109 protein-coding genes and 5 pseudogenes (2 of these 114 only partly in view) are annotated in these 111939 nt (G+C 62.5%); 70 read left to right on the top strand and 44 right to left on the bottom strand.

Annotated features, from left to right (window positions below; translation table 11 throughout):
• From AC0L2V_RS01875 to AC0L2V_RS01865, 3 genes are all read right to left on the bottom strand, one after another.
• On the bottom strand, positions 1 to 425 hold the 5' portion of the coding sequence (locus AC0L2V_RS01875; protein ID WP_473508379.1) for an AraC family transcriptional regulator. Its footprint begins 454 nt before the window's first position; 425 of the gene's 879 nt are visible here — the first part of the coding sequence; its start codon is at positions 423 to 425; its stop codon lies off the left edge, out of view.
• A 126-nt stretch (positions 426 to 551) separates the two neighbouring features.
• Positions 552 to 1367, bottom strand: a complete 816-nt coding sequence (locus AC0L2V_RS01870) for an oxidoreductase (protein WP_473519260.1) — start codon at positions 1365 to 1367, stop codon at positions 552 to 554.
• Positions 1368 to 1620: 253 nt separating this feature from the next.
• On the bottom strand, positions 1621 to 2037 hold the full coding sequence (locus AC0L2V_RS01865) for a RidA family protein (RefSeq protein ID WP_091595288.1): 417 nt from the start codon (positions 2035 to 2037) through the stop codon (positions 1621 to 1623).
• Positions 2038 to 2170: 133 nt separating this feature from the next.
• On the opposite strand from AC0L2V_RS01865, the gene AC0L2V_RS01860 reads away from it, so the two are divergent.
• The 5 genes from AC0L2V_RS01860 (at position 2171) to AC0L2V_RS01840 (ending at position 6798) form a co-directional block, all read left to right on the top strand.
• Positions 2171 to 3073, top strand: a complete 903-nt coding sequence (locus AC0L2V_RS01860; RefSeq protein ID WP_473519400.1) for a LysR family transcriptional regulator — start codon at positions 2171 to 2173, stop codon at positions 3071 to 3073.
• A gap of 561 nt (positions 3074 to 3634) precedes the next feature.
• A complete protein-coding gene (locus AC0L2V_RS01855) occupies positions 3635 to 4627 on the top strand; it encodes a cupin domain-containing protein (RefSeq protein WP_473519259.1) in 993 nt (330 codons plus the stop codon).
• A 287-nt stretch (positions 4628 to 4914) separates the two neighbouring features.
• On the top strand, positions 4915 to 5280 hold the full coding sequence (locus tag AC0L2V_RS01850) for a putative quinol monooxygenase (RefSeq protein ID WP_023799825.1): 366 nt from the start codon (positions 4915 to 4917) through the stop codon (positions 5278 to 5280).
• Positions 5277 to 6032, top strand: coding sequence for an SDR family oxidoreductase (locus tag AC0L2V_RS01845; RefSeq protein WP_473519258.1), 756 nt, complete (start codon positions 5277 to 5279; stop codon positions 6030 to 6032). Before AC0L2V_RS01850 ends, AC0L2V_RS01845 begins: the two co-directional genes overlap by 4 nt.
• 109 nt (positions 6033 to 6141) lie before the next feature.
• Positions 6142 to 6798 carry a DUF1579 family protein gene (locus AC0L2V_RS01840; RefSeq protein ID WP_473519257.1) on the top strand — a complete coding sequence of 219 codons (657 nt, stop codon included), beginning with the start codon at positions 6142 to 6144 and terminating at the stop codon, positions 6796 to 6798.
• Positions 6799 to 6993: 195 nt separating this feature from the next.
• Here the strand turns inward: AC0L2V_RS01840 and AC0L2V_RS01835 are convergent, their stop codons facing one another.
• Together AC0L2V_RS01835 and AC0L2V_RS01830 are read right to left on the bottom strand one after the other, a co-directional pair.
• A complete protein-coding gene (locus AC0L2V_RS01835; protein ID WP_473508352.1) occupies positions 6994 to 7506 on the bottom strand; it encodes an OmpA family protein in 513 nt (170 codons plus the stop codon).
• Between the two features lie 10 nt (positions 7507 to 7516).
• Positions 7517 to 8176: a L,D-transpeptidase gene (locus AC0L2V_RS01830; RefSeq protein WP_029349151.1), complete on the bottom strand. Its 660-nt coding sequence runs from the start codon at positions 8174 to 8176 to the stop codon at positions 7517 to 7519.
• Between the two features lie 249 nt (positions 8177 to 8425).
• Here AC0L2V_RS01830 and AC0L2V_RS01825 point away from each other — a divergent pair, with 249 nt between their 5' ends.
• On the top strand, positions 8426 to 8758 hold the full coding sequence (locus AC0L2V_RS01825) for a helix-turn-helix domain-containing protein (protein ID WP_473508351.1): 333 nt from the start codon (positions 8426 to 8428) through the stop codon (positions 8756 to 8758).
• A 128-nt stretch (positions 8759 to 8886) separates the two neighbouring features.
• Entirely contained in the window at positions 8887 to 9528 is a 642-nt protein-coding gene (locus AC0L2V_RS01820; protein ID WP_128247243.1) for a hypothetical protein, read from the top strand.
• A gap of 495 nt (positions 9529 to 10023) precedes the next feature.
• Here the strand turns inward: AC0L2V_RS01820 and AC0L2V_RS01815 are convergent, their stop codons facing one another.
• Positions 10024 to 11259 (bottom strand): class I SAM-dependent methyltransferase, encoded by a 1236-nt coding sequence (locus tag AC0L2V_RS01815; protein ID WP_473508377.1) that lies wholly within the window; start codon positions 11257 to 11259, stop codon positions 10024 to 10026.
• An 882-nt stretch (positions 11260 to 12141) separates the two neighbouring features.
• Between AC0L2V_RS01815 and AC0L2V_RS01810 the strand changes: the two genes are divergently transcribed.
• The 5 genes from AC0L2V_RS01810 (at position 12142) to AC0L2V_RS01790 (ending at position 18705) form a co-directional block, all read left to right on the top strand.
• Positions 12142 to 13866: a hypothetical protein gene (locus tag AC0L2V_RS01810; RefSeq protein ID WP_473519256.1), complete on the top strand. Its 1725-nt coding sequence runs from the start codon at positions 12142 to 12144 to the stop codon at positions 13864 to 13866.
• Positions 13867 to 14393: 527 nt separating this feature from the next.
• Positions 14394 to 16259 (top strand): TPR end-of-group domain-containing protein, encoded by a 1866-nt coding sequence (locus AC0L2V_RS01805; RefSeq protein ID WP_473508349.1) that lies wholly within the window; start codon positions 14394 to 14396, stop codon positions 16257 to 16259.
• Positions 16260 to 16378: 119 nt separating this feature from the next.
• Positions 16379 to 17707 (top strand): gluzincin family metallopeptidase, encoded by a 1329-nt coding sequence (locus AC0L2V_RS01800; protein ID WP_473508348.1) that lies wholly within the window; start codon positions 16379 to 16381, stop codon positions 17705 to 17707.
• Positions 17708 to 17729: 22 nt separating this feature from the next.
• A complete protein-coding gene (locus tag AC0L2V_RS01795) occupies positions 17730 to 18365 on the top strand; it encodes a hypothetical protein (RefSeq protein ID WP_473508347.1) in 636 nt (211 codons plus the stop codon).
• 127 nt (positions 18366 to 18492) lie between these two features.
• Positions 18493 to 18705 carry a hypothetical protein gene (locus AC0L2V_RS01790; protein WP_473508346.1) on the top strand — a complete coding sequence of 71 codons (213 nt, stop codon included), beginning with the start codon at positions 18493 to 18495 and terminating at the stop codon, positions 18703 to 18705.
• 113 nt (positions 18706 to 18818) lie between these two features.
• On the opposite strand, the pseudogene AC0L2V_RS01785 reads toward AC0L2V_RS01790, so the two are convergent.
• Positions 18819 to 19800 (bottom strand): annotated as a pseudogene (locus AC0L2V_RS01785) (quinone oxidoreductase family protein).
• A gap of 103 nt (positions 19801 to 19903) precedes the next feature.
• On the opposite strand from AC0L2V_RS01785, the gene AC0L2V_RS01780 reads away from it, so the two are divergent.
• A complete protein-coding gene (locus tag AC0L2V_RS01780) occupies positions 19904 to 20335 on the top strand; it encodes a winged helix-turn-helix transcriptional regulator (protein WP_473508344.1) in 432 nt (143 codons plus the stop codon).
• A 98-nt stretch (positions 20336 to 20433) separates the two neighbouring features.
• Here the strand turns inward: AC0L2V_RS01780 and AC0L2V_RS01775 are convergent, their stop codons facing one another.
• Positions 20434 to 21039 (bottom strand): NADPH-dependent FMN reductase, encoded by a 606-nt coding sequence (locus tag AC0L2V_RS01775; RefSeq protein WP_473508343.1) that lies wholly within the window; start codon positions 21037 to 21039, stop codon positions 20434 to 20436.
• 92 nt (positions 21040 to 21131) lie between these two features.
• Here AC0L2V_RS01775 and AC0L2V_RS01770 point away from each other — a divergent pair, with 92 nt between their 5' ends.
• Positions 21132 to 21500 (top strand): winged helix-turn-helix transcriptional regulator, encoded by a 369-nt coding sequence (locus tag AC0L2V_RS01770; RefSeq protein ID WP_167366537.1) that lies wholly within the window; start codon positions 21132 to 21134, stop codon positions 21498 to 21500.
• Positions 21501 to 21700: 200 nt separating this feature from the next.
• On the opposite strand, the gene AC0L2V_RS01765 is transcribed toward AC0L2V_RS01770, so the two are convergent.
• The gene (locus tag AC0L2V_RS01765) at positions 21701 to 22096 is read right to left on the bottom strand and encodes an acyl-CoA thioesterase (RefSeq protein WP_023761257.1); all 396 of its coding nucleotides are present in this window, start codon (positions 22094 to 22096) and stop codon (positions 21701 to 21703) included.
• 109 nt (positions 22097 to 22205) lie between these two features.
• On the opposite strand from AC0L2V_RS01765, the gene AC0L2V_RS01760 reads away from it, so the two are divergent.
• The 3 genes from AC0L2V_RS01760 to AC0L2V_RS01750 all read left to right on the top strand — a co-directional run bounded on the left by AC0L2V_RS01760 (position 22206) and on the right by AC0L2V_RS01750 (position 25765).
• The gene (locus tag AC0L2V_RS01760; RefSeq protein WP_473508342.1) at positions 22206 to 22778 is read left to right on the top strand and encodes a GNAT family N-acetyltransferase; all 573 of its coding nucleotides are present in this window, start codon (positions 22206 to 22208) and stop codon (positions 22776 to 22778) included.
• A gap of 162 nt (positions 22779 to 22940) precedes the next feature.
• On the top strand, positions 22941 to 24557 hold the full coding sequence (locus AC0L2V_RS01755) for a GMC family oxidoreductase (protein WP_473519399.1): 1617 nt from the start codon (positions 22941 to 22943) through the stop codon (positions 24555 to 24557).
• Positions 24554 to 25765 (top strand): mandelate racemase/muconate lactonizing enzyme family protein, encoded by a 1212-nt coding sequence (locus tag AC0L2V_RS01750; RefSeq protein ID WP_473508341.1) that lies wholly within the window; start codon positions 24554 to 24556, stop codon positions 25763 to 25765. The genes AC0L2V_RS01755 and AC0L2V_RS01750 overlap by 4 nt, the downstream gene beginning before the upstream one ends.
• Before the next feature lie 140 nt (positions 25766 to 25905).
• Here the strand turns inward: AC0L2V_RS01750 and AC0L2V_RS01745 are convergent, their stop codons facing one another.
• The 3 genes from AC0L2V_RS01745 to AC0L2V_RS01735 all read right to left on the bottom strand — a co-directional run bounded on the left by AC0L2V_RS01745 (position 25906) and on the right by AC0L2V_RS01735 (position 29765).
• Entirely contained in the window at positions 25906 to 26844 is a 939-nt protein-coding gene (locus AC0L2V_RS01745) for a diacylglycerol/lipid kinase family protein (protein ID WP_473508340.1), read from the bottom strand.
• Positions 26845 to 27554: 710 nt separating this feature from the next.
• A complete protein-coding gene (locus AC0L2V_RS01740; protein ID WP_473519398.1) occupies positions 27555 to 28514 on the bottom strand; it encodes a hypothetical protein in 960 nt (319 codons plus the stop codon).
• A 219-nt stretch (positions 28515 to 28733) separates the two neighbouring features.
• The gene (locus AC0L2V_RS01735; RefSeq protein WP_473508374.1) at positions 28734 to 29765 is read right to left on the bottom strand and encodes a CapA family protein; all 1032 of its coding nucleotides are present in this window, start codon (positions 29763 to 29765) and stop codon (positions 28734 to 28736) included.
• Between the two features lie 155 nt (positions 29766 to 29920).
• Between AC0L2V_RS01735 and AC0L2V_RS01730 the strand changes: the two genes are divergently transcribed.
• The 8 genes and pseudogenes from AC0L2V_RS01730 to AC0L2V_RS01695 all read left to right on the top strand — a co-directional run bounded on the left by AC0L2V_RS01730 (position 29921) and on the right by AC0L2V_RS01695 (position 38682).
• Positions 29921 to 31174: a hypothetical protein gene (locus AC0L2V_RS01730; RefSeq protein ID WP_473519255.1), complete on the top strand. Its 1254-nt coding sequence runs from the start codon at positions 29921 to 29923 to the stop codon at positions 31172 to 31174.
• A 111-nt stretch (positions 31175 to 31285) separates the two neighbouring features.
• The gene (gene uvrB / locus AC0L2V_RS01725) at positions 31286 to 34489 is read left to right on the top strand and encodes an excinuclease ABC subunit UvrB (RefSeq protein ID WP_473519254.1); all 3204 of its coding nucleotides are present in this window, start codon (positions 31286 to 31288) and stop codon (positions 34487 to 34489) included.
• Positions 34490 to 34931: 442 nt separating this feature from the next.
• Positions 34932 to 36461, top strand: a complete 1530-nt coding sequence (locus tag AC0L2V_RS01720; protein ID WP_473508337.1) for an ABC-F family ATP-binding cassette domain-containing protein — start codon at positions 34932 to 34934, stop codon at positions 36459 to 36461.
• Between the two features lie 261 nt (positions 36462 to 36722).
• A pseudogene (locus tag AC0L2V_RS01715) lies at positions 36723 to 37003 on the top strand (type II toxin-antitoxin system RelE/ParE family toxin).
• Positions 37004 to 37093: 90 nt separating this feature from the next.
• Positions 37094 to 37390, top strand: a complete 297-nt coding sequence (locus tag AC0L2V_RS01710; RefSeq protein ID WP_473508336.1) for a HigA family addiction module antitoxin — start codon at positions 37094 to 37096, stop codon at positions 37388 to 37390.
• Positions 37391 to 37519: 129 nt separating this feature from the next.
• The gene (locus AC0L2V_RS01705; RefSeq protein WP_164547136.1) at positions 37520 to 37693 is read left to right on the top strand and encodes a hypothetical protein; all 174 of its coding nucleotides are present in this window, start codon (positions 37520 to 37522) and stop codon (positions 37691 to 37693) included.
• A gap of 134 nt (positions 37694 to 37827) precedes the next feature.
• On the top strand, positions 37828 to 38256 hold the full coding sequence (locus tag AC0L2V_RS01700) for a VOC family protein (protein ID WP_473508335.1): 429 nt from the start codon (positions 37828 to 37830) through the stop codon (positions 38254 to 38256).
• A gap of 72 nt (positions 38257 to 38328) precedes the next feature.
• A complete protein-coding gene (locus AC0L2V_RS01695; protein ID WP_473508334.1) occupies positions 38329 to 38682 on the top strand; it encodes a DUF1428 domain-containing protein in 354 nt (117 codons plus the stop codon).
• A 7-nt stretch (positions 38683 to 38689) separates the two neighbouring features.
• Here the strand turns inward: AC0L2V_RS01695 and AC0L2V_RS01690 are convergent, their stop codons facing one another.
• Both AC0L2V_RS01690 and AC0L2V_RS01685 read right to left on the bottom strand, forming a co-directional pair.
• Positions 38690 to 40324 (bottom strand): tetratricopeptide repeat-containing sulfotransferase family protein, encoded by a 1635-nt coding sequence (locus AC0L2V_RS01690; RefSeq protein WP_473508333.1) that lies wholly within the window; start codon positions 40322 to 40324, stop codon positions 38690 to 38692.
• A gap of 195 nt (positions 40325 to 40519) precedes the next feature.
• On the bottom strand, positions 40520 to 40714 hold the full coding sequence (locus AC0L2V_RS01685; RefSeq protein ID WP_473508332.1) for a hypothetical protein: 195 nt from the start codon (positions 40712 to 40714) through the stop codon (positions 40520 to 40522).
• Between the two features lie 383 nt (positions 40715 to 41097).
• Here AC0L2V_RS01685 and AC0L2V_RS01680 point away from each other — a divergent pair, with 383 nt between their 5' ends.
• From AC0L2V_RS01680 to AC0L2V_RS01665, 4 genes are all read left to right on the top strand, one after another.
• Positions 41098 to 41364 (top strand): hypothetical protein, encoded by a 267-nt coding sequence (locus AC0L2V_RS01680; RefSeq protein ID WP_027151071.1) that lies wholly within the window; start codon positions 41098 to 41100, stop codon positions 41362 to 41364.
• Entirely contained in the window at positions 41361 to 41609 is a 249-nt protein-coding gene (locus tag AC0L2V_RS01675; RefSeq protein ID WP_473508331.1) for a hypothetical protein, read from the top strand. The genes AC0L2V_RS01680 and AC0L2V_RS01675 overlap by 4 nt, the downstream gene beginning before the upstream one ends.
• A 22-nt stretch (positions 41610 to 41631) precedes the next feature.
• Positions 41632 to 41796 (top strand): hypothetical protein, encoded by a 165-nt coding sequence (locus AC0L2V_RS01670; RefSeq protein ID WP_473519417.1) that lies wholly within the window; start codon positions 41632 to 41634, stop codon positions 41794 to 41796.
• A 169-nt stretch (positions 41797 to 41965) separates the two neighbouring features.
• Positions 41966 to 43519, top strand: a complete 1554-nt coding sequence (locus tag AC0L2V_RS01665; protein WP_473519253.1) for an EAL domain-containing protein — start codon at positions 41966 to 41968, stop codon at positions 43517 to 43519.
• Positions 43520 to 43606: 87 nt separating this feature from the next.
• Here AC0L2V_RS01665 and AC0L2V_RS01660 read toward each other — a convergent pair whose 3' ends face one another.
• Positions 43607 to 44008, bottom strand: a complete 402-nt coding sequence (locus AC0L2V_RS01660) for a Kazal-type serine protease inhibitor family protein (RefSeq protein WP_473508327.1) — start codon at positions 44006 to 44008, stop codon at positions 43607 to 43609.
• Between the two features lie 500 nt (positions 44009 to 44508).
• On the opposite strand from AC0L2V_RS01660, the gene AC0L2V_RS01655 reads away from it, so the two are divergent.
• The 3 genes from AC0L2V_RS01655 to AC0L2V_RS01645 all read left to right on the top strand — a co-directional run bounded on the left by AC0L2V_RS01655 (position 44509) and on the right by AC0L2V_RS01645 (position 45838).
• Positions 44509 to 44721, top strand: coding sequence for a cold-shock protein (locus AC0L2V_RS01655; protein WP_023799871.1), 213 nt, complete (start codon positions 44509 to 44511; stop codon positions 44719 to 44721).
• Between the two features lie 255 nt (positions 44722 to 44976).
• Positions 44977 to 45189, top strand: a complete 213-nt coding sequence (locus AC0L2V_RS01650) for a cold-shock protein (protein ID WP_006202521.1) — start codon at positions 44977 to 44979, stop codon at positions 45187 to 45189.
• 232 nt (positions 45190 to 45421) lie between these two features.
• On the top strand, positions 45422 to 45838 hold the full coding sequence (locus AC0L2V_RS01645) for a BA14K family protein (protein WP_473508326.1): 417 nt from the start codon (positions 45422 to 45424) through the stop codon (positions 45836 to 45838).
• Positions 45839 to 45952: 114 nt separating this feature from the next.
• Here AC0L2V_RS01645 and AC0L2V_RS01640 read toward each other — a convergent pair whose 3' ends face one another.
• From AC0L2V_RS01640 to AC0L2V_RS01630, 3 genes are all read right to left on the bottom strand, one after another.
• The gene (locus AC0L2V_RS01640) at positions 45953 to 46594 is read right to left on the bottom strand and encodes an MBL fold metallo-hydrolase (protein WP_473508325.1); all 642 of its coding nucleotides are present in this window, start codon (positions 46592 to 46594) and stop codon (positions 45953 to 45955) included.
• 264 nt (positions 46595 to 46858) lie between these two features.
• Positions 46859 to 47176, bottom strand: a complete 318-nt coding sequence (locus tag AC0L2V_RS01635) for a hypothetical protein (protein WP_027151066.1) — start codon at positions 47174 to 47176, stop codon at positions 46859 to 46861.
• A 121-nt stretch (positions 47177 to 47297) separates the two neighbouring features.
• Positions 47298 to 48191 carry a branched-chain amino acid aminotransferase gene (locus tag AC0L2V_RS01630; protein WP_091598375.1) on the bottom strand — a complete coding sequence of 298 codons (894 nt, stop codon included), beginning with the start codon at positions 48189 to 48191 and terminating at the stop codon, positions 47298 to 47300.
• Between the two features lie 243 nt (positions 48192 to 48434).
• Between AC0L2V_RS01630 and AC0L2V_RS01625 the strand changes: the two genes are divergently transcribed.
• From AC0L2V_RS01625 to AC0L2V_RS01610, 4 genes are all read left to right on the top strand, one after another.
• Positions 48435 to 48968: a MarR family winged helix-turn-helix transcriptional regulator gene (locus AC0L2V_RS01625; protein WP_031255243.1), complete on the top strand. Its 534-nt coding sequence runs from the start codon at positions 48435 to 48437 to the stop codon at positions 48966 to 48968.
• Complete coding sequence (locus tag AC0L2V_RS01620) at positions 48955 to 49674, top strand: response regulator (protein ID WP_036261013.1); 720 nt, start codon at positions 48955 to 48957, stop codon at positions 49672 to 49674. Before AC0L2V_RS01625 ends, AC0L2V_RS01620 begins: the two co-directional genes overlap by 14 nt.
• Before the next feature lie 52 nt (positions 49675 to 49726).
• The gene (locus tag AC0L2V_RS01615) at positions 49727 to 51139 is read left to right on the top strand and encodes an ATP-binding protein (protein ID WP_091598380.1); all 1413 of its coding nucleotides are present in this window, start codon (positions 49727 to 49729) and stop codon (positions 51137 to 51139) included.
• Positions 51140 to 51341: 202 nt separating this feature from the next.
• Positions 51342 to 52466, top strand: coding sequence for a glycosyltransferase family 4 protein (locus AC0L2V_RS01610; protein ID WP_473519252.1), 1125 nt, complete (start codon positions 51342 to 51344; stop codon positions 52464 to 52466).
• Positions 52467 to 52660: 194 nt separating this feature from the next.
• Here AC0L2V_RS01610 and AC0L2V_RS01605 read toward each other — a convergent pair whose 3' ends face one another.
• From AC0L2V_RS01605 to AC0L2V_RS01590, 4 genes are all read right to left on the bottom strand, one after another.
• Positions 52661 to 53104, bottom strand: coding sequence for a YybH family protein (locus AC0L2V_RS01605; protein ID WP_473519251.1), 444 nt, complete (start codon positions 53102 to 53104; stop codon positions 52661 to 52663).
• A gap of 388 nt (positions 53105 to 53492) precedes the next feature.
• Complete coding sequence (locus tag AC0L2V_RS01600) at positions 53493 to 53852, bottom strand: tRNA-binding protein (protein WP_027151061.1); 360 nt, start codon at positions 53850 to 53852, stop codon at positions 53493 to 53495.
• A gap of 18 nt (positions 53853 to 53870) precedes the next feature.
• Entirely contained in the window at positions 53871 to 54371 is a 501-nt protein-coding gene (locus tag AC0L2V_RS01595; RefSeq protein WP_006202532.1) for a type III secretion system chaperone family protein, read from the bottom strand.
• Between the two features lie 311 nt (positions 54372 to 54682).
• Positions 54683 to 54985: an accessory factor UbiK family protein gene (locus tag AC0L2V_RS01590; protein ID WP_027151060.1), complete on the bottom strand. Its 303-nt coding sequence runs from the start codon at positions 54983 to 54985 to the stop codon at positions 54683 to 54685.
• Positions 54986 to 55424: 439 nt separating this feature from the next.
• On the opposite strand from AC0L2V_RS01590, the gene lgt reads away from it, so the two are divergent.
• From lgt to AC0L2V_RS01560, 6 genes are all read left to right on the top strand, one after another.
• Positions 55425 to 56300 carry a prolipoprotein diacylglyceryl transferase gene (lgt, locus tag AC0L2V_RS01585; RefSeq protein ID WP_473519250.1) on the top strand — a complete coding sequence of 292 codons (876 nt, stop codon included), beginning with the start codon at positions 55425 to 55427 and terminating at the stop codon, positions 56298 to 56300.
• Positions 56301 to 56372: 72 nt separating this feature from the next.
• The gene (locus AC0L2V_RS01580) at positions 56373 to 57461 is read left to right on the top strand and encodes a class I SAM-dependent methyltransferase (RefSeq protein ID WP_473508321.1); all 1089 of its coding nucleotides are present in this window, start codon (positions 56373 to 56375) and stop codon (positions 57459 to 57461) included.
• A 112-nt stretch (positions 57462 to 57573) separates the two neighbouring features.
• Positions 57574 to 58368 (top strand): peptidoglycan editing factor PgeF, encoded by a 795-nt coding sequence (gene pgeF / locus AC0L2V_RS01575; RefSeq protein ID WP_473519249.1) that lies wholly within the window; start codon positions 57574 to 57576, stop codon positions 58366 to 58368.
• On the top strand, positions 58368 to 59519 hold the full coding sequence (locus AC0L2V_RS01570; RefSeq protein WP_065011962.1) for a M24 family metallopeptidase: 1152 nt from the start codon (positions 58368 to 58370) through the stop codon (positions 59517 to 59519). The genes pgeF and AC0L2V_RS01570 overlap by 1 nt, the downstream gene beginning before the upstream one ends.
• 55 nt (positions 59520 to 59574) lie before the next feature.
• Positions 59575 to 60198, top strand: coding sequence for a hypothetical protein (locus tag AC0L2V_RS01565; RefSeq protein WP_473508319.1), 624 nt, complete (start codon positions 59575 to 59577; stop codon positions 60196 to 60198).
• A 166-nt stretch (positions 60199 to 60364) separates the two neighbouring features.
• Positions 60365 to 61300, top strand: a complete 936-nt coding sequence (locus AC0L2V_RS01560; RefSeq protein ID WP_023799890.1) for a ribose-phosphate pyrophosphokinase — start codon at positions 60365 to 60367, stop codon at positions 61298 to 61300.
• Positions 61301 to 61396: 96 nt separating this feature from the next.
• On the opposite strand, the gene AC0L2V_RS01555 is transcribed toward AC0L2V_RS01560, so the two are convergent.
• The gene (locus AC0L2V_RS01555; protein ID WP_287230749.1) at positions 61397 to 62263 is read right to left on the bottom strand and encodes an AraC family transcriptional regulator; all 867 of its coding nucleotides are present in this window, start codon (positions 62261 to 62263) and stop codon (positions 61397 to 61399) included.
• 131 nt (positions 62264 to 62394) lie between these two features.
• Between AC0L2V_RS01555 and AC0L2V_RS01550 the strand changes: the two genes are divergently transcribed.
• Positions 62395 to 63645 carry an MFS transporter gene (locus AC0L2V_RS01550; RefSeq protein WP_473519248.1) on the top strand — a complete coding sequence of 417 codons (1251 nt, stop codon included), beginning with the start codon at positions 62395 to 62397 and terminating at the stop codon, positions 63643 to 63645.
• Positions 63646 to 63687: 42 nt separating this feature from the next.
• Here the strand turns inward: AC0L2V_RS01550 and AC0L2V_RS01545 are convergent, their stop codons facing one another.
• Positions 63688 to 64398: an ArsR/SmtB family transcription factor gene (locus AC0L2V_RS01545; RefSeq protein WP_473519247.1), complete on the bottom strand. Its 711-nt coding sequence runs from the start codon at positions 64396 to 64398 to the stop codon at positions 63688 to 63690.
• Between the two features lie 137 nt (positions 64399 to 64535).
• Between AC0L2V_RS01545 and AC0L2V_RS01540 the strand changes: the two genes are divergently transcribed.
• The 7 genes from AC0L2V_RS01540 to AC0L2V_RS01510 all read left to right on the top strand — a co-directional run bounded on the left by AC0L2V_RS01540 (position 64536) and on the right by AC0L2V_RS01510 (position 70181).
• Positions 64536 to 64976, top strand: a complete 441-nt coding sequence (locus tag AC0L2V_RS01540; RefSeq protein WP_473519397.1) for a DUF2938 domain-containing protein — start codon at positions 64536 to 64538, stop codon at positions 64974 to 64976.
• A gap of 319 nt (positions 64977 to 65295) precedes the next feature.
• On the top strand, positions 65296 to 65937 hold the full coding sequence (locus AC0L2V_RS01535) for a 50S ribosomal protein L25/general stress protein Ctc (protein WP_023799895.1): 642 nt from the start codon (positions 65296 to 65298) through the stop codon (positions 65935 to 65937).
• A gap of 22 nt (positions 65938 to 65959) precedes the next feature.
• The gene (pth, locus tag AC0L2V_RS01530; RefSeq protein ID WP_473508315.1) at positions 65960 to 66685 is read left to right on the top strand and encodes an aminoacyl-tRNA hydrolase; all 726 of its coding nucleotides are present in this window, start codon (positions 65960 to 65962) and stop codon (positions 66683 to 66685) included.
• 96 nt (positions 66686 to 66781) lie between these two features.
• On the top strand, positions 66782 to 67885 hold the full coding sequence (gene ychF, locus AC0L2V_RS01525; protein ID WP_473519246.1) for a redox-regulated ATPase YchF: 1104 nt from the start codon (positions 66782 to 66784) through the stop codon (positions 67883 to 67885).
• Between the two features lie 247 nt (positions 67886 to 68132).
• The gene (corA, locus tag AC0L2V_RS01520) at positions 68133 to 69107 is read left to right on the top strand and encodes a magnesium/cobalt transporter CorA (RefSeq protein ID WP_287280406.1); all 975 of its coding nucleotides are present in this window, start codon (positions 68133 to 68135) and stop codon (positions 69105 to 69107) included.
• A gap of 127 nt (positions 69108 to 69234) precedes the next feature.
• Positions 69235 to 69714 (top strand): MaoC family dehydratase, encoded by a 480-nt coding sequence (locus tag AC0L2V_RS01515; protein WP_287316643.1) that lies wholly within the window; start codon positions 69235 to 69237, stop codon positions 69712 to 69714.
• Entirely contained in the window at positions 69711 to 70181 is a 471-nt protein-coding gene (locus tag AC0L2V_RS01510) for a MaoC family dehydratase (protein ID WP_473508314.1), read from the top strand. Before AC0L2V_RS01515 ends, AC0L2V_RS01510 begins: the two co-directional genes overlap by 4 nt.
• 166 nt (positions 70182 to 70347) lie before the next feature.
• On the opposite strand, the gene AC0L2V_RS01505 is transcribed toward AC0L2V_RS01510, so the two are convergent.
• From AC0L2V_RS01505 to petA, 4 genes are all read right to left on the bottom strand, one after another.
• Positions 70348 to 70893 (bottom strand): adenine phosphoribosyltransferase, encoded by a 546-nt coding sequence (locus AC0L2V_RS01505; protein ID WP_287246380.1) that lies wholly within the window; start codon positions 70891 to 70893, stop codon positions 70348 to 70350.
• Positions 70894 to 71119: 226 nt separating this feature from the next.
• A complete protein-coding gene (locus tag AC0L2V_RS01500; protein WP_473519245.1) occupies positions 71120 to 71992 on the bottom strand; it encodes a cytochrome c1 in 873 nt (290 codons plus the stop codon).
• An 89-nt stretch (positions 71993 to 72081) separates the two neighbouring features.
• Positions 72082 to 73386, bottom strand: coding sequence for a cytochrome b (locus tag AC0L2V_RS01495; protein ID WP_287064209.1), 1305 nt, complete (start codon positions 73384 to 73386; stop codon positions 72082 to 72084).
• A 17-nt stretch (positions 73387 to 73403) separates the two neighbouring features.
• Positions 73404 to 73964, bottom strand: a complete 561-nt coding sequence (gene petA, locus AC0L2V_RS01490; protein ID WP_077380015.1) for a ubiquinol-cytochrome c reductase iron-sulfur subunit — start codon at positions 73962 to 73964, stop codon at positions 73404 to 73406.
• A gap of 301 nt (positions 73965 to 74265) precedes the next feature.
• Here petA and AC0L2V_RS01485 point away from each other — a divergent pair, with 301 nt between their 5' ends.
• Positions 74266 to 74622 carry a cupin domain-containing protein gene (locus tag AC0L2V_RS01485; RefSeq protein ID WP_287073506.1) on the top strand — a complete coding sequence of 119 codons (357 nt, stop codon included), beginning with the start codon at positions 74266 to 74268 and terminating at the stop codon, positions 74620 to 74622.
• Positions 74623 to 74910: 288 nt separating this feature from the next.
• Here the strand turns inward: AC0L2V_RS01485 and AC0L2V_RS01480 are convergent, their stop codons facing one another.
• Positions 74911 to 75276 carry a hypothetical protein gene (locus AC0L2V_RS01480; protein WP_473519244.1) on the bottom strand — a complete coding sequence of 122 codons (366 nt, stop codon included), beginning with the start codon at positions 75274 to 75276 and terminating at the stop codon, positions 74911 to 74913.
• Between the two features lie 88 nt (positions 75277 to 75364).
• Here AC0L2V_RS01480 and AC0L2V_RS01475 point away from each other — a divergent pair, with 88 nt between their 5' ends.
• Complete coding sequence (locus tag AC0L2V_RS01475) at positions 75365 to 77035, top strand: winged helix-turn-helix domain-containing tetratricopeptide repeat protein (protein ID WP_473519243.1); 1671 nt, start codon at positions 75365 to 75367, stop codon at positions 77033 to 77035.
• A gap of 176 nt (positions 77036 to 77211) precedes the next feature.
• Here AC0L2V_RS01475 and AC0L2V_RS01470 read toward each other — a convergent pair whose 3' ends face one another.
• From AC0L2V_RS01470 to AC0L2V_RS01455, 4 genes are read right to left on the bottom strand one after another with little or no spacing between them, the layout of a single operon-like run.
• On the bottom strand, positions 77212 to 77526 hold the full coding sequence (locus AC0L2V_RS01470; RefSeq protein ID WP_473519242.1) for a DUF6665 family protein: 315 nt from the start codon (positions 77524 to 77526) through the stop codon (positions 77212 to 77214).
• A 31-nt stretch (positions 77527 to 77557) separates the two neighbouring features.
• Entirely contained in the window at positions 77558 to 79441 is a 1884-nt protein-coding gene (locus AC0L2V_RS01465; protein WP_473519241.1) for an ABC transporter ATP-binding protein, read from the bottom strand.
• Positions 79442 to 79495: 54 nt separating this feature from the next.
• The gene (locus tag AC0L2V_RS01460; protein WP_473519396.1) at positions 79496 to 81370 is read right to left on the bottom strand and encodes an ABC transporter ATP-binding protein; all 1875 of its coding nucleotides are present in this window, start codon (positions 81368 to 81370) and stop codon (positions 79496 to 79498) included.
• Entirely contained in the window at positions 81354 to 81824 is a 471-nt protein-coding gene (locus AC0L2V_RS01455; RefSeq protein ID WP_473519240.1) for a hypothetical protein, read from the bottom strand. Before AC0L2V_RS01455 ends, AC0L2V_RS01460 begins: the two co-directional genes overlap by 17 nt.
• Before the next feature lie 417 nt (positions 81825 to 82241).
• On the opposite strand from AC0L2V_RS01455, the gene AC0L2V_RS01450 reads away from it, so the two are divergent.
• Both AC0L2V_RS01450 and soxR read left to right on the top strand, forming a co-directional pair.
• Positions 82242 to 82700, top strand: a complete 459-nt coding sequence (locus AC0L2V_RS01450) for a tRNA (cytidine(34)-2'-O)-methyltransferase (RefSeq protein WP_473517652.1) — start codon at positions 82242 to 82244, stop codon at positions 82698 to 82700.
• A gap of 170 nt (positions 82701 to 82870) precedes the next feature.
• A complete protein-coding gene (soxR, locus tag AC0L2V_RS01445) occupies positions 82871 to 83317 on the top strand; it encodes a redox-sensitive transcriptional activator SoxR (RefSeq protein ID WP_473508306.1) in 447 nt (148 codons plus the stop codon).
• On the opposite strand, the gene AC0L2V_RS01440 is transcribed toward soxR, so the two are convergent.
• Positions 83314 to 83571 (bottom strand): hypothetical protein, encoded by a 258-nt coding sequence (locus AC0L2V_RS01440; protein WP_006202578.1) that lies wholly within the window; start codon positions 83569 to 83571, stop codon positions 83314 to 83316. The genes soxR and AC0L2V_RS01440 overlap by 4 nt on opposite strands.
• Positions 83572 to 83678: 107 nt before the next feature.
• Here AC0L2V_RS01440 and hemF point away from each other — a divergent pair, with 107 nt between their 5' ends.
• The 3 genes from hemF to AC0L2V_RS01425 all read left to right on the top strand — a co-directional run bounded on the left by hemF (position 83679) and on the right by AC0L2V_RS01425 (position 85532).
• Entirely contained in the window at positions 83679 to 84593 is a 915-nt protein-coding gene (hemF, locus tag AC0L2V_RS01435) for an oxygen-dependent coproporphyrinogen oxidase (protein ID WP_473519239.1), read from the top strand.
• A gap of 245 nt (positions 84594 to 84838) precedes the next feature.
• Positions 84839 to 85099 (top strand): DUF1344 domain-containing protein, encoded by a 261-nt coding sequence (locus AC0L2V_RS01430; RefSeq protein ID WP_473519238.1) that lies wholly within the window; start codon positions 84839 to 84841, stop codon positions 85097 to 85099.
• 247 nt (positions 85100 to 85346) lie between these two features.
• Positions 85347 to 85532, top strand: coding sequence for a DUF1059 domain-containing protein (locus AC0L2V_RS01425; protein WP_023799945.1), 186 nt, complete (start codon positions 85347 to 85349; stop codon positions 85530 to 85532).
• Positions 85533 to 85682: 150 nt separating this feature from the next.
• On the opposite strand, the gene AC0L2V_RS01420 is transcribed toward AC0L2V_RS01425, so the two are convergent.
• From AC0L2V_RS01420 to AC0L2V_RS01410, 3 genes are all read right to left on the bottom strand, one after another.
• Positions 85683 to 86951 (bottom strand): CCA tRNA nucleotidyltransferase, encoded by a 1269-nt coding sequence (locus AC0L2V_RS01420; protein ID WP_473519236.1) that lies wholly within the window; start codon positions 86949 to 86951, stop codon positions 85683 to 85685.
• Positions 86948 to 87580 (bottom strand): CoA pyrophosphatase, encoded by a 633-nt coding sequence (locus tag AC0L2V_RS01415; protein WP_091598462.1) that lies wholly within the window; start codon positions 87578 to 87580, stop codon positions 86948 to 86950. Before AC0L2V_RS01415 ends, AC0L2V_RS01420 begins: the two co-directional genes overlap by 4 nt.
• Positions 87581 to 87673: 93 nt before the next feature.
• On the bottom strand, positions 87674 to 88303 hold the full coding sequence (locus AC0L2V_RS01410) for a DUF1285 domain-containing protein (protein WP_473519395.1): 630 nt from the start codon (positions 88301 to 88303) through the stop codon (positions 87674 to 87676).
• Positions 88304 to 88449: 146 nt separating this feature from the next.
• Between AC0L2V_RS01410 and AC0L2V_RS01405 the strand changes: the two genes are divergently transcribed.
• Genes AC0L2V_RS01405 through AC0L2V_RS01390 form a run of 4 tightly spaced genes read left to right on the top strand, consistent with a single transcriptional unit; the run spans position 88450 to position 95281 of the window.
• Positions 88450 to 89454 carry an AAA family ATPase gene (locus tag AC0L2V_RS01405; protein ID WP_023799949.1) on the top strand — a complete coding sequence of 335 codons (1005 nt, stop codon included), beginning with the start codon at positions 88450 to 88452 and terminating at the stop codon, positions 89452 to 89454.
• Entirely contained in the window at positions 89454 to 90368 is a 915-nt protein-coding gene (locus AC0L2V_RS01400; protein WP_128186586.1) for a DUF58 domain-containing protein, read from the top strand. The genes AC0L2V_RS01405 and AC0L2V_RS01400 overlap by 1 nt, the downstream gene beginning before the upstream one ends.
• A complete protein-coding gene (locus AC0L2V_RS01395) occupies positions 90365 to 93190 on the top strand; it encodes a DUF4159 domain-containing protein (RefSeq protein WP_473519235.1) in 2826 nt (941 codons plus the stop codon). Before AC0L2V_RS01400 ends, AC0L2V_RS01395 begins: the two co-directional genes overlap by 4 nt.
• 3 nt (positions 93191 to 93193) lie before the next feature.
• Complete coding sequence (locus AC0L2V_RS01390) at positions 93194 to 95281, top strand: hypothetical protein (RefSeq protein ID WP_473519234.1); 2088 nt, start codon at positions 93194 to 93196, stop codon at positions 95279 to 95281.
• A gap of 199 nt (positions 95282 to 95480) precedes the next feature.
• On the opposite strand, the pseudogene clpS (AC0L2V_RS01385) reads toward AC0L2V_RS01390, so the two are convergent.
• The 6 genes and pseudogenes from clpS (AC0L2V_RS01385) to AC0L2V_RS01360 all read right to left on the bottom strand — a co-directional run.
• Positions 95481 to 95597: pseudogene (gene clpS / locus AC0L2V_RS01385) on the bottom strand (ATP-dependent Clp protease adaptor ClpS); the annotation flags it as partial.
• 3 nt (positions 95598 to 95600) lie between these two features.
• Entirely contained in the window at positions 95601 to 96248 is a 648-nt protein-coding gene (locus tag AC0L2V_RS01380) for a VOC family protein (protein ID WP_473519394.1), read from the bottom strand.
• A 192-nt stretch (positions 96249 to 96440) separates the two neighbouring features.
• Positions 96441 to 96746, bottom strand: coding sequence for an ATP-dependent Clp protease adapter ClpS (gene clpS / locus AC0L2V_RS01375; RefSeq protein WP_023799954.1), 306 nt, complete (start codon positions 96744 to 96746; stop codon positions 96441 to 96443).
• A gap of 194 nt (positions 96747 to 96940) precedes the next feature.
• The gene (gene choV, locus AC0L2V_RS01370; protein ID WP_473519233.1) at positions 96941 to 98122 is read right to left on the bottom strand and encodes a choline ABC transporter ATP-binding protein; all 1182 of its coding nucleotides are present in this window, start codon (positions 98120 to 98122) and stop codon (positions 96941 to 96943) included.
• Positions 98119 to 98973 (bottom strand): choline ABC transporter permease subunit, encoded by an 855-nt coding sequence (gene choW / locus AC0L2V_RS01365; protein ID WP_473519232.1) that lies wholly within the window; start codon positions 98971 to 98973, stop codon positions 98119 to 98121. The genes choV and choW overlap by 4 nt, the downstream gene beginning before the upstream one ends.
• A 159-nt stretch (positions 98974 to 99132) precedes the next feature.
• Positions 99133 to 100080, bottom strand: coding sequence for a choline ABC transporter substrate-binding protein (locus AC0L2V_RS01360; protein ID WP_023799957.1), 948 nt, complete (start codon positions 100078 to 100080; stop codon positions 99133 to 99135).
• A gap of 235 nt (positions 100081 to 100315) precedes the next feature.
• Here AC0L2V_RS01360 and AC0L2V_RS01355 point away from each other — a divergent pair.
• From AC0L2V_RS01355 to AC0L2V_RS01320, 8 genes and pseudogenes are all read left to right on the top strand, one after another.
• Positions 100316 to 100926, top strand: a pseudogene (locus tag AC0L2V_RS01355) (thymidine kinase).
• Positions 100927 to 101146: 220 nt separating this feature from the next.
• Positions 101147 to 102235, top strand: a complete 1089-nt coding sequence (locus tag AC0L2V_RS01350; protein ID WP_023799959.1) for a hypothetical protein — start codon at positions 101147 to 101149, stop codon at positions 102233 to 102235.
• Positions 102236 to 102264: 29 nt separating this feature from the next.
• Entirely contained in the window at positions 102265 to 103410 is a 1146-nt protein-coding gene (locus AC0L2V_RS01345) for a hypothetical protein (protein WP_473508299.1), read from the top strand.
• Between the two features lie 24 nt (positions 103411 to 103434).
• The gene (locus AC0L2V_RS01340) at positions 103435 to 105345 is read left to right on the top strand and encodes an AAA family ATPase (RefSeq protein ID WP_473508298.1); all 1911 of its coding nucleotides are present in this window, start codon (positions 103435 to 103437) and stop codon (positions 105343 to 105345) included.
• Positions 105346 to 105579: 234 nt separating this feature from the next.
• Positions 105580 to 106884 (top strand): DUF6638 family protein, encoded by a 1305-nt coding sequence (locus AC0L2V_RS01335; RefSeq protein WP_473508297.1) that lies wholly within the window; start codon positions 105580 to 105582, stop codon positions 106882 to 106884.
• A 50-nt stretch (positions 106885 to 106934) separates the two neighbouring features.
• On the top strand, positions 106935 to 108077 hold the full coding sequence (locus AC0L2V_RS01330; protein ID WP_091598492.1) for a DUF2333 family protein: 1143 nt from the start codon (positions 106935 to 106937) through the stop codon (positions 108075 to 108077).
• 126 nt (positions 108078 to 108203) lie between these two features.
• Positions 108204 to 108626, top strand: a complete 423-nt coding sequence (locus AC0L2V_RS01325; protein ID WP_473519230.1) for an ester cyclase — start codon at positions 108204 to 108206, stop codon at positions 108624 to 108626.
• A gap of 307 nt (positions 108627 to 108933) precedes the next feature.
• Entirely contained in the window at positions 108934 to 110613 is a 1680-nt protein-coding gene (locus tag AC0L2V_RS01320; protein ID WP_023799967.1) for a formate--tetrahydrofolate ligase, read from the top strand.
• A gap of 73 nt (positions 110614 to 110686) precedes the next feature.
• Here the strand turns inward: AC0L2V_RS01320 and AC0L2V_RS01315 are convergent, their stop codons facing one another.
• Positions 110687 to 111334, bottom strand: a complete 648-nt coding sequence (locus tag AC0L2V_RS01315; RefSeq protein WP_473508295.1) for a cysteine hydrolase family protein — start codon at positions 111332 to 111334, stop codon at positions 110687 to 110689.
• Positions 111335 to 111477: 143 nt separating this feature from the next.
• Between AC0L2V_RS01315 and AC0L2V_RS01310 the strand changes: the two are divergent.
• Positions 111478 to 111939, top strand: a pseudogene (locus AC0L2V_RS01310) (helix-turn-helix domain-containing protein) (it continues 515 nt past the right edge of the window).

Here is a 111939-nt window from a genome sequence, read left to right as displayed (position 1 = left end):
ACATCAGCCAAACAATACGCCGTGTTCATGAGCTTGCTGCTCGCGTTGGTCAATGGCCACAGGCTGGCAAACCACACCTCCCAGTCGGGCGTGTCCCGAAATGCGGAAGGCAATTGCCCAAAGCTTTTCCGAAACACGCGGGCGAAGGCGTCGGGCGCATCGTAACCGACGTCCAGCGCGGTTTCGGTCACGCTCGCCTCGTCCTTGAAGGCAAGCACCTGTCCCGCCCGTTTCATGCGAACGAGTTGAACATAGCGACGCACTGATATGCCGAAATATCCCCTGAATTGGCGGTGGAAATGGTACTTGGACAAGGCCGCAACGGCACTAAGCGTGTCCAGGCCAAGATCATCCTCCAGATGCCGGTCGATGTAGTTCAACACCCGTTTCATACGCGTGTGGTAGGGATCTTGCCGCATCGTCATCTTGCTCTCCTGTGGTGAGAGCAATCTGCCAGCTTGCGAGACAGCGCGCTCGACTGTTCTTGCTGAACACAGGCGCTGTTTCACATCGATGCGGAGCCGTTGGCGGTGGAGCACTGCTAACCGGGTTCAGACCGGCAGGCGGAACTGTTTGCGCAAGCTCTTGTCGAACATCTCTGCGGGGGCAAAGCGGCGCAGAATGCTGACCTGGCGCGCGGCCTTGCCGGCGGTATAGCGACGCCGCGGGCGGGCATCGGTCGCCGCCTTGACCAACACAGCCGCCACCGCTTCCGGCGGATCGGCTTTGGGCATCACATCGCCCAGCAGCGCCTTGAGCCCGGCGCGCGCCCGATCATATTCCTGCAACACCGAATCCGGCTCGATCCCATTCTGGTCGAAGACGGTACGCACGAATGCCGGCTCGATGACCGAGACGCGAATACCAAAAGCACGAACCTCGTGATCGAGCGATTCCGAATAGCCCTCAAGCGCGTGCTTGACCGCAGAGTAATGGGCTGAGTATGGTGCCGGCACCAATCCCAGAATCGAGCCGATATTGATGATGTGCCCTGCGCCGCGCTGCCGCATCGACGGCAACACAGCATTGGTCATGCGGATGACGCCGAACAGATTGACGTCGAACAGGGCCTGCACCTGTGCGACCGAGGATTCCTCGGCACCGCCAAGCAGACCGACGCCGGCATTGTTGACCAGGAGGTCGATCCGCCCGGTCTGCGCCAGCACGGTCGAAACGAGGGCGCCGACAGAAGCGTCATCGGTCACGTCGCAAACCAGCATGGTCACTCCCTCCGGGCCGTTGCCGACAGGGCGGCGACTTGTCCCGAAGACGGTGAATCCTGCCCGCGCAAGCGCCTCGGCGCTGGCGTGGCCAATGCCCGAGGACGCTCCAGTCACCACAGCGGTTTTTTCGGAATTCGCATTCATTTCGTACTCCAAATCGTGAGGGCCAGACTTCTCTCGCCGGTTGAATTACGATCATTATAACATATTACGATCATAATGCAATATCAGAAGAGAAAGGCAGTCACGTGCTACGAAAAAGGCTGAAAGAACGCGTCACGCGGCCGGATCATGGGAGTTGCTGACCCATCCTGCGTCAGGACGAAATGGCGTCCTGACGTGTAGGGAGCGGGCTGTCTGCCAGGGGCAGCTTTGCCGTAGATTGCAGGGCGAGCGATCAGCCCGCCGGCTGGCCGCTGGGCGTCGAAGGGATGCGGGCGATGACCTTGATCTCGAAATCGAAGCCGGCAAGCCAATTGACGCCCACTGCCGTCCAGTTCGGATAGGGAGGTCCGCCGATCTCCTCCGCCCGGACCGCCAACACCGTTTCGATCTGTTGGTCCGGGTTGGTGTGGAAGGTGGTGACGTCGACAACGTCGTCGAAGCTGCACCCGGCGGCGGCCAAGACCGCGCGCAGATTGGCGAAAGCCCGCCGAACCTGATCCTCGAATGCGGGCTCAGGCGAGCCGTCCTCACGGCTGCCGACCTGACCCGATACGAAGAGAAGGTCGCCGGAGCGAATGGCCGCGGAATATCGATGGATATCGTATAAGGCGTGGCGTTTGGCCGGATAGATGGCGTCACGTGCAGGCATTTCATGTTCCTTCTGTCTTGATAACGGGAGCGGACCGCCCGGAGCCGCCGAGTTGATGCAAGCAGGAGATAGGGCAATTGCATTACGCGCATTAGCGTTGAAATCGGCATGAGGTGATGCAAAATTGCCATCAATGTCCCGCCCGTCCCTCAACGATCTCACCGCCTTCGTGGCCGTTGCCACGCACCGCAGCTTCCGCCGCGCAGCCGACGAGATCGGCACGGCGCCATCCACATTGAGCCACGCCATGCGTGCGCTCGAGGAGCGCATGGGCCTGCGCCTTCTCAACCGCACCACACGCAGCGTCTCGCCGACGGAAGCCGGTTTCCAGTTGCTCGATCGCCTTCAGCCGGCGCTCGCCTCGCTGGACGAGGCGCTCGACAGCGTCGCCGGGTTCAGGGGCAATGTCGCGGGCACCGTCCGCATCAACGCACCGCGACTGGTGGCCGGGCTTCTCGTTCGCGGGGTTCTTCCGCGGATGGCGGAGCGCCATCCGGACGTGATCGTGGACATCGTCGTCGAGGGGCGGCTCATCGACATCGTGTCCAGCGGCTTCGATGCCGGCGTGCGCCTCCTCGGATCGGTCCCCAAGGACATGATCGCCGTGCCGCTTGCACGCGCGTTGAGGTTCATCTGTGTCGCGTCGCCCGCCTACCTCGATCGCTTCGGCGACCCGAAAACCCCCGAGGAATTGCAACGCCATCATTCCATCGGCCACCGCATGCCCAGCGGCAAGCTTTACCGATGGGAGTTCGAACGCGCCGGCCAGGAACTCTCGATCGAGGCAAACGGCCCCGTCGTCCTCGACGACGAGGAACTGATGGTCGAAGCCGCAATTGAGGATCTGGGCGTCGCCTACGTGGCCGATTGGGCCGCCGAAGCGGCCTTGTCCGGCGGCCGGCTGCGCAAGGTCCTGACCGCGTGGATGCCCGCTGCGGAAGAAGTTGCGGTTTACTACCCCGGACATCGAGCCGTACCGCCCGCACTGCGGGCGTTTCTCGATGTCGTCAAAGACCTGCGGAAGAAAGAACCTTAGCGACGAGCAGCCGCGCCATGACCGGTCGTTGGGCCGGGGGAGTGCTCAGTTCGTTGCTATTGCGCCAACGCATCAGTGTTCTGCCTCAGTGCGGACGAATCCTGCATTGGGCCGATGACCAGTTCGATCGGTCAGGCTGAAGCAGGCGATGACGCAAGTGAGGCCGAGGGCGGACCGGCAGCTTGTAGTTTGATATGCAGGTGAGCAGACATACAGCTCGGCGCAGGGATCCCCCATCTTTTGCTATCGGATAGCCGACATTCGCGGCAACCTGCGCTGATGTTCCGTTGCGGACTTCCCATATCGCACGAAAGAGCCGGACTTGATTGGAACTCTATCGTCGAGCAGATCAGCCACACGACGTAGTCTGCCAAACACCGACATTGCGCCGTCGCCTCGGTATGGGAACGCGCGAGCCGAGAAAATTCGGTAGTCGCGCAGCCGCCATCATGCAGACCTATAAGATTTAGGACCTAGAGGATCGATCAGTAGCATTTTCTGCCCACCAAGAGATAACGGGATGCATAAAGAGTATGCAAAGGTTCGAGGCAAGGAATGCATATGGACGATCCGCTTAGATCCATGAATCGGCCCGGTCTTGGACGTGCAACGATGGGCTACCAGCCGGCCGAGAATGATTTGTTGAGCGAGGTGCTGCGCGACCTGCGCCTTGCCCATGCGAGATATGGCCGCAGCGAGTTGACGGCGCCCTGGGGCATCGCCGTGCCGTTCAGGGAGGGCGTACGATTTCATGCGATGCTCGAGGGTCAGTGCTGGATACAAGCCAAGAGCTTGCCACCGCTGCTGCTGGAATGCGGCGATGTGCTTCTTCTTCCCCACGGAACAGAGCACACCATGTCCGACCGCCCCAAAGGGAGAGCCTTGCCACTGGACGATATCAAACCGGCGTTGATCGGGAATGGAACCTACGAATTGAAGTCCGGCGGCGGCGGTCCGCGATCGCTGATCGCATGCTGTACGATCGGCTTTGAGGGGCCGACGGCAAATCCGCTCCTGGAACTACTGCCTCGGGTGATGCATATCCGCTATGCAGAGCACAGCGATACTGACCTGCCAAACCTCCTTGCTATGATGGCGCGGGAGGCTGATGGGCAAAGAATCGGATCGGCAACGGCAATGGCGCGCCTTGCTGATATTGTCATGACGCAAGTAATCAGATCCTGGGTCGAGACGTGTTCCGACAATCTGACTGGTTGGCTGGCAGCCGTGCGGGATCCGCAAATCGGGTCTGCGCTTGCAAGAATCCATCGCTCCCCCGGCGAAGACTGGCCAGTCGATCGCCTGGCGGCATTGTCTGGGCTGTCGCGATCGAGGTTTTCGCAGCGATTCAAGCGTCTGTTGTCGGTATCTCCCGCCCGCTATCTCCTGCAATGGAGGCTTAGGCTGGCCGAATCCTGGTTGCGGAACGGATATATGTCGCTGTCACAGGTCGCGTCTGAGTTGGGATATGAGTCCGATGCATCCTTCAGCAGGGCATTCAAACGCTTCATAGGCGTCTCGCCAGGCGCGGTCCGAGATTCCGGGCGCGGGTGAGCATAGCAGAGACGGGATCGGTCCTGCATATCGCCTGATGCGATCCGCGGCTAATGTAATCAGTGCGACAAACGGTCAGACATTCAAGCGTTTCTGCCATAGCGGCGCCGCGCCAGGATCTGCAAATTCTCAAATGCCGTAACCACTTCGACCGATTCGCGAGCCAAAGCAGCGACTGCATCGCGGTGGATTATCGAAGGAGCAATAGCCGGCATTTCGCATGCGCCATGAACGCAAGACGTGTGAATGCAGAATACCTCCTAGGCCGCTACCAGAAGGAGACTCATATGGCGTTGGTGTTGCCTGATCTTCCCCCACCAGCCACTGGCGAACACACGCCCTATTGCATTATCGCCAAGCATCGCGCCGCTCCTGGTCAAGGCGAAGCGCTCGTTACCCGGATGCTTGAGGATCTCGAAGCGACGAGATCAGAAACGGGCTGTCTACAATTCCACATCCATCGTGATCGATCCGACCCCGATCTCATCGTCATCTACGAAGTCTGGCGCAGTGTCGATGCAGTCAAGAGCCACTTCAGCGAAGCCTATGTCCAGAGGTTCGTCGTAGATGGTGGTGAGCTCGAACCGGGCGACATGGAGACGCAGTGGCTTGAGATGCTGAGCCCATATGCCAGCGGCAGAGATCCGCGATGACCGGTGACGAGCAGTCTCTTCTGAATCAGCGAGTCGTGATCGTTGGCGGGAAAAGCGGCATGGGCATGGGGGCGGCTCTTGCGGCCTCGCGCGCAGGCGCCGAAGTCATCGCGCTCGGGCGGCGGCCACCGGCGAAATTGGCTGCAGAACAAAGCGCCCACGGTTCAATCACCTTCCAGTCGCTGGACATGACCGACGATGCGGCGGTCGAGCAAGTATTCGAAACGCTGGGGGCGCTCGACCACCTTCTCATCACCGCAACTCCACCAAGTCCTGGAGGAACCTTCCTCTCCCAAACGCTGGCCGACGCGCAGCCCGTTCTGTATGGCAAGCTCCTAGGCAGTTGGTCTTGCGCGCGGCACGCGGCGCCCAAGATGCGGAAAGGCGGTTCGATCACATTCACTACTGGAGGCTTGGTGACCAAGCCTCGCATGGGCGCTTCGATGATGATGGTCGCGTTCGCTGGTCTGGAGGCGCTGACACGAGCCCTTGCGCTCGAACTCGGTCCGATCCGCGTCAACACAATCCGTCCAGGCGTCATAGACAGCGAAATGTGGGCCGGCATGCCGCAAACCAAGCGGGAGGCGTTTTTCGCGCTGGTGCGCGAGAGCTTCCCAGCAGGTCGCGTTGGAAAAGTCGACGATATCGGCAAGGCCGCACTTTTCCTGATGACTAATGATTTCGTGACCGGCGCTATTCTAGAAGTTTCAGGAGGTGAAACGCTGGTCAGCATCGAACGATCTAACAGATAGAGCCTCAAGGGTTAAGAGATCAGTATCGATCCGGTTCACGCGGAAAGTTCACAACGGTGACCCTCAACCAAGCGCGTTACAGCAATTTCCAATAAGCAATGGACCGCAGATGAAAAGAATCATTGAGACACTACACGTTGCCCTAATTGTCGTTGCGTTCGCCTTCCCGGTTCCTTCCGGCGCATTGGCTCAAGATGGCTCGGCCGCGGCCGCGCCCCCGACGCAGTCCGAGTTACCCAAATGGCTTAGTCGCGGATTGCCGGGTCAGGCGCATGAGGTTCTGGCGCCACTAGTTGGCACCTGGCGGGTCCAGTTGAGCTTCTACGGCACGCTCGGCCGCAGCCCCGATCAGCCGCCGCTCGTGACGGACGACCTCATTAGCCGTCGGCAGTGGTTGGCAGGCGGCCGTTACATCGAAGACACGATGGAGGGGACGCTGGATGGAGCGCCAATCTGGCGCAAGGGCTGGCTCGGCTACAGTATCATGGACGACCGATACGAGTGGATTACGATCGATCCTGTCAACACAACCATGATGTACTACGAAGGCACCCCTGGATCCGGAAATCAAAGGCCCATCAGCATGTCCGGGGCCTTCACCGACCAGGGTGTGGCTGGCGAAGACACGGTCGGCAAGTCGATCGGCATGCGCACAATAATCAAAATCGAGAACAACGATCGCCATGTCTTTGAGCTCTATTTCACGCGTCCCGGACAGCAAGAGACGTTGGCCACACGCGGCCTCTATACACGGCTGAAAGAGTGAGCGCGTCCGCTCGAGGACGGCCCGGCGTCTCATTAGCTCGCTCGGTACTTGGCAATGGCGCAACGGCGACCTCCAGCGCTGTCTACTTTCAGGAAGCCGCAAAGCTGATCTTTACGGCCGACATGAGACGCAAAAGCAGCCATGCCGCCGTCGCGTGTGAGACTCTGCTTCGGGTCACAAGCAGAACAGCAGCCCCTACGGCTCGTCCCTCTCATCGCGCAAATTAGACACAACGCGGCGGTTCTGCGACCTGCAGGCGGTGTCGGGGCAGTCGCGGACGAGCCTGTCCTTGCCGTAGCCCTTGGCCCACATGCGGCTGCGGCCTATGCCGCCGGCGGCGAGGTAGTCCATCACCGCATCGGCGCGCTGCTGCGACAGCGCCGTTTCACTTGCGCCGGGATCGTCGGCGAAACCCTGCAGCTTGAGCAGCCAGCGCGGATGCTTTGCTAACCAGGCGATCTGGGTGTCGAGGGTGGCCTTGGCGACAGAATCGAGCGCGGCCGAACCTTGCGTGAAATAGGTGCGGCGGCCGACATTGAGGATAAAATCCTCCTCGCTGCCCGGCTGCACGTTCTGGAAGCCGGCAACCTCGGTGTTGGTGATGTCGGGCGTGGAAGGGGCCAGCGTGTTGCTGGTCGAGCAGGATGCGGCCAGCAACAGCAGGCCGGCGGCGAGCAGCCGGCGCGTGTTCTCAATCATGCGGTTCATGAGGCGCCAATCATTCGACAGTGGTGGAAGCGGGCGCCTGGTCGGCGATGTGCGGCAGGACCTGCACCGCGGTGCCGATCGGGCAGCGCTGGTAGAGGTCGATGATATCTTCCGGGAACATGCGGATGCAGCCGCTGGAAGCGTCGGTGCCGATGCTCCATGGCTCCAGCGTGCCATGCAGGCGGTAGCCGGTGTCGGCGCCGTTGCGGTGCAGATAGAGCGCGCGCGGCCCGAGCGGATTGTTGGACGCGCCGCCTGCGACCATGTGCGGTAGGTCCGGCCTGCGCTTACGCATTTCGGGGGGCGGGACCCATTGCGGCCACAGCGCGCGGCGGTCGATCGTCGCGCGGCCGTACCATTTGAAGCCGTCCTTGCCGACGCCGACGCCATAGCGGATGGCGGTCTTGTTTTCCATGATGACGTAGAGGAAGTGGTGGCGAGTATCGACCACGACGGTGCCGACCGGCTCGCTGCTGAAATACTTGACGATCTGGCGATGCCATCTCTTGTTGATCTTGGCGAAGTTGGTCTTGCGATAGACAAAATTGTTGTCGCTGGCGGTACCGGCGAAAAAGGATTTTGCCGCCGCGGCTTGAGCAATATTGCTGGTTGCACCCACCGCGACCAGCGCCAGGCCGCCGAGCACGACACCCCTGCGTGATAAAACCATCGGCAATATTCCCCCCCAATGCCAAAATCTTGGCGGACCATAGTTGAGAATTACTTCGCCTCAAAGTGGAAAATGCTGCGTTGCTTCAGTCCGCCGTGTCCGGACATTCGGCAATTTGGCGGCGAGTGACCGAATTGTGACAATCTTGCCGAGGACGAACGTCTAACCTAAACCCCATCCAGGACCTTAACCAAATTGGCGCGACTGTTTGGGACCGAGCGTAGTTGCGACATTGCCCTATCCGGACGTGTGAGCAATGCCCACCAGCAGATTCAAAATCTTGCGGAAGCCGTGCGCCTCATAGATGCCGATCCAAACCAGGGCGTTGCTACTGCCGCGGCCGTGCTGGGGCTGTCCTATTCTTCGCTCTATCGACTGTTCCGGAACCTCGTGGGCCTTTCACCAAAACGATACGCGGGCGTCATGCCCTATTATCGACTAGTTGGGGCTCTGCTGGCCGACGCGCCCGCCGGCGGACTGGCGCAATTGGCCGCCAGCAAGGCTATTTCGATCAAGCCCATGCGAGCCGCGATTTCCGGCGTTATACAGGCATCGGGCAAGCCGAATTCCGGCGCCATTTAAACGGAATTGCCAAGTTGATGAACACTCTTTGAACATCTGCACAATCGCGTAGGCGCATGCAGCCTGTGTCGACGGCTCTGTCGCTCAGGATGCGCCAGCGGCGGCATGCTCACCACAGGAGATATAAAATGGCCGACATGACAACACCCCACACCGCGCTTCTCGCGGCCCTCACGACAGAGCATTTCGTGCAGCAATCGGCGATCAGCGCAACTATCAGCGAAATGGCGTCGCGAACGACCATCTACATCATGTCTCTATCGAGCGCTCTAGTGGCGACGGGCTTTGTCGCGCAGTCGCCTGAATTCCTTCAGCCGTTTCTCCTAGCCGTGCTGCCATCGCTCTTTTTGCTGGGTAGCTTCACCGTCCTAAGGCTGATCGATATAGCCGCCGAGAACATGCAGGCCCATATCGGCATCGCCCGGATCAGGGCCTACTACCGAACGCTGGGGGAGGATGCTGCTTTTCAGTTTTCCAAAGAGTTCGGCCGTTGGCCAGAAAACGACGCCGAACCGTCGCTGCGTGCCGGGCCGCTCCTGGCGCATCTGACCACAGCCGCGACGATGATCGCTTTCGTAAATGCCATTGTCGCGGCGGCGGGCGTGACCCTTCTAGCACTATATGTCGGATCAGCGTTGGCGCCTGCACTGTGCCTTGGTGCCGGCACAACAACCGGCTTGATGATACTATTCTATTGGTACCAACGCCTTCGCACGAAAGGCATGGTCCGTCTCGCCAAAGCTTATGGCCCTGAAAAGAGCGTTCTTTAAGCGGGAGGTCAATGTAGTCAGGGTGATACAGCGCATCCGGGCTTAGTCGCCTATCGCAGGCCACTTCAACTGGCCGGCAACACGATGACCGCTTTGAAAGCCGGGCCCATCTATTGGCGAAGCGATGTGTTTGGTAGAGCCGACGGATAGTCGCCGGCTTCACATCACGTCTTTTGGCACGAACGCCTAGCCCGAATTCATGTCGGGACGAACGCGTACCCGTAACTCCTAGCGCCACCTTTCGCTTGGCGAGCGCCCAGGCAGTGGTTTTCCAACAGCGCGACCGCGATGAAAAACGAGACTTGGCCGATGGCAACAGCGAGCGTGGCGAGCGCTTTGTCGTCGTAGAGGCTGGAAGCTCGGGCGTACAGCGCATCCGAAACGCGTTCCCTTAGAAATGACTCGCCACCAGCTGCAAGCCCCCCACGATGATGTCATCCGAGTCCTGCAGGGCGAGCTAACCAGCGGACCGGGCCCACGGTGTAGATAGCGAAACTACGCACTCGTCTGCATCGAGCTCAGTAGGCGTCGCTCTTCTTCGACAATATAATCGCGGATGATTGGGACATCGTCACGGCGAGCCGAGATCAGTATCTGGAAAACAAAATTTGAACCGTTTAGGAAGCCGAGTTCGGCCGACGCCAGATAGAAATCCCACATACGGCAGAAGCGTTCGCCCATCATGGCGACTGCCTCCTCGCGCCTGGCCTCATAACCGAGACGCCAATCGTGGATCGTCCAGTAATAGTGCAGCCGCAAATTTTCGCAGTCGGCGCACCAGATCCCCGTGCGCTCCAACGAGGCAAACACCTCTGACAAAGCCGGCACATACCCACCTGGAAAGATATACTTGCGGATGAACGGCGCCGTCGTACCAGGCGGTGACATGCGTCCGATCGCATGAACCAATGCGAAGCCGCCCTCCTTCAACAATCTACTGATGCTTGTGAAATAGCTGTCGAAATGAGTGACGCCTACGTGCTCCATCATTCCGATCGAGACAACACGGTCGAATTGTCCGCTGACCTCGCGATAGTCGACCTCGCGAAAATCGATCTGATGAGCGACCCCGGCCTCGATCGCTCGAAGCCGAGACGCCGCCAATTGCTCCGTCGAAACGTTGATCGCCGTGACCTTCACGTCGCAATACTTGGCGAGATAGATGGCGAGAGCGCCCCAGCCTGAGCCGATTTCCATCAGATGCATGCCCGGCTCTAGCTTGAGCTTCGCGGCAATGTGGCGATGCTTGTCCATCTGCGCTTGCAGCAGATTGTTGTCCGGTGCCGTATAATAGGCGCACGAATAGGTCATTGTCTCGTCGAGCCATAGCTCATAAAATTTCGTCGGGATGTCGTAGTGATGCTGAACGTTTTTTGCGGCGAGACCGAGCTTGTTGTTCTGCTGGCGTCGGCGCAACGCACGCCAGACTTTCCGCAATCCCTTCTGAACGGGGTGGGCTGCCAACCCAGTGCGGTTGACAGAAAAAAGTGACAAGAGGTCAAATGCTTTGCCACCGTTCTCGATCACCAAGCGGCCATCCATGTAGGCTTCGGCCGCCTTCAGTTCCGGATTGAAGAAGATCTCGCGTTCGACCGCTTTGTCGGTTAGGCGGATCGTCACGTCGGGCCCATCCTGTCCACTGCCGAAGGCTTGCCTGAAACCGTCCTCGAATATGACAGTCAGGCGCCCGTTTTTTACAAAACGGGAGAGCAGATTTGGCAGCAGACGCATTGTGGCTCGTTTCTCGTCACTTGCCCCGTAAGTATGACTGCCCGGTGTCGGTACATCAATACCGATCTGGGGCGGAGAGGGATCGGACTTCAGAAGTCTCCTCCCAATGCCGAAGTAGCGACCCATCCGGGGCCGCCTGCCCCGCGATCGGAAATGTCTGCCCTGGCGCAATAAGATGTCCAAGGTGGTCGCCGGCAGCGTCTGCTATCCGGCAATCGCAAAGATCGCTTCAAGGGCGGACATGCGGCGCAAAGCAGCCATGCCGCCGTCGCGTGTGAGACTCTGCTTCGGGTCGGAGAACGAACCCGCTAGGCGGGAGGCGCCTGCGGTTGAGGTAGAGATCAGGGACCGGTCGTCGCGCCCGCATTGAGCGTCATTCGGCGGCGGCAGAGCATGACGGGCTTCTTCAACAAGGAGCCTGACCATGACCCATCCCGCTCTCGATGCACATCCATCAGCCCTTTGCGCCAGCGGTTGATCGGCGACATGAACATGTGGCGTTTCTCACGGGAGACGCAGCGCAACTATCTCCGACCCATTCGGATTTGCGTAGCGGCGCGAGCCAGGCGGCGAAGGTGTCAGCCTAGTGCAAGACCGGCCAGGTCACGGAAGAAGGCCAGATCGCCTGATGATGCTTGGCAGGTTTTCCAACGCGGGCCGATGTCTGCGTTGCGCGCCCGCATCGAAAAACCTTCACCGAGTCGGTCATCTGATGGAGGCGCCAGAGCCTCCAAAGGCGGACGATTGACAGCTTTTTGAGGTGCGCGTAACGAGATTCGTCAACGGGCGGATTCCCAAAACGGCACCGACCCGAGAACAGTGGCTTTATCATTTTTTTGAGTCCTGCGCGGTAAGGTTCCGCGCATGTGGTTGAAGACTTACTTGATCATCACCGGCGTCGGCGCGTTCGTGGCGCTGACAATGCCATGGCTGGTCATCATCGGCAGTTTCCTGATTATCCCGGGGCTCATCCTCGCGTCGATGCCAACGGCCTTCATGTATGGCGTCGCCTTCGCGCTCTTCCGCTTGCTGCTCGGAAGTTTCGTTTCAGGCGTTCCTCTGAACGTCATATCGGGCGCCGCGACGCTGGCATTGTTCTGGACCATCCCCCAGCCAGGCCTCACCTGGGCGAGAGGCATGCTGGCCAGCCTGGAGGAGCCGGACATTCAGCCGAGCGCACCGATTGCGCTCAACGGCGACATTCTCCTCGCCCGCCCGTTCGAGGGCCGTTGCGACGCATTGTGCGCGGCCTTGCTCAAGACCCCGGGCGTCACTTCAGTCCGCGTCCAGACCCTTCGCGGTCATTCCAATACCTATCGCATCGTGCCGGACTCGACGCCCGGCAAACGAAGCACCGTCTTCGGGCATGGCCTGCTGGAAGAGCGGCGCTACGATGCCTCCGATCCGCTCGCCCCTCAGCGCGCGTTGGAAGCCGAATGGAACCTGATGATGTCAGAGGGCAAGGCGCTGCTGCAAAGCGACGACGCCCCCGAACCCGACCTCACTATCGCGATCGAGGACGGCCCCGCCGTGCCCGATGCCAAGCCCCGATCGGGACGGGTGGATTGGTCGCTCGAACCCTCCGCACCCCACCGCAAGGCGCTCACCATCACCGACGCCGGTGAACAGGTGCTGCTGCGGCAGTCGATCCTGTCGATCTTTGCCCCGGCGGCGCCGTTGCTGATCGGGGCTTCGGGCGGGATCGAGAACTTCCGGTTCGGCTGGGCGCGTCGGCGGCTCGGTGACGGAAGGATGTATGCCGAGGTTCCGGTCAACCGGCTGCTACTCGACCACACCAGCGTTTCGCGCGGCGTGGATATCGAAGCGGCGAAAACGAGAACGCGCGCGGAACTTGCCAGAGCGCTCGACGATCCGCTTAAGCCTGTGAGCGATCCCGCGTTCGCGCTCGCCAATCAGTGGATGGACTCGTTCCGCGCGGACGACCAGCCGCTCGGCGAGAGCGACCGGCGTCTGCTGGTTCGCATCTTGGAGGACCCGCGGGTGCGATCCTCAGACGGGCTGTGGGCGATCATCAAACAGGTCGATGGCGACTCCGCCGATCTGCGGCGGCTCGCCGCCAGCCGCTACCTCGCGGCCACCGACAAGAAGGAGGCGCGCCACTGGATCAATGCCCTGGCCGGCCTCCCTATAGGTGCATACGCCGATCCTCTGCCGGAAGAGCGCGCAATTCTCGCCGATCCGGCGGTCAGCCGCTTTGCCACCGGCCTGATCAAGCGCCAGGGCGAGCGCGGCGTCGATGCCGTGCCCGACCTGTTGCGGCTGCTGCGTGAGTACTCCGTCTACGATCCGGGCAAGTATGGCTTCAGCGAACTGACCGCGGCTACCGATGCCGTGCGAAGCGGCTTTCGCCGCATTGGCCCTGCGGCCTCTTTCGCGCGGCGTGAGATCGAGCAGTTCCTGGCTTCGCCGGGTCTGAAGTACCGCTACAAGACGCTCGGCCAGGAAGAATGGGACGCGCTGCTGGTCGTCCTCGGGAAGCCTGTCGAAACGCTTACCAAGCCGGAAAACCGAAGTGGTACCGACGCGAGGTACCGCGAGCGCGTCGCTCAACAGGCCGCCAGGCCTTACGATCCGCGCCGGGATTGATCGACGACACGGGACGAGAACCTCGCCAATTTATTGCATGCGGATTCCGCTATTTCGGCCTAATCGTTCAAGCGATTGATCGTGCTTCGAAACATCCTGCTTTTTGGAAGAGTGTGCCGCCGCTCAGAGGCAGAATCTCAGCGTAGAGTAACGTCAATGGTTTGATTCAGCCCTTGTCCGCGATGGCGGGATCGTTGGTTCCTGGCGCAACCATGATCTCCTGCGTGTTCGTTGGCTATGTCTGCTTTCAGGAAACGGCAAAACTGATCTCAACGACCTGAATGAGGCGCAGGGCCGACCGACACAAGGTTTGGGGCCACCCCGATTGCGGCTGTCGGCCCGCTGGTCACCGCCAGCCCCGCGCTTTCCCCATAGCATCCACCCTTACCCCGCGGCTTCCTGCTTGGGAGGTTTTCCAACGCGGGCTGATGTCGATCCCAGCCCGCACCCTCGCGTTGCGGCCCACATCGAAAAACCTTCACCGGTATGCCGTTAAATCGTGTAGTATCGACGTTTTCGGAGACGGCATGTCCGAGGAGCGGGTTGAGCGCCGTCTGGCGGCGATCCTGGCTGCCGACGTGGTAGGCTACAGTCGCCTGATGGAAGCAAATGAAGAGCGAACGCTCGGCGCGCTTCGCCAGCATCGCCGCGAGTTCTTCGATCCCACTGTAGCCAAGCATGGCGGGCGCATCTTCAAGGTGATGGGCGACGGCTTGCTTGTCGAATTCGGCAGCGTTCTCAACGCCGCCCGTTGTGCCGTAGAAATCCAGCGCGGGATGGTAGAGCGCAACGCCGGGATCCCGGAAGACCGCCATTTCAAGTTTCGGATGGGCATCAATCTCGGCGATCTTATCCTCGACGGCGACGATTTTTACGGCGACGGCGTGAACATGGCAGTCCGGTTGCAAGGTCTCGCCGTACCCGGCGGCATTGCCTGTTCGGAGGCGGTGCGCCACGAGGTTGGCAACAAACTCGGCGTGGACTTCGCCGATCAGGGTGCCAGGACGGTGAAGAACATGTCCCATCCGGTGCATGTCTATTTCGCCAATTGGGGGAATGTCGCCTCGCGCAACGAAATGCGGACCGGCGAGATTGGGACGCGCCCCGACAAGCCTTCGGTGGCCGTCCTGCCCTTCGCCAATATGAGCAACGATCCCGACCAGGAGTTCTTCAGCGACGGCATCACCGAGGACATCATCACGGACCTGTCCAACGTTTCGGGCCTCTTCGTGCTCAGCCGCAACACCGTCTTCGCCTGCAAGCGCCGCGCCCTGAACCTGGAACACATCGCCAGTGAACTCGGTGTCGCCTATGTGGTCGAGGGAAGCGTCCGCAAAGCCGGGAACCGCGTCAGGATCAATGCCGAACTGACCGAAGGGGCGAGCGACGGCCACGTCTGGGCCGCCCGCTATGACCGCGACCTCACCGATATCTTCGCCGTGCAGGACGGGATCACCAAGGCAATCGTCGAGCAGCTCAAGGTCAAACTCCTTCCCGAGGAGAAGAAGGCGATCGAGCAAGCGCCGACCGAGAATGTCGAAGCCTATACGCATTATCTGAGAGGCCGCGAGTATTACCACATCGCGTCGAAGGCAAACCACCTGATGGCCAGGCAAAGTTTCGCCAGGGCTATCGAACTCGACCCGAGCTATGCTCGAGCCTATGCCGGCATCGCGGTCTGCAACACGCGGCTCCGCTCGCAATTTGGCTTCGACATTCAGGTCGAGGATATTCTGGCAACCACTGCAAAGGCGTTGGCTATCGACCCCAATCTGCCAGAAGCGTATGCGGCCATGGGGCACGCCCTTTCGGGCGCTGGTCGCCGCGCCGAGGCAGTTGCCGCCTTCGAGCGGGCTTTGGCCATCGATCCTAACTGCCATGAGGCCAATCGGTACTATGCCGAGTTCTGCGTGACCCAGGGTCAGTTCGAAATGGCAGCGACGTATTTCCTGAGGGCAATGGAGATCAAGCCGGCGGACTATGGTGCGCCGGTTATGCTCGTGAACGTCTTCCGCTCGCTCGGGCAGAACGATCAAGCCGAAAACTATGCGCGGATCGCGATAGGGAAGGCCGAGGAGGAGTTAAGGCTCCACCCGGAGAATGCCAATGTCGGATGCCTTGGCGCGATCATGCTCGCCTTCCTCGGTGAGCACGATCGAGCATTGGCCTGGCTCGAGCGCTCCCTTGCGACCGAATCCGGCGACATCAACATCCAGTACAATGCCGCCTGCACCTATGCGCTGCTGGGCGAGAGCGACCGGTCGATCGACCTGCTGGAGGCCTGGTTGCCTCAGGTCGGCACGGAAATGAAGCTGTGGTTCAAGAACGACTCCGATTTCGAGCCCATTCGCGGCCACCCGCGCTACCCCAGGCTGATAGAACTCACGGAATAGAGCGGGGCCGGCGCGCGTTCGCCGACCCGACAAACAAAAGGCTTACGTTGCTTATGAAGTTCTCGCCAAGCAACGGAGATTAATTTATGCTAAGCTAATACAGGTCGTGGGGTACTGGGATGGCGACCCGGTTCAGGCTCTTTGTCCAGCCTCCGTTCGAGGACGCTCGAGCGTGCCCTGAAATCGTCACGGTTTCATCGCCGCTCGGAAGCGTCGGTGTCGGCCCGTCTGACGATCGAATGTATGTCGTGGAGCCGGTCGGCAAGACCAGGCCCTATGGCGTGAACCGCGCGCCCTTGGGAACGCCGTTTATCTATCTGCCGCCCTGGACAGGAAATATCCTCGCGCCGGCAGTGCCCGACGAGCGCGGCAATTTCGATCACTACCAGCCATCGATGCCCGGCTTCGAGGCCGCGCATCTCTTCGGCTCCGTGCGGTTCACGCTCGATGTGTGGGAACGCTATCTCGGCCAGTCGGTTGCATGGCATTTCCGCGATCACCATGAGCGTCTGGAAATCTCGATTCTGCCGACATGGAACAATGCGCAGTTCGGCTACGGCTATCTCGAAGTGGGCAGCCAGTTCGAGACGGACGGAAGTATCCTCCCTTTCAGCCTCGACTTCGACATCATCGCCCACGAGGTCGGCCACGCTATAGCCTTCGCCGTGCTGGGCGTGCCGGGCCTGGGCAAAGAGTTCCCCGAATATGTCGGCTTCCAGGAAGCCTTCTCCGACTGCGTGTCGCTGATCGCCGCCATGCATTTTCCGTCGGTGATCGACAATGTGCTGGGCGAGACGCGCGGCAACCTCTATCTGGCCAACCGTCTCGCGCGCTTTTCGGAATTTTCGCGGCATAGCCAGATAAGGTTGGCGAACAACCAGCGGACGATGGCCGAATTCGTTCACGGCTGGAAGAACGAGCATGACCTGTCGGAGCCGCTCACCGGCGCGATATTCGACATCCTGGTCGATATCTTTCACGAGAGTTTGGTTGTCCGCGGCCTGATCTCGTCCGAGGTCGAGAATCTCGCCGATGTCGCCGAGGCCGATCCGGCTGCCCGGGCGCCGCTGCAGGACGCATTCGACCGTGCTTTCGTTCGCCGGACCGACGGTTTCCGCGAGGCGCTGCTCGATGCGCGCGACGTCGTCGGGATGTATCTGGCCGAAACCCTATGGGCTCTGGGGCCCGATTTTCTGGACTATGGAGATGTCGCGACGGCGATGCTCGCCGTCGACGAGGTCGAGACGGGGGGTGAGTTCGCAAGGCTCATCGATCGCAATTTCAGGCGTCGGGGCATCGGCGATCTGCACGCTGGCAGGCGGATCAACAATAGGCCGCGCCGCGGCCATTCCCATTCGGCGCGCACCTTGCTGCCGAGAGATATATCTAATTTTCCGAAGATGAGCTATCGAGAAAGAGTTCTGTTAGCGAGGTCGATGTCTAGCTAGATAATAATGAGTGGAGAGGAAGATGTCAGATAATGAAACATTACTTGGCGTATCGTCTGTATATCTGTTTGGTCGTCTGCTTGAAGACGTGACTTTGAAAGGAGTCGACATATACGGTAACTTGCCAAGACCAGGAAACAACAATTTTCTGCGACGCCAGCTCGAACATGTTGCTGGTCCCGATGGGAAGGAACACCCTGACGCGCGTTTGGCACGGATTTTTTCTTTTTCCTTTGAAGGAGCATTTTATGAACTGGCTCCGCCAGCGATTTTTCTCGTCCATGGGGCTGGCCTCGACCCCGACGACCCTCCCCCTACCGATGCCGACAACCAAGTTGCGTACAAAAGACTGTCCCGAGTTCCCGGCTCCAGTGCGCGAACGGGTCTCGGCTTTCAGATTGGGGCTTTCTCCAAGGACATGAAAGTATGGATTTACGACAAGAGTGACCATTCGCTCAGGTTGGACGCAGAGACGGGGTCACTCGAGCAAATCCTGTTATCTGGAGAGGCCCATGGCGGAGGCATGGGCAGATCGGGCGGCGGCATGGGTAGATCGGGCGGCGTCATGGGCAGATCCGGTGGCAGCATGGGTAGATCGGGCGGCGTGATGGCAAGATCAAGCGGATGGACGCCACGAAAAGCAGGCGATCTAGATTGATCTCGTCGAACATGAGGGAGTTTCATATGGCTGTAGATATAGATTATCTGGAAGTAAGCCCTGTTAAAATCGTCAAGGGGGCATTGGATACTTTGACATTGTTGGCGATGAGCTTCTGACGGCCAACTTGAAATTCTACGCCTCATTCGATCGGGCTGGCGCGCAACCGGACGATCAAATTGAAGTCCATGTCGATGATTCGAAGACAGAAAAAACAAGACTGCCGATGATTGCTGAGGCAACTGAAAACGCGGACAACGATGCGAATAAGGTACGCTCGGTTGTGATCAAATTGAATGGCAATATAGAGGACGCCGCACAAGGTTTAATAGTCATTTAGAAGGGCCTTCACCCTCTGCAATACGGCCCGCCAGAAGTCGGCTCCTGGCGCTGTTCCCACCATTTGAGCACACGCATTGCACGGAGCCCGTGCGCAGTAATCGACCACACCACTCAAGGTATCAGCACGACCTTGCCGGTCGAGCGGCGCTCCTCCAGCAGGCGGTGCGCTTCGTTGGCCCGGTCGAGCGGATAGCGGCCGCTTTGCGTCACGGCAAGCTGGCCGCCGACGGCGAGTTGGAAAAGCTCCGACAGGCTGGCCCTGAGGCCGTCGGCGGAGAGCAGCGGAAGCAGGGCAAAACCTCGCAGGGACTGGTTCCGGGTGATCATCGCTTCCAGTTGCGCAGCGCCGATTGCGTATCTGCCCAGCGCCGCAAAGACCAGCTCTCCACCTGGCGCGAGAACCTCCAGCGATGCCGCCGTCATCGCGCCGCCGACAAATGTCGTAGACGACATCGACGCCGGCGCCGCCAGCCGCCTCCCGCACTCGCGCGGGCCAATCCGACGTGCTGTAATCGACCGCGGCATCGGCACCAAGCGACAGGGCAAGGTCGAGCTTGACCCTGCTGCCGGCGACCGCGATCACGTTGCTGGCGGCCTGGCGTTTGGCGAGTTGGACCAGCAGGGAGCCAACACCGCCTGCAGCTGCAGTGACCAGCACCGATTTGCCGGCTGGCGGGCTTTGCCGCAGCAGATGAAAAGCCGTCAGTCCCTGCACCATCAAAGCCGTCGCGCCGTCGAATGAGAGCGCATCGGGCAAAGGCACGGCCAGCCTTGCATCGATCGTCACATAGTCGGCATAGCCGCCAAACGGGCGCTTCGAAGCGAACAGCGGCGCAGCTATGCGTGTCCCGGCCAGCGAGATGTCGACCCCGTGACCAAGCGCCTCCACGGTGCCGGCAGCCTCGACGCCGGGAACCATCGGCAATTGCGGCGTCACCGCGTAGCGATCCCCGCGCATCAACACTTCGAAGAAATTCACGCCGGCCGCATGAACGCGGATCAGCACCTCGCCTGTTTGCGGCTCTGGCTTCGGCATCTCGACGACGTCCAGGACGTCAGGACCGCCGAAACGGTTCAGTTGAATGGCTCTCATGGCATGCATCCATCGCTATGGCATCGGCTACTGTTTGCCACTATCTGCCTGATCGCGACTACACACTCATTTGTCCCCTGCTGACCAGGAGGTGACCATGGCCATGCCTACCAAAACGGGGCCGACCAAAACGGGGCCGACCAAAAGGCTGCCAACCAAGAGACTGCCGCTGCTGCCGGCGGAACGCGCGCTGAAGGTGATCTCGGGCAGATGGAAGGCTGTCATTCTCTACCATCTCTTCGACGGCCCCCGGCGGCTGTCGGTGCTGAAGACGCAGGTGCCTGATATCACCCAAAAAGTGCTGATCCAGCAGCTTCGCGAAATGGAGGAACACGGCCTCGTCAGACGCGAGATCTTTGCCGAGATTCCCTCACGCGTCGAATATTCGGCGACGCACCTCGGCCTCAGCCTCGAGCCTATCCTTCTGGCGCTCTGCGCGTGGGGCCAGCACCACGCGGATGAGCTGAACGAGATGGACCGCCTCGCCGATTGCATCATCAAGCCTCGGCAGGCGCGGCAGCCAGCCATCGCCTGAATACCAGCCACCGCCTGAATCAAAAGGGGCGACGCAAGCGCCGCCCCCCGGAATCCTTCTAGGCATAAACCCTTGGGAGGATTGTCCTGGTCTGCGGTTCAGGCCGCCTTGACTTCCTCGGCCACCGCGTCGGCCTGGCGCGCCGCCTTCAGCACTTTGGCCCACCATGCAACGTCGTTGACCAGCGCGGTCGCCGCCTGGTTCAGGTGCTCGAGCTCCTCGAGCTTCTTTTCACCTTGCCGGACGGCAAGGAAATCGCCCCAGGCGATATGGACTGCCGACTTGACCGGCGCCATCTGCAGCTCGACCGCATGCAGCCTCAGCTGCTCGACGGCACGCGCGCCGCCGACGCTGCCATAGCCGACGAAGCCGGCCGACTTCTTGTTCCATTCATTGGCGGCGTAGTCGATCGCGTTCTTCAGCACGGCGGTCGGGCCATGGTTGTATTCGGCGGCGGTGAAGATGAAGCCATCGAACTCGGCGACCTTCTTCTGCCAGCGCTTTGCCACTTCATTCTGCGACGGCGCCCAGGCGGACGAAGCGACCTCGTCGAAGAACGGCAGCGGGAAGTCGCGCAGGTCGACCACTTCCACGTCGATGTCGGCATGCGACTTGGCGATCTTGGCGATCCACTGGGTCGGAACGTCGGCGAAGCGTGCGGCGCGGGTCGAACCGACGACAATGGCGATTTTGGGTTTGGACATAGAGGGGCTCTCCTTCAGGCGAATTTCTGGTATCGTTTAGATACCTGAACTATATGAGTGACTGTGCTCACGAGGCGCAAGGAGGCACCTTTTTGATACCAAGGCACCCGCACCGCACCGAGGACTGCCGCGCCATCTCGGAAATCCTGCAGCGCGTCGGCGACAAATGGACCGTGCTCGTCGTCGGCAAGCTCGGTGACGGGCCGCTGCGCTTCAACGAATTGCGCAGCGCCGTCGGCGGCATTTCGCAAAAGATGCTGACCACCACGTTGCGCGGGCTGGAGCGCGACGGCTTCGTCACCCGCACCGTGTTTCCGACGATTCCGCCACGCGTCGACTATGAGCTGACCGACCTTGGCTACGAGCTGCTTGTACCGGTCGGCGCGCTCGGCGAATGGGCGCGCAAGAACACCGAGCGGGTCAAGGCCGCTCGCGAAAAGTTCGATGAGATACATGCCTGAAACCTTTGCGCCGCAAGGCTTTGCGGCAGCGAGCCGCTCGTCTCGCCGTCCCTTCTCTCCTTGTGGGAGAAGGTGGATTGGCGCGCAGCGCCAAGACGGAAGAGGGGTGTTGGACGGAGTGCCGTCGGTGCCAAGCTGGACCACCCCTCATCCGACCGCGCTTCGCGCGGCCACCTTCTCCCACAAGGGGAGAAGGTAACTCAGCCCTCCGCCGGAACTGCCTTCGGCTTGCCTTCGCCGTCCAGCGCCACCATGACGAAGTCGGCGTGGGTGACCTTCTCCATCAGGTCGGAGAGGTAGCGCTGCGCCCATGCCTCGACCTTGAGCGTCATCGAGGTGCGGCCGACGCGCTCGACATGCGTATAGATGCACAGCGTGTCGCCGATCTTCATCGCCTTGGCGAACGACATTTCCTTCACCGCTGCCGTCACCACGCGGCCCTTGGCGCGCTCGGCGGCGCGGATGCCGCAGGCCAGATCCATCTGCGCCATCACCCAGCCGCCAAAAATGTCGCCCGCCGCATTGGCGTCCGAAGGCATGGCCAAGGTCCTCAGCGTCAGATCGCCGATCGGCCGTCCGTCCGCGTAATGCACCATGCGCCAAATCCCCTCGATATCGATCTTCTCCCCTATCGGGATGGCACCGATGCGTCAACGCGCTGCCAGGTGCTAGACTGCGCACAGCGAGTTGAGAAAGGCAGCTGACATGGAACTTACCTCTCGCCCTCTGACATCAGATCTATGGCCCGCGCTCGAGGAGCTGTTCGGTGAGAGCGCCGTCTGCAGTCGCTGTTGGTGTATGTACGGGCGGATCGGCAGTTCTTATCGAAAGCGACCAGGCGAGGAAAACAAGGCTGCGTTCCGACAAGCCGTCGAGCATGGTCCGCCTCCAGGCGTACTCGCTTTCGACGGCGCTACTGCTGTCGGCTGGTGTCAGGTGACGCCCAGAGATGCCGCGCCCTGGCTCGATCGGCTGTGGCAGCTCAAGCGAGTGGATGATGCGCCGGTCTGGTCCTTGTCCTGCCTCTACGTGCGAAAAGCATACCGCCTGCAAGGCATCACGTCTCACCTGATCGCAGCGGCGCTGCAAGCTGCAAGGCGCGCAAACGCCCCTGCACTCGAGGCCTATCCTTTTGATGCCGGCGTATCGCCGAGCGCTTCCGGCAGCGGATACGCCTCCACCTTCGCTCGCGCCGGGTTCAGGGTCGTCGCCCGCAGGGTGCCAGCCCGCCCGATCATGCGTTATGATTTCACGCAAAATGCTGATGATGGCGTGTAATGCTGGACCGCTTGGCGACGCGGCAAAGGCCGCTTCGGGCAGGACACCAACTGCAAATGAAGTGCCGGTCGCTTTTTTCACAGGCGATGCCGGAAGCTCCGGTGATCGCGGCGGCTTGCGGCGTCTAGGTTGAGCGAGAATTCGGAGCCGGCCGCAGCCATCATGCAGACCTATGATTTCATCATTGTTGGCTCCGGCTCGGCCGGCTCGGTTGTGGCCGAAAGACTGTCGGCTTCCGGCCGCTTCTCGGTTCTGGTGCTCGAGGCCGGCGGCAGCGACCGGCGTTTCTACGTCCAGATGCCGCTCGGCTACGGCAAGACCTTCTTCGACCCTGCGGTCAACTGGAACTACAAGACCGAGCCGGACCCCGGCCTCGCCGGCAATGTCGACCACTGGCCGCGCGGCAGGCTGCTCGGCGGCTCGAGCTCGATCAACGCCATGGTCTGGATTAGGGGCGCGCGCGAGGATTTCGACGCTTGGGCAGCGGCCGGCAATCCCGGCTGGGGCTTTGACGACCTGCTGCCCGTATTCAAGGCGCTGGAGGACAATCAGGCCGGCGCCGATCAATGGCGCGGGGTTGGCGGTCCGCTGCATATCACCGACTGCTCGACCTCGGTCCATCCGCTGACCAAGCGCTATCTGGCGGCCGCCAATCAGGCCGGCCTGCCGTTCAACCCGGATTTCAACGGCGCCGCCCAGGAGGGCGCCGGCATCTATCAGATCACCACCAAGAACGGCCGCCGCATGTCGGCCGCCCGCGCCTTCCTGCGCCCGGCGATGAAGCGCAAAAACCTCCGCGTCGAGATCAATGCGCTGGCGACCAGGATCCTGTTCGAGGGCAAGCGCGCCGTTGGCATCGAGTATCTCCAAAATGGTGAGACGAAAACCGCCCGCGCCGGCCGCGAGGTCATCCTGTCGGGCGGCTCGATCAATTCGCCGCAGTTGCTGCAGCTTTCCGGGATCGGTCCCTCGGCGATCCTTGGCGCCCTCGGCATTGCCGTCGTCCACGCCAACGAGAATGTCGGCGCGAACCTGCAGGACCATGTCGGCATCAACTACACTTTCAAGGGCAGGCTGCCGACGCTCAACCAGATCCTGCGCCCGTGGTGGGGCAAGCTCATGGTCGGCATGCAATACATGCTGATGCGCTCCGGCCCGCTGTCGCTGTCGATGAACAATGCCGGCGGCTTCTTCCGCACCGACCCGGCCGCGGCACGGCCCAACATGCAGCTCTATTTCCAGGCATTCTCGACCGTCATTCCGAAGAGCGGCGAGCGCCCGATCCTGACCCCAGATCCGTGGCCGGGCTTTTCGATCGGCCTGTCCAATTGCCGTCCCTCGAGCCGCGGCGAGATCATGATCCGCTCCAGCAATCCGCGCGACTATCCGAAGATCGTCGCCAACGCCTTTTCGACCGAGGCTGATGTCGCCGAGATGCTGGCGGCGGTGAAGTTCATCCGGAAGATCGCCGCCATGCCGGCAATGGCCGAGATCATCGAGGAAGAGGTGTTGCCGGGCCCGTCAATCACCTCCGACGCGGATATCATCCAGGATTTCAGAAAGCGCTCGGGCACCGTTTACCACCCGGTCTCGACCTGCCGCATGGGACCGGACGCTACCGCCGCCGTCGTCGACCCGCGCCTGCGGGTTCACGGCCTCGCCGGCTTGCGGGTCATCGACGCCTCGATCTTTCCCGATAACATCACCGGCAACACCAATGCCGCCGCGATCATGACCGGATGGAAGGGCGCCGAACTGGTTCTGGAGGATCAAAAATGAAAATCACCGACGTAAAGACCTGGGTTGTCGGCAATCCGCCGCCCGGCATCGGCGGCAAGTATTTCATCTTCGTCAAGCTCACCACCGACGGCGGCGTCGTCGGCTATGGCGAGGCCTACAACGCCACCTTCTCGGCCCATGTCACCGCAAGAATGATCGAGGACATGGCCGAGCGCTATCTGATCGGCCGCGATCCGCACGACATCGAGAACTTCTTCCGCCGCGCCTATTCGTCGGGCTTCACCCAGCGCCCGGACGTGTCCGGCATGGGCTGTTTTTCGGCGCTCGAAATCGCCTGCTGGGATATTATCGGCAAGGAGGCCGGCAAGCCGGTCTACAAGCTGCTCGGCGGCCAGGTGAACGAAACGCTGCGTTCCTATACCTATCTCTATCCGCACAGCGGCAGCGTCCATTCGGAAGATGCGCGCGGCAAGAACGTCTACAACGACCCCGGCCTGGCGGCCGAATGCGCGCTTGAATATGTCGAGCAGGGTTTTAATGCCGTCAAGCTCGATCCGGCCGGCCCCTACACCGCCTTTGACGGTCACCAGCCGCGTCTCGCCGACATCGATCTCTCCGCCCGCATGATCAAGGCGATCCGCGAGGCGGTCGGCACAAGGGCCGACATCCTGTTCGGCACGCATGGCCAGTTCACCGCATCGGGCGCGCTGCGCATGGCCCGCGCCATCGAACCCTACGATCCGCTGTGGTTCGAGGAACCGGTGCCGCCCGACATGCCCGAAGTGATGGCGCAGGTGGCGCGCGGCACGTCGATCCCGATCGCCACCGGCGAACGGCTGACGACCAAGTTCGAGTTTGCCCGCGTCATCGAGAACCGCGCCGCGACCATTCTGCAGCCCGACCTCGGCCGCTCCGGCGGCATTCTCGAAACCAAGAAGATCGCCGCCATGGCCGAGGCCTATCACATCCAGGTCGCCCCGCACTGCTATTGCGGGCCGATCGTCGGCGCGGCCAACATCCAGCTTGCCGTGACCTTGCCCAACTTCCTCATCCTGGAATCGCTGAAGCAGTGGGACGGTTTTCACGAAAAACTGCTGAAGAAGAAGATCGAGTGGCAGGACGGCAACGTCATTCCGTCGAAGGAGCCGGGCCTTGGCGTCGAGCTCGACGAAGCCGTCTGCGAAGCGCATCCCTGGACCGGCACGGAGCTGCATTTGCAGATGATGCAAACGCCGTTGACGCCGTGAGCGCGCGCAAGAGATGCGGCCGGGTTTCCCTGCCAGGCTCAAGCTCTGCCGTCAGGGAATTGTCACGCGATTCCAGCATGTTGTCCTGGTCGCCTAAATCACGATCGAAGCGACCGGAACCAAGGTCTCAACAGCTTGATTCAATACCTCAGCGTCAGCGCGCCGGGCAGGATCTCGAAGGTCGCCGGTATGCGCCCCGGCGACTCGCCGTCTATGTCGACCAGAGCGCCGTTTTTTTGCACATCGCCGAGTGGTTCGACAACGACTTTCCTGCCGCGCAAAATGGTGATTGCCGGATGGTTGCGATGCCGGCCGCCATAGAGCAGACGGATGTCCCAGATCAGCTTCAGCTTGCCAGCCGCGCGCAGGATGACGATGTCGAACTGGCCGTCGTCCAGTTCGGCATCCGGCGCGATCATCATGCCGGCGCCGAAGAATTTTCCGTTGGCCACCGCCACCAGCGCGACGCGCGCCTCGACCGGGACGCCGTCGTCGACGGTGATCACGACGTCCTGGAACCGGTAGCGCATGAATTCCCACACGGTGCGCCAGTAGAACAGCGCCTTGGCCGACACATTGCCCTTGCGCTTGTCGGCGTTGACCGCGCGGTCGGTGGCGCCCGACAGGCCGAGGCTGGCGATGTTGATGAAATGGCGGCTGGCCAGGGCGCCATGGTCGTCGACATAGGAGATGCGGCCGGCATCGACCCGGCGGGCCTTGGCCTCGGCGATGCGCTTCAGCGTCAGGTCGACCTCACCAGACAGGCCGAGCCCGCGGGCGAAATCGATGCCGGCGCCGCAAGGCAGCAGGCCGAGCTCGGCCGTCCGGCCGCTTTCCGCAAACGCCTGCAGCAGCCCATCGGCGACTTCGCTGGCGGTGCCGTCGCCGCCCGCCGCGATCACCAGATCGAAGCCGCTGGCGGCAAGGACCAGCGCCAGCCGTTCGGCGTCGCCGGTCGCCTGCGTCTCGCGCAGCTCGAAATCGCCGAAATGTTTCCTGAGCGAAGCGCTGACCTCCGGCCAATGCCGCTTGAGCCAGCCGCCGCCGGCAATCGGATTGAGAACCACCCCGACCTTCAAGAATGCCTCCCCATAGGATAGCAACGACACTGCTGTCCTAAAATCCTTCGCCGGCATTGAAGCCCGCGCCGCAGTGTCGGGCAAGGGCAGAATCCTGCAGCTCGCCGCAGGATGGGCGTGTCCCGCCCCGCATCTCGGCAAAATAAACGCGCCGATGCGGGCCCTGGTCCCCGATAATCCCGCTATCCACAGGCTCGCAACCGTTTCGCCGAACGCTTATCTCCCGTACATTAATCCCATCTCAGGCGGCTACCGATTGCCAAGTCGAAAGGCAAAGCGAAACGGCGGATTTCCTGAGGCCCGTACGGCCCCGAACGCAGGCTTGCCTGTTTTGAGGACCGAGACTACGGGGCCGCGGAAAGCGTGCGAACGCCTACGGCGGACCGATGCTGCCATGAAGGACGGCAAAAACCTTCGATGGCGCGCTGGACGAAGCTTGCAAGGGTGGAGACTGGCGAGGTCCCGAACGGACGCTGCCCTCGGGCGGTGGCTGGCAGGACCGTCAACATCAAGGCCGGCATGGCGCGACGTCTTTACGGAAGTTGCTGCCGCGACCGTGTCCTGATCTGACAGGGAGGCGCTGGGAGAAATCCCGGCGCCGACTGTTTTTTGGGCTTCTCTCGCGATTTGACTGCCTGTCTCACGCGGTTCGACCGGAGCGAAGCTTCCTGGTGTTGATTCAGAAGCTGGCAGCAGACCTCAAGTTCGGGCTAACCCGCCGCCGCGTCCGTTGCGCCGATCTTGCGCACCAGCGCCGCCGTCGCCAGCATCGCCCCCATGTCTGATATCATAGGCGCGACATGCTTGGCGTAGTCGAGCGGCACCGAGATATCGGGCAGCTCGAAAAAATTCCTCGTCTGCGGCAGGAGTAAAAATCCGTCGCTGCCATTGAGCGCGACCCGCGCCGGATCATCAGGCCATGTCTCCTTGAGCCATGTCAGTGCCTGCGCCAGCCGGCCGCTCACCAGCGGCTGCGCCCCCTCGATGTTGTCGCTGCGGAAGTCGTAGGCGGCATCGAGTTCGGGCACCCCGCATGACAATTCCTGCATCCTGCTGGCGAACATGCCGCGGAAGAACCCGACGGCCATCTCACTCCGGCGGGCGGCCACCAATATGCCGGGGAACGGCACCATGGTCCCGAAGGCAACGACGATCCCCTTGAATGCTATCGTGCCGCCCGTGCCTTGCCGGAGATCGGCTTCGTAAAGCTCGAACGGAAATCCCTCGTAACGGCCGGAGACGATGTCGTCGAAGCGTTTGGTGGTGAACGTGCCGATCGTCTCGCGCGGCAGCCGGTCGAACGAGTTCGGTGTCACCTCATGCTCGTAGCGCATGTCCCTGATGAAGCCGAAGATGATCGGCAGCAGTGTCTTGCGGTGCTGCAACCTGCTCGTCGGCTTGATCGCCTGGAAATAGAGCAGGATCGCCGCCACCAACCCGACGACATAGAGCAACACATGCGGCGTCGAGAGCCATTGCTCGTAGGGATCGGCGATCCTGTTGAAAAGCCAGGCGACAAGCGCCACGAACACCAGCACCAGTCCGATGAACAGCGGCACCCGCCAGCGGACTTGCCGGTAGGCCGAAGCCCTTTCGGCCTCGTAGGCCGCCAGATTGCGCTTGATGCCGGCGATGTCAGCTTCATCAGGCATGAAATCCGCTGCTTCCATCGCCATCCCGCGCCCCCTAACAAACTCATGATAGCCGATTTTATAGACATCTCGACTACAGCGCTGAGAGGCAGCGCTTCTCAAGCAGATGTTTGTGCTGCCCCTCATCCGCCTGCCGGCACCTCTCCCCGTGACCGGGGAGAAATGTCCGGCAGGACAATGAGGGGCAGCGCCATACTTGTGCGATAAGCAACGTGCGACTAGCCCTCACTTACGGCGCTACGGAAAAATCGCAGTCAACCGGCCTTCGACTTTGCTGCGCATTCGGTCCTCCAGCGCCTCGACCGGAACCAGATGCTCATGGTCGCCGGCGCGCAGCCGCATGAAGGGATGCAGCCGGTAGGCGGCAATGGCGCCACGCGTGCCGGCGTCGGCGCTGATATCGACGGTCAGGATGCTACCGATGCGGCCGGGCCATGGCTGGCGCGCCAAGGCGGTGCCGAGGAAATCGCCGAGCCCATAGGCGACGAGCGCCTTGCCGATCCGCTCCACCGGCTGCACAACATGGGCATGATGGCCAGCGATCAGCCCGACGCCCTGCGCGGCCAAACGCCGGGCCAGCGCCCGCGTTTCAGCCTGCGGAAAATGCCGGAATTCCCAATCCCAATGTGGCACGGCGCAGGTGAGGTCGACGGCGTCGCGGCGCGGCCATCGTGCGGGGTCGCCTTGCATCGACACACGGCCGGCGAACGCCGCCGCGCCGGCGTTGCGCCACAGCGTGAAGGCGGCGAAGCCTATTGTCAGCGGCCCGACTGCGATGCGTTCGACCGGACCGGCGGCCGCGGTACCGATGCTGCGGATGCCAAGCCGTTCCAGCGCTGCCACGGTCTCGTCAAAACCCTCGACGCCCTGGTCGAGCGCATGGTTGTTGGCGAGCGACAGCACCAGTTTATCGCGCGAGATGCCTACTGACGCCAACGCCTCGGCAAAGAACCGCTCGGTCATGGCATGACGGGTGCCAAGCTTCGTACCCATCGCCGCGCTCGGTCGCTCCACCACCGGGCTTTCGCAATTGCCGATCACCAGATCGGCGGAGCCGAGCAGCGTGGCGATCGCCGGGTCGCATTGCGGCGCGCTGCGATTGGCCACCGCCGAGATATCGCCGACAAAGGCGAACCGCACCGTCCGCGCCGGTGGCGGCTCGATCATGATTCCTGCCGCTGGCGCAAAGCCTTGGCGATCGCCGCTGAGCGAAGGCTTCAAGAAGCGTGGCAGCCAGGACAATTTGTAGGAAAGCGGATAGTTCGACACGCGCAGCCCTGCACCGGGATGAACGGCCAAGGTAGACGATGCGCCCGATATAGCGAAGCGCCTCCGTTCGCAATCGTGCGACCAGAAGCCCGCAGTAGGCGCAACACACAAGATGCGTATATGGTTGCCGCCGAACGGCATACCGGAGGACCAAGATGAAGCGATTTTCGAGCCTGCTGGCATCCGCCCTTCTTCTGCTGCTGCCGGTTGCTTCCGCCGGTGCCGCGGCCTCCGAACCGGCCGCCCTGTTCGAGGCCAAAACCGTGGCCGACCGCGACAGCACGCTTGCTGCGCTGGAAGCCGCTGCGCCCACTGATCCTGCGTCGGCCTACGCCACCGGCGCCGGCCAGTTCTTCACCGCGCTGGAGATCCTGGCCGGCGGCCTGCACCGCCACGGTTTCGAAAGCCCGCAATCCTTCATGCTGCCGCTGATGCGGCTGCCGGTGCCGGACAATCCCAATCCCGAGCCACTAACCTACGACGACTTCCGCGCCATCCTGGTCGCCTTCCGCGATCGGCTGGAAAAGTCCGCGGCCACGCTTGGATCCGTGCCTGCCGATGCCGACATCGGCATCGAGGTCGACCTCACCCGTCTCGGCATCGACCTCAACGAGGACGGCCAGATCGCGCCGGACGAAAGTGCCGCCGCGATCATGGCGTCCCTGTCACGCGGCGGCGGTGCGCCAGACCCGGCCGCACCCGCCCTCACCTTCCGCTTCGACCGCGCCGATGGCTACTGGCTGCAGGGCTATGCCGAATTCCTGATGGCGCAGGCGGATTTCTGGCTGGCGCATGACTTCAGCAACGCCTTCGACGGCTCGTTCCACATGCTGTTTCCGCGCGCAAAACTGCCGCTGCAGGACACGCTCGTGCCGCCGGACGGCGGCATGAGCGGCGGCATGTTGTCGGCCGAGTGGCGCATCGCCGACTTCATCTCGCTGGTTCATCTGGTCAATTGGCCGGTGGTCGAGCCGGAGCGCCGCCACGCGGCGCGCCGCCACCTCATGGAAATGATCCGGCTGTCCCGCGAAGACTGGAAGGCGATCCGCGCCGAGACCGACAACGACCGTGAATGGCTGCCCGGCCCGCAACAGAAAGGCGCCAGCCCGCTCACCGGCCTGGAGGTCGGCGAGGAGCAGGTCCAGGCCTGGCACGCCGCGCTTGATATGGCCGAGGACCTGCTCGAAGGCCGCACCTTGCTGCCGCATTTCCGCTTCGCCGACAAGGGCATCAACATGAAGCGCTTCTTCGACGAACCAAAGCCCTTCGACCTGGTGCTGTCGATCACCGGCCCGGCCATCGCGCCCTATCTCGACAGCGGAAAGATCCTCACCAGCGAAGAGTTCGACCAGATCCGGCGCCAGTTCGGCGGCGCCGGGTTTTTGACCTTTGCGCTGTGGTTCAACTGAGGGCGCGTTCGACATCGCTCCTGACACCCTTGTGTCAGCAGCCTGGTTTCCTCTCGCGCCCCTGGCCACTCCGCTCTTTCCATTTTGGCCGATACCTCCCATATTTGGGGCATGGCCAAACTTCCCGACAAAAAGACGCCGCCGCCGGCGCGTGACGATCGTGCTTCGCCGCCCAAGCGGCGCAGCCCGTTGACCGATTTCCTCGATGCGTCCGAGCCGCTGCACAAGCGCGGTTTTGCCGAGGCGCCGCAGGCTGAATTGTCAGGCACGCCGCTGACCGGCTCGATCGCCGATTGGGCCGAGCAGATCGAGCAGGAGGCCGAAAAGGAAGGGCGCCAAGTCTCCCCCCTCGAGGGGGAGAAGGCGACAGAGGGGGTCGGCAAAGGAAGCGCTCAACATGAGGGCACGTCGAGCCCGGCCGCACCGACCCCGCCCGGCGGCTCCGCCGCCACCCTCCCCTCAAGGGGGAGGGAAGTCGCCAAGGCGAAAAAGATCCCTGAACGCTCCTCTTCCCCTGGCCGCACGGCGCGCGGCACCTCCATGGGCGGCGCGGCTTCAGCGCGGGAGCGAACCGCGGCCGGCCTCAATCCGGTTGCCGGCCTCGATGTTTCGCTGGAGGAAGCCGAGACCATGGCCTCCGGCGGCGTCACCGCCACCGTGGCGGCGCTGTCGGCGCTGATCGAGTCCGGCAACCCGCTGCACAAGGACGGCGTGCTGTGGACGCCGCATCGCCCTGCCCGGCCCGAAAAATCCGAAGGCGGCATCGCCATCAAGATGGTGTCGGATTTCGAGCCGGCCGGCGACCAGCCGACGGCGATCAAGGATCTTGTCGAAGGCGTCAACGACAACGACCGCACCCAGGTGCTGCTCGGCGTCACCGGCTCGGGAAAAACCTTCACCATGGCCAAGGTGATCGAGGAGACGCAGCGCCCTGCCTTGATCCTCGCCCCCAACAAGACGCTGGCCGCGCAGCTTTATTCCGAATTCAAGAAATTCTTCCCGGAGAATGCCGTCGAGTATTTCGTCTCCTATTACGACTACTACCAGCCGGAAGCCTATGTGCCGCGGACGGATACCTTCATCGAAAAGGAATCGTCGATCAACGAGCAGATCGATCGCATGCGCCATTCGGCGACGCGCTCGCTGCTGGAGCGCGACGACGTCATCATCGTCGCCTCGGTGTCCTGCATCTACGGTATCGGCTCGGTCGAGACCTACACGGCGATGACCTTCCAGATGCAGATCGGCGACCGGCTCGACCAGCGCGCGCTGCTCGCCGATCTCGTCGCGCAGCAATACAAGCGGCAGGATATCAATTTCGTCCGCGGCTCGTTCCGCGTGCGCGGCGACACGATCGAGATTTTTCCGGCCCACTTGGAAGACCGCGCCTGGCGTATTTCGCTGTTCGGCGACGAGATCGAGGCGATCACCGAGTTCGACCCGCTGACCGGCCAGAAGACCGGCGAATTGAAGAGCGTCAAGATCTACGCCAATTCGCACTATGTGACGCCGCGCCCGACCTTGAATCAGGCTATCAAATCGATCAAGGAAGAGCTCAAGCAGCGGCTGGTCGAACTCGAGCGCGCCGGACGCCTGCTCGAGGCGCAGCGGCTGGAGCAGCGCAGCCGCTTCGACCTCGAGATGCTGGAAGCCACCGGCTCCTGCGCCGGCATCGAGAACTATTCGCGCTATCTCACCGGCCGCCAGCCGGGCGATCCGCCACCGACCCTGTTCGAGTACATCCCCGACAATGCGCTGGTCTTCATCGACGAAAGCCACGTCACCATACCGCAGATCGGCGGCATGTATCGCGGCGACTTTCGCCGCAAGGCGACGCTGGCCGAGTACGGTTTCCGCCTGCCGTCCTGCATGGACAACCGGCCGCTGCGTTTCGAGGAATGGGACGCGATGCGCCCGCTTTCGGTCGCGGTTTCGGCGACGCCCGGCGCCTGGGAGATGGAGCAGTCCGGCGGCGTCTTTGCCGAGCAGGTCATCCGCCCGACCGGCCTGATCGATCCGCCGGTCGAGGTGCGCCCGGCCAAGACCCAGGTCGACGACGTCGTCGGCGAAATCCGCGAAACGACGAAGGCCGGCTACCGCACGCTGGTCACCGTGCTGACCAAGCGCATGGCCGAGGACCTGACCGAGTATCTGCACGAGCAGGGCATTCGCGTCCGCTACATGCACTCCGACATCGACACGCTGGAGCGCATCGAGATCCTGCGCGACCTGCGCCTCGGCGCCTTCGACGTGCTGGTCGGCATCAACCTTTTGCGCGAAGGCCTCGACATCCCCGAATGCGGCTTCGTCGCCATCCTCGATGCCGACAAGGAGGGTTTTTTGCGCTCCGAAACCTCGCTGATCCAGACCATCGGCCGTGCCGCCCGAAACGTCGACGGCAAGGTCATCCTCTACGCCGACCAGGTCACCGGCTCGATGGAGCGGGCGATGGCCGAGACCAACCGCCGGCGCGAAAAGCAGATGGAGTGGAACGCGGCCAACGGCATCACCCCGGAATCGGTCAAGTCGCGCATCTCCGACATCCTGGACTCGGTCTACGAGAAGGACCACGTCCGCGCCGACATCTCGCAGTTCACCGACAGCGCCGGCGCGATGATGGGCAACAATCTGAAAGCCCATCTCGACGCGATGGACAAGCAGATGCGCGACGCCGCCGCCAATCTCGACTTCGAGAAGGCGGCCCGCATCCGCGACGAGATCAAGCGGCTGCGCGAGATGGAACTGTCCATCTCCGACGATCCGCTGGCCAAATATGCCGATATGGAAAGCCCGGTTTCGGGCCGCGAAAAGGGCAAGCACAACAAGGGCCGCGCCATCCACCGCACGGTGGATGATGACGGCAAGGGTCTGTTCCGCAAGCCCGCACTCGACGAGATGGGCGCCGACGGCGCCGTGCCGGTCAAGAAGCCGCTCTTCGCAAAACCCTCGCTCGACGTCATGGGCCCGGGCACCGACATGCCGACACCGGCCGGGGCGGTGTCGCGCTCGCTGTTCAAGAAGCAGTCGGCCGAAGAGGCACACGGTTCTGATTTCGGCATCCCTGGCGATTCAACCAAGCCGCTGTTCAAGAAGAACTCGCTCGACGAGATGACGGTGCGACGCACGGAAAAACCGGTCGAAGGCAAAGTGCCAGCCAAGCCACAGCCGATCTCCCCCCAAGTGGGCGCGAAGGAACGCGACGGTTCGGCCAAGCCAGTTGTCCGCCAGCGCGCCGGCATCGGCTCCTACGAAGATCCAGCCGATGCCCGCCGTGAAAAGCGCCGGCCGGGTAAGACAGGCAGGCCGGGACGGTAGCGAGCTTCCCTTCTCTCCTTGTGGGAGAAGGTGGCCGAGCGAAGCTCGGTCGGATGAGGGGTGTTCCAGCTTGGCAAAAGCGGTGCTCCGTCCAGCACCCCTCAACCTGTCTCGGCGCTGCGCGCCGATCCACCTTCTCCCACAAGGGGAGAAGGGATGCGCCCGCCCTTGCCATCGGCCCCTCCCTTGGTGTAGCCAGTTCTACAACTCGAACGTCTTAAAAGGAGGGCTGCGTGCATATCGACCACCACCGTCAGCGCGGCCCTGTCCCTGCCCTGCGAGCTTGCTTGCAGGGCTGACCAGAGACGGTCCGGGTTCTCCCGCTTCGATTTTCTTGGTCCTGCCCTTCGTGGTGCTGCAACGCCGAGCCTGATGGCCAGCCTGCGCACCGTCAAAGTGCATCGAACCGGACCTTTATTCCGGGCAGACCAGAGAAACCAACGTGGCCCTGATCAGCCTCAAGTCCCTCGGCGTCACCATGAGTGCGCCGCTCTTTTCCAACCTTGACCTCAGCATCGGCACCGGCGACCGGCTCGGCATCGTCGCCGCCAACGGCCGCGGCAAGTCCACCTTGCTGAAGTGCCTGACCGGCGAGATGGAGCCGACATCCGGCGACATCACCCGCACGCGCGGCCTGCGCGTCGGCCATGTCGAGCAAGCCATTCCCGCAGCATTGGCCGAGCACGGCTTTCAGCAGGTGGTGGCCGACGCCTTGCCGGCCGAGCAGGCCGAAAGCGAGCAATGGCGCGTCGATGTCGTTCTCGATTCACTCGACGTGCCCCAGCCGATGCGCGAGCGGCCGATGCGGGCCTTGAGCGGCGGCTGGCAAAGACTGGCGCTTATCGCCCGCGTCTGGGTCACCGATCCCGATGTGCTGCTTCTCGACGAGCCGACCAACCACCTTGACCTTGCCAAGATCAGCCAGCTCGAAACCTGGCTGAACGCACTGCCGCGCGAGGTGCCGGTGGTGATCGCCAGCCACGATCGGGCTTTCCTCGACGCAACGACCAACCGGACGCTGTTCCTGCGCCCCGAGCAGTCGCCGGTATTTTCGTTGCCCTATTCGCGGGCGCGCGATGCGTTGAGCGAAGTCGACGCCTCGACCGAGCGCAAGTTCCAGCGCGACATGAAGGTGGCGCAGCAATTGCGCCGGCAGGCGGCCAAGCTCAACAACATCGGCATTAATTCGGGCAGCGACCTTTTGACGGTCAAGACCAAGCAGCTCAACCAGCGCGCCCAGCGCCTCGAGGAGGTCGCAGCACCGGCGCACCGCGAAAAATCGGCGGGCGCGATAAAGCTCGCCAATCGCGGCACCCATGCCAAGGTGCTGATCACGCTTGACGACGTGGCGGTCGAAACGCCTGACGGCACGCTGCTGTTCAGGACCGGCAAGCGCCACATCTGCCAGGGCGACCGCATCGTGTTGCTCGGCCGCAACGGCGTCGGCAAGTCGCGGCTGATCAGTCTGGTCAGAAATGCCGTCGTCGAGCCAGAGACGGCAACACAAGGCGTGAAGGTGACGCCGTCGACGGTGCTCGGCTACAGCGACCAGGCATTGTCGGGCATCAGCGGCGACGACACGCCGCTGGCGATGCTCTCGCGCAAATTCGATGTCGGCGAGCAGCGCGCCCGCTCGCTGCTGGCCGGTGCAGGCGTCAGCATCGACATGCAGGAGCGCAGGATCGGCGTGCTGTCGGGCGGACAGAAGGCGCGGCTGATGATGCTGGCGCTGAGGCTCGCCAATCCCAATTTCTACCTGCTCGACGAGCCGACCAACCATCTCGACATCGACGGCCAGGAGGCGCTGGAGGCGGAATTGCTCGGCCATCAGGCGAGCTGCGTGCTGGCATCGCACGACCGCTCCTTCATCAGGGCGATCGGCAACCGTTTCTGGCTGATCGAGAAGCAGCGGCTGGCCGAGATCGACAGCCCGGAGGATTTCTTCCGGGAAGTCGCCCGGACGGCAGGTTGAGTGATTTGGCGGCAGGATGTCTGTCGATGATCTCTGGCAGGTGTGATCTGACCACGAAGGGGCCGCTTGCTCGGCTGAGCGGCCCTTCTGAATGCCCTTCATAGGTGGAGCAGTAACGCCCCGGATGGAGATAGACACTTATGACGACGTTCCGACGCGTCAGCGCGACCTTCAGATCACAAGAATTTCGTATCACACTATGAGACGCTTCCTTGACTTCCGAGACGTATCATGTGATGGTACGCTTCCTGGAGACGGCAGATGATCCGTTCGTTCAAGGACAGGACCAGCGAGGCGGTTTCGAAAGGCAAGGCTCCGAAGGGCTTCCCCTCTGATCTTGTTCGTTCGGCTCAGCGTAAGTTGTTCATGATCGACAACGCCGCTGAACTGGCGGACCTGAAGACGCCGCCCGGCAACAGGCTTGAACCGCTGAAAGGCAATCGTACCGGTCAGCATTCAATTCGCATCAACGATCAGTTCCGCGTCTGCTTTCGGTGGGTGGACGGGCAAGCAGAGGATGTCGAATCACCGACTATCACTGAACTAGGGCTCGATACCACGATGCACGACGCATGATCATCGCTTTCCTTGGCAATTAACTGTTGTCAACCGCTCACTGCCAGGAGCTTGTAATGTTGTACTTTGACACCCCGATCCACCCCGGAGAAATCCTTCGAGAGGAATTTCTGGTTCCGCTTCGTCTGAAGCCTTACACGCTGGCCAAAAAGCTGCATGTTCCGCGCACGCGCATCGAGCGCCTAGCCAGCGAGACGACACCGGTAACTCCCGACACCGCGCTGCGCCTTGCCAAGTTCTTCGGAACAACGCCACAGTTTTGGATGAACATGCAGTCCAGTTACGATCTCGCGGTAGAGGGCGAAGCCAAGAAGGCCGAACTCGACGCAATCGAGCGGATGGAAGCTGCTTGAGATCATCGACGGTGGAGTGAATCCGGTCCTGCGGCAAAAAAATTCCAGCGGTCTGTCGGATCGTCGCTGCGCGCCACGTCCTTGGGATGCCGACACGGTGATGCCGGCGCCAATCGAGGAGAGAGCATCATGTCTATTCTGTCATCCGTAGGCCGCATAGCGACCCGTTACTCAGCGGCGCGCGCCCGCTACCGCAGCGAGCGTGCCATCCTTTCGTTGCCGATCGAACTGCGCAAAGACATCGGCTGGCCGGAAATCGTCATCGACGCACAGAACAGCCCGCGGATTGGCCTGGCTCCTTGACAAGGGGGCTCCTTGACAAGGGCGGCCGTCGCACGCTCGGCATCAAAAAAACAGCAGCGGCCATGTAGGATCGCCGCCGCTTCATTCGTCCTGTGATCCGCAAGGTCAAACCAAACGCAGAGAGGAGCAAAAAGATGAACGACCAGCCCCAAACCCAGCCTAAAGCGAAAGTCCTCGGCGGATTGACGCCCTACCTTCAGTTGGACGGCGCCTTCAAGGCTTCGGAATTCTATCAGAAGGCCTTCGGCGCCGAGCAGGTCTTCTTCTACCCGCCGGACGAGCAGGGCCGGACGATGCACATCCATCTCCACATCAACAGTTCGACCTTGATGATTTCCGACTTCTATCCCGAGCACGGAATGGCCCCGGTGAAGCCGCAGGGCTTCACCATGCAGCTCCATCTCGGCAGCGACGACATCGACGCCTGGTGGCAGCGCGCCATCGATGCCGGTTGCAAGGTCGGCACGCCGCTGCAGGTGATGTTCTGGGGCGATCGCTGGGGTCAGTTGACTGATCCCTTCGGCGTGGAGTGGGCGATGAACGCGCCAGTAAAGGCGGCGTAGCGTCACCGTTTCTTCCTTCTCCCCTTGTGGGCCCCTTGTGGGAGCAGGAAATCCAACCCAAGGAGAACCACAATGTCCTATGTCGATGGTTTCGTACTCGCCGTGCCCAAGGCGAATCTCGATGCCTACAAGGAAATGGCGCAGCTGGGCGGCACCGTCTGGATGGAGCATGGCGCGCTCGCCTATGTCGAGTGCATTGGCGACGACGTGCCCTATGGCGAAATGACCTCGTTCCCGCGCGCCGTGCAGGCCAAGGACGACGAGATCGTCGTCTTCTCGTGGGTCGTCTATGAATCGCGGCAGAGCCGCGATGCGGTGATGGCCAAGGTCATGGCCGATGAGCGGCTGAAGTCCGACTGGTCGGCGATGCCGTTCGACGGCAAGCGCATGATCTTCGGCGGCTTTCAGCCCTTCATTGAGTTGTAGGCCCGCATTACGCCAGCCGGTCGAGCAGCGGCTTGAGCCGGTCGCCATAGCGCTTCCACAGATCGACCGAGCCCTGGTACATCGGCTGGCGCACCTGCGCCGCCGACGCCGTGCGCACCGGCCGGTCGGTCTCGTGGAACGACAGCACTGCATCGTCCCATGGCAGGCCGAGATAGGCGATCAGCGCCCGCGTCTGCCCTTCCTGGTCGGCAACGAAATCCTCGTAGCGCACATCATGCACGACATCAGGCAGAACGGTGCGCCAATGCGCCATGATGTCGGTGTAGAGATTGTGGAAATCGGCAAGCTCGCCGAGGTCGTAGCCGTAGCGGTGGCTGTCGCCGCGGAAATGCACCTTGTAGATCGACAGGCAGGTCGCCGCCGCGTCGCGCGCGCAATGGATGATCTTGGCCTTGGGCAGCATCAGATGGATGAAGCCGACCAAAAGGAAATTGCCGGGCATCTTGTCGGTGACATGCCGGAAATCCGGATAGCGGGCGTGCAGCAGGTCGAGATAGGCCTGGCCTGCCTCGGCAAAGGCCTTGTCGGGCATGTCGGCGATCCCGCTGGGGAAACCGCCCTTCATACCAGGCGGAAACTGTTTTCCCACCGCCGTCTTCAAAATGCCGAGCTCGCCCGCGCCATAGACTTGGCGGTGGCTGGCGATGATCTGCTCGACAAGCGTGGTGCCGGAGCGCGGCATGCCGACGACGAAGATCGGCGTGTCGTCGGCAATCCCGCTCGGTCTGTGCTTGTCGAAGAAGGCCTTGTCGAACACCGCCTTCATCGTTTCGAATTCGGCGCGTGTCTTGTCCGCATCATAGTCGATGCCCATGCGGCGGATGGCATTGCCTTCGGCGAAATAATCGAAGGCACGGCCATAATCCTTCAGGTCGTCATTGGCCTTGCCGAGGCCGAACGAAAGCTGCATGCGCGCCAGACTGCCGTCCGGCGCCTTGGCGTGCTGCGCCTCCATCCCGGCAAGCTCGGCGTCGCGCTCCTGCTGGCGCTTGACCTGGGTGAGCAGCAGCCAGGCCCTGGCCATGCCGGGATCGACCGCCAGCGCCTGCCGGAAATGCTCCGCTGCCTCTGCGAGGCTGCCCTTCTCCATCAGCCCGACGCCCAGCCCGTGCAGCAGGTCGGCGTCCTTCGGCCGAATTGCCAATGCTTCGCGGAAGACGGCGAGCGCCTCGTCGAGCCGCCCAGCCTCCTGCAGCGTCTCGGCAAGCCCGATGCGGGCGCGGACATGGAACGGATTGCGGCCGATGGTGCCGCGATAGATCTCCTCCGCGCCCTCGAACTGGCCGAGTTGCTTCAGCGAAGAGCCGAGATTGTCGCGCGCCGCGAGTTGCTCCGGCCGGATTGCCACCGCGCCACGGAAGAAATCGACGGCTGCACCGACACGGCCGAGGTCGCGCATCACCGTGCCGAGATTGTTGAGGAAATCTGGATTCTTGGGTTGCAGGCGCACCGACTGTTCGAGGAGATCAAGTCCTTCGGCGCTGCGCCCGGTCTGGTGCAGCAGCAAACCGAGGAAATGTGCTGCCGCCGCGTGATTGGCCTTTTGCGCCAGCACCTGCCGGTAGAGCATCTCGGCTTCCTGCCGGCGCCCCGCCTGATGCAATTGCAGGGCCTGCTGCACGCGCTGGTCGAGCCCCAGCGGCGGCTGTCCGCCTGAGCCGAAATTGCCGCCCGCGCCTGCCGGTCTTCTCGGATCTCTGTTGATGGGAAACCTGCCGTGTTTTGTCCGCCTGCCGCGATCTAAGCCATCGGCGCGGCAGGTTCAAGGGTTCGCAGGCCAGCTTGCCGGAAATCCTGGGTTCATGGGCCGGCCGTGTCAGATCAGGCGGTTGGTCTCCGCAACCTGTCTGGCCCGCCGCAGCGTGCCGTCGGTATCGGCGATCCTGCGCCTTGCTGCCTCGTCACTTCGTATCGTCAGCCGTGCCGACACGACTTTCGCAGGCCCGGCGACCTGCTTGACAATCGGCTGGATGGTTACGGTCGAACCATCAGGTGTTTTCACGGAAAACATGATTTTTCCTTTCAGATGTAAATAAAAATCGATTCCGGGATGAATTTTTCCGGCACAATCTCAAACAATTCTTGTGAAGTTTCCGGACCGTATCACCATTTCCCAAATAGCCCTAGAAAAGTAAATTTACGACGAGGTCGGCGACGGGCGGGAATCTTCTTGAATAAACCGCATTTTGGGATTAGTGAATTGAGATCGTTTTTTGGGCCAAGCTTGGCATCTCGCGGCGTCAGAAGTTCTCGACCCGCCAAACTCATTCCAGATCGCCGATACCCAAATTGCCGATACCCAAATTGCCGAACAGGGACCCACGACCTTAGGTCCCGGTGCCGCGAAGCGGGCACCACCCTATCGGATCCAAGACGACACTTCGAGGCACGAGAATGTCTGGCCGAACTACCCATTCCATCGCGCATTTCGAGGCACCCTTCATGATTGGCGGCCTAGAAGGACAATTGCCGGCCGGCGACTACGACATCGACCACGATGAGGAGCTTGTCGATGGCATCTCGTGGCTTGCCTGGCGCCGTGTCGCCACTTTCATCCACCTGCCGGCAAGGACGGTGAAAAGCCAGACCAGCCAATTGGTCGCCATCGACTTCGCCGAACTCGAAACCGCGCTGAGGCGCGACCAGGAGAATGCCGCATGATCCGCTTCCAGCAGAACGCGCGCCCGCGCACCGACACGCCTGCGCATCTTTTCGCGATCGGCCAGACCGTTCGCATGAAGAGCCGCACCGGCCTTGTTCAGAAGACCGCCGAGCTGTTCCAGATCAAAAGCAGGCTGCCGGTCAAGGACGGCTCGCCGCAATACCGCATCCGCAGCAACGAGGAGACCCATGAGCGGGTCACCACGGAAGACAATCTCGAAGTGGCCGAGGATCCAAACAGCTAGCCGCCCATCAAGCGTCGCCACCATGTTCATCAATCACGAGGACCAGGAAATGGCCAAGGGTCAACAGCGCAGCAACCGCGAGACACGCAAGCCCAAGAAGGACAAGACGGCGGCAAAACCGATCTCCCCCTTCGGCTCGGCTGTGAAGCAGGCGGAAGCCGGTTTGAAACCGAAGTCCAAGGGCTAGCGGCGGACGGATGAGCAGCCCTGCATTCATCCAGCCATCGCGGGGCGGATTAAAGATCACGTAATTTCGAAGCCCTATAAGGTCCGCTGGAACCGGGCCCGATCACGGTTGGCTGCCTGGCGGGCCGCGCGCGAAATCGTCGCTCGCAGCCGAAGGCAGGGAGGCGCACATGGACAGGTCGCGCATCATCGTGACTGCGGTGGTGCTGGCCCTGCTCGGGGCGATAGTGCCCATCGCGGCGATGTTCCACTTTTCATGGGTCCTGGCGGTTCAAGAAGAACACGAGCGGCTGGAGCTGTTCGCCAACCGCGCGATCGCCAGGGCCAGCATATCCCTCAAGGATGCAGCCGGCGCGTTGCGGGAGATCGACCGGTTCACCGGCGACCGCTGTTCGGTGGACCACATTGCCCGCATGCGGCGGCTCACCATCAACACGCGCTCGATCGAAGAAATGGGCTATTTCGAAAACGGCCTGCTCAAATGCACATCCTGGGGACCGACCGAAGGAAGCGTTGCGCAAGCCGCACCGGATTTCACCGCTGCAGACGGCGTTGCCGTCACTGCCCGGATACGGCCCCTGGCCAACCAGGACCATCCGCTGATGGCCCTGCAGTACAAGCGCCATAATGTCCTTATCGACCCCCTGCGCTTTGTCGACATCGTCGTCGATCCCGACGTTCAGCTTGCCCTGGCGACAAACACGGGCGTCCTGCTCAGCGCGCTGAACGGGCCTGATCCTGCGCGCATCGGCAAGATCATCGCCGACCCGGGCAAAGGCCTGGATGACGGTCATCTGTTTGCCGCGGTGCGCGGGACGGACTGGATCGCCGTCGCCACCGAACCGGAAAGCCAGATTGTGGACAGCGTGCGTCGGCGGCAATTGCTGTTGCTTCCCCTCGGCGCTTTCATCGCCGCCTTCATCATCGGCATGGTTGTCTGGCTGTCACGGCGGCGGCTGTCGCCGCTTGGAGAATTGCAGATTGCCGTGCGCAAGCACGAGTTTATCGTCCACTATCAGCCGATCGTCGCGCTCAGGACAGGCAATTGCGTGGGTGCCGAAGCGCTGGTGCGCTGGAGACGACCCGACGGCTCGCTGGTCCGGCCCGATCTTTTCGTCCCGCTGGCCGAAGAGAGCGGCCTGATCGCGGCAATCACTGACCAGATCATCGCCCTTGTTGTTTTGGACCTGAAAAAACTTCTTGTCGCCAATCGTTCGCTCCACATCGCGATCAATCTCAGCCCGGCCGACGTCAGAACGGCAAGGGCCCTTCCGGTTATCGAAAAGACCCTGCAGCACACCGGAATTCAGCCTCGGCAGATCTGGCTGGAGGCGACGGAGCGCGGTTTCGTCGACGTCGATTCAGCGCGTTCGACCGTCATTCGCGCCCGCGAGCTTGGCCATGCCGTCGCAATCGACGACTTCGGCACAGGCTATTCGAGCCTGTCCCATCTCGAGGGCCTGCCGCTCGATGCGCTGAAGATCGACAAGTCGTTCATCGACACGATCACTACGGATTCCGCCACCAGTTCCGTCACGCCGCATATCATCGACATGGCCAAGACGCTGAAGCTGAAGATCATTGCCGAGGGCGTGGAGACACAGGCACAGGTCGACTATCTGATGGAACGCGACGTCGACTATGGTCAGGGTTGGTTGTTTGCCAAACCTATGCCCGCGGCCGAGTTCATTGCCTATTGCCGCAGGGCGGGGCTGCCGGCGTAAAGGCAAGAGCCGCCAGCTGCCGTCGCGCGGCTGCGCCCAGTTGATGGATGAGCCTCCCCGCCCGGAGACGGGGAGTAAACCAGCCTCTCAGCAGGGACCGTCGTCGACGATGCGATAGTCGGCGGCGCGAGCCTCGCAGGCGTTGGGGAAGGTGCGCAACGCGCTGCCGCGGCGGGCGCAGACCGGGCGGTATTCGCGCGTGCAGAACGTCTGCTCTCCATCACCGCCACCGTCGCGGCACCGGCCGCCGCTGATGATGCGATATCCGGCCCGCTCGGCAAGGCAGGCATTGGCGAAGGTCTGACGGTCGCCACCGCGCCGGGCGCAGACCGGATCATATTGTCTGGTGCAAAATTGCGGCTCGGGCCGAGGCGGGCGGTACCCGGGTCCGTCCTCCTCCACCACCACCGCGGTACAGGCTGCAAGAACCGCCGACAGCAACAGGATGGCAAAACCCTGTCGCGAGAAGATTGCCGCAGGAAATTTCATCACCAGACCTCCCTCGAGCCCCCGCTCCAATGCATGTCACCCAAAGCATGCCTACGGGACTCTGATCCGAGGGTGCGAAGCGGTTTGGGACAACGGCATGCCAAAAATGAAGCCGATCCTCGCCATTCCACCCGCCGAATGCAACCCCTGTTTGCAGGCTCCCAGCCTGCGTGGCCGGGCTATGGCCGACGACCACCGGGCGAGAACACCGCTTTCTCGATGCCGTGCGTGCGGACGCGCCCATGGGCGGCCGTTGGCGCTACCTTGCAACTACCGCGTTTCCGTGCGATAAATTTTGTGTTCGGGCATTTGCGACCCGGAGAGCGGAACGTTTTGGACGACCTTTCCCCGATACTGTGAATCTCTGACGGCCCCGTTTTTCGGCGGGGGGTTTTTACCATGCGCCAATGCATGACTGCCGAAGCAACCACCGGGACTTGCCCACGGCGTCAGGCGGCGGGCAAACCACAAAGACTGACACGGGTGAAGGAGTTTCCCCAATGGCCCAGACCGGCACCGTTAAATTCTTCAACGCTACCAAAGGCTTCGGCTTCATCACGCCAGATGACGGCGCCAAGGATGTGTTCGTTCACATCTCCGCGATCGAGGCTTCGGGCCTGCGCACGCTCGTCGATGGCCAGAAGGTCACGTTCGATGTCGAGCCCGACCGCATGGGAAAGGGACCGAAGGCGGTCAATCTCCGCGCGGACTGAATCGTCGGCGCGCGCACGTCCGCGCGGACGTGCCAGGAACGAGCCCGAGGCCGCTCCAAAGGCCTTGAACCGGCTTTCAGCGCCGGACCGGAGTTTCGAAGGCGCGGCGGTTTCGTCGCGCCTTTTTTCGTGGCAGGGCGGCAAGCCACTGCTCGCAAAACTTTCTCTTGCCGATGGCGCTAAAATAAACGACAAATTTCCACTCGGGCATTTGCCGGCCCGAGACTGGACTTGATGGGATCAAAGGAGCTTCCCATGCCGCAGACCGGCACCGTCAAATTCTTCAATCATGCCAAAGGCTTCGGCTTCATCACGCCGGATGATGGCGCGAAGGATGTCTTCGTCCATATTTCGGCCGTGCAGGCGTCGGGTCTTCCCGGTCTTGAGGATGGGCAGAAGGTAACATTCGACACCGAGCCGGACAAGCGCGGCAAGGGTCCGAAAGCCGTCAACCTGTCGATCGGCTGAGCCGAGTTCGAGACAGCGTCGGACGATCCGCTGACGCAGCTCCGCTCCTTGTTGAGCATACGATATTTGTGCCTTGCGCCATGCCTGATCGATGAATCGACTGGTCCCAGCCCGCCAATTTCGTTCAGCCCCCGTTCAGCCACGGTCACCTATTAATCTTCGGTAAAGCCGTACCGCATCCCCCAGATTACCCGGGCCGCAGATTACCCGGGCCGGCACGAAGGAGACCGAGATGAACCGAATTTTCAAGACCGCCGTCCTGTCCGCCGCAATTGTTGCAAGCACGCTCGCGACCTTGCCGGCGGCCAGCGCTGGTGACTGGCGCCACCGGCACCATCATCGTGGCAATGGCGATGCGATCGCGGCAGGCGTCCTTGGCCTCGCGGCCGGCGCCCTGATCGTTGGTGCGCTCAACAACCCGCAGCCCAGCTATTACGACCCCGGCTATGACGATTATGGTCGTTATCCACGGCCGGCCCCGGTGCGCCGCTACTACGCGGAACCGCGGGTCGTCTACAATGACGGCTATGCCGAGCCATGGACCCGCGGCTGGTATGAATATTGTTCGGATCGCTATCGCTCTTTCAACGGCCGCACCGGCACGTTCACCGGCTATGACGGCGAACAGCATTTCTGCACCGCGAACTGAGGCTTCCCTGCCCCCCCCAAAAAGCGCTGTCCGCAAGGCCAGCGCTTTTTTTCGGCGTCATAAGGAAAGGAGAGACCGACGCGCGCCGCGTGAGGCTCCGCAGCCACGACGCGTTTAAATCAGGAAGGGGTTGCTCCGGCGCTCCTCGCCGAAGCGGCCGCCGGGACCATGGCCGCAGATGAAGCCGATGTCGTCGCCGAGCGGCAGAAGCTTGTCCTTGATCGAGGCGATCAGCGCGGCGTGGTCGCCGCCCGGCAGATCGGTGCGCCCGACCGAGCCGCGGAACAACACGTCGCCGACATGGGCGAACTTCGCAGCACGATTGTAGAAGACGACATGGCCGGGCGCGTGGCCCGGGCAATGAAAGACTTCGAACGCGTGCTGGCCGAACGAGACGGTATCGCCTTCGCCGAGAAAGCGGTCGGGCACGCAATTGCGCACCGGATCGGTGATGCCGTAGTGTTTCGCCTGCTTCTCGAGATTGGCAAGCAACGGACGGTCGGCCTCATGCGGGCCGATGATCTCGAGGCCGAGCGCCTCCTTCAGCTCCATGGCGCCGCCGGCGTGGTCGATGTGACCATGCGTGATCCAGATCGCGCCGGCGTTGATCGCATTGTCCTTGAGCACTGCCAGCACCTTGTCGATGTCGCCGCCGGGATCGACGACGACGCCTTGCCTGTCGTCCATGTCGAAGAGGATGGTGCAGTTTTGCTGGAAGGCCGTGACCGGCACGATGCCGGCGTTGAGCTGACCCATGATCGTCCTTTCGCTGTGTCGCTTCTGATTTAGAGACACATGCGAACGTCGTCCACCGCATCCGGCTGTCGCGACAACGCCAAAATGAAATGGGCGGCCGAAGCCGCCCACGCAAAAGCCCGAAACCGCTAAAGCGCGTCGCGGCTGAATGGATTTATGCGACGCGCTTTAAGTTATTGTCTTTATGCATGTCGTTATCGCAAAACCGCTGCGCACCACGGGTCAGGCCCTGGAGGGCATGCTTTTGCGCGACATGCATTAAGCTCACTTCTTCGTCGCGTTCATGACCGCGCCGATGATGGCCGTCAGGATGGCGCCACCACCAGCACCGCCGAGGATGTTCTGCACATTCAGCGCGCTGCCCAATCCGCCCGTTGCCGCTGCGGCCGCAGCCGGATCGATCGTGCCGCCGCCGAGCAGGCTGCCGAGGATGGCCGCACCGCCGACGCCGCCAAGGGCGCCGCCGAGGATTTTGGTAAGCTGCCCCATTGCCGCTGTCTTGAGCGCGGCGCCCACCGCCTGACCACCAATGACACCCATAATCACCTGAACAATGATCTGAAGAAGCGTGTTCATGTCCATATTACCAGTCCCTCCATAGCTGCCAGCCTCCGTGGCGACAGCATCATGAGACGCCGAACTGGACGAAAGTCAAATGCCGAGGTGCTTAAATAAAAGGGGCAGTCCGAAAACCGCCCCTACGTTATTCTGCGGCAATCGCATGCTTGGGTTGAACGGCTGCAGAATAGTCGTTCATCAGAGTCTTGGCGATTTCGCCCACCTCGAATCGGTATGGACCGATTTCTGAAACGGGCGTCACCTCGGCCGCCGTTCCGGTGAGGAAGCACTGCTGGAAGCCTTCGAGTTCTTCCGGCATGATGGTGCGCTCGATCACCTCGAAGCCGCGATCCTTGGCAAGACCAATGACTGTACGGCGGGTGATGCCGTCGAGGAAGCAATCGGGGGTGGGTGTGTGGATCTTGCCGTCCTTGACGAAGAAGATGTTGGCGCCGGTTGCTTCCGCAACCTGGCCGCGCCAGTCGAGCATCATGGCGTCGGCATAGCCTTTGGCTTCGGCGGCATGCTTGGACATGGTGCAGATCATGTAGAGGCCGGCAGCCTTCGATTTCGACGGCGCGGTGCGCGGATCGGGGCGGCGCCATTCGGCCAGATCGAGGCGGATGCCCTTCAGCTTCTGTGCCGGATCGAAATAGCTGGGCCACTGCCAGATGGCGATGGCGCAGTTGATCCGGCTGTTTTGCGCCGAGACGCCCATCTGTTCGCTGCCGCGCCAGGCGATCGGCCGGACATAGGCATCCTGAAAACCCTGCTTCTTCAACAGCGTGCGGCAGGCGTCGTCGATCTCGGCAACCGAATAAGGAATCTTGAAGCCGAGCAGGCGTGCCGATTCGTGCAGGCGCTCGCTGTGGTCGGTCAGCTTGAAAATCTCTCCGCCATAGGCGCGTTCGCCCTCGAATACCGCGCTGGCGTAGTGCAGGCCATGGGTCAGCACGTGGATCTTGGCGTCGGCCCATTGGACGAACTCGCCGTTCATCCAGATAAAGCCGTCCATTTGGTCAAAGGGAACGGATGCCATGGTAACCTCCCGCGGGCGGCCGCCCGCACATTATCGTTGCGCGTTTCTTGTCAGCCGCACCGGGCGGCCACTATCTCGAAGCGTAGGCGGATATATAAGGTCTGGCAAACACAGGAAGTTCCGGAAAAACGGCTTTCCCTTGCCTTTTCGTTCGCAATCCGCCGAAAAGCTTGTCAAAAATTACCATTGCCGGGAAATTACGTCAATAGTACTGACATAATTTCCCTTTCGCACGGAGAAAAGATGACGGATCGCAGCCACCCAGCCGGAAAACCGATCAGGACGGCGATCACCGACGAGGACGGCATCGACTTTGCCATCATCGAACTGTTCTTCTTCGCCTATCGCGATTTTACCTCCGATCCGGACCAGATCCTGTCGGACTATGGTTTCGGCCGCGCCCATCACCGGGTCCTGCATTTCGTCAATCGCAGGCCGGGCCTGACGGTCGCCGAACTCCTCGACGTGCTGAAGATCACCAAGCAGAGCCTGGCGCGCGTGCTCAAGCAACTAATCGATACCGACCACATCGTCCAGTTGCAGGGTCCGCGCGACCGCCGCCAGCGCGAGCTCTATCCGACAGCCAAGGGCCGCGCCCTGGCGCTGGCGCTGGCACGGCCACAGTCACGCCGCATCCATGCTGCATTGGAAGATTCCGGAGCCACCGAACGCGCCTTGATCGAGCGCTTCCTGGAAGCGATGGTCAATCCGGAACTAAGGGCGCAGATCGACATTGTGCCCGCAAAAACGTCAGGGAAAAGCCATGGAGACCATTGAAAGGGTTGATCAACCGGCAGCACCGGACGACGATGCGCCGCATCTGCTGGTGATTGATGACGATACCCGTATCCGCAATCTTCTCAAACAATATCTGACCGAAAACGGCTTTCGTGTCACCGTTGCCGGAAATTCCGGCGAAGCGCGGCGCAAGCTCGCCGGCCTCGATTTCGATCTGCTGGTGCTCGATATCATGATGCCGGGCGAAACCGGCGTCGATCTCGCCAAGGCGTTGCGGGCAACCAAGAACGTGCCGATCCTGATGCTTACCGCGCTGTCCGAGACCGACAGCCGGATCACCGGGCTCGAGGCCGGCGCCGACGACTATCTGCCGAAGCCTTTCGATCCCCGCGAATTGATCCTGCGCATCAACAACATCCTGCGCCGCGGCGGTCCTGCAACGACGCCCAAGGTCGAGCAGCTGGTTTTCGGGCCTTACACGTTCCAGATCGCCAGGCGGGAGCTCAAGCGCGGCGGCGAGGCTTTGAAGCTGACCGACCGCGAGCAGGAGATCCTGGCGATCTTCGCGGCCCGGGCCGGCGAAACGATACCGCGTCATGAACTTGTCGGCGACGAATCCGAAGTCGGCGAGCGCACCATCGACGTCCAGATCAACAGGCTGCGCCGCAAGATCGAGCGCGATCCGTCCAATCCGGTCTGGCTGCAGACCGTGCGCGGTATTGGGTATCGGCTCAGCGTGGAATAGACTGCCGCCCGCAGCCCCTTGTCGAGTGGCTGCGGATGAGCAAAAAGGGCGAATGGCGACCACGCAACTGGAACGGCCGGGAGATCGCGGCTTGAGCGCTCGCGCCAGGCGGGCACTGAAGGCCGTGCCGCTTGCCTGGAAACGGTTCTGGCGCCTGGTTTCGCTTTACATGCCGAAGCGGCTCTATGCCCGCTCGCTGATCATCGTCATCGCGCCGATGATCCTGCTGCAATCGGTCCTCGCCTTTGTCTTCATGGAACGCCACTGGCAGACCGTGACGCAGCGCCTGTCGCAGGCCACGGTCCGCGACATTGCCGCGATCGTCGACCTGGTGGAAACCTATCCGCACGACGCCGACTACGCCAACATCATCCGCATCGCGCAGGATCGCATGCAGCTGAAGATCGACTTGCTGCCGCCCGATCCGCTGCCGGCGCCCGGTCCAAAGCCGTTCTTCTCGATCCTCGACGAAATTCTCTCGTCCGAGATCACCCATCAGATCAACCGTCCGTTCTGGATCGATACGGTCGGCAATTCCAATATCATTGAGGTCCGCGTCCAGCTCGAAGGCAAGGTGCTGCGCGCCTTCGTGCGCCGCAGCCAGGCCTATGCCTCGAACACGCACATTTTCCTGATCTGGATGGTCGGCACCTCGCTGGTGCTGCTGATGATTGCCATCCCGTTCCTGCGCAACCAGATCCGGCCGATCCTGACGCTGGCCGAGGCCGCCGAAAGTTTCGGCAAGGGCCGGCCGATGCCGCTCGATTTCCGTCCGCGCGGCGCCGAGGAGGTTCGCCGCGCCGGCTTTGCCTTCATCCAGATGCGCGAACGCATCGAACGCCAGCTCGAACAGCGCACCGCCATGCTGAGCGGCGTCAGTCACGATCTGAGGACCATCCTCACGCGCTTCAAGCTGCAGCTTGCGCTGACCGGGACCAAGGCCGACACCGAGGCGCTCGGCCAGGACATCGACGACATGCAGTCCATGCTGGAAGGCTATCTCGCCTTTGCCCGCGGCGAGGCAACGGAAGACGCCGGCCGTTTCAACCTTGAAGCCTATTTCGACAAGCTCGGCGAGGAGGCGACGCTGCGCAAGCGCAAACTGTCGACCTCGCTCGCCGGCGATCCAAATGTGCATGTGCGGCCCCACGCCTTTGCCCGGCTGTTGTCCAATGTCGTCGGCAACGCCTTCCGTTATGCCAAGACGGTTGAGATCAACGCCAACCACGGCCGCGGCTCGCTGCTCGTCACCATCGACGACGACGGTCCGGGCATTCCGCCTGAAAAGCGCGAGCACGTGTTCAAGCCTTTCGTGCGGCTTGATGAAGCCCGCAACCTCGATGCCAGCGGCACCGGCCTTGGCCTTGCCATCGCACGCGACATTGCCCGCAGCCATGGCGGCGACATCATGCTCGACAAGAGCCCGCTCGGCGGCTTGCGCGCCGTCATCAAGGTTCCGGCCTGATTAGAGCGACGTGCGTCCTTGGATGCACAAAGTACGCTCTACACATAGAACCCACGCGACGTGCGTCCAATTGGACGTACTGCCTTCATCGGCCCGTCATGAAACCATGCTGAAGAGCGCGCATGAAGCGCGTGATCCTGATTGATTCGGCCTTGCGGCCCCGCATCAAGGAAACCGACGACCTTTCAAGCAAAGGCCTGCTATGCGCATCCTGATGGTGACCGACGCCTGGCGCCCGCAAGTCAACGGCGTTGTCCATACGCTGGAACGGCTTTCAGAAACCCTGAAGTCCTTTGACGTCGAGACGGACTTCCTGACCCCGAATATCTTTCGCACCTTGCCGCTGCCGACCTACCCGGACATCCGGCTGGCGCTGACGACGCCAGGCCGCGTCGCGCGCCTGATCGAAGCGCGCAACGCCGATCATATCCATATCGTCACCGAGGGGCCGCTCGGTATGATGGCGCGGCGCTATTGCCGCAAGGCCGGCCGGCCGTTCACGACAAGCTATCACACGCGCTTCCCGGAATATCTGAGCGCGCGGCTGCCCATACCGGAAGCCTGGGCCTATCGCTGGCTTCGCGATTTCCACAATTCCGGACAAGGCACGCTGGTCGCCACCCAGTCTCTGGCGGACGATCTGGCGGCGCGCGGCTTCACCAAGCTCAGGCCATGGACGCGGGGCGTCGATACCGACCATTTCCGGCCGGACAAGAAAAAGGATATGGGGCTCAAGCGACCGATCTTCCTCTGCGTCGGCCGCGTCGCGATCGAAAAGAACCTGGCCGCCTTCCTCGACCTGGATTTGCCCGGCAGCAAGGTGGTCGTCGGCGAGGGACCGGAGTTGGCGAGGCTCAAGGCGAGATACCCCGATGCCCATTTCCTTGGCCACCGCCCGAACGACGAACTGGCCGAAATCTATGCCTCGGCCGATGTCTTCATTTTTCCCAGCCGCACCGACACGTTCGGCAATGTCATCATCGAGGCGCTGGCCAGCGGCACGCCGGTCGCAGCCTATCCGGTGACCGGGCCGATCGACATTGTCGGCGACGGCGTCGGCGGAGCCGTATCGAACGATTTGCGTGAGGCCGCGCTCGCCGCGCTCGATGTCGACCGCGCCGAAGCGCGCCAACGGGCAATGCGCTATAGCTGGAAGGCCTGCGCGGAGATGTTCCTGGAGACGGTTGGAGAGGCGCTGGGCACCCAGCGAAAACTGACACCACCTTCGTCATCCACGGGCGAAGCGGCGGCAACGCCGGCGCGCAGACCCGAGGATCCATTTCGTGACCTGCGAGCGGCCCCTTCGGTGAAGAACTTGTTGGGTTGAGGCGGCGGCCGGCCGCACTTACTCCGCAGGTTCATCCGGAACGCTTTGCCGAAAACAGGCAAGCGGAGGCGCTGATCGATTTCAATTACTTGCGCCAGTGTGCAGCTCTTGGCGTCCGTCTGGATCGTGACTGCGCTAGCTGAGGCAGCGACCCGGTAGCGCACCCCTCCCGTCGGAAGCAAGAACGCCGTTGATCAGTTGAAGGTGTGCAGCCGGAGTTTCAGGCTGCCATCTGCCTGCTTTTCGAAGACGTGGGTTGCCACCCCGGCCCACGGCTGATCCGCACCATTGGCGTCTTTGCCCTTGGCCGACCATTTCGCCGTGCCAAACAGCAGGTTGCCGTCACCTCCTGCTTCGATCAGTTCGAGCTTGTGGCCTGTCACTCCCATGCCGAAGAGGCCGCCAAAGAATTTCTCGACCCCGTCCGGTGCCTTGATGACGTCATGGGTGGCGGGCAAGAAGATCGCGTCGTCGGTGTAGAAGGCCGCAACCGCCTTTGCGTCTGCTTTGTTGAAAGCAGCGTCCCAGGCCACGTAAGCGGCTTTCACTTGATCGTCGACGGGGTCAGCGTTGGCGGACGACCACGAAAAGAGGCAAAGGGAAAGCACAGCGAAAATCGCAGTCAGCAATCGAATCATCGTATCCTCCCGAGAATTGGCGGCACAGCCCGACAGATGCCGCGTCAAAACAATAAGCCTGGGCCGTTGGACTGTCGACTAATCCGTTTGGGGTGGTCCAAACCATCTAATCTCTCAAGGGCTCTTCGACTGAAAAACGATCATATGGCCGCCCGCAACGAAAGCTCAATCGATGTTGTCGCCGAGGTTCTGGTGATCACGACTTTGGGGAAACCACGCGCTTCATCCTCGTGCCGATGGTCGAGTTCAAACAATTGCTCGCACCCAGAGCGCAACCATTTTTCGTGGGAGATCGGTGGAGCTCGCATCAGAATGGCGCGCTCGATGCGTTTGAGATTAAACCCAGGAACGGCCACGGAAAGTCTGCGCGTCGGCTTCGGTGACGAAGCTAGAACAGTCGGCCGCCGTCAGGCACTCTGCGTTCGATCGCACCGAGGACGACCGCACCCTCCTCGTCGGGAAAGCCAAGCGTCAGCACTTCCGACATGAAGGGGCCGATCTGCCGCGGCGGAAAATTGACCACCGCGAACACCTGCCGGCCGATCAGCGTCTCGGGCGCATAGTATTTGGTGATCTGCGCCGACGATTTCTTCACTCCGATGTCAGCGCCGAAATCGATCTTCAGCTTGATCGACGGCTTGCGCGCCTCGGGAAACGGCTCGGCCTCGACGATCGTGCCGGCGCGAATGTCGACACGGTCGAAATCGGCGAAGCTGATCTCTGGCTTGCGCTGGCTGCTCGAACTCATGGAGGATCAGGACCTGGCTCAGGCGTTTCCGTAGGTCTCGAACAGGACGCCGGCCAGCGCATCCTTGGCCGAGGTTCCCGACCAGACGACGAACTGGAACGCCTGGAAGTAGCATTCGCAGGCTTCCAGCGCCGACGACAGCAGCACCTCGACCTGCTGGCTCGACGGCTCGACCCCGCCGGCGAGCAGCAGCGACTGGCGGAACATGATCGCGCCCTCCTGCTCCCAGAGGTCGAAATGGCCGAACAGCATCTGCTCGTTGATCAGCGAAAGCAGCCGCATCACTTCGAGCGCGCGCGCCTCCGGCACCTTGATGTCGAAAGCGCAGGCCAGATGCAGCGCCTCGAAATCCTCCATCCAGGAAAATGAGACGTGGTAGTCGGTCCAGCTTCCGGCAACCGAAATCGAAATCTCGTCGTCGCCGGCCCGTTCGAAGGACCAGTCGTTGTTGTGCGCCACCTGCTCGATAACATCCACCGGATGGATTTCGCGCGAGAATTCGAGTTCGAGAAGTTCCATGAATGCTTCCTGTCGTTCCTTCGCCTCGGCCGGCGGGGCACCCACAACGAACAATTTTGTCTAGAACTCGGACGGCCGGGACTTCGTCAACGCACAAAGACCCCAGACCGGACCCCACCGCCCGGCGCATGATCCTGCTCCGAATCATGCAACAAATTCAGTCTATTGATCGGGAGTCGCGTGACCAGCCCAATTTTTCGCACTGCGTCATTCGCATGTGGAAAGCCGCTGTCACAAAGATTCACGCAATGCCGGTAAGCGATTCACGACAAAGCGCTTTTTGCGATTGTGCTTTGTGGAAAAGTTTAACGTTATTTTTTTGGTCTGGGCTTCGCCGCAGCCGCAGGCGCGGCCTGCCCGGTCAGATCGGCGAGCTTTGCCTCAAGCGTCTCGATGCGCGCAGCGAGACGGGTGTTTTCTTCCCTGGCTTTTACCGCCATGTCGCGGGCGGCCTCGAATTCTTCGCGCTGCACCAGGTCCATCGAGTTGAGAACACGCTCGGCCTGCCCCTTGAAGGCGGTTTCCACTTCGCGGCGCACGCCTTGCGCGGCACCGGCAGCGTCGGTCATCAGCTTGGCGAATTCATCGAGAATGCGGTTCGGTCCGGTCGACATGGCAAATCCTCGCTTGCTCGATTTGACGTAGTGGCGCGCGACGCGGAATGCAAGAACGTTGAGGCTGCTGCGTCATCAAGTCGATGCAATTTGACCTAGTCTCGCAAGCCATAGCTGGTACCAATCCAAGGAAGAGCATTCCGACCGGGACTGCAATGGCTTTCAGTGTGAATTTGGACCAGCGTCTTGCCGCACGCGACGCCGCGCTCGCCAAGGGCATTGCGATGCCGACGCAGGGCGGGTGAAGCCTGCGGAAGACGTGCTTGACCGCCTGGAGGCCAAATACAGGGCATTGGCCGGGACCAAGCTGTGAGGCGGCAGTACCGGCACGATCAGCCTGCTTCCCGAAGCCGTATTTGCCGCGCCAGCGTCGCCTTGACCGGGCCAAAACCCTGCCGCATGGTCCGCGCCCGAACGTGATCGCAACCGGGAGATCCTGTTGAGCGAGTATCTTATGCTGCCGCTGGCCGCCCTGCCCTTCCCCAATATCGACCCGGTCATCGTCCAGATCGGGCCGCTGGCAGTGCATTGGTATGGCGTCGGCTACATCGTCGGCATTCTCTTCGCCTGGTGGTATGCCAAGCGGCTCGTCACCAATGCTAGGCTCTGGCCCGACGGCACTGTGCCCATGAAGCCCGAGGATCTCGACGACTTCATCGTCTGGGCGGCTATCGGCGTGGTGCTTGGCGGGCGTGTCGGCTACGTGCTGTTCTACGACCTGCCGCGCTACATCGCTCAACCGTTCGATATCCTTGCCGTCTGGCAGGGCGGCATGTCGTTCCATGGCGGGCTGCTCGGCGTCATTCTCGCCATGACGCTGTTTTCCTGGTCGCGCGGCATCCGCACATGGTCGCTGTTCGACGTGGTGGCGGCCGGCGTGCCGGTCGGCCTTGGCCTCGTCCGCATGGCGAATTTCATCAACTCCGAACTCTGGGGCAGCCCGACCGACGTGCCATGGGCGGTCGAATTCCCCAATGGCGGGCCATTTGCGCGCCATCCGAGCCAGCTCTACGAGGCGCTGCTCGAAGGCCTGGTGCTGTTCCTGGTCCTGCGCTTCCTCACCCATTCCAGGCTCAAGCTGAAGACGCCGCGCTTCGTCGGCGGCGCCTTCATCGCCGGTTACGGTCTCTCGCGCATCTTTGTCGAATTCTTCCGCGAGCCCGACCAGCAGCTCGGCTACCTCCTCGGCACCAACTGGCTGACGATGGGCATGGTGCTGTCGCTGCCGATGCTGCTGGCCGGCATCTGGGCGATGGCGACCGCTGCCGCATCGGGCCAAAAATCGGAATCGATTTTGGGGAAGCACGATGCGTAGAATCAAAGTGCCAGGGCGTACTTTCCAAATGGACGCACGTCGCCCTAGGGCGGTAACACAGCCACAGCCGGTATGACGCGGCTGAAAACCCGAATCGTCGAGCTGATCGGTGCGGCGGGGCCGATCCCCGTCAACCACTACATGGCGCTTTGCCTGTTCGATCCGCTGGACGGCTACTATACGACGCGCGAGCCGTTCGGGGCTGCCGGCGACTTCGTCACCGCACCGGAGATCAGCCAGATGTTCGGCGAGCTGATCGCCGTCTGGCTCTACGAAGCCTGGCTGGCGACCGGCCGGCCGATGCCGGCCACCATCGCCGAGATCGGCCCCGGCCGCGGCACGCTGATGAAGGACATGCTGCGCACGCTTGCGCGGCTCGATCCGGCGCTGACCGCCGGTGCGTCGTTCGCCATGATCGAGACCAGTCCGCGACTGGCCGATGTCCAAAGGCAAACGCTTGCCGCCACGCCGGCCGCGATCGGCTGGCACGAAAGCATCGACACCTTGCCGCAGACCCCGCTTTTCATCGTCGGCAACGAATTGTTCGACGCGGTGCCGATCCGCCAGTTCGTCCGCGCCGGAACAGGCTGGCGCGAACGGATGATCGGCCTCGACGGCGCCGACGAATTGCACGTCTTCGCCGGCGCCGGCTCGGTCGATCCAACGCTGTTGCCGGACGATGCTGAAAACGCGCCACAGGGCGCGATCATCGAGGTCGCGCCGGCCCGAGCCGCGCTGATGGCGACCATCGCCGAGCGCTTGGCCGGGCTCGGCGGCGCCGGCCTGTTCCTCGACTATGGCTACCTCCAGCCAGGGATCGGCGACACCTTGCAGGCCTTGCGCAAGCACGATCACGAAGATGTGCTGGCCAATCCGGGCGAAGCCGATCTCACCGCCCATGTCGATTTCGCCGCCCTTGCCGCGGTTGTGCGGGCGCATGGCCTCGATGCCCATCTCTCCACGCAAGGCGAATTCCTGGTGGAAATGGGGCTTCTCGAACGCGCCGGCCAGCTCGGCGCCAATGCCAATGAGGCGGCGCGCGAAAAGATTGCCGGCGAGGTCGAACGCCTCGCCGGCCCGCAAGCCATGGGCGACCTGTTCAAGGTGCTTGCTGTCCTGCCTGCCGGCATCGCCGTTCCACCCTTTGCAACGGCGGATTGACTTTTCACTGCCGCCTCTCCCACTCTCCCACCTTCCGACTGTCGCCGTTGGACTGTCGCCATCTTTTCGACTGTCGCTTGACGAAACCGCTCTCACGGACAACAACGCAGCCATGCTGAATCAGACCAAACCGGATCCCGTTCGGTCGCCCTTGCTGGAGAAAGCGCATGCGCAAGGCATTCGCCACGGCTATTTCACCCGCGTCGGCGGCGTCTCCAGCGGCATCTATCAGGGCCTCAACATCGGCACCGGCTCGAGCGACGACCAGACGCAGGTCGCCGAGAACCGCCGCCGCGTCGCCGACTGGATGGGCGTGCCGTCAAGACATCTGTTGACCGCCCACCAGATCCATTCGCCCGACGTCGTCATCGCCAGGGAGCCTTTTTCCGGCGAGCGGCCGAAGGCCGACGCCGTCGTCACCGACCGGCCGGGCATTGCGGTGGGCGCCTCGACGGCCGATTGCGGACCGGTGCTGTTCGCCGATACCGAGGCGCGAATCGTCGGCGCAGCCCATGCCGGCTGGAAGGGCGCCTTGTCAGGCGTGCTGGAAAACACCGTTGCGGCGATGGAAAGCCTCGGCGCCCGGCGCGAGCGCATCGTTGCGGTTCTCGGCCCGTCCATCGGCCCGGAAAACTATGAAGTCGGCCCGGAATTCATCGCTCGTTTTGTCGAGGCAGATGCCGACAATATCAGCTATTTCGCGCCTTCGGCGAAGCCGGAACATGCAATGTTCGACCTCAACCGCTATACGGTCGATCGGCTGACCCGGGCCGGCGTCACCGCCGATGGGCTCGGCCGCTGCACCTACGCCGAGGAGGATCTGTTCTATTCCTACCGGCGCAGCACCCATCGCAAGGAGCCGGATTATGGGCGGCAGATTTCGGCAATCGTTTTGGAGACAGAATAATGGCGCTGCATTTCGAACGGTCGGAATTTGACGCGCGGCGCGATCGGCTGATGATCGAGATCGCCGAGAAGAAGCTCGATGCCGTCCTTTTGTTTGCGCAGGAGAGCATGTACTGGCTGACCGGCTACGATACGTTCGGCTTCTGCTTCTTCCAGTGCCTGGTGGTGAAGGCAGACGGCTCGATGATCCTGCTCACGCGCTCGGCCGATCTGCGCCAGGCGCGCCACACCTCGATCATCGACAACATCGTGCTGTGGACCGACCGCGACGGCGCCAATCCGGCGATCGACCTGCGCAATCTGCTCAACGACCTCGACCTGCTCGGCGCCCGCATCGGCGTCGAATACGACACCCACGGGCTGACCGCCTACAATGGCCGGCGCCTGGACGAGCAATTGCAGACCTTTGGCCAGATCGCCGACGCGTCCGGCATCGTCAGCCGGCTGCGTCTGTTCAAGAGCCCGGCCGAAATCGCCAAGGTGGAAAAGGCCGCAAATCTCGCCGACGACGCTCTGGACGCGGCCCTGCCGCTGATCAAGCAGGGTGGCGACGAAGCCTTGATCCTTGCCGCCATGCAGGGCGCGATATTTGCCGGCGGCGGCGACTATCCGGCCAACGAGTTCATCATCGGCTCCGGCGTGGACGCACTGCTTTGCCGTTACAAGGCTGGCCGCCGCAAGCTGAGCAAGAATGACCAGCTGACGCTCGAATGGGCCGGCGTCTTCCACCATTACCATGCGGCGATGATGCGCACGGTGCTGACCGGCAAGGTGTCGAAACGTCACCAGGAACTGTTCGATGCGGCGCGCGCCGCACTTCTGGCGGTCGAAAAGGCGATGACGCCCGGAAATACCTTCGGCGACGTGTTCGACGCGCATGCCCGCACGCTCGAAACCCACAATTTGACCAAGCACCGGCTCAACGCCTGCGGCTATTCGCTCGGCGCCCGCTTCACCCCATCATGGATGGACATGCCGATGTTCTATCAGGGCAATCCCGAACCGATCGCGCCGAACATGACGCTGTTCGCCCATATGATCATCATGGACTCCGAAACCGAGACGGCAATGACGCTTGGCCGCACCTATCTGACGACTGAATCGCAGCCGAAGCCGCTGTCCCGCCATGATCTCGACTTGATTGTGCAATGAATCCATAATGGTAAGAATGCAAAGAGGCGTTCATCGCCAGGGAGTTTTGAGGCAAATGAGGCGATCGCATGCGACGACCGTGTCATTGCTCGCGGCGCTGACGCTGGCCGCCTGCACCAACGCGAAGGACGTTCTCGAACCCTCGGCCATCGCCCCGCAGTCGACACAGACCGTGCCAACGGCCGGAAGCGGCACGGCTGCAACGCCGACCGCACCTGCAGCCACCGCCCAGCCTTCCGCAACAACACAGCCTTCCGCGACGGCACAGCCCGCAACCGAGCTGCCGGCAAAGAGCGCCGCCGTCATCGCACGCACCCGCCTGCAGGTGGCGCCGATCGTCGGCGCCTCGGTGGAAGCCGCGACACCGCTGACCGCGGCGCTTCAGACGCGAGCCAAGCAGCGCGGCATCACCTTGGCAGGAAGCGCCGGACAGACCCCGACGCATGTGCTGAAAGGCTATTTCTCGACGATGTCGGAAGGCAAGGATACCACCGTCATCTATGTCTGGGACGTCTATGACCCGGCAGGCAACCGGCTGCATCGCATCAACGGCCAGCAGAAGGCGCCCTCGGTCAATGATGGCGAAGGCTGGGCTGCAGTCGCGCCGGAGACCATGCAATCGATCGCCGACCAGACGATCGACCAGTTTGCCACATGGCTTGGCGGCCAAGCGGGCTGACCGGCGGGCTGACATGTTGCCGGCTTCCCTCGCCGTCGACGTTTATTGAGATTAGCCGGCGGATTCCGATCACGACGCTTGCAATACCGGCACGGGCCGCTAAAAGCCCCGACTAAGGGGCTCAAGAGAGTCTGCCAGAGTCTCCATCCTTCACCAGGAACGGTGCATGAAGCTTTTCGCGGGCAATTCCAACAGGGTGCTGGCCGAAGCGGTCGCCCGCTATCTCAACATTCCGCTGGGCAAAGCCAGCGTCAGGCGCTTCGCCGATCAGGAAATCTTCGTCGAAATACAGGAGAATGTGCGTGGCGAGGATGTCTTCATCCTGCAGTCCACCTCGTTCCCGACCAACGATCACCTGATGGAACTGCTCATCATGATCGATGCCTTCATGCGCTCGTCGGCCAAGCGCATCACGGCGGTCATTCCCTATTTCGGCTATGCAAGGCAAGACCGCCGCGCCTCGGGCCGCACGCCGATCTCGGCCAAGCTGGTCGCCAACATGATCACGCGGGCCGGGGTCGATCGCGTCTTGACGCTGGATCTCCACGCCGGCCAGATCCAGGGCTTTTTCGACATCCCGACCGACAATCTGTTCTCGGTGCCGGTCATGGCCCGCGATGTGAAGGCGAAATACAAGCGCCTTGCCAATGTCATGGTCGTGTCGCCGGATGTCGGCGGCGTAGTCCGTGCCCGCGCGCTCGCCAAGCGCATCGACGCCCAGCTTGCCATTGTCGACAAGCGTCGCGAGCGCCCTGGCGAATCGGAAGTCATGAACGTCATCGGCGACGTGCGCGGCAAGGATTGCCTGCTGATCGACGACATCATCGATTCGGGCGGTACCTTGTGCAATGCGGCCGATGCGCTGCTTGCCGCCGGCGCCACCAGCGTCACCGCCTACACCACCCATGGCGTTCTGTCCGGCGGCGCCATCGCACGCATCGGCGCCTCGAAGCTGCAGGAACTGGTCATCACCGATTCCATCCAGCCGACCCAGGCGGTGCTCGACGCCAGCAACATCCGCGTCGTCTCCATCGCCGACCTGATGGGTGAGGCGATCTCGCGCACGGCGACCGAAGAGTCGGTGTCGAGCCTGTTCGACTGAAATCTGCCCGCGATACAGCGCCGCGCGTCCAGAGACGCGCAAAGGACGCTGTAGCACCTTGATTTTGCGCATGATCCTCTCCGAAAAGGTTCGGGGTCATGCGCTAGCGTTCGACACCCTGATGTTGTCCCTAGAGCCGCGCATATAGCCGCGCGGCGATGCCCCCAGCATGCGCTTGAACATGGTGATGAAGGCCGGCACGCTGTCATAGCCGAGGTCGAGTGCTACCCTTGTGATCGGCTCGCCGTCCGCCAGCCGCGGCAAGGCCGCGAACAGGCAGGCCTGCTGGCGCCATGTCGACAACGACAGTCCGGTCTGGCGATGAAAGGCGCGGGTGAAGGAACGCCGGCTCATGCCGACAATATCGGCCCATTCGTCGATCGTCGCGTGCGGCGAGGGTGCTGCGACGAAGCGCCGGCACAGTGCTGCAAGCCTTGGATCCGAAGGAAAAGGCAGGCCGAGCGGCCGTTCCGGCAGGTTCGGGATTTCATGCAGCAGCAGGCTCATGATCAGCCCGCCGCGCCCCTCCAACTCGGCGCCCTGCGGCAGCTTTTCCGATTCCACGATGAGGCTGTGCATCAGATCGGTGATGCCGACGACGCGCAAGCCATCCGGCAGCCCGGCAATGGCGTCCGGCATCACATAGACCGATCGCATGCTGACGTCGCCAAGCATCTCGACGGAATGCTCGGTGCCGGCAGGAATCCACATCGCATGATCGGGCGGCACCATCCAGCGCCCATGCCGCGTCGTCACCAGCACGACGCCGACAAGCGCATGCAGCAATTGACTGCGGCTGTGACGGTGCTGCGGCACGTGGTAGCCGTCGGGAAATTCGGTCGGCAGGGCCACCGCCGGCCCGACAGCCTGCTCCAGCCATTGCCAGCGGCGCAACAGCCCGAGATCGGTGAACTGGCCGAGATCGGTGTCGCCCGCTTTGAAGATTTCTTTGCCATGCGGCATTGGCTATTGGCCCACTCGCGAAACTATTGGACCAAACCACGAAAGAAGTCGCCCGGCAAGTAACTTATAAGGCAGCGGGGCCATAAGGCCCGCCTGCGGGAGCGTCCGCCAAAAAGACCATGGAGCCTGCGTTGACCGATACGACAGCCACCTCCGCCGCCACGCCGGCGACGGCCAGCCACACTTCGGCGCAAGCGACGGCCTTCACCGTCATCCTTGCGGTGAGCTTTTGCCATTGTGTCAACGACATCATGCAGTCGCTGCTGTCGGCCATCTATCCGCTGCTGAAGGACAATTACCATCTCGATTTCTGGCAGATCGGTCTTTTGACCTTCACCTTCCAGGTGACGGCGTCATTGCTGCAGCCGCTGATCGGCATGGTCACCGACAAGCGGCCGATGCCCTACTCGCTGCCCTATGGCATGGCGTCCTCACTGATCGGCCTGATCGTGCTGGCCTATGCCGGACAATATTGGCTGCTGCTGATCGGCGCGTCGCTGATCGGCATCGGCTCTGCGATCTTCCACCCGGAATCGTCGCGCATCGCCCGCTTCGCCTCGGGCGGCAGGTTCGGCCTGGCGCAATCGCTGTTCCAGGTCGGCGGCAATCTCGGCCAGGCCATCGGGCCGCTGCTCGCCGCCTTCATCGTCGTGCCGTTCGGCCAGACCAGCATAGCGTGGTTCGCCGCCGGATCGCTGATCGGCATCATCGTGCTGTGGCGGGTCGGCGGCTGGTACAGCCGGCTGCGCGCCTCGCTCGCCAACCGCAAGGCGGCAGGCTTCGTCTCGCCCTTCCCGCGCCGCAAGGTGATCGGCGCGCTGGCGGTGCTGACCTTGCTGGTGCTGACAAAGAACGCCTACGTTGCCAGCCTCGCCAGTTACTACACCTTCTACGCCATCGATAAATTCGGCGTTTCGGTGCAGATGTCGCAGGTCATGCTGTTCCTGTTCCTCGGCGCCTCGGCGCTGGGCATCCTGCTCGGCGGCCCGTTCGGCGACCGCTACGGACAGAAGCCGATGATCTGGTTCTCGATCGTCGGCGTGCTGCCGTTTACGCTGGCCCTGCCCTACGCCAATTTCGAATGGACGATGATCCTGACCGTGCTGATCGGCCTGATCCTGTCCTCGGCCTTCTCGAACATCGTCGTCTTCGCCCAGGAACTGGTGCCCGGCCGCGTCGGCATGATCGCCGGCATCTTCTTCGGCTTCGCCTTTGGCATGGGCGGCATCGCCGCCGCCGTGCTCGGCGTCGTCGCCGATATGAAAGGCATCGACTTCGTCTTTCAGGTCTGCTCGTATTTGCCGCTGCTTGGGCTGCTGACGGTTTTTTTGCCGAACATGAAGGAGGCGAGGAAGCTCGAAGCTGGAACCACTATCGGGTGAACCTTGAGTTGGCTTGCCCCGGCGACGCCGGCTTCGGCTCTGTCAGCCGCTTTCGTAGTTCATGCCGTCGACATCAAGGCTTGGGGTCAGCCACTCGGGAAAGCCGCCTTCGAACCGGCGTGAGGCCCAGCCTCGCGCCCTCAGGATTGCCAGCGCGTCAGCAGAAAGAATGCACTGGACACCACGACAATAGGCGACGATGACCTTCTGTCGTGGAAGCTCTGCAAGTCGCTCTTCCAACTCACCCACGGGAATGTTGATCGCACCCGGCAAATGCCCGGCCGCGTATTCCTCTTGCGGCCGGACGTCGAGCAGCACGACTTCGTCGTCCCGCATGCGGCGCGCCAGTTCCTCGCGCGAGATGCTCTCCAGCCTGTCCGGCCGGCTCATAGTGTCATCGATAAGCTCGCGGATTTGCCCGCGCCTGTGGTTCGCAAGGCTGCGCAGGGCCCCAAGCACGTTTTCGATTGGACCATCGGCCAAACGATAAAGCACGCGTTTCCCGTCTCGCCGGGTCTGCACCAAGCCGGCCCGCTTGAGCTGTTGAAGATGCTGCGAGGTGTTGGCCATGGCGATGCCGGAAAGTTGCGTCAGCTGCTCCACGGCCAGTTCGCCGTCGGCAATGTGGCGCAGAAGAACCAGCCGGTATGCATGCCCCAGCGTGCGGGCGAGATCGGCTATTTCGTCAAAGATCGGATGATGGACATCTGCGTTTTTCATATCGCATGATACAATAATCAAACGATCAATCAATACATTGAACGTTTATTTGAAACGGCTAGTGTCTGGCGCCGTGACAGGAAGCATGGACAAGGCAGGAGCAAAAAAATGAACGAGCAGTTGGAGTTCGTTGTCCGCGCAGCCGCGATCGGAACGGGGCGACGGCGGTGATGGATCTTTGGGGATTGTTCCTGAAACGAACGTTGGCGATTCCGCCGCTTGATTATGGCTGGGTCGGCCGCTGGATCGGCCACTTTCCGCGAGGACGTTTCGCACATGCGAATATCGCGCAGGCGCCCCGAATTCGCGGCGAAACGCCTGTTGGCTGGGTCGCGCATTACGCGATCGGCATCGTCTTTGCTGCATTGCTGATGGCAGTATGGGGCCTCGACTGGGCACGAGACCCGACATTGCTTCCCGCCCTTGTTGTCGGTATGTCCACTGTCGTTGCCCCGTTTTTCATAATGCAGCCAGCCTTTGGAGCCGGAATTGCAGCCTCGAAAACGCACAATCCGAGCACCGCGCGTCTGCGCGGCCTCATCACTCATCTGTCCTTCGGCGTCGGGCTGTATGCCGCTGCGTTGTTTTCCGCACACCTGTTCCCGATCTGATACTGGTCGATTGCGGTCGGCTTTCAGGACACAACCCCAATATTTTGCAAATGCGGGAGCAAGCACGAAACTCAAAAGCGAGACACTGCCCACCCGCGTTCGCCACCCGCCTTTGGCTTGCACCCCGCCCCACCTTCCGCTATAGAGCCGCCACCCGCGTAGACACCCTTGGAGGCAACGCGGCGGAAGGCTGTCCGGCCTCACGTGATCCCAAATAGATTTTGGACCAGATCATGTAGGGCCATGACGGCTTTCGACGTTTACGGCCCAGGCATCTCGCCGGCCGCGAACGCTCCAGAACAACGCGAAAGGAAATGCCATGAGCCAAGCTTCTTACGAGCTCAAGGCCGAAGCGCGCGAACAGGTCGGTAAGGGGTCCGCCCGTGCAGTTCGCCGCAACGGTAAAGTGCCTGCAGTAATCTACGGCGACAAGCAGCCTCCCCTGGCGATTGCGCTGACCTACAAGGACATCTACTACAAGATCCATGGCGGCGGGTTCCTGACCACGATCGCCACGATCGATGTCGACGGCAAGAAGATCCAGGTCCTGCCGAAGGACTACCAGCTCGACCCGGTCAAGGATTTTCCGGTCCATGTCGACTTCCTGCGTATCGGCAAGGACACCGAAGTCAATGTCGACGTGCCGGTCCACTTCATCAACGAGGACAAGTCGCCCGGCATCAAGCGCGGCGGCGTGCTCAACATCGTGCGTCACGAGGTCGAGTTCCACTGCCCGGCCAATGCGATCCCGGAATTCATCACCGTCGATCTCACCGGCACCGATATCGGCGATTCGATCCACATCTCGGCGGTCAAGCTGCCGGCCGGCGTCAAGCCGGTGATCTCCGACCGCGACTTCACCGTCGCGACAATTGCCGGCTCCGCGGCGATGAAGCCGGAGGCTGAAGAGACGGTCGAAGCGGCTGAACCCGAAGCGGCTCCTGCCGACGAAGAGAAGTAATCCTTTCCGCTCGGAGGTGACGATGCTGCTGTTTGCAGGCCTCGGCAATCCGGGCGCGAAATACGCCAACAATCGGCACAATGTCGGCTTCATGGCGGCGGACGCAATTGCCCGCCGCCATTCCTTTTCGCCCTGGTCGAAAAAGTTCCAGGGCCTGATCGCCGAAGGCACGCTTGCCGGCGAAAAAATCATCCTGATCAAGCCGCAGACCTTCATGAACCTGTCCGGCCAGTCGGTCGGCGAGGCCCTGCGCTTCTACAAGCTCGACGCTTCGGCGCTGACCGTCTTTTATGACGAGATCGACCTTGCCGCCGGCAAGGTGCGGGTCAAAGTCGGCGGCGGTTCCGGTGGCCACAACGGTATCCGCTCGATAGACCAGCATGTCGGCAAGGATTTCCGCCGTGTGCGCATTGGCGTCAGCCACCCTGGCGTCAAGGAAATGGTGCATGGCCATGTGCTTGGCGATTTCGCCAAAGCCGACCGCGAGTGGCTGGACGTGCTGCTCGACACCATCGCCGACGATGCCGGACTGCTTGCCAAGGGCGACGACAATTCCTTCATGAATCGCGTGACGCTGGCCTTGCGCGACAAGCTCACGCCGACGGGCGACGACGACCGCCCACCACCCAAGGCGCCGAAAGCACAAAGCCACGTTCGCCAGGCGCGGCCGCAGCAGCCGGCGGCCAAGCTGCCCGAAACCGGCCCGATGGCCGCCATGCTGAAGAAGCTGTTTGGCGGCAAGGATTGAGCCTGGCCAGGATCGGGGCTGCAGGGCTTGACGTCCGTCACCCGTTTCGCCCATAGCCCTCATCAAATTACGATTTCCCGATAGGACCGGATAAAAATGGGTTTCAAATGCGGCATCGTTGGCTTGCCCAACGTCGGCAAGTCGACGCTTTTCAACGCGCTGACCAGAACGGCGGCGGCGCAGGCCGCCAACTATCCGTTCTGCACCATCGAACCGAACACCGGCGAAGTGGCGGTGCCCGACCCGCGCCTGCAAAAAATCGCGGCGATCGGCAAGTCGAAGGAGATCATCCCCACCCGCATCTCGTTCGTCGACATCGCCGGCCTGGTGCGCGGCGCCTCGAAAGGCGAAGGGCTGGGCAACCAGTTCCTGGCCAATATCCGCGAGGTCGACGCCATCGTCCATGTGCTGCGCTGCTTCGAGGATGACGACATCACCCATGTCGAGGGCCGCATCGATCCCGTCGCCGACGCCGAGACCGTCGAGACCGAGCTGATGCTCGCCGATCTCGACAGCCTCGAGCGCCGCATCGTCCAGTTCCGCAAGCGCGCTTCCGGCAAGGACAAGGAGGCGCTGACCGTGCTTCCGATGATGGAAGCCGCCCTTGAGCTCCTGCAGGCCGGCAAGCCGGCCCGCATCCTGCTCAAAAACATCTCCGCGGAGGATCTGCGCATCCTGCAGGGGCTGAACCTGCTGACATCGCACCCCGTGCTCTATGTCTGCAATGTCGCCGAGGCCGATGCTGCCACCGGCAACGCACACACCAAAGCGGTCGAACAGATGGCTGCCGCGCAGGGTGCCCGCACCGTGGTGATTTCGGCGGCGATCGAGGCCGAGGTCGCGCAACTCAGCGACGAAGAGGAAATGGAATTTTTGGCGACCCTGGGGCTCGACCAGCCCGGCCTGAACAAGGTCATCCGCGCCGGCTACGAGCTGCTGCAACTCATCACCTATTTCACCGTCGGGCCGAAGGAGACGCGCGCCTGGACCGTGCACAAGGGCGCCAAGGCGCCGCAGGCTGCAGGCGTCATCCACACCGATTTCGAGCGCGGCTTCATCCGCGCCCAGACCATCGCCTACAACGACTTCGTCACGCTGGGCGGCGAAGTGGCGGCCAAGGAAGCCGGCAAGGCGCGCGACGAAGGCAAGGAGTATGTCGTCCAGGACGGCGACATCATGCTGTTCAAGTTCAACACCTGAGCTGACCGACGGCGCCTTCTTCCTTCTCTGGTGCCAAGCTGGAACACCCGTCATCCGACCTCGCTTCGCGAGGCCACCTTCTCCCACAAGGGGAGAAGGAAGAGCCGTTCCGGCGCGGCTTGACTGCCCGCAACGCCCGGTCTAAGGGGCGTCTGCACCGGCCCTGCTTTCGTCGAAAGCGCGTGCAATCCGAAACGACGCGCCCGCTCCAACCTATCCTTTTGGCCTCAGCAACGGAGACCCGGCGATGATCAAGGCATTCGTCGTCGACAATGATCGCCTGCGCCTTGCCGACGATCTCCTGGCAAACAGCGACCAGGTCGTCTGGGCCGATCTTGTGAGCCCGACAAAGGAAGAGGAAGCGGCCATCGAGGCCTGGCTCGGCGTTGCCATTCCGACGCGCGAGGAGATGGAGGAGATCGAGATTTCGAGCCGCCTCTATGTCGAGGACGGCGCCTATTTCATGACCGCCATTCTGCCGGCCCAGACCGAGGCCGACGATCCCCTGATGTCGCCGGTCACCTTCGTGCTGGCCGGCAACAGGCTGATCACCGTGCGCTACCACGAACCGAAGGCCTTCAAGACGTTTCCGCAGCGCGCCGAGAAGGTGGCGACCGGCTGCACCAGCGGCGACACCATCCTGATCGGCCTGCTGGAGGCGATCGTCGACCGCCTCGCCGACATTCTGGAGCGCGCCGGCCGCGACATCGAGGCGATCTCGCGCGACATCTTCCAGCCAAGCTCGACCAAGGCGTCGAAGCGCAATCGCGATTTTCAGGAATTGCTGAAAGCCATCGGCCGCAAGGAGGACATCGCCTCCTCGATCCGCGACAGCCTGATCTCGCTGCAGCGGCTCGCCGGCTTCCTCACCCACGCCTCGACCCAGACCAAGATGAGCAAGGACATCCGCGCGCGCATCAAGACCTTGTCGCGCGATGTGCTGTCGCTCGCCGACCACGCCACCTTCCTGTCGCAGAAGATCAACTTCCTGCTCGACGCGACGCTCGGCATGATCTCGATCGAGCAGAACGCCATCATCAAGATCTTTTCCGTCGCCGCGGTCATCTTCCTGCCGCCGACGCTGGTCGCCTCGATCTACGGCATGAATTTCAACGTCATGCCTGAACTGACCTGGAACTTCGGCTATCCTTTCGCCATTGGCTTGATGATCCTCTCAGCGATCCTGCCCTTCTGGTATTTCCGCCGCCGCGGCTGGCTGTAGAGGCTTCGGAGCTTCCATTCCCGTTGAGCGTGATGGCCTGGCGCACCAGAAATGACTTGACCGCCCCGCCTGCATCCGGGAAACCCGATCCGTGTCGATCGTACAATCTTGAACCGGATTCCAGACCATGACCGGAAAGAACGAAAAGACTTGGGCCTATGAGGATTTCGTCGAGGGCGCCTCGCTCGACCTCGGCACGAAGCTGGTGAGTGCGGCCGAGATCATCGAATTCGCGCAAGAGTTCGATGCGCAGCCGATGCATCTCGACGAGGCGGCGGGCAGGGCCAGCATCCTTGGCGGGCTGGCGGCCTCCGGCTGGCACACCTGCGCGATGTTCATGCGCATGCTGTGCGACGCCTTCCTGCTGGACTCGACCTCGCAAGGCGCCCCTGGTGTCGACCAGGTCCGGTGGAAGAGGCCGGTGCTGGCCGGCGACATCTTGAGCGGCAGCACCACCGTCCTTGCCAAGCGTCTGTCCAGGTCCAAGCCGCAGCTCGGCCTCGTCACTTTGCGCAGCGAGCTTTTCAACCAGCGTGGCGAAGGCGTCTTCGAACTCGAGAACACGGTCATGTTCCTCGCCCGTGATGCCGCACAGGGCCGCTCATGACATTGGACGAGTTCTTCTGCATCGGCGTCACCGTCACCCTCGGCTCGCATAGATTCGAGCCCGAGGCGATCAAGGCGTTCGCCAGGAAATACGATCCGCAGATATTCCATCTCGACGAAGAGGCGGCGAAGAACAGCGTGTTCGGCGGCCTGTGCGCCTCCGGCTGGCACACAGCTGCAACCTGGATGAAGCTGAACCTCGAGACCGGCGTGGCGGCGGAAGGCGCCCGCTGGGCCGGCGCTGGGCCCGCCCCCGAATTCGGCCCCTCGCCCGGCTTCAAGAACCTCAAATGGCTAAAACCCGTCTATGCCGGAGAAACCGTGACCTTCACCCGCACCGCGCTTGCCCACCGCCCCATCGCATCGCGGCCGGGCTGGCGAGTGCTGACGCTGCGCTCGGAAGCTTTCGATTCGACCGGCGACAAGGTCATCGAGTTCGAAAGCGCCGTGCTGGTGAAGGTGGGGTGAGGCGCCGTTTTCCCTTCTCCCCTTGTGGGAGAAGGTGGATTGTCGCGAAGCGACAAGACGGATGAGGGGTGCTGGCCGGAGCGCGGGGTGCCAAGCTGGAACACCCCTCGTCCGACCTCGCTTCGCGAGGCCACCTTCTCCCACAAGGGGAGAAGGAAAGAGCACTTCAATGCCCTTCGAACCCGATCAGCGTCCTGACCGGCACGCCGAGCGCCTCGAGCTTCTCGCGACCACCGAGATCCGGCAGGTCGATGACGAAGCAGGCGGCGAGGATGTCGGCGCCGATCTGCCGCAGCAGCTTGACCGCTGCCTCTGCCGTGCCGCCGGTGGCGATCAAATCGTCGACGAGGATCACCTTCTCACCCGGAGACACGCCATCCCTGTGCATCTCCATCTCGTCCAGCCCGTATTCGAGGCTGTAGGCGACGCGCACCGTTTCGTAAGGCAGCTTGCCCTTCTTGCGGATCGGCACGAAGCCGGCCGAGAGCTGGTGGGCGACGGCGCCGCCAAGGATGAAACCACGCGCCTCGATGCCGGCGATCTTGTCGACCTTCTGGCCGGCATAGGGATGCACCAGCTCGTCGATGGCGCGGCGGAAGGCGCGCGCATTGCTTAGCAGCGTGGTGATGTCGCGAAACAGGATGCCCGGCTTCGGATAGTCCGGAATGGTGCGGATCGCGGCAACCAGCGTGTCTTCGAGCGAAGGTTTCATGGGGCGGCTCTCCGGGCGTTCGTCCGACTTGAAGACATGAAAGGGAATTTCGGCCGATCGTAACCCGGCGCGGCCGCCGACGGCTACCGCGATGTGGCGCCTGGAAGAAAATTGTCCGGCAAAGGACCGGAGCCGGCTACCTTCGGAGGCGGTCTTCGGAGGCAGTCCTTAGACATGCAAAAAGGGCGCCCTTCGACGCCCTTTTGATCTCGTGGTTTTCCGTAGCTCAGTGCGCCACGCCGGCCCACACCTTGCGCTTGGTCAGATAGACCAGCGCACCGAACAGCAACAGGAAGACCAGCACGCGAAAGCCGGTTTTCTTGCGGGCTTCCAGATGCGGCTCGGCTGCCCACATCAGGAAGGCCGACACGTCGCGGGAATACTGGTCGACCGTCTGCGGCGAGCCGTCGTCATAGGTCACCTGATCGTCGGAAAGCGGGTTGGGCATCTTCAGCGAGACGCCGGCTATGAAGTACGGATTGTAGTGGGTGCCTTCCGGTATCTCCACGCCCGCCGGCGGCTGCTCGTCATAGCCGGTCAGCAGCGAGTGGATGTAGTCGGGACCGCCCTGGGCGTATTGCGTGAAGATGTCGAAGACGAATTGCGGAAAACCGCGCGTGACGCCGCGCGCCTTGGCCAGCAGCGACATATCGGGCGGCGCAGCCCCGCCATTGGCGGCCGCTGCTGCCTGGTCGTTGGGGAACGGCGCCGGGAAATGGTCGGACGGTATGCCGGGACGCTCGAACATGTCGCCGGCATCGTTGGGACCATCGTTGATCGTGTACTCGGCGGCCAGCGCCTTGACCTGCGCTTCCGAATAGCCAAGATCTTCCAGCGTGCGAAACGCCACCAATTTCATCGAATGGCAGGTGGCGCAAACTTCCTTGAAGACCTTCAGCCCGCGCTGCAACTGCGCCTTGTCGTAGGTGCCGAAAGGCCCGGCGAAGCTCCAGTCCATCTCCTTCGGCTGGTGTATCGGGAAATGCGTCGGCGCGGCTTCGCTGTGCGCCTCCTCCTGGGCGATCGCCCCGGTGGTCGCGGCCGCGGTGCCTGCCAGCACAAGGCCGAGCAGCGCCAGCGAGGTGAGAATCGTCTTCATACCAAATCCCCTTGAGATTCTCTGGCGCGCTGTCGTCGTCTTGAGCATGATCTTGTCCGAAAACCGGTCTCCACTTTTCGGCGTCATGCTCAGCCCTTGGTTTCCGGCGCGGCTGTCGCGCGAGCCGGATGCCCGCCACCGCCACCCTTGTTCTTCTCGAGAACTGCCTCGGTGATCGAGTTCGGCAATCGCCGCGGCTTCTCGACCAGGCCCAGCACCGGCAGCACGACCAGGAAGAAGGCGAAGTAGAACAATGTCGCCATCTGCGCCATGAAGACATAGCTGCCTTCAGCCGGCTGCGAGCCCAGCCAGCCAAGCAGGACGGCGTCGATCACGAACAGCCAGAAGAACAGCTTGTACCAGGGCCGGTAGACTGCCGAGCGCACCTTCGAGGTGTCGAGCCACGGCACCAGGAACAGCATGGCGATGGAGCCGAACATCGCGAGCACGCCACCGAGCTTGGAGTTGATCGGCCCGATATTGAAGGTGATGGCGCGCAGGATCGCGTAGAACGGCAGGAAGTACCATTCCGGCACGATGTGGGCCGGCGTCTTCAGCGGGTCGGCGACGACGTAATTGTCCGGATGGCCGAGAAAGTTCGGCAGGTAGAAGACGAAATAGGCGAAGATGAACAGGAACACCAGCATCCCGAACGCGTCCTTGATGGTCGCGTAAGGGGTGAAGGCGACGGTATCGGTCTTCGATTTGACCTCGATGCCGGTCGGGTTCGACTGGCCGACCACATGCAGCGCCCATATATGCAGCACAACGACGCCGGCGATCATGAACGGCAGCAGATAGTGCAGTGAAAAGAAACGGTTCAGCGTCGGGTTGTCGACAGCGAAGCCGCCGAGCAGAAGCTGCTGGATCCATTCGCCGACCAGCGGAATGGCGGTGAAGAAGCCGGTGATGACGGTCGCGCCCCAGAACGACATCTGTCCCCAGGGCAGCACATAGCCCATGAAGCCTGTCGCCATCATCAGGAGATAGATGATGCAGCCGAGGATCCACAGAAGCTCGCGCGGCGCTTTGTAGGAGCCGTAATAGAGGCCGCGGAAGATGTGGATGTAGACGGCGACGAAGAAGAACGACGCGCCGTTCGAATGCAGATAGCGCAGCAGCCAGCCCGAATTCACGTCGCGCATGATCTTCTCGACCGAATCGAAGGCGAGACTGCTGTCCGCCGCGTAGTGCATGGCCAGCACGATGCCGGTCAGCATCTGCGCCCCCAGCATGAGCGCCAGGATACCGCCGAAGGTCCACGCATAATTGAGGTTGCGCGGCACCGGATAGGCGACGAAGCTGTCATAGACCAGCCGCGGCAGCGGCATGCGGGCGTCGACCCAGCGTCCGATACCGGTCTTGGGCGTATAGGTCGAGTGTCCCTCGCTCATCGAAATGTCCCCTCGCCTCAGCCGATACGGATCTTGGTGTCGGAAATGAACTGGAATACCGGCACCGACATGTTCTCCGGCGCCGGCCCGCCGCGGACGCGGCCGGCGGTGTCGTATGTCGAACCGTGGCACGGGCAGAACCAGCCGCCGAACTCGCCTTCCTGGCCGAGCGGAATGCAGCCGAGATGGGTGCAGACCTGGACCATCACCATCCAGGCCTCCTTGCCCGGCGTGGTACGGTTGGCGTCGGTCGCCGGCGCATCGGCCGGCAGATTGGCGTTGCGGGCGAGCGGATCCTTGAGCTCGGCCAGATTGACCGCCTCGCCGTCCTTCATCTCTTGTTCGGTGCGATTGCGCACCACCACCGGCTTGCCGCGCCATTTCACGACAAGCGACGTTCCCGGCGTCAGCGAGGAGACGTCGACCTCTACCGAGGCCAGCGCCAGCGTCGAGGCATCCGGGCGCATCTGGTCGATGAACGGCCAGGCGACGGCACCCGCGCCGACCACCGCGGCCATGCCCGTGGCGACGTAGAGAAAATCACGACGGTTGGGATCCTGGATGTCGGTTGCGCTCACGGGTGCCTGATCCTTTCGCCTCTTCCGTGCCGGTGGCCGAGGCTTGTTCCCCGCTCTTTCACGCCAACCCGACAGCGCATGGCGAACAGGCTAGCGAATTCCTCCGGCAATTGGCCTTCGGTTTATGCGTGAAGCCCGTTTTTGTCCAGACGGGTGAAGGCACAAGGGCAGATTGTCGCGGGGACGCAATTCGACGGCGGACGGCGTGGCGACGAAGACGGCGAAACCACAGGAAAACAATGGCAAAGCCGGCGCCTGCGTTGTCTCGACAGGAGACCCAGCCTCGGTCTATCCTCGGCTCATGGCGCATGTCATCGACCGCGACAAATGGGCCAGGACGCCCGACCGCTCGCCCGACCATTGGCAGGGCGAACTGCAGTGCGGCGCCTACGGCTCCAGAAGCTGCCTGATCTTCAACCATCTGCCGGAGATCGGCGGCGGCCCGCGGCTGCACATGCATCCCTATTGCGAGATTTTCATCATCCGCACGGGCACCGGCCTGTTCACCGTCGGCGACCGGCAGATCGAGGCGTCGGCCGGCCAGATCCTGATCGTGCCGCCGAACACGCCGCACAAATTCACCAATCTCGGCCCAGGCCCGCTGGAGACCACCGACATCCACGAAAACGGCAGTTTCATCACCGAATGGCTCGAGTAGGCCATCACGAACCGAAGGTCCGCGTCAGCGAAAACCGGAACCGGTTTTCGGAAAAGATCATGGTCGAACTAGTGGTGAAAATCTGACGCTTGGTACCCGAGGCCACAACTGCTTTGGTGGAGAGCGGAAGTACCAGGAATTGTCATCTGTAGCAGGATTGAGGACCAAAACTGCCATTCGATGATGCGTGTAAGCGAAGATCCAAAATTTTCTGGAATCTTGCGGATCTTCGCTGGGGTGCCGTCTCAGCTCGTCCCGAACATTCGCGCCACCCCGGGAAATGTCGCCTCAGGATGCGCAGTCGCAGTAATGGAAGGTGGCGAGATAGCCGGGGAGTACGCGCATGAACTCCTGTTGATGGGTCCAAGCTCTGCATTCGGCCATGGAGGTCATGGGTTTGACATGGGGGAGCCTGATTAGCTTCCCCTGGTTGGTCAGATGGATTGTGACAGCGATAGCGGTGAACATGGCGCGGTCATCCATCGACTTTAGGCTGGCGACATTGTGACTGCCGGAGTTGGGACGAACGTCGTCCGAGGCAACCTCGTTGACATGATCAGGGCCACAGATTCGTGCGGTGCGGGAATCTGCTTTTGCAGCGGTTTGCGCTGCCAAAAGAAGCGTCAGAGCAATGATGAGCTTGGTGCGATTCATTTCGTCCTCCGTTCCATCCGGTGCTGCAGGGATCGCTTGGAGGCGGCGGTCGAATGGGCTAAACTAGGAAGCGCGCCAGGAAGGTGAAATGTCCCGAACGGCCCCTGAAATTGATCTGAAATCTGCTGAAACGATCACGTTTCGCGGTTTTGTCTTCCTGACGAAATGCAAGGAACTCCGAACCGTCGAAGGCAAAGCGGTCAATCTTCGCAGCCAGTCCGCCGAGGTGCTCTCCGCGCTCGCGGCGCGACCGGGCGAGATCGTGTCCAAGGATGCGCTGATGCAGGCGGTCTGGCCCGATACCTTCGTGACTGACGACAGTCTCACCCAATGCATTGCCGATATTCGCCGCGCATTGGGAGACGACAAGCACATGATCGTGCAAACCCTTCCGAAGAGAGGCTACCGGCTGAACGCCGATCCATCGGACGCGGCGGAGCCAAACGCCGCGGCCGGCCGGGAACCAGGCAGGACACGATTCTCGCGACGCGGCTTCATTCTTGCCGCACTCGTTCTCGTTGCGGCAGCCATCGGCGCATACTACGGCATGGAGACTTGGCGAGTCGCTCCGGTTCCTTCGAGCGACATGCCGAGGATTGCGATCCTTGCCTTCGACGACTTCAGTACCGGTGCGGACAAGGGTTATCTCAGCGATGCCGTCGCTGAGGGCATCATCACTGAGTTGGCGCGGAGCAAGACTTATGCCGTCATCGCCCGGAACTCGAGCTTCAGGTACCGCGACCAGCCGGTCGACGCCAGGCAGATTGGAGATGAGCTCGGCGTCGACTACCTGCTCGAAGGCAGCCAGCAGAAGATCGGAAACCGGCTGAAAGTGACGGCCCAGTTGCTGAACGCGCATGACGGATCGCATGTCTGGGCCAACACCTACAACCGCGAGATTGGCGATCTTTTCGTCGTCCAGGAGGAGATCATCCGCACGCTTGCGGATCGGGTCGGGCGCAGGATCGAGCGCCCGCTGCCACAGAGCGACGCCGCGCAGGTCAGCGCACTGAGCTATGTCCAGATGGGGTTTGCCGAGACCGACAAGGACTTCTCTGCCGCGGGGAACGAGCTGCTACGGCAGTTCAGCCTCAAGGCGGTCGAAGCGGATCCAGACTCCCAGTACGGCTATATCGGGATGGCCTTTGCCTATCGCAATGACGCGCTATTCTGGCACAAGCAGGAGAACAACCCCGACGAGGCGTTGAAGCGCGGCGCCGAATACGCGGACAAGGCAATCCTGCTCGCTCCGGACGATGCCAACGCGCATTATGTCCGCGCCAAAATTCATACCGAAGCCGGAGAGATCGAGCAGGCCATTGCTCGGTACGATCAGGCGATTGCGCTGAATCCCAGCGCCTCGAATATCCTAGCCGGCAGTGCGTCCCCGCTGATCTTTGCCGGCCGAATCGACGAAGCGATCGATCGGATCGAGCAGGCCAAGGGCATCGATCCTTTCCATCCTGACTGGTACCACTGGGACATGGGCTGGGCGCTGTGGGAAAAGAACGATTGCGAGGCTGCGCTGACGGCGATGCGGAAAATGGCCAGAATGCCGAGCGGCGCTCATCGAATGCTTGCGGGGATCCACGCCTGCCTGCGAAACGGGAGGGAGGCAAAGGAAGCGCTTGCGGTTTTCCTCAATGACTCGCCCGGCGACTCCATCAGCAAACAACGCAAGCAGTGGGAGAAGATGTGGGCCGCTCCCAGCCTCGAGCGCTGGATCGAACACATGCGGTTCGCGGGTTTGCCGGAGTGACGCCGACCTTTTGCCGCCTGGCAGAAGACCGATTGGCCGCTAAACCTTTGAAGTCTTTAGACGTATTAGCGCTGATTGTCCTCAAGACTAGCGCCATAATGCGCTCGCACCCGAACTTCTGGAACGGTCGAGTTCGGTATTCGTCTTCGGTACCATCAGATTCTCAACACCATTGTCTATTTCGCGCCGAGCCTGGCCAGCACGGCTTTGGGGATGTTGTATTCCCGGATCACTGCGTCGTGCTTGCGCAAGCCGCACAATTCGCGCTGGATGAAATAGGCGTGGACGGCCTCGGCCGCGTCCTTGAGCAGCCGGGCGCGATGTTCGCCATCGTCGCCATGCTCTCGCAATCTCGCCAGCGTCTCATCCACGCGTCGGCCGGCGCGGCCGAGCGCCGCCGCCTTTTCGCCGAGGATTTCATTGCCGAGCAGGTCGAGCGCGCTCTCCTGCGCCCCCGACCGTCCGAAATTCGATGGCATTCGCACCGACATGATTCACTCCGGTTTTTGCTGAAATCTGGCCCTACTCCGCCGGCCGCGTCTCCTCCAGCACGCTCTCCTCGTTGAACAGGAAGCCGCCGGACTGCCGCTTCCACAGCCGCGCATAGAGCCCGTCTAGCGCCACCAACTCGTCATGCGTGCCTTGCTCGACGATGCGACCCCCGTCGAGCACCACCAGGCGATCGAGAGCAGCGATGGTCGACAGCCGGTGCGCGATGGCGATGACCGTCTTGTTCTCCATCAGCCGCGCCAGATTTTCCTGGATGGCCGCCTCGATGTCGGAATCGAGCGCCGACGTCGCCTCGTCGAGTATCAGGATCGGCGCGTCCTTGAGGAAGACGCGGGCGATCGCCACGCGCTGGCGCTGGCCGCCAGACAATTTCACGCCGCGCTCGCCGACAAAGGCCTCATAGCCCTGGCGATCGCGATTGTCGCGCAAGTCGAGGATGAAGTCGTGCGCCTCGGCCTTCTTCGCGGCCGCGATCACCTCGGCGTCGGTTGCTTCCGGCATGCCGAGCTTGATGTTGTCGCGCAAGGAACGGTGGAAAAGCGCGGTATCCTGGCTGACGACGCCGATGTTGGCACGCAGCGAATTCTGCGTCACCTTCGAGACGTCCTGGCCGTCGATGGTGATCTTGCCGGCCTCGAGCTCGTAGAGGCGCAGGATCAGATTGGCCAGCGTCGTCTTGCCGGCGCCGGACGGACCGACCAGTCCGACCTTCTCGCCCGGCCGCACGACAAGATCGATGCCGTTGAGCACGCCGAATCCCTTGCCGTAGTGGAACTCGACGTTGTTCACTTCGATCCGGCCGCCGGTCACGACAAGCTCCTTGGCGTCGGGCGCATCGGTCAGGCCGAGCGGCTGCGAGATGAGCGCCTTCGAGTTTTCCAGCACGCCGAGATTTCGCAGGATGCTGTTGAGTTGCATCATCAGCCGGCCGAGCAGCATGTTGAGCCGCAACACCAGGGACAGCGTAAAGGCGACGGCGCCGACGGTGATCGAGCCTTCGATCCAGAGATAGACCGCAAAACAGGCGATCGCGGTGATCATGATCCCCGACAGCGTCGTCAGCGCCATGCGCACGCCGGTCAGCCTGCGGGTGAACGGGCGCAGCGCATCGAGATAGATATTGAAGCCGCTCCTGATGTATCGGTCGTCGCCATCGGCGGAGAACAGCTTCAGCGTCTGCACGTTCGAGTAGGAATCGACGAAGCGGCCGGTGATCATCGAACCGGCCTCTGCGGTTTGCTCGGCATGCTTGCGGATCGCCGGCAGATAGCGCCTGGCCAGCCAGCCGAAGGCGGTGATCCAGATCACCACCAGCGCCGCCAGCCGCAAGTCGAGGCCGGCGACCAGCACCAGCGTCGTCACCGTATAGACGACCATGAACCAGACGACCTCGATGAAGCTTTGCATCAAATCGCCGGTCGCCTGCCCCGCCTGCCAGACTTTTGTTGCGATGCGGCCGGCGAAATCGTTCTGGAAGAAGTTGTAGGACTGGCGCGAGACATGGCGGTGCGCCTGCCAGCGTACCAGATTGTAGAAGCCGGGGGTGATAGTCTGCTCGTCGACCAGCGCCGCCAGGCCGACGACGACGGTGCGGACGACCAGCACCACGGCGGCCATGAAGACAAGTTCGGGGCCGGCGGCAGTCCACAGCGCGTCCCAGCTGCGCTCGCCGGGGATCTGGTCGAGAATGTCGACCAGCCTGCCGACGAAGTAGAACAGCCCAGCCTCGACCAGCGGCGCAATGCCGCCGATGACAAGCATGGCGAAGAAGGCGACCTTCGCCTGGCCGACATAGTGCCAGAGGAAACCGCTGACGCTGACCGGTGGCCGAAGGTCCGCGGGCTCCCTGAACGGATAAACCCAGTTCTCGAACCAGCGATAGACGGCAATCATCATTCGGCGGCCATCATTCTGGTGCCATCATTCTGCGGCCCATCATTCCGCTGCCCATCATTCCGCTGCTTGACCCTTCACAATGGCATCGTTGGCGGCCGCACCCTCGTCGAGCAGGAAGCCGCCCGACTGACGCTGCCAAAGCTGCGCATAGAGCCCGCCGCTGGCGACGAGTTGCTCATGCGAACCCTCCTCGATGACGCGGCCCTTGTCCATGACGACGAGCCGGTCCATCGCCGCGATGGTCGAGAGCCGGTGCGCGATGGCGATGACGGTCTTGCCTTGCATGAGCTTGTAAAGGTTCTCCTGGATCGCCGCCTCGGCCTCTGAATCGAGCGCAGACGTCGCCTCGTCGAGGATGAGGATCGGGGCGTCCTTCAGCATGACACGGGCAATCGCGATGCGTTGGCGCTGGCCGCCTGACAATTTGACGCCACGATCGCCGACATGCGCATCGAAACCGGTGCGGCCACTGGCGTCCGAAAGCCTTGATATGAAATCAAGCGCCTCGGCGCGGCGTGCTGCCTCGATCAGCATCTCGTTGCTGGCGTCCGGTCGGCCATAAAGGATGTTCTCGCGCACTGAGCGATGCAGCAGCGAGGTATCCTGCGTGACCATGGCGATCTGGGCGCGCAGCGAATCCTGCGTCACCGCCGCGATTTCCTGGCCGTCGATCAGGATCTTGCCGCTTTCAAGGTCGTAGAAGCGCAACAAAAGGTTGACCAGCGTCGACTTGCCGGCGCCCGAGCGGCCGACGATGCCGACCTTTTCGCCCGGCTTCACCGTCAGCGACAGGCGTTCGATCATGCCTTTCTGTTTGCCGTAGTGGAAGCGGATGTCCTCGAAACGGATCTCGCCCTTGGTCACGACAATGTCCTTGGCGCCAGGCCTGTCTTCGACGACGCGCGGCAGCGAGATCGAGCTGATGCCGTCCTGCACCGTGCCGATATTCTCGAACAGGGTGGACATCTCCCACATGATCCATTGCGACATGCCCCAGAGCCGAAGCACGAGGCCGATGACCAGGGCGACGGCGCCGATCGTCACCACCTGGCCGAGCCACAGCCACAGCGAGATCGCAGTGACCGAAAACAACAGCAGTGAGTTCAAGACGTAGAGCAGGCCGTAGAGCTGCGTCACCAGCCGCATCGACCGGTAGACCGTATCGAGAAAGCCGGCCATGCCTTCCCGGGCGAAGGACGCCTCGCGCCGCGCATGCGAGAACAGCTTGACCGTCTGGATGTTGGAGTAGCTGTCGACGACGCGGCCGGTCATCGTCGAGCGCGCGTTGGCCTGCTCCTCGCCGACCTTGCCCAATCGCGGGATGAAATAGCGCAGCAGCAAGACATAGCCGGCAAGCCAGACGGCAAGCGGTGCCGCCAGCCGCCAGTCGGCCGAGCCGACAATCAACAGCATGCCGAGGAAATAGACCACGACATAATTGAGAACGTCGATGAGCTTGATGACGCATTCGCGCACGGCGAGCGCCGTCTGCATCAGCTTGGTCGCGATGCGTCCGGCGAACTCGTCCTGGTAGAAGGCCATCGACTGTTTGAGCAGATAGCGATGCACCTGCCAGCGGATACGCATCGGATAGTTGCCCATCAGCGTCTGCTGGTTGAGGAGCGCATGGAACCAGACCGTCGCCGGCAGCGCGAAAACCACGATGAAAGCCATGCCTGCGAGCTTCCAGCCCTCGGTCTGCAGGAATGTCTGGCGATTCTGCACCGACAGCCAGTCGACGATCCGGCCCATGAAGCCGAACATCCACACCTCGGCAAGGGCGATAGCCGTCACCAGCATCGCATCGATTGCGATGTAGGGCCAGGCGCCGCGCGTATAGTGGACGCAGAAGGCGATCAGCGTCTTCGGCGGCTCGACCGGCTCCTCGGCAGGGAACGGATCGAGCCTTGTTTCAAACCAGCGGAACATTGTCTTGGTACTCACATGCTCGTTTTCGCTCACGCCGCGCGGGAGTGCGTAGCGTCCTGGGAGCGCATGGCGTCATGGGTCGCGTGGCAGCAAGGACCGGCGTCCCGGAATCACCCGGGCCGCCGATCCTGCTTCGCGCAATATAGGATGTCGCGGGCTTTTCGCCGACAGGGTCGTTTGACGATCCTGACAGCGCTGTGTCGACGACCCGGAGTTTCGCGCCGGTTTTCGCGCCAGGGCGGATCAGCCTGATGATCCGGCGCACCAGCGACGGCCGGCTGCGGTCGGGAACCGCGCGCGAGAAATCGACGTCCGGCAGCATGCCGCGATGCGGGCGCCGGCGGGTTTCGGCGTGAACCGCCGACGAGTAGGTTTCGCCGACCAAAAGCGCCCAGGTCGCCATCCTGCGCTCGTGCAGGTTTCTTGAACCGGGAATTTTGCAGGGATCAAACATCGGTCCGTCCTCCATGTGAAAATAGGGAAGAAAATCCGGCCTGTTCGCTGGTGAATGGCCAGCGAAAGGCGGGGGTTGAACAGCGGCGTGCTCAGGCGGGGCGTTCAGCCCTTTCGACAGCTTGAAAAACATCGCAGGATTCCTTCGAAGACCGAAAAAAGGTTTCGGCCAAGAATCGGTGCGATCGAAATCTAAAAGGTCAGGAGAATCGTCGAACCGAAACCGCCGGCAGGCTGGTAAGCCCACATGAGGGGCGCTGGATGTGCATGATCATCATGAATTACCCCTCCATCGGTTCGGGTTGACAATGCCCGGCGTATAACCGACTTCGCAGAAAATGACCACCCGCCGGTCCAGAAATTTCCAAAACCGCGAACCTGTTGTGGCCGATCTGCCACTTATTAGAAGGATGCGGAAATGAACAACCGTCTCCGCATCGCGCTCTACCAGCCGGATATCGCCGGCAACACCGGGACAATCCTGCGCTTCGCGGCTTGCCTCGGTCTCGGCGTCGACATCATCGAACCGGCCGGCTTCCCGCTCTCCGACCGGGCGCTGAAACGGGCCGGCATGGATTATCTCGAAATGGCGGCGCTGACCCGGCATGTCGACTGGCAAGCCTTCGAGCACTGGCGCACAGGCGAAGCGCGGCGGCTGGTGCTGCTGTCGACCAGAGCCGCGACCGCCTACACCGATTTCGCCTTCGCCGATGCCGACATTCTTCTGTTCGGCCGCGAATCCGCAGGCGTGCCTGACCCTGTCCACGAAGCGGCGGATGCGCGACTGATCATCCCGATGCAGCCGGGCGCGCGCAGCATCAACGTCGCGCTTTCCGTCGCGATGGTGGCCGGCGAGGCGATCCGGCAGCTCGGATAGGATTTGCAGATCCTCAGCGGGTGCAGCGATTATGGCGGCTTTCTCGCCGACGACCGCACCGCCACTTGTCATTCTCACCCAGGCGCACATCGCCTTCTCCTGCGGTTTGCATATCAAGGGTTTCTTCGTTACAAGCTCAACTTAACTTGAGGTCAAGCGGAAAAATTCGAATGGTTGCGGTGACGGAATTGACGGTCGGCCAGGTGGCCACGCGCAGCGGGGTGGCAGTGTCGGCGCTGCATTTCTACGAGGCGCGCGGATTGATCCGCAGCCACCGCACATCAGGCAACCAGCGGCGCTACGGCCGCGACGTGCTGCGGCGGGTGGCGATCATCAAGGTGGCACAGGAGGTCGGCATCTCGCTGGCCGAGATCGGCGAGGCATTGGCATCGCTGCCTGAAGGCCGCACGCCGACGCGCGGGGACTGGAATGTGCTTTCAACCGCCTGGCGCGACCAGCTCGATCGCAAGATTGCCCAGTTGAAGAAGCTGCGCGACGGGCTGACCGACTGCATCGGCTGCGGCTGCATGTCGATCGACAAATGCCCGCTGCGCAACAAGGAAGACCGGCTGAGCGCCCAAGGCCCGGGCGCAAGGCGGTTGTTGGTCGCTCGCTAATCCGCCGCCGGCAATCGCCTGATGGTGAATTCGATGACGTCGCCCGGCCGCTCGAACCAGCTTTCGATCTCGGTCCAGTAGGCCTGCTTGGGAAAGCGCTCGAACCACTCCTTCGCCTTGAGCCGCGCATCGGAGCGCGGCAGGACAAAGGTCTCGCGCAAAAACCCGTCGCGCGGCATGCGCTCGCGCTCGGCGCGCGAACGGTCGAGCCTCTTCTTCAGGCCATCCAGCGGCGGTCTTGCCGGAGTGCGCACGAAAGAACTCCATTCACACTTGACCCTTGCACCTAAGAGATTAGGGATCGCGGCCGGAAAAGACGAGTCATTTGTCGGGGTACGCGCCCCACAACCGGAGACAGCATTTGCAACGACCCGAAATAGCGGCGGGGCTGCCGGCCGACGTCGAGCAGAAGAAGATGAAGGCGCGGCTGTGGTTCGAGACGCTGCGCGAGCGCATCTGCGCCGCCTTCGAGCAGATCGAGCAGGACCTGCAGGGGCCGCAGGCCTCATGGTCGCCCGGCCGCTTCGAAAAGACGCCGTGGCAGCGCGACGCCGGCAAGGGCGGCGGCGGCACCATGTCGATGATGCGCGGCCGCGTCTTCGAGAAGGTCGGCGTCCACACCTCGACGGTCTATGGCGAGTTCTCGCCGGAGTTCAGGAAGCAGATGCCGGGCGCCGAGGAAGACCCGCGCTTCTGGGCGAGCGGCATTTCGCTGATCGCCCATCCGTGGAACCCCAACGTGCCGGCGGTGCACATGAACACGCGCATGGTCGTCACCTCGCGCCAGTGGTTCGGCGGGGGCGCCGACTTGACGCCGGTGCTCGACCGTCGCCGCAGCCAGGAGGACCCGGACACGGTCGCCTTCCACCGCGCCATGCAATTTGCCTGCGAGAAGCACGCCGGCGTCGCCGAACACGCGAAATTCAAGGCCTGGTGCGACGAGTATTTCTATCTGCCGCACCGCAACGAACCGCGCGGCACCGGCGGCATCTTCTTCGACTGGCTGCATTCGGACGAGGACAGAGGCGGCTGGAACGCCGATTTCAACTTCGTCCAGGATGTCGGGCGCACGTTTCTCGTCGTCTACGGGCATCTGGTGCGGGCCAATTTCAACAACAACTGGACCGACGGCGACCGCGAAGAACAGCTCATTCGCCGCGGCCGCTATGTCGAATTCAACTTGCTTCACGATCGCGGCACCATCTTCGGGCTGAAGACCGGCGGCAACGTTGCCGCGATCCTGTCCAGCCTGCCGCCAGAGGTGAAATGGCCGTAAAATCTCGGTGAGTTGGACGTGAGTCGCAATCAGGTCCAAATCGCAGGATTCTGGCGGCGAATGTGGCGCGCAGAATATCTTTTTCGTCTAATATCCGTTTGAAAAAGCAAGACTATTTTTCGTTACGGGCCGGGAAACGCCGGCGGTTCTTGCCTCCCTGGAACCGCGACCCGACGCGACCGGACGGCCCATGATTAAGTAGGGCACCTTCCAAAAAGGTGCCTTCATTTCCAGGAGAGCATGCCATGCGCAAGCTTATTATGTCGGTTGCGGCTGCTGCCGTTCTTGCCTCTGGTGGCGCTGCCTTCGCAGCGGTCAAGCACACCACGGGCACGATCAAAACTTACGATGGAACGGCGATGAGCCTTGTTCTGGATAACGGATCTACCTTTAGGCTGCCCAAGGCCTTCAAAAATCCTGGCCTGAAGGCCGGCGAAAAGGTCCGCGTTTCGTGGGACATGAGCGGCAAGCACAAAATCGCCGAGGCAGTCAGGATCGTGAAGTGATGGCCTGCCCGCGGGAGCAAGACGAGGTCTTGCCTCCGGGGTAGCGTCAAGCGGGCGGAGCAGTGATGCTCCGCCTTTTTCGGTCTCTGCAGCAACCAAAACCATCCGATCGTGTTATGCTGGTTCGGCCAGCGCATGACCCGAAAACCGAACCGGTTTCCGACAGGGATCATGCGTCGATCAAAGGTGCTGGAGCTTCCGTGTCAGAGCAGATGCGGCGCTTCGAGGAGGAAAAGGGAGAAATCCGATGAAGGAATTCCACTGCGGCTCGCTGGTTCCGGGTTGTGACTGGCATACGCGCGCCGACGAGGAAGCCGAGATCATGCGTCGTGCCGTCGAGCATATGCGTGAGACGCATGGCGAGACGATCATTCGCGAGACGATGATCGAAGCGATCCGTTCGCGCATCGAAAAGGCTCGCGACGCGGCCTGATTTGCTAAGAGACTGTTTCGAAATTCGCTCTGGCGAGTCATATGGTGGTGGCTTCGAGAACCGGAGCGCAGCGGACATTTGGGTCCGTGAGCACCGGAAGCGCAGAAAACGCCATCAGATGGCCGCCAGAGTAGAGTTTCCAAACGGTCTCTAACTTTCGAGTGCTTCTGCGGCGCGCTCGAGAAGTGCGCCGCGATCCAGCGCAAAGCCGGACTCGATCCACTCGTTTTCGAGGTTCTTCAGGGTTGCGCCGAGTTTTGGCCCGGGCGACGCGCCAAGCCTCGTCAGATCGGCGCCCTTGAGCGGAAAGCCGGGCTTTTTCCATTTTTCGGCAAAGGCCAGCAGCCGCGAGAAGCCGCCAGCTTCGAGCAGCGCGTCGTTGTCCTCGACGGCGCGGGCTCGAGCGGACGCGAGCGACAGCCGCAAGCGATCGACGAGGCCTTGTCGATCGCCGCGATAGAGCCGTTTTGCGAATCCCGCTTCGGTCGTCTTCGGCTCGACGGGCGCTGTCAGCGCCCACTGCCTGAGACGACCGGCGTCGCTGACGGAGAACCTCAACCGCTCGGCAAGCGTCTTCATCCGCGCTGCGTCCGGCGGCACGATCGCTTCCAGCCTGAGCAGCGGGTCCGGCGCCCAGCCGAGATCCTTCTCCGCCCTGGTCAGCGCATGGATCGCATCGATGCCCCATTTCTCGCTCTCCGGCAGAACGCTGGTGAGCACGCCCGCCTGGCGCATCCACAGCAAGGCACGCGATGGATCGGGGGCCGACAGCAGCTTCTTCAGTTCGGACCAGACGCGCTCGACCGAGAGTTGGCCAAGCCCCTCCTTGAGCCGGGCGCAAGCCTTCAGCCCTTCGGCATCCGGCCGGCCGTCGCCATACCAGGCGAAGAAGCGGAAAAAGCGCAGAATGCGCAGATAATCCTCGCGAATGCGCGCCTCCGGATCGCCGATGAAGCGCAGCCGGCGCGCCTCGATATCGGCAATGCCGCCGACCAGGTCGACGATCGTGCCGTCGGCCTCGGCATAGAGCGCGTTGATGGTGAAATCGCGCCGTTCCGCATCGGCTTTCCAGTCGCGTCCGAACGACACTTTTGCCCGCCGACCGTCGGTTTCGATGTCGGCCCGCAGCGTGGTCACCTCGAACGGCTTGCCGCCGGCGACAATCGTGACGGTGCCGTGCTCGATGCCGGTCGGCACGGCCTTGAAGCCTGCCGCCTCGGCGCGGCGGATGGTCTCGTCAGGCACGGTCGTGGTGGCGATATCGATGTCGGCAACCGGCTGGCCGATGAGCGCATTGCGCACCGCACCGCCGGCGACGCGCGCCTCCTCGCCGCTATCCGCGAGCGCCGCAAGCAGGCGCTGCAAATGCCGTTCCCCGAGCCAGTCGGCTTTGCCCGCGAGCGACTCCCGGCCGCTCACGTATAGAGCCTTTCATAGAGCGTGCGGATGATACCCGCGGTGACGCCCCAGATGTGTTGTCCGTCATAGGGCATTTCGTAGAACACCCATTCGAGATCGTTCCACATGCGGCTGTCGCGGCCGTGGTTGGCCGGGTCCATCAGAAAGCGCAGCGGCACTTCGAAGGCGGCGTCGACCTCCTCGGAATTCAGCGTCAGCGAAAAGTCCGGCCGCACTATTCCCAGCACCGGGGCGATCCGGTAGCCGCTGCCGGAGACGTAATCGGGCATGCGGCCGATGATCTCGACCCGATCCTGGCCAAGCCCGATCTCCTCGAATGTCTCGCGCAATGCCGCCGCCTCCGGGCTCGGGTCGGTAGGATCGATCGTGCCTCCGGGAAAGGCCACCTGCCCCGAATGGTTGCGCAGCTTTTCCGCCCGCTTGGTCAGCAGAAGCGTTGCGTCGCGCCCGTGATCGACCACCGGGATCAGCACTGCGGCATCGCGCAGCGCCTTTGCGAGCTTCAAACGCGGATGTCCCGGGTTGAAGCGATGGTCGCCATAGTCGTCGGCGGCATGCGCCAGCGGCTGCGCCGCGACGCGGGCGCGAAAATCCTCGGCCGAAAACGGCGCCGGCGTCACTTGGTCCATAGTGTCACCTGGTCCATCGCGTCACCTGGTCCATCATGCCCCGGTTCATTTGGCCCTGGTCCATTTGGCCCCGGTCCATTTGGCGTCGCCCTCTCATGCGCTCAGCCGCTGCAGCTTTTCCGCCGGCATGATCGGATAGACCGCACCCTTCGAGCGGACCGCAAACATCCTTCGGCCGCCGACCTCGATGTCCTCGCCATGCTCGACCAATTCATACATGACCGGCCGCGCCAGCAGCGCCTCAAGCCGCCCGCGCACCAGCACATAGGGTTTCAGGCCGCCGGTTGCCTCCTCGTCGACAAAGCGCAGCGGATGCTCCGGCCCGGCCTCGACCACATCGCCGACATTGGTACGAAAGGTGATGACCTGGCCATCGCCGGTGCCGCAAACATCCATCTCGACGGCGATGAACGGCGCATCGACGACGCGGATGCCGACCCTTTCCACCGGCGTCACCAGGTAGGTCCTGCCGTCTTCGTCCTTGCGCAGCACGGAGGAAAACAGCTGCACCAGCGGCATGCGGCCGATCGGCGTGCCCTGGTAGAACCAGGTGCCGTCCTGTCTGATCTCCATGTCGAGATCGCCGCAAAAGGCCGGATTCCAACGATCCACCGGCGCCGGCCCTTTGCCCGCGCGGGCGGCACGCGAGATCAGCGCCTCCAGTCCGAGCGCCGCGGTCGCGGTCGTCAAACTTCCTTCACGATCTTCGGCGCGTTCTGTCATGGTCACGAAATAGTCACTGTTGTTCCGCTTGTCAGCCTAAGTCAGTGATTTAAGTTCAAAGACGGGCGCCACGCGAGGCCGAATCGCGGCACTCTGTGGCGTCGAAGCTGCAAGCCGGTATTTCCAACGAGAAGGATCGATGCTGCATGAGCGTGATGATCAAGGAAAGCCCGATCAGCGAAGAGGACATGATCGCCCTGGCCGAGACGGCGCTGGCCGACATTTCCAGGGTTCGCGAGGGCGTCGGCCGCGTCATCTTCGGCCAGGAAAGCGTCGTCGAACGCACGCTGGTGGCGCTGCTCGCAGGCGGCCATGCGCTGCTGGTCGGCGTGCCCGGCCTCGCCAAGACCAAGCTGGTCGAGACGCTGGGCATCGTGCTCGGCCTCGATTCCCGCCGCATCCAGTTCACGCCCGACCTGATGCCGTCCGATATTCTCGGCTCCGAGGTGATGGAGCAGGACGAATTCGGCAAGCGCTCGTTCCGCTTCATCTCCGGGCCGATCTTCGCGCAACTGCTGATGGCCGACGAGATCAACCGCGCCTCGCCGCGCACCCAGTCGGCGCTGCTGCAGGCGATGCAGGAATACCACGTCACCATTGCCGGTGTCCGCCACGACCTGCCGGCGCCCTTCCACGTGCTGGCGACGCAGAACCCGCTGGAGCAGGAGGGTACCTATCCGCTGCCCGAGGCGCAGCTTGACCGTTTCCTGATGCAAGTCGACATCCTCTATCCGGAAATCGAGGCGGAGCGCCGCATCCTCCTGGAAACCACCGGCATTGAGGACGCCAAGGCGCAGAACGTGTTGCAGCCGGCGCGGCTGAAGGAGATCCAGACCCTCATTCGCCGCATGCCGGTGCCGGAAAGCGTCGTCGAGGCGATCCTCCAACTGGTGCGCTCGGCGCGCCCCGGCCAGGGCAATGCCGAGACCGACAAGCACGTCGCCTGGGGCCCAGGCCCGCGCGCCAGCCAGTCGCTGACACTGTGCGCCCGCGCCCGCGCCCTTTATGACGGACGGCTGGCGCCGTCGATCGACGATATCAGAGCGCTGGCCGAGCCGGTGCTGCAGCACCGCATGGCGCTGACCTTTGCCGCCCGTGCCGAGGGCACAACCGTGCGCGACGTGGTGGCGAAACTGGCAAAAGGCATCTGATGGCGCGTATAGGCGAGGCCCAGGCTCCGGCGGCGACGCGTGACGCGCTCGCCCGCGGCCGGTTGCGGGCATCGCTGGTGCCGGACCTGCTGGTCGAGGCACGTCGCATCGTCAACACGGTGATCGCCGGCTGGCACGGCCGCCGCAAGCGCGGCATCGGCGAGAATTTCTGGCAGTTCCGGCCCTATGTCGAGGGCGACTCCTCGCGTATCGACTGGCGCCGCTCGGCCCGCGACGACCACATCTATGTGCGAGACCGCGAATGGGAGGCCGCCCATACGGTGTGGCTGTGGGCAGATCCCTCGCCTTCCATGCTCTACAAATCGACCGGCGCCACCGTCTCGAAGGAGTCCCGCGCGCTGGTGCTGGCGCTGGCCATGGCCGAGCTTCTGTCGCGCAGCGGCGAGCGCATCGCCTGGCCCGGGCTGACCGATCCGTTCACCGCCCGCAACGGCGCCGAGCGGATCACAGCACAACTCACCCATGCCGGCGAATTGCCGGCAAAACCCGACCTGTCCGCTATCCGCCGCTTCTGCGACATCGTCATCGTCAGCGACTTCCTCGATCCGGTCGAGGACACCATCGCCTGGCTTGACGTGCTCGCCCGCCACGGCGTGCGTGCCCATCTGATCGAGGTCGCCGACCCGGCCGAGGAGAGATTCCCCTATGCCGGCCGCACCGAATTCACCGATCCCGAGACCGGCGACAAGCTGACCGCGGGCCGCGCCGAAACACTGGGCGACGACTACCGACTGCTTTACATCGCCCGCCGCCAGGAACTGACCGACTGGTGCAAGCGCCTCGGCTGGAGCTTTACCGTCAACCACACCGACCGCCTCGCCTCCGATGCGCTGGTGCGTGTCCACATGGCGATGACCGTCGATGGCAGCTCAGCCGGGAGGATCCGCGCATGAGCTGGCTGCCGCTCTCCTTCGGGGCGCCGATGGTGCTGTGGGGCCTTCTGGCCCTGCCGGTGATCTGGTGGCTTTTGCGTTTCACCCCGCCCAAGCCGCAGACCGAGGTCTTCCCGCCGCTGAAGATCCTGGCCCGCGTGCTGAAGCGCGAGGAGACACCGCAACAGAGCCCGTGGTGGCTGACGCTGCTCAGGCTGCTGATGGCGGCCCTTATCGTTGCGGCGCTGGCCGAACCTGTCTTCAACCCGCGTGAAAGACTGCCGGCCGAGGGCACCGCTCTTGCGCTGGTCATCGACAATGACTGGGCAAGTGCCGCCGACTGGGGCCAGCGCGTCGCCACTGCCGAACGGCTGATCACCGATGCCAGCTCCAACGACGTGCCTGTCATCATCGCCTTCACCGCCGAAAAACCGAATGCCGAGATCGGCCCGTTCGACGCCGCCACCGCGCTCAACCGGCTGCGCGCGGCAAAGCCGCGGCCGATCCCGACCGACCGCCCGGCCGTCTATGCCCGCGTCGCGAGAACCCTGGAGAGCTTGCCGGGCGCCAGCGTCGCCGTGCTCGCCGACGGTCTGGCGGCGGAAGGCGACGAGGCCGCCTTCAACACGCTTCTGTCGAAGAACGCCGCCCGTGTCGTCTGGGCCGCCTCCGACCGGCCTGGCCTGATCGGCCTGACTGGCGCCGACAACCAGGTGGACGGCTTCGAGCTGACCGCCATCCGCGCGCCGGGCGATCCGGCGCCGGCTCAGGTGACCGCCGGCGCCTTCGACGACAAGGGCCGCCGCATCGCCGACGCCACGCTGACCTTCTCGCCGGGCGAATCCACCGCCACCGGCACGATGGCGGTGCCCTTCGAGCTGCGCAACGACTTCGCCTCGATCGCGCTCGACAGTCAGCGGCAGGCCGGTGCCGTCCGCGTGCTCGACGAGAGTTCCAAGCGCCGCCGCGTCGGACTGCTGTCGCAGGCCGAAGCCGACCAGGCGCAGCCGCTTCTGTCGCCGCTGTACTACATCCGCCGCGCGCTGCAGCCCTTCGCCGACCTCGCCGAGCCGTCGAGCGCCGACCTTGCCGACGCCATCCCGCAGCTCCTCGACCAGAAGCCGGCGATGATCGTCATGGCCGATGTCGGCACCATTCCGCAGCCGGTGCGGCAAAGGCTGGTCGACTGGGTCGACAATGGCGGCACGCTGGTGCGATTCGCCGGCTCGCGGCTGGTCGCTGCCGGCAATGACGACGACCTGCTGCCGGTCAGGCTGCGCACCGGCGAGCGCTCGCTCGGCGGCGCGCTGTCGTGGACGACGCCGCAGCCGGTCACCGATTTTCCGAAGATCGGCCCCTTCGCCGATCTCGCTCCGCCGGCCGAGGTCACCGTCACCAGGCAGGTGCTGGCCGAGCCGACGCCCGATATCGTCGAGCGCAGCTGGGCCACGCTTGCCGACGGCACGCCGCTGGTGACCGGTATGAAGAAGGGCAAAGGCACGCTCGTCCTGTTCCATGTCACGCCGGAGGCGACCTGGTCGAACCTGCCGATCTCCGGCAGCTTCGTCGAGATGCTGCGCCGCATCGTGCAACTGTCGCGCAACAAGGGTGCGGCGGTCGCCAATGCCGAAGCCGCCGCCGCCTCGCTGGCGCCCTACCGCATGATATCAGCCGATGGCACGCTGGTGCCGCCGACGCCGGATGCACGGCCGCTGGTGCCGGGTGCCGGCCCGCTGCCGGTGACGTTCGAGAATCCGCCCGGCCTGTATGGCTCCGACACCGGCGTCATCGCTCACAATCTGCTCAATGCCGAAAGCCGCTTGGCGCCGCTGGTCCGTCCTCAGATCACCGTGCCGGTCACCACCGTCCAGTACGCTTTCGACGAATCGCACAATTTGAAGGGCCCACTGGTGGCGGCAGCTCTCCTGCTGATGGTCCTTGATACGCTGGCGGTGTTCTGGATGGGCGGCCTGTTATCGCGCCGGCCGCGCCGCGCCGGCACGGCCGCCGCAACCACCGCCGCCCTGCTGATTACGCTCGGCGCCTTGGTCGGCCACACCGACATCGCCCGCGCCGACGATGCCAAACCCGGTGATGAGCGGGCGATCGAGGACATTTCGAAAACCCGGATCGGCTATGTGCAGACCGGCGACCGGAGCGTCGATTCGATCAGCCAGGCCGGGCTGGAGGGCCTGACCCGCTTCCTGATCGAGAAGACCGCGCTCGAGCCGGGGGCGCCGGCCAGCGTCGATATCTCGAAGGACCAGCTTGCCTTCTATCCGCTGATCTACTGGCCGATCGATCCTGCCGCGCCGATGCCGAGCCAGGCCGCGATCGCCCGCATCGACGCCTATATGCAGCAGGGCGGCACGGTGCTGTTCGACACGCGCGACCAGTTCGCCACCGGCATCGGCGCGGAGCAGGCCAGCCCGGCGACGGAGCGGCTGCGCGACATCCTCGGCAACCTCAACGTGCCAGCGCTGGAGCCGGTGCCGTCGGACCATGTGCTGACCAAATCCTTTTACATCCTGCCTGAGTTTCCCGGACGCTTCGCCGGTGGCCCGCTCTGGGTCGCGGCGTCGCTCGAAGCCAGCAACACCGAGAACCGCCCGGTACGCACCGGCGACGGCGTCTCGCCGATCATGATCACCGCCAATGATTTCGCCGGCGCCTGGGCGGTCGACGAGAATGGCGACCCGCTTTTGCCGACCGTGCCGTCGGATCCGATGCAGCGCATTTATGCGCTGCGCGCCGGCGTCAACATCATGATGTACATGTTGACCGGCAACTACAAATCCGATCAGGTGCATGTGCCGGTGCTGCTCGAACGGCTGGGGCAGTAAGCCATGAACTTGTCGCTCGCCTTCGAACCGCTCATCTCCTGGCCGCTGCTCGGCCTGGTGCTGGCGCCGCTGTTGCTGCTGGCATTGGTCGGCCTGTGGTTCCGCCAGCGCGGCGCGGTCTTCCGTTTTGCCGCCCTGCTGGCGCTGACTGCGGCCCTGCTCAACCCGGTGTTGCTCGACGAAGAGCGCGAGGCGCTGAAAAGCGTCGTCGCCGTCGTCGTCGACCGCAGCCAGAGCCAGGACATTGGCGAGCGCACCAGGCAGACCGACCAGGCGCTGGCCGGGCTTCAGCAGCGCCTCGGCCGCTTCAAGCAGTTCGACATCCGCGTCGTCGAGGCCGGCAAGTCGGAAGCCGCCGAGGAGCGCACCGAAACGCGGCTTTTCGGGGCGCTTGAGAGCGCTTTCCGCGACGTGCCGCCTTCGCGCATCGGCGGCGCCATCATGATTACCGACGGCGAGGTGCATGACGCCCCGGGCGGCACGCCCGACTTCAACGCGCCGCTGCACGCGCTGATCACCGGCAACGACCAGGAAAAGGATCGCCGCATCCGCTTCGAGAATGCGCCGCGCTTCGGTCTGGTCGGCAAGCCGCTCGAAATGACCTATCGCGTCATCGGCACCAACAACGAGGCCGGCTCGGTCGATGTGCGCGTCTCGGTCAATGGCGAGCAGGTTTCGGTCGAGCGCGCCACCATCGGCCAGGCCATGCCGCTGCAGGTGACCATTCCCGGCGCCGGCCGCAACATCGTCGAGCTCGCCATCGATCCCGAGCCCGACGAACTCACCGACACCAACAACCGCGCCATCGCGCTGATCGACGGCATCCGCGAGAACTTGCGCGTGCTGCTGGTCTCCGGCGAACCGCATGCCGGCGAACGCACCTGGCGCAACCTTCTGAAATCCGACGCCTCGGTCGATCTTGTCCACTTCACCATTCTGCGGCCGCCGGAAAAGCAGGACGGCACGCCGATCAACGAATTGTCGCTGATCGCCTTCCCGACGCGCGAACTGTTCGTCGAGAAGATCAAGGATTTCGACCTGATCATCTTCGACCGCTACCAGCACCGCGACGTGCTGCCGGTCCTCTATTACGACTACATCGCCGAATATGTTGAAAAGGGCGGCGCGCTGCTGATCGCGGCAGGACCCGAATATGCCGGCGAAAGTTCCATCGCCCGCACGCCTTTGATGTCGGCGCTGCCGGCGATGCCGACCGGCGAAGTCGTCGAAAAGGCCTTTTATCCGCGCCTTACCGAGCTCGGCCAGCGCCATCCGGTGACGCGCGGGCTTGACGGCTCCGCCACCGAACCGCCGCACTGGAGCCGCTGGTTCCGCACCATCGGCGTCGAGAACCCTGGGGGCGAGGCGGTGATGAAGGGCGCCGACAACCGACCGCTGCTGCTGCTCGACCGCAAGGGTGAAGGCCGCGTCGGCATGTTTTTGTCCGACCAGGGCTGGTTGTGGGCGCGCGGCTTCGAGGGCGGCGGCCCGCATGTCCAGCTCTATCGCCGCATCGCCCACTGGCTGATGAAGGAGCCCGAACTCGAGGAGGAGCGGCTGACTGCCGACGGCCGCGGCATGATGCTGGAAATCCGCCGCCAGACGATGAGCGACGATCCCGGCCCGGCGCAAATCATCACCCCGTCCGGCAAGGCGATGACCGTCAAGCTCGAGAGAGCTGAACCCGGCGTTTTCCTCGGCAGCATCGAGACGAGCGAGATCGGCCTCTATCAGGTCGGCAATGGCGACCTGAAAGCACTTGCCCATGTCGGCCCGGTCAACGCACCGGAATTCACCGACGTCGTCTCCACCGAGAACCGGCTGAGAGCGCCGGCCGAGGCCACCGGCGGCAGCGTGCGCCGGCTGGCGCAATCGTCGACCCTTGGCAATCTCGCCGGCGGCGTGACGCTGCCGTCGGTCGTCCCGGTCCGCTCCACGGGCGCGGCGGCCGGCAACGACTGGATCGGCCTGCGCACCACCGACGACAGCGTGCTGAAGGCCGTCTCGCGCGTGCCACTGTTCGGCGGGTTCCTCGGCCTCGGCCTGCTGCTTCTGGCATTGGGCTCGATGTGGTACCGAGAGGGGCGTTAGCGACGCGCCTTTCCTTCTCCCCTTGTGGGAGAAGGTGGCCGAGCGAAGCTCGGTCGGATGAGGGGTGCTCCAGCTTGACGCAAACTCTCGTATACATCGGCAAAATCACCAATGCCTCATTCCGTCCAACACCCCTCAACCGTCTTGGCGCTGCGCGCCAATCCACCTTCTCCCACAGGGGGAGAAGGGAAAGCGGGCGCTACTCCTCCGGTTCCGTCGTGAACATCAGCGGATAGCCCTTGGCCTTGCCGGCATCGGTCGCCCGAGTCGCCTTGGCCTCGGCGACGTCCCTTGTGAAGACGTCGACGACGCAGACGGCTCAGTCGCCCGGGCCAGCAAACAAAATGAGATTTCCGTCTGGATCCATAACAATGAAGTTTCTGGCACCCCAGGGTTCTTTCCTGAGGACTTGGTGAAAGGGCACCCCTGCGGTCTGAAAATTCAGAAAGAGCTGTTTAATCTCGTCTGCAGTATCAACTGTGATCCCGGCGGAGAGCAGGTGTTCACGTTGCCGTATATCGCCAACGAACACAGGTTCGCAAACCAACCTCAGCGCGAGTTGCGCATTGTCACGCGTCACCTGTCCGTAAAATGCCGGGTCGCCGTAAACAAAGTCGACTCCGAAGCCGAGCTTGGTGGTGAAGAATTCGAACGACGCTTTGATGTCGGTGACGAACAACTGCGCTGAGGTCGAACGCAGAACGGGTGCAGGCACGGTCTGTTTTTTCTGAACTGTCATGGCTGGGGCTCCTGTCTTGAGCGCCTGCCATCCCTCGAACCCCAATTGACGCGCGATCAGTTCCTGCGCGTCGCTGAGCTTGAAATTTGCTTCCAGTACCTGATTGTCATCGAGATGCTGGAAGCGTGGCAACGCAGCCCTGATCTCGGCTGCGACCGGATAGTACCGTTCGCGGTGCCACCGCAAATATTGCTTGGCCTGCTTTTTGAGGTTTTCGAGATTCGGCATCGGCGCAACTGTGGTCACAGTATAGGCGGGCATAGCCCTTTCGACGTTACACCGATGCGCCCTACGCAGCGCTGCGAACCGTGCCTGGGCGATGAGCAGTTGTCAATTGCCGCATCCCCTCGTGCCCCCTCAACCGTCTTGGCGCTGCGCGCCAATCCCCTTCTCCCGCAAGGGGAGAAGGGGAAGCCGGCGCTACTCCTCCGGTTCCGTCGTGAACATCAGCGGGTAGCCCTTGGCCTTGCCGGCATCGGTCGCCCGTGTCGCCTTGGTCTCGGCGACGTCCCTGGTGAAGACGGCGACGACGCAGACGCCGCGCTGGTGCGCGGTGATCATCACCCGCCGAGCCTGGTCCTCGCTCAGCTTGAACTCGCCCTTGAGCACCGTCACCACGAACTCGCGCGGCGTGAAATCGTCATTGAGGAGGATGACCTTGTAGAGCTTCGGCCGTTCGATCTTCGGCTTCGTCTTGGTGCGGGGTTTGGTGACGATCTCAGGCATCGGAACCGGCAACTGCGCGCAAGAATTTGGCTTTTATTCTGACATGGACGAAAGCAATCGTCCATTTTGAACCGCCCGCAAACCGCCTTCCTGGCGGGGCGCCGCCGTTCACAAGTCCGTGCCTTATGTGGGACCGCCGCTAAGCCGCGCAGAGACCGCGAAGAAACGATACGGGCCGTTTCGTTTAGAAATAGCTACCGCCGCAATACCGCGCTCAGCACGTCCCTGATGCCGATGGCGCCGACGAAGCGCGACTGGTCGTCGAACAGCGCCACCGGTGCGGTCTGCGAGCGGTGCATGGCCAGCATCACCGTCTTCAGCGAGGTGCCGGGATTGGCCCAGAATACCTGCGTCGTCTCCTCCGGCTGCGCCTCGACATCGGCGCACGACACCCAGAACGCCGGCTTGCCGTCGCGCTCGGCCGCTGCCACCAGCCCGTGCTCGTCGATCTTGAAACGCGTCGTCTTGCGGCGGTCGAGCCACACCCAGCCGTCCTCGCCGTGGTCGAGGTCGCGGCGGTCGCGCATCACGTTCCAGGCGGTCAACACCGAGAGCGGGTTCACATTGGCGATGAAGTCGCGGACATAGTCGTTGGCGGGACGCAGCACGATGTCTTCCGGCGCCCCGGTCTGCACGATGCGCCCGCCTTCCATGATGGTGATGTGGCTGCCGATCTTCAGCGCCTCCTCGAGGTCGTGGCTGACGAAGATGATGGTCTTCTTCAGCTCGGCCTGAAGCTGCAGCAATTCGTCCTGCAGCTTGGTCCGGATCAGCGGGTCGAGCGCCGAGAACGGCTCGTCCATCAGCAGGATCGGCGCTTCGGTGGCAAACGCGCGCGCCAGCCCGACGCGCTGCTGCATGCCGCCGGAAAGCTCGTGGGCGTATTTCGACGCCCACTGGTCGAGCCCGACGAGCTTCAACTGGCGCTCGACGCGCGCCTTGCGCTCGGCTTCGGGCACGCCGGAAAGCTCGAGGCCGAAGCCGACATTTTCCGCGACGGTGCGCCAGGGCAGAAGGCCGAACTGCTGAAACACCATGGCGACCCGCGTCTGTCTGATGTGGCGCAGCGTGGCGGCATCGCAGGCAGCGACATCGACCATGCGGTCGTCGTCCTTGACCATGACGTTGCCGCGCGCCGGCACGTTGAGCAGGTTGACGGCGCGCAGCAGCGTCGATTTGCCGGAGCCGGAGAGGCCCATCAGGACGGAAATCTCGCCCTCGTTGACGGTCAAATTGGCACCGGCGCAGCCGAGCACGGCGCCGGTCTTCTCCAGGATTTCCTGACGCGTCGCGCCCCTGTCGACGAGCGCCAGCGCTTCCTTGCGCGCCGCGCCGAAGACGATGTCGACATTCTTGAAATCGACCGCAGCGCTCATTTGGCGGCTCCCGTGCCGATGCGGCTGATGCGGTCGAGGATGATGGCGAGCACGACGATGGCGAGGCCGGCTTCGAGGCCGAGCGGGATGTTGACCGAGTTCAGCGCGCGCACCACCGGCTTGCCAAGGCCGTTGGCGCCGATGAGCGCAGCGATCACCACCATGGAGAGGCAGAGCATGATGCACTGCGTCAGCCCCGCCATGATGGTCGGCAGCGCCGCCGGCAGCTCGACTTTCCACAGCAGCTGGCGTTTTGTCGCGCCGAAGGCTTCGCCGGCCTCGATCATCGGTTTCGGCACCGAGGTGATGCCGAGATGCGTCAGGCGGATCGGCGCGGGAGCGGCGAAGATGACGGTGACGATGAGGCCGGGAGCGATGCCGAGGCCGAACAGAATGAGCACCGGGATCAGGTAGACGAAGGTCGGCATGGTCTGCATCAGGTCCAGGACCGGCTGGAGATAGCGGTAGCCGCGCTCGTTATGCGCCGCCCAGATGCCGATCGGCACGCCGATGGCCATCGAGGCCGCAGCGGCGCCCACGACCAACACCAGCGTCTCGACGGTTTCCTGCCAGAGATCCTGATTGACGATGAAGAGCAGGCCGAGCGCGACAGCAAGCGCCAGCTTCCATGATTTCTGCAGGTACCAGGCAAGCCCGGCTATGGCGGCGACCACGAGGACCGGGGGGACGAGCAGCAAAAGATCGACGAGCCCGTCGAGAACGACGGTGAGCCCGTCGGCGATACTGTCGAAAAACCACTCGAAATTGGTGGTCAGAAAGTCGAAGAAGGTCTTGCCCCACCGCCCGATCGGGATCTTGAAGCTCGAAATCAGTTGCGAAACCGGATCCATGGCAAATGTCCCCTCATTCTTCTTCACCTCCCCTGACGGGGTGGGCCGAACCGCGCAGCCGAGCCGGGTGGGATGGTCACGGTTATGCTCCGTTCCGAACCATCCCAACCGCGGCGCGTGCCGCGCCGAACCTCCCCACACGGGGGAGGTGTAAGTTTGCTACGAACCCAGTGCGGTTTTCACCGCGGCCGCGGCGTCGCCGCCGTCGAAGGTCGTCACGCCGGCGAGCCATGGCGTCATCGCGTCCGGATTGGCCTTGAGCCATTCGGTGGCCGCGGCTTTTGGGTCGGCGCCGTCATTGAGGATCGCACCCATGATTTCGTTTTCCATCTTGAGCGAGAACACCATGTTCTTGAGCAGCGCGCCGACGTTCGGGCATTCGGTGGTGTAGCCGGCCCGGACATTGGTGGCGACGGTCGCGCCGCCGAAATTCGGGCCGAACACCTCGTCGCCACCCGACAGATAGGCCATCTTGATGTTGGCGTTCATCGGATGCGGCTCCCAGCCGAGGAAGACCACGTCTTCGCCCGATGCGGCCGCTTTCTGCACCGCCGACAGCATGCCGGCCTCGGAGCTTTCGACAAGCTCGAAATCCTTCAGGCCGAACTTGTCGGCGGCGATCATGTCGAGGATCAGGCGGTTGCCGTCATTGCCGGCTTCGATGCCGTAAATCTTGCCGTCGAGCTTGTCCTTGAATTTGGCGATATCGGCGAAATCCTTGAGACCGGCATCATAGGTGTGCTGTGGAACGGCGAGCGTATATTTCGCGCCTTCCAGGTTGGTCACGACCGTCTCGACCGACTTGTCTTCGAGATAGGGTTTTATGTCGGCTTCCATGGTCGGCATCCAATTGCCAAGGAAGACGTCGACGTCCTTGTTCTTCAGCGAGGTGTAGGTGACCGGAACCGACAGCACCTGCACGTCGGGCTCGTAGCCGAGCGCTTCGAGGATGACGCTGGCGGTAGCGGTGGTGGCGGTTATGTCGGTCCAGCCGACATCGGCAAAACGCACCGGCTTGCAGCTTTCCGGCTCGGCGGCGAGTGCACCGCTCGCCGAAAGAAATGCCGCCAGACCGAAGCCGGCGGCGAGTAGTTTCATACGCGACATCTGTATTCTCCCATTGTGATCTGTCGGCGAAGCGAAATTGCGGTTTTGTCTCCGCCTTGTTTCGTCAGCCAAACACCATTCTGGTGCGGTTTCAAGCGATAAGACAATCGCGATCAACGGCGCGGGCTGGCCGACCAGCGACAGGTTCGCCGCTTTTCCGGTGGCCAGGCGCTTTTCGGTGGAACGTCGGGACGCCCCCTCCCCGCGTTGGGACAACTCGGCTTAAAAGGACGGCATGGCCAAGCTGTACTTCCACTATGCGACGATGAATGCCGGCAAGACGACGATGCTGCTGCAGGCCTCCTACAATTACCGCGAGCGCGGCATGACGACGATGCTGTTCGTCGCCGGCCACTACCGCAAGGGCGACACCGGGCTGATCTCGTCGCGCATCGGCCTGGAGACGGAGGCTGAGATGTTCCGCGACGGGGACGACCTGTTCGCCAGGGTCGCCGAGCATCACGACCACACGACCGTGCATTGCGTCTTCGTCGACGAGGCGCAGTTCCTCGAAGAGGAGCAGGCGTGGCAGCTTGCCCGCATCGCCGACCGGCTGGACATCCCGGTGATGTGCTACGGCCGCGCACGGATTTCCAGGGCAAGCTGTTTTCCGGCTCGCGCGCGCTCCTGGCGATAGCAGACGATCTGCGCGAGGTGCGCACCATCTGCCGCTGCGGCCGCAAGGCGACGATGGTCGTGCGCCTCGGCGCGGACGGCAAGGTGGCGAGACAGGGCGAACAGGTGGCGATCGGCAAGGATGTTTATGTCTCGCTCTGCCGCCGCCATTGGGAAGAAGAAATGGGCCGCGCCGCGCCCGACGATTTCATCGGTTTCACCAAGGCCTGAGCAGCGCCGTCGGCGAAGCTGCCGATCTCCCCGCAAGCGGGTCGCAACTGCGAGGTCGGGGGCGGCTTCGGCTTTTCGCCAATCACCAGCGGTGGAAGGCAGGCCGATGGGGTCGGGTTTGTTTGAGGTATCGCGGCATCTTCCGCCTTTCCTTCCCCCCTTGCCATACATATATTCGCGGCGTTCGCGACACGAACAATTGCCGAAGCGGGAGGCTCCTATGGCGACATTGCAGAATTTCGATGCCGAAATTGCCAAGACCAATCAGGTCGTGCAGGACATGCGCACCAAGATCGAGCAGTCCGGCGCCGTGCTCGACACGCTTGCCAGGACCGACAGGAAGATCGGCGACGCCAATTTCGACCTCGAGAACGCCCGCATCGAGGATGTGCTGAAGCAGCAGAAGGTGATGGAAGGCAACATCGCCGACCTGATCATCGGGCTGGAGGACGCCACAAACGTCTTCGGCGCCGAATTCGAGAGCATGAAGAACTACACCGGCTGGGAAAGCTTCGTCGGCATATTTTCCGACCAGAGCAAGCAGCGCATGCGCACCGACCGCGTCCGCAACATGTCGCTGGCCGGCAATCTGCAGGAGCTTCTGGCGAAATCCGACACCATCGTCGGCATCCTCAAGGCGCAGAAGCAGATCCTCGACCAGCGTTACAAGACCTCCGAGGCCAGCCTGTCGCAGGTGATCGAGCGTCGCAAGGCGACCATGTCGAATCTCGAGACCGTGCAGAAGCGCATCGAGGAGCTCAATCCGATGCTGCTCGACATCGAGAACAAGATCGCCGCCTCGACCAGCCAGAAGGAGCGCACCGAGCTTGAGGGCGAGCGTTCGAAACTGGCCACCGAGTACAACGAGAAGCAGGCCAAGGAGCAGGAACTGCTGGCCGAAAGCCAGACGCTGGAGCGCTACACCTCGATGTTCCAGACCTTCGTCGATTCGCTCAACAACCAGATCGCGGCGCAGTCGACGCTGATCAACAAGCTGACCATCGATACCGAGCAGCGCATCGTGCTCTACAAGGCGCTGGAAGATTCTCTGAAGACCGCCGCCCAGCAGGACGTCGCCCACAAGATCAACACGCTGGGCAGCCAGGTCGACAACACCGCCGAGGAAACCATGGCCGGCATCGGCGCGGCCTCGCAGAAGCACATTGGCGATCTCCTCGAAATGCACGAGAAGAACATGGTGGCGACCGCCGACATCCAGCGCCGCAAGAAGCTGGCCGACGATGCCTTTGCCCGCCGCTTCGACGACGTGCTGAAAAAGCACAATGCGGCAAACTACGTGCAATCGTAATTGCTGCACCCGCTCCAAGGGCTGGCTGCATGACCCCCGAAAACGAAGCGGCAACGCGTTATTTCTCGGCGATCACCGCGGCACTCAGCGGCCTCGAAGTGTTCATGCGCGACGATCGCTCGCCGCTCTACCGGCACGGCATCGTCGCCAAGATCGTCGCCGAATACATTGCGCGGCTCGACAACTCGTTTTCCTGCTGGCGCAACCGGCTGGGCTTCATGGAGACATTCCGCATCTCGCGCGCCGAAAGCGGCTTTCCGGTCTTCCAGAACGTGCTCGAACTGGAAAACGACCGCCGCCAGGCCGATACGCGGCTCGCCAACATACCGCTGGCCGACGAGTTGCGCGAGGAAATGGCCGACTTCATCCTGCGCCACAAGGAATTCCCCGAGGCGCTGCAGAAGTCGATGGCCGAGCGGCTTTATCTGGAAGGCGTCAGGAGCGAGACGACCTTCGGGCCGTTCACCTTGGCGCAGACGGCAAAAGTCTCGGTCAATCCGAAGACCATGCGGCCTTACTACCTCGTCCATTGGGCAGCCTTCGACGGCAGCGCGAACCTGCCGCTGGTCTACATGGTGACGGTCGAGGATTCCTCCGAAGAGATGATCGGGCAGCTTGTCGACCGCAATGGCAAGCTCAACGAAAAGGTCGACATTCCGCTTCCGGTTGAAGGACTGCTCAATCCCGAGCTTGCCCACCGCTTCGACGACTTCACCGAGAAGAACTCCGCCTATACGCTGTCGCCGGCTACGATCGCGGTCAACCTCGACAAGGATTTCGAGCAACTCCACCCCAAGCAGCTGCGCCGCGTCGTGCTCGGGCCTTTCTATTCGGCCGGGATCACCGACAACAATTCGACGGTGACCGACATTCTGGACAAGGTGCGCAAGCCGGAAAACGCCTGGCTGCTGACCTGGACCATCCAGGAGGTTTATTCGAAATCCGAAAAGCCAGGTCGCAAGGGGTTGTTTTCGAGCGAGAAGGCGACGCAGGAATTCTTCATCGACACCGACGATCTGGAGGCGGCGCGACAAGGCGTGTCGAGCTACGAGAAGCACGCGCTGATCCCGCATGAGGCCTATCAGGCGCTCTACGCCGCCGGCGAGGCGCAGAAGATCTTTTCCGGCTACAAGGTCCACATCCTGTCCAAAGGACAGGTCATCAGTGACGTCTGACAGTCAAACCGCGGAGCATCCTTCATGGACACCGGCCTGACCACGATTTCGGAAGCGGCAATCGAAAAGCACCGCGCCACCGCGCAGAGCTTCATCACCCGCATCGTCGTGCTGGAGGACCCGTCGCGGGAATCCGGTACCGCACTGGCCGGCACCAACCGCCGCTTCGTCTCGACCGTCTCGGTCGGCTCGGTGCGCCGCACGCGCGAGGTCGAGCTTTCCAAGACCGTCGCCGCCGTCCATCCCGACGACCAGCTGCTGAGCATTGCACAGCACATGCTGCTTTATCGCACCCGGCGCGGGCTGGCGATCGCACTGGCCATATCAGATGTCTTCGCCGAAGGCTCAGATCTCGAGAGCCTGAAGGCGAAAAACGCCCGCGCGCCGCTCGAAGGCGACGAGGCCGCCGCCTTCAAGAAGCTGCTGTCGGCCTCGGCCTATATTTCGGCCTTCAGCCTCGCCTCCTATCTGTTCCAGCTGATCGACAGCGACGGCGAGGCGCCGAACGACACGCCCGAGCCGGACTTTTTGTTCGACACGCCGCAGGACGCGGTGAAATCGATCGTGGCCGGCCTCGACAGCGCGATAGCAGGCGCGAAGGACGACGCCGAGCTGATGACCCGGGCGCGCGCCTTCGCCCGTGTCGTCATCGACGGACTTTTGGCGCGAAAGGGCCGCTTCGACGGCATCGGTCCGTTTGAGAATGCGCATATCCGCATCGACGTCGACGACTTCACCCTCGACGGCTTCGACGTCGCGCCGGGCAAGCGGTCGAAGCCGCTGGTGATGACCTTCAAGAAGCCGGAAGAGGTCGTCGGCAACCACATCGCCAAATACCAGTCGGTCAAGCTCGCCAAGATGCTGATGGCATACGATTTCGAGCGCGAGTTGAACCCGTTCGTCGAGCTCGGCGGCTTCCTGTTCACCTTCATCGGCGACGGCGCGCCCGGCACCGGCAAGACGACGCTGATCCAGATGATCGCCGGTCTCGTCAACGGCTACTGCCAGGTCGCCGGCTATCCCTTCGCCTACGAGAATTTCGGCGTCGACCAGATCTCCTCCTACCAGGGCAAGTCGGGCCAGAACTGCCGCCAGTTCATCAACAATGTGCTGAACCCGCGCGTCATCGGCTTCGGCACCATCGACGATATCGACCAGGTGGCGGCCCGCCGCTCCGACGATCGCGCCTCGGCCGGCCAGCAGGAAATCACCGGCGTCCTGATGGACGCATTCGGGGGTGCGGCCACGGTGGTGCGCGGCAACTGCTCCTTCGGCATGTTCTCCAACTATCCCGAAAACGTCGACGACGCGCTGCGCCAGCGCGCCGGCGCTCGCTGGCTGGTCGATGGACCACAAACGCGCGACGACTATATCGACATCTTCGTGCTGCTCGCGGGGAAAAACCACAAGATCCCGCTCGGCGACCACAAGCTCTATGCCGCCCAAGAAATCCAGCGCGCGGTGATGGAGGCCTATGAAGAGCACGAGAAGCCCAGGGAAGACGGGCTGATGAAGGTCTATGAGCGCTACATGAAGGAGAACGGCGCGCCGAAGTCGATGGCCGACATCGGCACCTATCTGCACATGATCAAGGAGGCCGAGCCGCGCTTCACCGGCCGCGCCATCAAGAACGTCACCGATGCGATCAAGATGCGCGCCATGGACATCGAGTTGCCGGACGAATGGTTCGAGAATCCTGAAGTCTTCATGCACAAGAGCTACGACGACAAGAAGGCGATGATCGAGGAACTGCGCGGCCCGTTCTCGATGGACATGGTCATGCAGGAGGTCAACCGCTACGCCGACTCGGAGTTCCGCTATTCCGACAAGTCAGACGACGCCGCAGTGACCAAGATGATCCGTGACACCCGCCTACGCGACCGCGCAATGCGCGAGATCGAGGAGCTGAAGAAGAAGGGCCTGTGGAATGCGTGAGACGCGCCGACGCTCCCTTCTCCCCTTGTGGGGTCCGAAGGACGGGGCGAGACCGGTGGCTCGCCCCCGGGCGGTGTCGCCGAAGGCGACCGAAGAGGGGCATTCGTCAAGCTGGAACACCCCTCATCCGACCGAGCTTCGCTCGGCCACCTTCTCCCACAAGGGGAGAAGGGACATCCGCGCCCCTCATCCGCCCTTCGGACACCTTCTCCCCGTGAACGGGGAGAAGGGAGAATGAGCCCCGCCAGGAAGTCCGACCTTTTGCGCGAGAACGAGCTGATCTATGGCCGGCTGCTGACCATCGACGAGCCGCATCTGATCCAGCGCTACAACAAGGCTTTGGTCGCCTTCGGCCTGAAGCCGACGAAGCTGAAGAGCTTCGAGATCGACCGCACCGGCTTCTCGCCGCAGGTGGCCGAGGAATGCGGCGACTACAGCTATCTCGATCCCAACGAGATCAACCGCCGCTTCATCATCCTGACGCCGTCGCAGGTCGACCTGCCGGTGGTCCACACCGCCTTTTCCAACACCTCGCAGCTGATGTTCGAGTTCATGTCGACGAACCAGCGCGCCATCGACGCGCTGACCATCAAGGATGTCATCTACGGCGAGATCGAGGATTCGGTCCCCAAGGTTGACGACATCGAGGACCTGCTGTCGATCAACCAAGTCGAGTTCAAGGTGCTGTCGGCGGAGGACGTGCTCGGCAAAGCCGCCGAACTCGGCAAGCTCGTCGACCGGTTGAAGCAGGAGCCGGACGCCTGGCGCGACAGCGCCATGCTCACCCGCATGGTGGAGCTTGCCAAGATCTGCGGCGACATCCGCGAGAACGCGCTGGTGCCGGATCAGGTGATCTTTCGCCACAGCGCCTATTGGACCAGCCATTTCGGCGGGCTCTATGTGTTCATCGACCCCGACATGACGACGGTGATCAGCGACCCGGCAGCACCCGGCTTCCGCCGCTCGCGGCCGTGGCAGGTGAGCTACCTCTCGATCAATGATGCCGACAGGGTGTTCAGGTTCCTTGCCGCGACCGGCCGCATCGAACTGCCGCGGGCCTCGTGGATCGAAACATCAGGCTATCTCGAGCACCGCGCCGAAATGGTGGTGCGGGCGCTGATCCGCGACGCCGAGCCCGACCGCAACCTGACCGACGTCGACAAGGTCTGGCTGCAGACCTGGATCCACAGCCATGCCGACCTGATCACCAGGGACGGAAATTTTCCCTTTCTCAACGCCGCCAAGCGCGAGATCGCTCACCTCGGCTATCTCAAGATCGAGGACGTGTTCCCGCAGCAGCGTTTCCTGACGATCCGGGCCAAGCCCGGACATCCCGACGCCTGGCTGACCAACCAGTTGATTTCGGATTTCGTGCCGCAGGACTTCGTCTCGCGCTACGTCTTCAACAAACCGGGTTTTTACAGGGACTATGACGGCTTCAGCGACGCTTGGCGATCGCATGTTGTGGACGTTCTGAAAACCACATATCTGAAAGACAAGGTGGCGTTTCGCACGCGCCTCTACGGCCTTACCGATTGAATGCCTAACCTTATCGAATACTTGGCTGACTGACGAGGGGTGACATCGCCATGCTTGATCCGATCGTGAATTTTTTCACACGGATATTCCAGTGGATCGGCCGCGGCATCGGCTTCGCCGTCGGCGTGATCCTGTGGCCGTTCATGTGGGCCGGGCGCTGGTATACGCAGCGCGGCTGGATCCTGAAGGCGGTGCTCGGCCTCGCTCTGCTCATGCTGATCGGCCTCTACGGCTATTTCATCTGGAACACGCAGGTCTGGAGCAATTTCAATCCCGCCTATGCGGAAGCATATAGGTTCACGCAGCCGGCCGGAACCACGCCGGCACAGCCCGCTCCTTCTGCCACCGGGGAAACCGCTGGCGTCGAGGGAGAGGTCAAGACCTGCACCCACTCGGCCATTGTCCAGGTTACGGCCGATCTCATCGATTTCAACGTCAACGAGAATGCCTGGATCTCGTCGATGATACTCTACAAGCTCGGGCTCTTCGGCATGGACTGGGACCGCACGCCGTTTCTCGACAACAAGGCCTCCTTCCAGCGCGGCGTCAATCAGGCCATCCGGCGCACCACGGTCGAGCTTGTCGACACGCTGGGCCGCGTCCGCGGCACCAGCCAGATCGACCAGAACCTGCAGGATGCGCGCGGCGCGATCACCTTCGACGAGGAAACCTGGTATTTCGGCCTCAGGCCGTTTGGTCCGAAAACCCCGACGCCGAGTTTTTATCGCACGGCGGCGAACAGCCTTCGCGCCTTCAACGACCGGCTCATGAAATGCGAGGTTGTCTTCAACGCGCGCGCCGACAATCTGTTGCAGTTCGTCGACCGGATCGCGAGTGACATAGGCTCGACGTCGGACCTGATCCGCGACCGTTCGCAGAACTTCAACAGCGGCTGGTTCGACACGCGCGCTGACGACCGCTTCTGGTTCGCCTACGGCCAGCTCTACGGCTATTACGGCATCCTGACGGCGGCGCATCACGATTTTCAGCAGATCCTCGACAATCGCGGCCTCACGCCGCTGTGGAACAGCGTGGAAGGCCAGCTCAAGGCAGCGCTCGCCATCCAGCCTCTGATAATCTCCAACGGCCGCGAGGATGGCTGGATCATGCCCACCCACCTCACCACGATGGGATTCTATGTGCTTAGGGTGCGATCGAATCTCGTCGAGGTCAGGTCCGTTCTGGATCGGTGAAGGGGCCGAATAGTGAAAGACGCCCTGGCTTGAATCACCGCTGCCCGAGATCGGCGACGTTCTGGCGCGGCTGTTCGGCTGCGCATTGCGAGGAGCGGAACCTGATCGTCTCGCCGTCGTTCAACCGTGGGCGGCAGCCAGCGAGGACACGCGATGGATATCCGGGAAATTGCTCGAAATTTCTATGCCACGATCGATGCGCGGGACTGGGATAGACTGGCCGGTCTGGTCTCTCCGGATCTCGCCCTTCATCTCGCCAGCGCCAATCCGATCGGCTTCGATGACTGGCGAAAATCCCTGACCGAATTCTTTGTTGGATTCCCGGACGGCCATCACGTCATCGACGACTATGTCGGCGATGCCGACAGGGTGGTCACGCGCGGTCGCTTTCAGGGCACGCATACCGGCACCTTCCACGGCGTCGCACCGAGCGGAAATTGCGTCTCGGTTGGTGTGATTAACATTGATCGCGTCGAGAACGGCATCGTGGTCGAACATTTCGGCCAGCTTGACGGCTTGGGGCTGATGCACCAGATCGGCGCATTCTAGCGAGACCGCTCGAAGCGCCGACCGGCGCTCGAACCCTGTCGCATTCCGTGCATTCCGCGGCTGTTTTGAGACGGCAGGACGGCGCGTGCTCTGGCTTCTATACGGCGCGACAACCCGCGAAGATCCGGGTCAGGTCGACCAGGAGCCGTCTTTCTCTAGAGGAAACATAGTTGCATGCAAGTTGACGCCACGGCAGCGACAGGGCTAGAAAGTGCCCTCGCCTGCAGTACCGGGCTGTTTCGAACAGGCTTGCGACCACACTGATCAAACCCGTCCCCTCCACCGTCCAATCCAGAGGAAAGCCGCCATGGCCGAAGTGAAGTCCGACATCGAGATCGCGCGCGCCGCCGACAAGAAGCAGATCCAGGCGATCGGCCAGAAGATCGGCATTCCAAGCGAGCATCTTTTGCCTTACGGCCACGACAAGGCGAAGATCTCGGCCGAGTTCATCAAGTCGGTGAAGGCAAACAAGGACGGCAAGCTGATCCTCGTCACCGCCATCAACCCGACGCCGGCCGGCGAAGGCAAGACGACGACGACGGTGGGCCTCGGCGACGGTCTCAACCGCATCGGCAAGAAGGCCATCGTCTGCATCCGCGAGGCCTCGCTCGGGCCGAATTTCGGCGTCAAGGGCGGCGCTGCCGGCGGCGGCTATGCGCAGGTCGTACCGATGGAGGACATGAACCTCCACTTCACCGGCGATTTCCATGCCATCACCACGGCGCATAATTTGCTTTCGGCGCTGATCGACAACCACATCTACTGGGGCAACGAACTCGGCATCGACATCCGCCGCGTCGTCTGGCGCCGCGTCATGGACATGAACGACCGCGCACTGCGCGAGATCATTTGCTCGCTCGGCGGCGTCGCCAACGGTTTTCCGCGCGAGGGCGGCTTTGACATCACCGTCGCCTCGGAGGTCATGGCGATCCTGTGCCTCGCCACCGACCTGAAGGATTTGGAAAAGCGCCTCGGCGACATCATCGTCGCCTATCGCCGCGACAAGTCGGCCGTCTATGCCCGCGACCTCAAGGCCGACGGCGCCATGGCCGTGCTGCTCAAGGACGCCATGCAGCCCAACCTCGTGCAGACGCTGGAGAACAACCCGGCCTTCGTCCATGGCGGTCCCTTCGCCAACATCGCGCATGGCTGCAACTCGGTCGTTGCCACCACGACGGCGCTAAAACTTGCCGACTACGTCGTCACCGAAGCCGGTTTCGGCGCCGATCTCGGCGCCGAAAAATTCTTCGACATCAAGTGCCGCAAGGCCGGCCTGAAGCCGGCGGCCACGGTTATCGTCGCCACTGTGCGCGCCATGAAGATGAATGGCGGCGTCAAGAAGGAAGATCTCGGCAAGGAGAACGTCGAGGCGGTCAAGAAGGGCTGCGCCAATCTCGGCCGTCACATCGAGAATGTCAGGCAGTTCGGCGTGCCTGCGGTGGTCGCCATCAACCATTTCTATTCCGACACCGACGCTGAAATCAGGGCGATGAAGGACTACGTCGCCTCGATGGGCGAAGAGGCGATCCTGTGCAAGCACTGGGCCCACGGCTCGGCCGGCATCGAGGAACTCGCCAACAAGGTGGTGACACTCGCCGAATCCGGCTCCTCGCAGTTTGCGCCGCTCTATCCCGACGCCATGCCGCTGTTCGAGAAGATCAACACCATCGTCCAGCGCATCTATCGCGGATCCGAAGCGATCGCCGACAAGTCGGTGCGCGACCAGCTCCACGCCTGGGAGCACGCCGGATACGGCAATTTGCCGGTTTGCATGGCCAAGACGCAGTATTCGTTCTCGACCGATCCGAACCTGCGCGGCGCGCCGACCGGCCACACTGTGCCGGTGCGCGAGGTCAGGCTGTCTGCCGGCGCCGGCTTCATCGTCGTCATCTGCGGCGAGGTCATGACCATGCCCGGCCTGCCCAAGGCGCCGTCCTCGGAGAAGATATTCCTGAACGAGATGGGCCAGATCGAAGGCCTGTTCTGAGAATTTCGAAGGCCGGAATGATAGGGGCGCCGCAGCGATGCGGCGCCCTCTTTTGCTTGGCCGCGCCAAACTTCTAAGCGGCGTTGCGTGCCAGCCCGCGCTGGTTGGAGGCGTAGGGCGTATCGCGCTCGGGCCGCACGCCGGTCTTCAGGCAGTCGATCCATTCGGCGGTCTTGAGAACGGCGGCGAAGCGCGACTGCAGGACAACCGTCACCACGCGATGGATGTCCTCGGCCGAGGCGTAGCCGGCGCTGTTGGCATAGGGCAGCGACCCCGTCGCATCCGACAGGAACTCGACCGCAAAGCCCATATGGACGGCGTGGATGACCGTCGACAGATCGCAATTATGCGTCATGTAGCCGATGACCGTAATCGTATCGATAGCGTTGGCGCGCAGCCATTCCTCGAGGTCGGTGCCGGTGAAGGCGCTTGGCAAGGTCTTTTCGATGGTGTGGTCGCGGTTTCGCCTCGCGATCTCGGGATGCAATTCTGCGCCGTTACTGCCCTTGGCGAAGACCGGTGATGTTTCCGGCGCCAACTGCTTGACGACCACCACCTTGACGCCTGCCTCGGCGGCCGCGTCCATGGCGCGCGCCACATTGGCGACGCTGTCGCGGAACGGCGGATACTGGATGGCAAGGTTGCCGCCGTCATAGTCGTTCTGGATGTCGACGACGATGAGGGCACGGCGCGGCGCTTTGCCTTTGGCTGAGTCCGACATGGAGTTTTCCTTTCCCGTTTGACATTGATGGCCCGTTTGACATTGGTGGATCGAGGATAGACTCGGCATCGGTCCGCAAAAGTGTCCCGATTGACATAGTTCGAAATAATTGGGACATTCCGGAAACTCTCATGGTGCTCATCATGGCCGATCCGATCGTTGCCGCCATCGCCTTCGATGGCATCAGCCCGTTCCACCTCTCTGTCCCGTGCCTTGTATTCGCAGAGGATCGCACGACGCTCGGCCTGCCGCGCTTTGAGTTCCGGGTCTGCGCGATTGAGGACGGGCCGATCCGCACCGATGCGGGGCTGACCATCAGCGTCCCGCACGGGCTTTCCGCGCTTGATGACGCCGACATCGTCATCTTGCCCAGCTGGAAGAACCTCGAAGTCCACCGCCGGCGGCACTGATCGAGGCGCTGCGTCGCGCGCACCGGCGCGGCGCGCTGATTGTCGGATTGTGCTTGGGAACGTTCGCCGTTGCGGCGACCGGTCTGCTTTCGGGGCGGCGAGCCGCGACGCACTGGGCTTTTTCCGACCAGCTGCAGGCCCTCTATCCCGACATTCTCGTCGAGCCGGAGGTGCTCTATATCGACAACGGCGATG

The sequence above is a fragment of the Mesorhizobium sp. WSM4814 genome (assembly GCF_055811595.1).
The sequence above is the reverse complement of the archived record's forward strand: the minus strand, read 5'-3'. Positions and strand labels throughout refer to the sequence as shown.

Excerpts from the sequence above, each read along its gene's own strand:
- AC0L2V_RS01870 (WP_473519260.1), bottom strand. The coding sequence starts at position 1,367 with ATGAATGCGAATTCCGAAAAAACCGCTGTGGTGACTGGAGCGTCCTCG.
- AC0L2V_RS01865 (WP_091595288.1), bottom strand. The coding sequence starts at position 2,037 with ATGCCTGCACGTGACGCCATCTATCCGGCCAAACGCCACGCCTTATAC.
- AC0L2V_RS01860 (WP_473519400.1), top strand. The coding sequence starts at position 2,171 with ATGTCCCGCCCGTCCCTCAACGATCTCACCGCCTTCGTGGCCGTTGCC.
- AC0L2V_RS01855 (WP_473519259.1), top strand. The coding sequence starts at position 3,635 with ATGGACGATCCGCTTAGATCCATGAATCGGCCCGGTCTTGGACGTGCA.
- AC0L2V_RS01850 (WP_023799825.1), top strand. The coding sequence starts at position 4,915 with ATGGCGTTGGTGTTGCCTGATCTTCCCCCACCAGCCACTGGCGAACAC.
- AC0L2V_RS01845 (WP_473519258.1), top strand. The coding sequence starts at position 5,277 with ATGACCGGTGACGAGCAGTCTCTTCTGAATCAGCGAGTCGTGATCGTT.
- AC0L2V_RS01840 (WP_473519257.1), top strand. The coding sequence starts at position 6,142 with ATGAAAAGAATCATTGAGACACTACACGTTGCCCTAATTGTCGTTGCG.
- AC0L2V_RS01835 (WP_473508352.1), bottom strand. The coding sequence starts at position 7,506 with ATGAACCGCATGATTGAGAACACGCGCCGGCTGCTCGCCGCCGGCCTG.
- AC0L2V_RS01830 (WP_029349151.1), bottom strand. The coding sequence starts at position 8,176 with ATGGTTTTATCACGCAGGGGTGTCGTGCTCGGCGGCCTGGCGCTGGTC.
- AC0L2V_RS01820 (WP_128247243.1), top strand. The coding sequence starts at position 8,887 with ATGGCCGACATGACAACACCCCACACCGCGCTTCTCGCGGCCCTCACG.
- AC0L2V_RS01815 (WP_473508377.1), bottom strand. The coding sequence starts at position 11,259 with ATGCGTCTGCTGCCAAATCTGCTCTCCCGTTTTGTAAAAAACGGGCGC.
- AC0L2V_RS01805 (WP_473508349.1), top strand. The coding sequence starts at position 14,394 with ATGTCCGAGGAGCGGGTTGAGCGCCGTCTGGCGGCGATCCTGGCTGCC.
- AC0L2V_RS01800 (WP_473508348.1), top strand. The coding sequence starts at position 16,379 with ATGGCGACCCGGTTCAGGCTCTTTGTCCAGCCTCCGTTCGAGGACGCT.
- AC0L2V_RS01795 (WP_473508347.1), top strand. The coding sequence starts at position 17,730 with ATGTCAGATAATGAAACATTACTTGGCGTATCGTCTGTATATCTGTTT.
- AC0L2V_RS01780 (WP_473508344.1), top strand. The coding sequence starts at position 19,904 with ATGCCTACCAAAACGGGGCCGACCAAAACGGGGCCGACCAAAAGGCTG.
- AC0L2V_RS01775 (WP_473508343.1), bottom strand. The coding sequence starts at position 21,039 with ATGTCCAAACCCAAAATCGCCATTGTCGTCGGTTCGACCCGCGCCGCA.
- AC0L2V_RS01765 (WP_023761257.1), bottom strand. The coding sequence starts at position 22,096 with ATGGTGCATTACGCGGACGGACGGCCGATCGGCGATCTGACGCTGAGG.
- AC0L2V_RS01760 (WP_473508342.1), top strand. The coding sequence starts at position 22,206 with ATGGAACTTACCTCTCGCCCTCTGACATCAGATCTATGGCCCGCGCTC.
- AC0L2V_RS01755 (WP_473519399.1), top strand. The coding sequence starts at position 22,941 with ATGCAGACCTATGATTTCATCATTGTTGGCTCCGGCTCGGCCGGCTCG.
- AC0L2V_RS01750 (WP_473508341.1), top strand. The coding sequence starts at position 24,554 with ATGAAAATCACCGACGTAAAGACCTGGGTTGTCGGCAATCCGCCGCCC.
- AC0L2V_RS01740 (WP_473519398.1), bottom strand. The coding sequence starts at position 28,514 with ATGGAAGCAGCGGATTTCATGCCTGATGAAGCTGACATCGCCGGCATC.
- AC0L2V_RS01730 (WP_473519255.1), top strand. The coding sequence starts at position 29,921 with ATGAAGCGATTTTCGAGCCTGCTGGCATCCGCCCTTCTTCTGCTGCTG.
- uvrB (WP_473519254.1), top strand. The coding sequence starts at position 31,286 with ATGGCCAAACTTCCCGACAAAAAGACGCCGCCGCCGGCGCGTGACGAT.
- AC0L2V_RS01710 (WP_473508336.1), top strand. The coding sequence starts at position 37,094 with ATGTTGTACTTTGACACCCCGATCCACCCCGGAGAAATCCTTCGAGAG.
- AC0L2V_RS01705 (WP_164547136.1), top strand. The coding sequence starts at position 37,520 with ATGTCTATTCTGTCATCCGTAGGCCGCATAGCGACCCGTTACTCAGCG.
- AC0L2V_RS01700 (WP_473508335.1), top strand. The coding sequence starts at position 37,828 with ATGAACGACCAGCCCCAAACCCAGCCTAAAGCGAAAGTCCTCGGCGGA.
- AC0L2V_RS01695 (WP_473508334.1), top strand. The coding sequence starts at position 38,329 with ATGTCCTATGTCGATGGTTTCGTACTCGCCGTGCCCAAGGCGAATCTC.
- AC0L2V_RS01685 (WP_473508332.1), bottom strand. The coding sequence starts at position 40,714 with ATGTTTTCCGTGAAAACACCTGATGGTTCGACCGTAACCATCCAGCCG.
- AC0L2V_RS01680 (WP_027151071.1), top strand. The coding sequence starts at position 41,098 with ATGTCTGGCCGAACTACCCATTCCATCGCGCATTTCGAGGCACCCTTC.
- AC0L2V_RS01675 (WP_473508331.1), top strand. The coding sequence starts at position 41,361 with ATGATCCGCTTCCAGCAGAACGCGCGCCCGCGCACCGACACGCCTGCG.
- AC0L2V_RS01670 (WP_473519417.1), top strand. The coding sequence starts at position 41,632 with ATGTTCATCAATCACGAGGACCAGGAAATGGCCAAGGGTCAACAGCGC.
- AC0L2V_RS01665 (WP_473519253.1), top strand. The coding sequence starts at position 41,966 with ATGGACAGGTCGCGCATCATCGTGACTGCGGTGGTGCTGGCCCTGCTC.
- AC0L2V_RS01660 (WP_473508327.1), bottom strand. The coding sequence starts at position 44,008 with ATGAAATTTCCTGCGGCAATCTTCTCGCGACAGGGTTTTGCCATCCTG.
- AC0L2V_RS01655 (WP_023799871.1), top strand. The coding sequence starts at position 44,509 with ATGGCCCAGACCGGCACCGTTAAATTCTTCAACGCTACCAAAGGCTTC.
- AC0L2V_RS01650 (WP_006202521.1), top strand. The coding sequence starts at position 44,977 with ATGCCGCAGACCGGCACCGTCAAATTCTTCAATCATGCCAAAGGCTTC.
- AC0L2V_RS01645 (WP_473508326.1), top strand. The coding sequence starts at position 45,422 with ATGAACCGAATTTTCAAGACCGCCGTCCTGTCCGCCGCAATTGTTGCA.
- AC0L2V_RS01640 (WP_473508325.1), bottom strand. The coding sequence starts at position 46,594 with ATGGGTCAGCTCAACGCCGGCATCGTGCCGGTCACGGCCTTCCAGCAA.
- AC0L2V_RS01635 (WP_027151066.1), bottom strand. The coding sequence starts at position 47,176 with ATGGACATGAACACGCTTCTTCAGATCATTGTTCAGGTGATTATGGGT.
- AC0L2V_RS01630 (WP_091598375.1), bottom strand. The coding sequence starts at position 48,191 with ATGGCATCCGTTCCCTTTGACCAAATGGACGGCTTTATCTGGATGAAC.
- AC0L2V_RS01625 (WP_031255243.1), top strand. The coding sequence starts at position 48,435 with ATGACGGATCGCAGCCACCCAGCCGGAAAACCGATCAGGACGGCGATC.
- AC0L2V_RS01620 (WP_036261013.1), top strand. The coding sequence starts at position 48,955 with ATGGAGACCATTGAAAGGGTTGATCAACCGGCAGCACCGGACGACGAT.
- AC0L2V_RS01615 (WP_091598380.1), top strand. The coding sequence starts at position 49,727 with ATGGCGACCACGCAACTGGAACGGCCGGGAGATCGCGGCTTGAGCGCT.
- AC0L2V_RS01610 (WP_473519252.1), top strand. The coding sequence starts at position 51,342 with ATGCGCATCCTGATGGTGACCGACGCCTGGCGCCCGCAAGTCAACGGC.
- AC0L2V_RS01605 (WP_473519251.1), bottom strand. The coding sequence starts at position 53,104 with ATGATTCGATTGCTGACTGCGATTTTCGCTGTGCTTTCCCTTTGCCTC.
- AC0L2V_RS01600 (WP_027151061.1), bottom strand. The coding sequence starts at position 53,852 with ATGAGTTCGAGCAGCCAGCGCAAGCCAGAGATCAGCTTCGCCGATTTC.
- AC0L2V_RS01595 (WP_006202532.1), bottom strand. The coding sequence starts at position 54,371 with ATGGAACTTCTCGAACTCGAATTCTCGCGCGAAATCCATCCGGTGGAT.
- AC0L2V_RS01590 (WP_027151060.1), bottom strand. The coding sequence starts at position 54,985 with ATGTCGACCGGACCGAACCGCATTCTCGATGAATTCGCCAAGCTGATG.
- AC0L2V_RS01580 (WP_473508321.1), top strand. The coding sequence starts at position 56,373 with ATGACGCGGCTGAAAACCCGAATCGTCGAGCTGATCGGTGCGGCGGGG.
- pgeF (WP_473519249.1), top strand. The coding sequence starts at position 57,574 with ATGCTGAATCAGACCAAACCGGATCCCGTTCGGTCGCCCTTGCTGGAG.
- AC0L2V_RS01570 (WP_065011962.1), top strand. The coding sequence starts at position 58,368 with ATGGCGCTGCATTTCGAACGGTCGGAATTTGACGCGCGGCGCGATCGG.
- AC0L2V_RS01565 (WP_473508319.1), top strand. The coding sequence starts at position 59,575 with ATGAGGCGATCGCATGCGACGACCGTGTCATTGCTCGCGGCGCTGACG.
- AC0L2V_RS01560 (WP_023799890.1), top strand. The coding sequence starts at position 60,365 with ATGAAGCTTTTCGCGGGCAATTCCAACAGGGTGCTGGCCGAAGCGGTC.
- AC0L2V_RS01555 (WP_287230749.1), bottom strand. The coding sequence starts at position 62,263 with ATGCCGCATGGCAAAGAAATCTTCAAAGCGGGCGACACCGATCTCGGC.
- AC0L2V_RS01540 (WP_473519397.1), top strand. The coding sequence starts at position 64,536 with ATGGATCTTTGGGGATTGTTCCTGAAACGAACGTTGGCGATTCCGCCG.
- AC0L2V_RS01535 (WP_023799895.1), top strand. The coding sequence starts at position 65,296 with ATGAGCCAAGCTTCTTACGAGCTCAAGGCCGAAGCGCGCGAACAGGTC.
- pth (WP_473508315.1), top strand. The coding sequence starts at position 65,960 with ATGCTGCTGTTTGCAGGCCTCGGCAATCCGGGCGCGAAATACGCCAAC.
- ychF (WP_473519246.1), top strand. The coding sequence starts at position 66,782 with ATGGGTTTCAAATGCGGCATCGTTGGCTTGCCCAACGTCGGCAAGTCG.
- corA (WP_287280406.1), top strand. The coding sequence starts at position 68,133 with ATGATCAAGGCATTCGTCGTCGACAATGATCGCCTGCGCCTTGCCGAC.
- AC0L2V_RS01515 (WP_287316643.1), top strand. The coding sequence starts at position 69,235 with ATGACCGGAAAGAACGAAAAGACTTGGGCCTATGAGGATTTCGTCGAG.
- AC0L2V_RS01510 (WP_473508314.1), top strand. The coding sequence starts at position 69,711 with ATGACATTGGACGAGTTCTTCTGCATCGGCGTCACCGTCACCCTCGGC.
- AC0L2V_RS01505 (WP_287246380.1), bottom strand. The coding sequence starts at position 70,893 with ATGAAACCTTCGCTCGAAGACACGCTGGTTGCCGCGATCCGCACCATT.
- AC0L2V_RS01500 (WP_473519245.1), bottom strand. The coding sequence starts at position 71,992 with ATGAAGACGATTCTCACCTCGCTGGCGCTGCTCGGCCTTGTGCTGGCA.
- AC0L2V_RS01495 (WP_287064209.1), bottom strand. The coding sequence starts at position 73,386 with ATGAGCGAGGGACACTCGACCTATACGCCCAAGACCGGTATCGGACGC.
- AC0L2V_RS01485 (WP_287073506.1), top strand. The coding sequence starts at position 74,266 with ATGGCGCATGTCATCGACCGCGACAAATGGGCCAGGACGCCCGACCGC.
- AC0L2V_RS01480 (WP_473519244.1), bottom strand. The coding sequence starts at position 75,276 with ATGAATCGCACCAAGCTCATCATTGCTCTGACGCTTCTTTTGGCAGCG.
- AC0L2V_RS01475 (WP_473519243.1), top strand. The coding sequence starts at position 75,365 with ATGTCCCGAACGGCCCCTGAAATTGATCTGAAATCTGCTGAAACGATC.
- AC0L2V_RS01470 (WP_473519242.1), bottom strand. The coding sequence starts at position 77,526 with ATGTCGGTGCGAATGCCATCGAATTTCGGACGGTCGGGGGCGCAGGAG.
- AC0L2V_RS01465 (WP_473519241.1), bottom strand. The coding sequence starts at position 79,441 with ATGATGATTGCCGTCTATCGCTGGTTCGAGAACTGGGTTTATCCGTTC.
- AC0L2V_RS01460 (WP_473519396.1), bottom strand. The coding sequence starts at position 81,370 with ATGTTCCGCTGGTTTGAAACAAGGCTCGATCCGTTCCCTGCCGAGGAG.
- AC0L2V_RS01455 (WP_473519240.1), bottom strand. The coding sequence starts at position 81,824 with ATGTTTGATCCCTGCAAAATTCCCGGTTCAAGAAACCTGCACGAGCGC.
- AC0L2V_RS01450 (WP_473517652.1), top strand. The coding sequence starts at position 82,242 with ATGAACAACCGTCTCCGCATCGCGCTCTACCAGCCGGATATCGCCGGC.
- soxR (WP_473508306.1), top strand. The coding sequence starts at position 82,871 with ATGGTTGCGGTGACGGAATTGACGGTCGGCCAGGTGGCCACGCGCAGC.
- AC0L2V_RS01430 (WP_473519238.1), top strand. The coding sequence starts at position 84,839 with ATGCGCAAGCTTATTATGTCGGTTGCGGCTGCTGCCGTTCTTGCCTCT.
- AC0L2V_RS01425 (WP_023799945.1), top strand. The coding sequence starts at position 85,347 with ATGAAGGAATTCCACTGCGGCTCGCTGGTTCCGGGTTGTGACTGGCAT.
- AC0L2V_RS01415 (WP_091598462.1), bottom strand. The coding sequence starts at position 87,580 with ATGGACCAAGTGACGCCGGCGCCGTTTTCGGCCGAGGATTTTCGCGCC.
- AC0L2V_RS01410 (WP_473519395.1), bottom strand. The coding sequence starts at position 88,303 with ATGACAGAACGCGCCGAAGATCGTGAAGGAAGTTTGACGACCGCGACC.
- AC0L2V_RS01405 (WP_023799949.1), top strand. The coding sequence starts at position 88,450 with ATGAGCGTGATGATCAAGGAAAGCCCGATCAGCGAAGAGGACATGATC.
- AC0L2V_RS01400 (WP_128186586.1), top strand. The coding sequence starts at position 89,454 with ATGGCGCGTATAGGCGAGGCCCAGGCTCCGGCGGCGACGCGTGACGCG.
- AC0L2V_RS01395 (WP_473519235.1), top strand. The coding sequence starts at position 90,365 with ATGAGCTGGCTGCCGCTCTCCTTCGGGGCGCCGATGGTGCTGTGGGGC.
- AC0L2V_RS01390 (WP_473519234.1), top strand. The coding sequence starts at position 93,194 with ATGAACTTGTCGCTCGCCTTCGAACCGCTCATCTCCTGGCCGCTGCTC.
- AC0L2V_RS01380 (WP_473519394.1), bottom strand. The coding sequence starts at position 96,248 with ATGCCGAATCTCGAAAACCTCAAAAAGCAGGCCAAGCAATATTTGCGG.
- clpS (WP_023799954.1), bottom strand. The coding sequence starts at position 96,746 with ATGCCTGAGATCGTCACCAAACCCCGCACCAAGACGAAGCCGAAGATC.
- choV (WP_473519233.1), bottom strand. The coding sequence starts at position 98,122 with ATGAGCGCTGCGGTCGATTTCAAGAATGTCGACATCGTCTTCGGCGCG.
- choW (WP_473519232.1), bottom strand. The coding sequence starts at position 98,973 with ATGGATCCGGTTTCGCAACTGATTTCGAGCTTCAAGATCCCGATCGGG.
- AC0L2V_RS01360 (WP_023799957.1), bottom strand. The coding sequence starts at position 100,080 with ATGTCGCGTATGAAACTACTCGCCGCCGGCTTCGGTCTGGCGGCATTT.
- AC0L2V_RS01350 (WP_023799959.1), top strand. The coding sequence starts at position 101,147 with ATGGCGACATTGCAGAATTTCGATGCCGAAATTGCCAAGACCAATCAG.
- AC0L2V_RS01345 (WP_473508299.1), top strand. The coding sequence starts at position 102,265 with ATGACCCCCGAAAACGAAGCGGCAACGCGTTATTTCTCGGCGATCACC.
- AC0L2V_RS01340 (WP_473508298.1), top strand. The coding sequence starts at position 103,435 with ATGGACACCGGCCTGACCACGATTTCGGAAGCGGCAATCGAAAAGCAC.
- AC0L2V_RS01335 (WP_473508297.1), top strand. The coding sequence starts at position 105,580 with ATGAGCCCCGCCAGGAAGTCCGACCTTTTGCGCGAGAACGAGCTGATC.
- AC0L2V_RS01330 (WP_091598492.1), top strand. The coding sequence starts at position 106,935 with ATGCTTGATCCGATCGTGAATTTTTTCACACGGATATTCCAGTGGATC.
- AC0L2V_RS01320 (WP_023799967.1), top strand. The coding sequence starts at position 108,934 with ATGGCCGAAGTGAAGTCCGACATCGAGATCGCGCGCGCCGCCGACAAG.
- AC0L2V_RS01315 (WP_473508295.1), bottom strand. The coding sequence starts at position 111,334 with ATGTCGGACTCAGCCAAAGGCAAAGCGCCGCGCCGTGCCCTCATCGTC.